Below are 109,313 nucleotides of genomic sequence, written 5' to 3'. Positions count from 1 at the left end.
AGCCAGAGCGTGAGATCGGGCTGCAGGCCACCGGTGGCGATCCGCTCCAGCGGCAGGATCTGATCCCAGGGCAAGCCACGCCCATAGCCCTGATAGGCGGCGGTGGATCCGCTGAAGCGATCGCTGAGCACCCAGTCGCCGGCGGCCAGAGCCGGTTGCAGGCACTGCTGCACGTGCTGGGCTCGATCGGCCGCGTAGAGCAACAGCTCGGCCTCACTGCAGGGCGCCTGATCGTCGGGTGGATGCAACAGCAGCTGGCGCAGGGCCAGGCCCAGCGCAGTGCCCCCTGGTTCGCGGGTCGTCAGCAAGCGGGCCGCCGTGGGCATCAGGCCGGAGCCAGGCAACCACTGGCGCAGGGCTTCGAGCTGGGTGGTCTTGCCGCATCCATCGATGCCTTCGAACACCAGGAACCGCCCGCGCTCCATGGCCTATCCCTCCTCTCCCGTCCCAGCTGGTCGGGCGCTGCCGGTCAAGGCCGAATGTAGGGGGAGAGCAGCAGGGCGTTGACCACCACCGTGATCGAGCTGAGGGCCATCAGCAGGGCCGCCAGCGGCGGCGTCAGCACGATGCCGAAGCCGGGCAGCAGGGCTCCGGCAGCGATCGGCAGCACGATCAGGTTGTAGCCGAAGGCCCAGGCCAGGTTGGCCCGCACGGTCGCCATGGTTCGGCGAGCGATCGTCAGGGCCTCGACCACCCCGTTCAACCGATCGCCCAGCACCACCAGATCGGCCGTGTCCTGCGCGATCTGGGTGCCGGTGCCCACCGCGATGCCGAGATCGGCGGCGGCCAGGGCCGGGGCGTCGTTGATGCCGTCTCCCACCATCGCCACCGGCCCCAGCTGGCGCGCTTCAAGAATCCGCTCCAGCTTCTGCTCAGGACGCAGCTCCCAGGCCAGTTCCTCGGCGGTCAGTCCGAGCCGCTGGCCCAGGCGGTTGACGGCGGATCGCCGGTCTCCGCTGAGCAGGCCCAGCCGCAGCCGCTGATGCCGCAGCTGCTCCAGGGTCTGCAGGGCATCGCTGCGGGGCTGATCCTCGACCGCCACCAGGCCGAGCGGCACGGTTCCCTCCGCCACGGCCAGCACGCTGGCTCCCTGACGCTCCAGGGCCTGGACCCTGCGGTCCAGGCCCTCCATGGCGACGCCGGTTGCTGCCAGCCATGCGGGTCGGCCCACCCGCACCCGCAGTCCCTGCTCCTCGCTGACGAACATCCCTTCGACGCCGTCACCACTGAGGGTTCGGGTCTCGGCCACTGGCAGCAACGCCAGTCCGCGGCGCTCGGCCTCCTGCAGCAGGGCGTGGGCGAGCGGATGGCGGGTGTGCTGTTCGAGGCTTGCGGCGAGCTGGAGCAAGCGATCCGCTGCCGCGCCATCCGCAGGGGCGTTGAGCGGGCAGACCGCGCTGACCAGGGGCCGGCCCAGCGTGAGGGTGCCGGTCTTGTCGAACAGGACACCGTGCAGGGAAGCGGCGACCTCGATCGCATCGCCACCGCGGAACAGCAAGCCCCGGCTGGCCGCCAGACCGGAGCCCACCGTGATCGCGGTGGGGGTCGCCAGGCCGAGGGCGCAGGGACAGGCCACCACCAGCACGGCGATCGCCAGCTGCAGGGCCAGGGCAAAGGGGGTGTCGGCGGCCATGCCGAGGGCGGCATGGGCCGCATGGGGGCTGGCGCCGGTATGGGACGCGGCCTGGAGAACCTGCGGCCACAGAGATGCACCCCACTGCCACCAGAACAGAAACGTGGCGAGCGCCAGCAGCACCACCACGCCGGCGAAGCGCCCGGCCACCCGGTCGGCCAGGCCCTGGATCGGCGCTTTGCGGGCCTGGGCCTGCTCGACCAGATGGACGATGCGGCTGATGGCGCTGTCGCTGCCGCTGCGCTCCACCTCCAGCACCAGGGGCGCTTCCAGGTTGAGGCTGCCGGCATCGAGCTGCGTGCCGGCCTCGGCCTGAACAGGCAGGGGCTCGCCGGTGAGGCTGGACACATCCACCGCCGAAGCGCCGTCTCGCACCACCCCATCCACGGGCACCCGATCGCCGGGCAGGATCCGCACCCGATCGCCGGGCCGCAGCCCCCCCACCCGCACCGGCCGGGGCGCATCGGTGCCGAGCAACAGCAGGGCCGTTTCGGGTTGCAGGCGGGCCAGCTGCTCGATCGCCCGACCGGTGCGTTGGCGGGCCCGGTCCTCCAGAAAGCGGCCCAGCAGCACGAAGCCGAGCAGCATCACCGGTTCGTTGAAGAAACAGGGCCAGCCGCTGGTGGGGTGGAGATAGGCCACGAGGCTGGCGCCGTAGGCACTGGCCACCCCCAGCCCCACCAGGGTGTCCATGCTGGGCATCCCGGCCAGGGCGGCCCGCAGACCCCGCAGCAGGATCGGCCGGCCAGGCCCAAGCAGAGCCACGGTGGCCACCACCGCGTGCACCCCCGGGTCGATCAGTGCTGCGAGCGGCGCTCCTGCGGCGGTGAGGCGCTCAGGCAGGCCACCCACCATGGCCAGGTGTCCAAGGCCGGAGACCAGCACCAGCAGCAGCGCCACCACCAGTTGCCGCCACTGGCGCCACCAGTGCTCCTGCTCCCGCTGGTCGCGGCGATCCAGGGCCTCCACCGACAAGCGAGGACTGGCCGCGAAGCCCAGGCCCAGCAGGCTGGCCTGCAGCGCTGGCAGGGTGTCTGAGGCTGCGCCTGGATCCAGCCCCACCCAGGCCGTACGGGTGAGCAGATTGACGCTGGCCTGGCATACGCCCGGCTGCTCCAGCAGGCGGCGCTCCACCGCCCGCACGCAGCCGCCACATTTCATGCCCTCCACCTCCAGCAGCAGCGGCTCGAGGGCGGGCGATTCCGCCCCATCGGACGTACCAGGCGCTGCAGGGGCGCTGGTCGATGCAGACCGATCGCTCACGATCCAGAGGCAGTACAGGCAGGCTAGGCAGCCCACTCTCCAGCCCTGGGCCAAAGCGCCGGGCCGTCAGCGAAACCATGCAGGATGGTGGCAAGCAGACCAGGATCCAGCCGTGCCCCGCAGCCAGCGCAACGACAACTTCATCGACAAGAGCTTCACGGTGATGGCCGATCTGATCGTGAAGCTGATGCCGATCGATCCCAAGGCCAAGGAAGCCTATGTGTACTACCGCGATGGCCTCTCGGCCCAGAACGACGGTGACTATGCCGAGGCCCTGGAGAATTACGAGGAAGCCCTCAAGCTCGAGGAGAACGCCGTGGACCGGGGCGAGATCTTCAAGAACATGGCGATCATCTACATGAGCAATGGCGAGGAGGAGAAGTCGCTCGAGTACTACCGCCAGTCGCTCGACGCCAACCCCAACTCCCCCTCCTGCCTCAAGAACATGGGTCTGATCTATGAGAAGTGGGGCCGTCTGGCGGCGGAAGCCGGCGACCAGGACGCGGCAGACCGCTGGCTTGACCAGGCCGCCGACTACTGGGGCAAGGCGGTGCGGCTCTACCCCGGCGGCTACCTGGACATCGAGAACTGGCTGAAGTCGTCGGGTCGCAGCAACGTGGACGTGTACTTCTGAGCCTCCGCAGGCCCCTCAGACGCGCGACCCTCAGAACGGCTGCTCCTGGGAGGGGTGCGAGCCCAGGGCCGCCACCAGCGCTTCGGCCACGTTGCCCGCCTCCAGCAGCTGCAGATCCAGTCCGGCCGCCAGCCCCCCCAGGCCGCCGGACCTGGGCACCACCGCTCGGCGGAACCCGAGGCGGGCCGCTTCCTGCAGACGCAGCTCCATCTGCCCCACGGGTCTCAACTGGCCGCCCAGGCCCAGCTCACCGATCAGGACGGTTCCAGGCGGCAGGGTGAGGTCGCGGAAGCTGGCCACCACCGCGGCAGCAACCCCCAGGTCCGCCGCCGGCTCCTCCACCTCGAGGCCGCCGGCCACGGCCAGGTAGCAGTCGAAGCGCGACAGGGGCAGGGAGAGGTGCTTCTCCAGGACCGCCAGGATCTGATGGAGGCGATTGGTGCCGATGCCCGTGGCGGTGCGCCGTGGGCTGGCGTAGCTGGTGGTGCTCACCAGGGCCTGCAGTTCGACCACCAGGGAGCGGGTGCCTTCGCAGGCCACGATCGTGGCGGTGCCCTGGCTGGGCTCCTGGCTGCCCAGGAACAGTTCGCTGGGGTTGCTCACCTCCGCCAGGCCGCGGCCCTGCATCTCGAAAACACCGAGTTCGTGGGTGGCGCCGAAGCGGTTCTTCACGGCACGCAGCAGCCGGTGGCTGGCGAAGCGGTCCCCCTCGAAGGTGAGCACGGCATCAACCAGATGCTCCAGCACCTTGGGCCCCGCCAACATGCCCTCCTTGGTCACATGGCCCACCAGCAGCAGTGCCGTGTCCTGGCGCTTGGCGATGCGGGCCAGGGCCGCGGCACACTCCCGCACCTGCGCGACCGACCCCGGGGCGCTGCTGAGTTCGCCGTCGTGCAGGGCCTGGATGCTGTCGATGATTGCCACCGCCGGCCGCAGTGCCTCCAGCTCCTGCAACACCAGCTCCAGATCGGTTTCCGAGAGGAGTTGGAGCACGTTCCGGTCAGCCCCGCCAGACCCTTGAGGCTCGCTTCTGCCCTCACCGCTGGTGGCCGCCACTTCGGCCAGGCGCCGCCAGCGCAGTTTCACCTGCTGGGCCGATTCCTCGGCACTGACGTAGAGCACCGAGCAGCGATCCGCCATCGCCCGGGCGCTCTGCAGCAGCAGGGTCGATTTGCCGATGCCGGGATCGCCCCCCAGCAGCACCAGCGATCCCGGCACCAGGCCACCACCGAGAACCCGGTCGAGTTCGATGTAGCCGCTGCTGAGCCGCTGCAGGGGCCGTTCCCCCACCGCATGGATCGGCTCCGAACGCCGCGGTCTGCCGGTGGCGGCAGCCTCTCCATCCGCCCCATTCCAGTCTTCGGCCACACCGTGGCTTGCAGGGCCACCACCGGAGCGGGGCACCGGCCGGCGACGCCGTGAATCAGCTGCCGGTACCGCCTGTTCCACCAGGGTGTTCCAGCTGCCGCAGGCCGCGCAACGGCCGAAGAACTGGCGCGTGCGGGCGCCGCAGCTGCTGCAGACGTAGTGGGTGGACGGGCGCCCCAGGGCCATCGCTTCAACTCGATCTGTGACGAATGGTGGCTTTCAGTGAACGGAGTGGACCTCTGGCCTTTTCAGTAGTGCTGATCGGATGTAGATGCCGCTCAATGGCGAGTGCCTCTGTGATGACGGTTGTGGTGACGCTGCGATGACGGCTTCGTCCCCCGCCAAGGAAACCATCCTCGTCGTGGATGACGAGGCCAGCATCCGACGGATCCTGGAGACCCGCCTGTCGATGATCGGCTATCAGGTGGTCACCGCCTGTGACGGTGTCGAGGCGCTTGAAAGCTTCCGACGCGTCACACCCGATCTGGTGGTGCTCGACGTGATGATGCCGAAGCTGGATGGCTATGGCGTCTGCCAGGAGCTGCGCAAGGAATCGGATGTACCGATCGTGATGCTCACGGCCCTGGGCGACGTGGCCGACCGCATCACCGGCCTCGAACTCGGCGCCGATGACTATGTGGTCAAGCCGTTCAGCCCCAAGGAGCTCGAGGCGCGCATCCGCTGCGTGCTCCGGCGTGTCGAGAAGGAAGCGGTGGCGGGCATCCCCAACTCGGGGGTGATCCAGGTGGGCGAACTGCGCATCGACACCAACAAGCGCCAGGTCTACCGGGGCGATGAGCGCATCCGGCTCACCGGCATGGAGTTCAGCCTGCTGGAGCTGCTGGTGAGCCGCTCAGGCGAGCCGTTCAGCCGTGGCGAGATCCTCAAGGAGGTGTGGGGTTATACCCCGGAGCGTCACGTGGACACCCGCGTGGTGGATGTCCATATCTCCCGGCTGCGCTCCAAACTGGAAGACGATCCCGCCAATCCCGAGCTGATCCTCACGGCACGGGGCACCGGGTATCTGTTCCAGCGCATCGTTGACGCCGTTGCCTCCGAAGGAAGCTGACAACACGGTTCCGGGCCCTCTGCGGCCTCGAACCAGCCGAGCCAAACCCAGCCGGGCGATCCGGCGACTGGTGGTCTGGTACCGGCGCAATGCGACCGTGACTCGCGTGGTCGGCACGGCCACCGCCGCCGGCAACGTGGCCGGGTCCGTGGTGGGCGTCGCCGGCAACGTGGCCGGTGCAGCCGGCTCGATGGCGGGGACCATGGCCGGATCGGTGGTCTCCGGCGCCGGCACCGTGGCGGGCACGGTGCTCACCCCCCTGGTGTTCGACCCCCTGCGGCGGCTTCAGCAGGGCCAGGCGGGCATGGCGGCCGAGATCGCCGATACCGAGCGGCTCTGGGTGGCGGTGGACGGCATGGGCGGCGACGAAGCCCCCGGTCCGATTCTTGAGGGCTGCCTCAGTGCCGTGGAGCTGCTGCCTCTGCGGGTGCGCTTCGTGGCAGAGACCGAGCCCCTGCAACGGGCCGTGGCTGAGCTGGGGCTGCAGGACGCCCTCGCCAGCGCGACGGAGCGGGGCCTGATCGACCTGGTGTCCAGCGGCCCCTCCGTGGGCATGCACGAGGAAGCCACGGTGGTGCGGCGCAAGCGCGACGCCAGCATCAACCTGGCCATGGATCTGGTCAAGCGCGGCGAGGCCACCGCCGTGTATTCCGCCGGCAACTCCGGTGCCGTGATGGCCTCGGCGATCTTTCGCCTCGGCAGGCTCAAGGGCATCGATCGCCCCGCCATCGGCGCCCTGTTCCCCACCAAGGACCCCAGCCAGCAGGTGCTGGTGCTGGACGTGGGCGCCAACATGGACTGCAAGCCCGAATGGCTGCACCAGTTCGCCCTGCTCGGCAACATCTACAGCCGCGACGTGCTGCAGGTGGCCCGCCCCCGGGTCGGCCTGGTGAACATCGGAGAGGAGGAGTGCAAGGGGAACGACCTCTGCCTGCGCACCTACCCGCTGCTGGCCGGCGACGAGCGCTTTGTGTTTGCCGGCAACTGCGAAGGGCGCGACATCCTTTCCGGCGACTTCGATGTGGTCGTCTGCGACGGGTACACCGGCAATGTGCTGCTGAAATTCCTTGAATCGGTGGGCAGCGTGCTGCTGGATGTGCTGCGCGCCGAGCTGCCCCGCGGCCGCCGCGGCAAGCTGGGCTCAGCCTTTCTGCGCAGCAACCTGGTGCGCATCAAGAAGCGTCTCGACCATGCCGAGCACGGCGGCGCTCTGCTGCTGGGGGTGGATGGGGTCTGTGTGATCGGCCATGGCAGCAGCAAGGCCCTCTCGGTGCTGAGCGCCCTGCGCCTGGCCCATTCGGCCGCCAGCCACGGCGTCATGGACGACCTCCATGCGCTCGGCGCCAGCCAGGTCCAGGCCGAAGCAGCAACGGCAGCAGCCTGTGATTGACTGAGCCCAATCGTGGTCTGATCACGTGGCGTTCGGGGCAAGCGGTGAATCCCTGGGCATGTCGGCGGATGGCCTGGGCCGGGCAGCGGAACGTCCGGGCATGGCCCTGGTGGGCTGTGGCAGTGCCCTGCCGGCAGCCAGTGTCAGCAATGCCGCGCTGAGCGAGCGGGTCGACACCAATGATGCCTGGATCCGCTCCCGCACCGGCATCGGCTCTCGGCGGGTCGCTGGCCCCGATGAAACCCTCACCAGCCTGGCCGCAGAGGCCTGCACCCACGCCCTTGCCCATGCCGGCTGGAGCCCGGAAAGCCTGGATCTGATCCTGCTGGCCACCTCCAGTCCCGACGACCTGTTCGGCACCGCTCCTCGCATCCAGGCCTGCCTGGGCGCTCGGAATGCCGTGGCCTTCGATCTCACGGCCGCCTGCAGCGGCTTCCTCTTCGCCCTGATCACCGCGGCCCAGTACATCGCCGGCGGCAGTGTGCGTCGGGCCCTGGTGATCGGCGCTGACCAGCTCAGCCGCTGGGTGGACTGGGATGACCGCCGGACCTGCGTGCTGTTCGGGGATGGGGCCGCAGCCGTGGCCGTGGAGGCCTGCGATGCCGACGCCAACGGATTGCTGGGCTTTCGCATGCGCTCCGATGGCAGCCGCAACGGCTGCCTCACCCTCGCCCAGACCGATCAACGCCAGGCCCTGCTCGGCAATCTCTCGGCCCAGCGCGGCGGCTTCGCGCCGATCCACATGAACGGCCAGGAGGTCTACAAGTTCGCCGTGCGGGAAGTGCCCGCCGTGCTGGCTGAGGTGCTGGAGGCCTGTGGCACCGAGGCCAACCAGCTCGACTGGTTGCTGCTGCATCAGGCCAACCAACGCATTCTCGATGCGGTGGCCGAGCGCTTCAAGGTGCCTCCGGAACGGGTGCTCAGCAACCTGGCCAGCTATGGCAACACCTCAGCCGCAACAATTCCGCTGATGCTTGATGAAGCCGTGCGCGATGGTCGTGTCAAGCCCGGTCACCGGCTGGCCAGCAGTGGCTTCGGTGCCGGGCTCAGCTGGGGCGGGGCCCTGCTGCGCTGGAGCGGTCCCCAGGGCTGAGCCCGGTCACCTCGGGGTCACACCGCTGCGGCTCGCCTGCAGGCGGCAGCCCTGGTTTGGTTCTCGGTGAACAGCACCGCCGTAATCTCCTGCCGATCGCACGCGCAGCAACGGCATGGGTATTGCCTGGGTGTTTCCTGGCCAGGGTTCCCAGAAGGTGGGGATGGCCGATGGGGTTCTGGATCTGGCCGGCGCCCGCGAGCGCTTCGGGCAGGCCTCGGAGCTGCTGGGCCGCGACCTGCTGGCGATCTGCCAGGGGCAGGAGGAGAGCCGCTATGGAGTTCTCGGAGACCTGAACCGAACCCGCAACACCCAGCTGGCCCTGTTCGTTGTTGAAAGCCTTCTGGTCGACGAGCTCAGGCGCCAGGGACGCACAGCCCAGTTGGTCTCTGGGCACAGTCTTGGTGAGTTCGTTGGCCTCTATGCCGCCGGGGTACTGGATGCGCATACGGCGTTGGTACTCATCCTGAAGCGAAGTGTGCTGATGGCGGCGGCAAGGGGCGGCGCCATGACTGCGGTGATGGGCTTCGATCGCAATCAGCTCAACGACCTGGTGGCCGCCACCGATGGGGTGGTGATCGCCAACGACAACAGCAGTGCCCAGGTTGTCCTCTCCGGCAGCCCCGAGGCCGTGGCTGCGGTGTGCGCAGCGCTGCAGTGCAAGCGCGCCATCCCGCTGGCGGTGAGCGGGGCCTTCCATTCCCCCTTCATGGCTGAGGCGGCCGAGGCCTTCGCCGCTGAGCTGGAGGCCGTGCCGTTCGCCGATGCCACGATTCCGGTGCTCAGCAACACCGATCCCACGCCGGAAACCCGGGGAGAGGTGCTCAAGGCGCGGCTCACCCGCCAGATGACGACCGGCGTGCGCTGGCGCGAAACCATGGATTGCTTCGTGGCCGAGGCGATCAGCACAGCGGTGGAAATCGGCCCGGGCAATTTGCTCAGCGGCCTGATCAAGCGGAGCTGCAGCGGCATCACCACCAGCCAGATCGCTTCCGCCGCTGACCTGGGCCTGTGAGCACCCCAGCCCCACCCTCCGGGCCTCGGCAAGGCAGCGGTGCCGACGAGCAAGAGCGGCCCGTCGGCGCTAACCGCCCCGGATCCCGCTCCGTCCAGGCGGTGAAGCGGGTCCTGCGGCGGCGGCGCAAACCTGCCGAGCCTCCGGCACTGCTCAGCACCCCGAAACCCAGCCTCACCTATCGGCTGATCAGCTACCTGCTGGTGTTTCCGATCTACCGGCTGCTGTTCCGGGGCCGCACCGCCGGCAACACCAATGTGCCCCTGGAAGGGGCGTTGGTGGTGGTGGCGAACCACGGATCCCATCTCGACCCGCCGCTGCTCGGCCATGCCCTGGGACGCCCCGTCGCCTTCATGGCGAAAGCGGAGCTGTTCCGGGTGCCGCTGCTGGGGCCGATCATCCGGGCCTGTGGCGCCTACCCGGTGGCCCGTGGCGCCAGCGACCGCGAAGCGATCCGCACCGCCACCGACCGGTTGCTGCAGGGCTGGGCCACGGGGGTGTTTCTGGATGGCACCCGTCAAGCGGATGGGCGCGTCAACGAGCCCCAGCCCGGTGCCGCCCTTCTGGCCGCCCGGGCGGGGGTGCCGCTGCTGCCGGTGGCGATCGTGAACAGCCACCGGGCCCTCGGTACCGGTAGGCAACGCCTGCGCCTGGTGCCGATCCACATCCGCATCGGCACGCCGATTCCGCCACCGGCTTCGCGCCGCCGCCCCGATCTGGACGCCACCACCCGGGCCTGCCAGGAGCAGATCAATGCTCTGCTCGATCAGGGAATGCTCAGCGGCGCTCCAGCCGCGCCCCAGCTCGCTCCAGCCACGGGCTCAGATGGTCTGCCGCCCAACCCCTGATGTCATGGCCGCTCACCACCCAGAGCGCCGCCCTTAGCCCATCTCCCCAGACCTTGCTGCGGCCCTCAGGACGGCAGTGGTGGCCGCAGGGCACAGCCACGGGAGTGAGCTGGATGCCACGGCTGCCGGCCACGATCCGGCCCACCAGCAGGGCCCGGTCCATGTGGTCGCTGCTGGTCACCAGCAGGGCGTGGCGGATGCGCGAGCGACGCAGATCATCCACCAGGGAGGTGAAGTTGGAGAGGGTGTCGCGGGCGCGGTAGTCGAGCTTGACCCGATCCCGCGGCAATCCCTCCCGTTGCTCGAACAGCCAGTGGGCATATTCGGGATTGGTGCCGCCGCTCACCACCACCGGCAGTCCATCGCGGCGGGCCAGGCGGGCCGCGACCTGTTCGCGCTCCGCATCGCCGCCCAGCACCAGGATCATCTGCGGCTGCGGTGGCGTCGGCCACCACCAGCCGCGGGACAGCCAGAGCAGGCCGCTGCCCAGCACCAGCGGCAGCACCAGCCTGCCCAGTCCCCGCCGGGCCGGAGGGCGACGTGTCTGTTGCTGGGGCACCGGCCGGCCCGTGGGCCCTGGGAGTGGACCGGCGCTGCGCGGCGGTGGCCCTGACGATCGGCGCTGGGGTCGGCGGCGCCGGGAGGGCGGAGGGTCGCTGGGGGTTGCCGCCATCAGAGCCCCTCCACCGGGCTGGTGGGATACAGCGGCAGCACCGGCTGCCAAGGAGCGGGCCGATCGGCCGCCGCCGCTGCCTGGCAGCGGACCAGCAGCAGCTCGGCATCGGCGGGAAGAACCGGCACGGCCGACAGCAGCGGCGCCGCCGCCAGCTCAGCCAGCTGCTCAGACTTGCCGTAGAGGCGTGGGGTCAGCCGTTCGATCACGCCAGCGGTCTGGATGGGATCGGCGGCATAGAGGCCCGCCACCAGGCCACGGCGCGGCAGCTCCTGCACCAGCCAGAAAGGACCCGTGGCAGGAGCTGCCCCATCGCCCAGCAGACGTTGGGCGATCAGCGCGAAGCTGCCCACGCCATCCAGGGGGACCGCCAGCTGCTGGGCCAGAGTGCGGGCCAGCACCACCGAGAGGCGCGTGCCGGTGAAACCACCAGGACCTGTCGCCACGGCCAGGCGCGCAAGCCGTGACCATTGGCTGGCCGGCAGCACCGCCTCCACACACTCGAGCAGTTGATTGGAGAGCGAGCGCCCCAGGGGAAAGGCGCGGGACTGAAGAGACCCGCCGCCCCCCAGGGGCTGGGCCGCCACACCGAAGGTGTCGCTGCTGCTGTGCAGCGCCAGGACCCAGGGAACGGCACTCCCGTTGGCCTGGGAAACCGTGGCCGGCGAGGGATCGGGGGAGGGAGAGGGCTCACTCATGCGGGCAGCTTCTCGCCCGGCCGCAACCGATGCCAACGCCCCGGCTCCGCCTGGAAACTGTCACATCCGCGCACGTCCCACTCCACCCCCACCCCTCCGCCCTCCAGCTCACGCACCTGCACGTGAATGCGTGGCTGCTGGGGCCTGATGTCCGGGGTGGCGCTGAGGTGGGGCACACCATGCTGCCGCTCCACTGCGTGGTAGGCCTGGCAGCGGTCCACCCAGTGGCAATCCACACAGATGCACATGCTGCACGGACCGGATCCAACAGACATTCTGGCCGAAGAGGCTGAGGCGGCGGCGCAGTTGCGTCAGAGGCTGGCCGTGGACCAGTGGCCGCTCTCCATCGACCACCTTCCGGCCGATGCCGCCCTGGTGGGTGGGGCTGTGCGGGATGGGCTTCTGGATCGCCTGGCGGATCGCCCCGATCTCGATCTGGTGGTCGCGGAGGATGCGATCGAGCTCTGCCGCCGCCTGGCCCGCCGCCACGGCGGCAGTTGCGTGGTGCTGGACGAGCAGCGCAGCATCGCCCGCCTGGTGCTGCGGGGCTGGACGGTGGACCTGGCTCGCCGCTGCGGCACCGATCTGGCCAGCGATCTGCGCCGCCGCGACTACACGATCAATGCCATCGCCCTGCCACTGGAAGCCGGCGCCTCTCTTCTGGATCCCACCGGAGGCCTGGCGGATCTGCGCCAGCGGCAGCTGGTGGCCGTGAGCGAGGCCAACCTGCTTGACGATCCGCTGCGTCTGCTGCGGGGGGTGCGGCTGGCGGCAGAACTGGAGTTTCGCCTGTCCGCCACCACCCGTCGCTGGCTGGCGGCCCACCATCACCGCCTGGCCAGCGTGGCCTGCGAACGGGTTCTGACGGAACTGGAGAAACTGGCGGCGGCACCAGCCGGCCACAGAGGCCTGATCACCGCGATGGAGCTGCAGCTGCTGCAACCCTGGCAAGCCGATGCAGCGGGCGCGGCCAGGCTCACGGGCCTGGATGAGGAAGGGGCGGTTGCCCGGGGTTTGAACCGGGAGGAACGGGGCTGGGCCTTACCCCTGGCGCGGCTGGCGGCCCTGCTGGATGGCGGGGCTGTGGCGCGGCTGCACGGCAGTCGCCGGTTACAGCAGCGCTGTGAGCGCCTGAATCGCTGGCGCGTCGCTTTGGAGGCCCGCAGCGCCGGGAAGGGCTGCGGCAGTCTGAAGACCTTGCAGGAACCCGAACGCCTGCGGCTGCACCAGGAGCTGGAGGAGGCACTTCCGGCGCTGCTGCTGCTCCTGCCTGAGGCCACGGCTCGCCAGGCCATGGAGCGCTGGCACGACCCGCACGACCCCCTGTTTCACCCCCGCCCGCCGATCGATGGGCGCCAGCTGCAGGAGCTGCTGGCGATCCCCGCTGGGCCACGGCTGGGGGAATTGCTGGCCTTCCTCACCCGCGAGAGGGCCTATCAGCGGTTGCCAGAAGCGTCACAACAGAGCACCAGCGGGTTGGATCCGCAATCTGCTGCGGCAGCCGAACCGATCGTGCAGCTGGCGCGGAAATGGTGGCAACAGGCCGAGGCAGGTGAGGAAGGCCGTAGGGCTGCGGACCGGCGACATGATTAACTTTGAAATGCAAAGGCGTGTACCAGAGGTTTCTCCTCGCCTGCTGAAGCTTTCCTCCTATCCCCTTCCCTCCTCCCATGAGCGTTCGTCTCTACATCGGCAATCTGCCGGAAGCTTTTGATGCAAAAGAGCTCGACGCTCTGCTCGCGAACGTTGGCAAGGGGATTCGTTTCAAGTCCGTCACCGACCGCGACACCGGCGCCAGCCGGGGCTTCGGCTTCGCCAACGTGGACGACCCGAAGCTGGCCGATGCCCTGATCGAGCAGCTCAACGGCAAGGAGTTCGGCGGCAGCACCCTCCGCATTGAGATCTCCGAGCGTCGTGACGCCCGCCCCACCGGTGCCGCCGGCAGTCGCGTCGGTGCAGCACCCACGGCCGCCCGCAAGGCAATCAACAAGGTGGTGCACGCCGACAGCGTCGATGCCGAAGCTCCCGATCCCCGCTGGGCCGGCGAGCTCTCGAAGCTGAAGGACCTGCTCGGCAAACAGACTGCTGCCGTCTGATCCAGCAACGATCGCAGGGCTGCTGCCTCCCGGCACTAGCCCTGCGGCACATGCGTCGCCACCATCGACGTGCCGCAGGATTCAGAGGCCAATCAGGAAAATCTAAATACCATCGTGCCAATCACCGGCTGCCCTCGGAAGCCTACTGACCACGCAAACCTTGCATGATCAGACGGCAGCTGTTTGTGGTTGTCGGCCTGAGTCCCGGACGTCTTCTTCTTTGCGTGCGAGGGTGGGTCAGGTTGTGAGATCGGACCTGCGCCTTCTCAACAACACCGACAGAATCAGGTGTATGGCGGCTGGGCTGGTCAATCCATGACAAGTGGGGCATCCAGCGTGAGCGACAGTCCCTTTCCCAAGACATGGGAGGCCCAGTGGAACTGGCGGGGCCAGCCAGTGAGTTATGTGATCTGCCGAGCAGGTGAGAAAAGACCGGCTCCAGGTGATTTCATCAGGAGAGAAGCCGGAGATCGGCCGGCGGCTGTACTGATCCACGGGTTCGGGGCTTGCAAGGAGCACTGGCGCCACAACCTTGCAGCTCTGGCCGTCCATCACGACGTCTACGCCATTGACCTGCTTGGATTCGGAGCCAGTGGCAAGCCTCGCTCCCGCCTTGTCGGGGAATCGGCTGAAGACGGCGATTGTGTCTATGGCCTTGAACTCTGGGCGGAACAGGTCTCCGCCTTCATCACGGAAGTCGTGCGTACTCCAACCACCCTGGTGGGCAACTCAATCGGTGGAGTGGTGGCTCTGCGCTGTGCCGCTCTGATGGAACAGGAAGGACGTCCCGCCCGACAGGTGCTGCTGGTGGACTGCGCTCAGCGAGCTCTTGATGACAAGCTCCTGGCGGATCAGCCGCCTCTGAGTCGTTATAGCCGTTCTCTGCTGAAAGCCCTTGTTCGGCAACGATGGCTCACCCAATGGCTGTTTCGGCAGCTCAGCCAAGCCCGCGTGATCCGAAAGGTGCTGAAGCGGGCCTATCCAAGCGGAGCCAATGTTGACGACCAGCTGGTATCGCTACTGCTGGGCCCCACCCAGAAGACCGGAGCTGACGAAGCCTTCCGAGGCTTCATCAACCTCTTCGACGATCACCTCGCGCCGGATCTGCTCGCAGCACTGACCACCCCCGTTCGCATGGTGTGGGGCGAAGCAGATCCCTGGGAACCGGTATCCGAAGCCAGACGCTGGCAACAGTTCGCCTGTGTGAAAGCACTCCATGTCCTCCGTGGCCTAGGCCATTGCCCCCACGATGAGGCTCCTGAACTAGTCAATCCGATCTTGCTCCGGGCCCTCTCGCAGGACGTCACAGGAACAGGCCTGTCCTGCTGATCCACGATCCGGCAAGGCCCTCACCACGGCTGCATCTCTTCCCGGGCACTGATCTTGTCTTCGCTGTGGAGAAGCTCACCAAGCAGGTGCGCTGCAGCTCTCAGATGGTGGGTCGGCATCGGACCTGGCCTGAGGTCAACCACGGCGAGGAGTACCGCGCTGAAACCACTGGCAAGACTCGAAGCCATCATGACGATGGCGAGACTTTCCCTACCGTGTTATCGAGCCTGGGCGATCACAAAGGAGAGCGGCAGATCCAGCAGCTTGCCCACCCGTGGAACATAGGCCCGCTTATTGAAGACATCGTAATCGTGGCGCTCAATCACATCGAGAATGCCGCGATAGAGGCGCAGCGAGGCCCACACCGGCCAGCGGGCATCGGGAGCCAGCCAGCGGACCCCTTCCTCGGAGCGGGCAAACCAGTCACGGGCCCGCTGCAGTTGAAAGCGCATCAGGGCTCGCCAGTTCTCGCTCAGGTGGCCAGCCATCAGGTCGGTCTCGGAATAGCCGAATTTGTTGAGATCTTCCTGGGGCAAATAGATGCGACCCCGGCCACGATCCTCGCCAACATCGCGGAGAATGTTGGTGAGCTGATTGGCAATCCCCAGGGCCACCGCTGCTTGGGAGGTGTCGGGCCGCTCGCTCCAGGGAGCCGTGGTGTAGGCCGGATCCAGGCCCATCACCTCCTGCGTCATCAGCCCAACGGTTCCAGCGACCCGGTAGCAGTAGAGCTTCAGATCAGAAAAGGTGGCATAGCGATGCTGAAACAGATCCATCCGCTGCCCCTCGATCATGTCGAGATAGGGCTGCAGCGGCTGGGGATAGCGCTCCAGCGTGTCGGCCATCACCCGATCCAGTCCGTCCTTCACCTGCCCTGCAAACAGGGCGCGGGTGCGCTCTTCCCAGCGATCGAGCCGTTCTGCCAGCTGGGCTACAGGCAGATCCTGCGCCTGGGGGCTGTCCATCAATTCATCGGTGCGGCGGCACCAGACGTAAATCGCCCAGATGGCCCGACGCTTGGCCGCGGGCATCAGCAGGGTGCCCAGATAAAAGGTCTTGGCCCACTGGGCTGTTTCCTGGCGGCACTGGTCATAGGCCTCCTCCAGGGATGGGAGGAGAGCAGTGGAGGTGGCAGGGGTGGCGGCCAGCACGCTCAGACCGCCGTCAGGGTGGACTGGGGGACGGGCTGGGCGGATGAGGCGGGACCGAATCTGCGATCCACCGCCTCGGCGCAGAGCTTGCCGCTGAGCACGGCACCCTCCATGGAGGCAAGATAGCGCTGCATCGTGTAATCGCCGGCCAGGAAAAAGTTGGTGATCGGTGACTCCTGGCTAGGACGCAGTTTCTGGCAACCGGGAACGGTCTTGTAGACAGACAGGGGCGTCTTCACCACCTTCGATTTACGCAGCTGGGCCTGGTCCTCACCGCTGAAATGCTGCGGGAAGAGGCGTTTGAGTTCCTCGAGGGTGGCGGCAATGATGGCGTCGTCGCTGCGGCCGATCCAGTCTTTGGCTGGGGCGAACACGAGCTCCAGCATGGAACGGTCGGGGTCTTCGTATTCGCGACAGGTGTTGCTCATGTCTGCATAGACGCTGAGCAGTTCACTGCGACTGAACAGCAGGTGGTCGATGTCTGTGAGCTTGCGATCGAACCAGAGATGGATATTGATCACTGGCACGCCGTTGAGCCCTTCCAGCTTGCTGAAATACGGCAGCTCCCTCCAGGACTCGGGCAGCAGCAGCTTCAGCGGATCCACCGGCAGGGCGCTCACATAGGCATCGGCCACCACCTGTTGGCCTTCCTTGCCCTTGATGCCAGCGAGGCGGAAGCTGCTGACGCTGCCATCAGCGGCAAGCTCAATGGCCCGCAGAGGGCTGTTGAGATGCACCTCTCCGCCTCTGGCCGTGATGTAATCCACGATCGGCTGGCAGAGGCGCTGGGGCGGATTGCCATCGAGGAAGGCCATCTTGGAACCATCGCCCTCCTGGAGGAAACGGTTCAGGGCGGTGAGAACGACGGTGCTGGAAATCTCATCAGGATCGATGAAGTTGAGCGCCTTGCTCATGGCGATAAAAACTTCGTCGTTCACACGTTCTGGAATGTTGTGCAGTTGCAACCACTCAGTCCAGGAGTATTGGTCACAGGCTTCCACGTAGTCTTGGCCGCGCAGCATGGCGGGGACCAGTCCGAGGCCGAAGGCGATTTTCTCAGGCCAGGTGAGCATGTCGTTGTTGCCCAGAATCGCCGCCACTCCGTTGAACGGGGCCGGCAGGTCTGGAAAGTCGAAGCGGCTGTAGGTGCCGGGTACGTCCTTCTGGTTGAAGATCATCGAGTGGCTTTTCCACTGCAGCCGATCCTCGATATCGAGTTCCGCGAACAGCTGCCGCATGTTGCGGTAAGCCCCGAAGAAGATGTGAAGGCCTGTTTCGTACCAATCCCCCTCTTCGTCCTGCCAGGCGGCCACCTTGCCGCCGAGCACATCGCGGGCTTCATAGACCACCGGCGTATGGCCGGCGTCACAGAGGTACTTGGCGCACGACAACCCGGCAAGGCCCGCTCCGGCGATGGCGACGCGCATGAACCGACTCGAAAGTACGGGCAACCATAAAGGGAGCCCCCAGAGGTCGCGACCCGGCAGCTTCTCCTCGGCCAAGCCGGGCCCAGCCCCTGGCGCTGCCCACCCCCCGCAGCGCCCTGTCTGGCCCGGTTCCCGGTAGCGTTGACCCACTCCGTTCGGCTCGCCTGAGCCCCAGCACCGCCAGCTGATGGTTGAGATCCTGCTGAAATGCACCACCCGCCACATCCGCCTGTTCACGGCCCGGGTGGAGGACGGTGATCTGGTGTCCGACTCCGGGCATCTGACGCTGGATGTGGACCCCGACAACGAGTTTCTCTGGGAGGACGCCAGCCTCAGCCGGGTGCAGGACCAGTTCCGTGCCCTGGTGGAGCGTCATGCCGGTGACGACCTGACCGATTACACCCTGCGCCGCATCGGATCCGAGCTGGAAGGGTTGATCCAGCAGATGCTCCAGGCCGGCGCCATTCGCTACAACCCCCAGGCCCGCGTGCTCAATTACTCCATGGGACTGCCCCGCAGTCCCGAAGCCCTGTGACCCGCTCCTCCCGCGGCCGGGCTGCCTCCGATGCTGGCTACAGCCGCTACGACGGCCGTCCCAGAGGGCGGAGTGACCGGGAGATGGCTTACGAAACCGGTCGCTATGACCGAGGCGACAGCCGTTATGAGCGGGATGCCGGTAGACGGACGACAACCGCTGGCTACGGGGGTGGCGGCGGAAATCCAGGCGGGCGTGGTCCCGGCGGTGGTGGGCCCGGAGGGACCCCTGCCATTTCCCTGAACGTGCGCACGATCGCCATCCTGGCGGGAGTGCTGGTGGTGGGGATCGGCATCGGCAGCGCTGTGACCAGCACCACCCAGGGCAACCAGGGGAACATCGCCAGCAGCCAGCAGCTCGACATGGCCGTACCCGACCCGGAATTCTGCAAGCAGTGGGGTGCCAGCGCCTTCGTGATGGACATCGAGCTCTACACCACGATGAACCCGAGCAGCAGCTTCGTGACCCAGCCCACGCTGCAGCCCGGATGCGTGATCCGGCGGGAGAACTGGGCCGTGCTTCAGAAGGAGGGTGCCGTGACCGCCGAGCAGATGCGCCAGTGCAAGCAGCGCATGAACACCTTCGCCTACATCGGCTCGGTGCGTGACAAGCCAGTCGTTCGCTGTGTCTACCAGACCGACATCACCGGCAACAAATTCCAGACCCGTGGGATTGCCGGTGCCGCAGACGATGCCGTGGGCGTGACCCCGGAAGCTGATCAGTTCTGAGCCGGCTGGGCCTGCGCCAGGGGCTGGCGCAGGGGGCTGTCGGGGCTGGCGAACACCGGCAACACTTCCTTGCGGAAGGCATCGGAGGCCCGGGAGCAATACCGGGCCGGGTGGCTGATCAGCTTCAGCTGGCGCCGCACCAGCAGATCGGCCACCTGGGGCCGATGCAGACTGCCGGCAGCGAGTTCCCTCTCGATCGAGACCACCGGCAGAAACGCGGCCCCCAGGCCGCTCTGCACGGCGTTCTTGATCGCCTCGAAGGAGTTGAGTTCCATCTCGATCTTGAGCCGGCCCACATCAAGGCCGGACCGGGCCAGCAGCTGGTCCACCATCTTGCGGGTGGTGGACTGGGCATCCAGGCAGACGAAACCGAGACGGTAGAGGTCGTCCTTGGTGAGCTCCGGCAAACGCGACAGCGGATGCTTCACCGGCAGCACCAGCGCCAGTTCATCGCTGGCGTAGGGAAGAACCTGCAGTAACTCGTTCAGTTCAGGCGGCAGCTCGCCACCAATGATCGCCAGATCCACCTGGCCGTTGGCCACACTCCAGCCTGTTCGGCGGGTGCTGTGCACCTGCAGCTGCACGGCCACGTCCGGATACTTCTGCCGGAACAGCCCGATCATGCGCGGCATCAGGTAGGTGCCGGTCGTCTGGCTGGCGCCGACGATCAGGGATCCACCCCGCAGGTTGTGGAGATCATCAAGAGCGCGACAGGCCTCCTGACACTGGCTGAGGATCCGGTCGCAGTAGCTCAGCAGCAGGTGGCCCGCTTCGGTGAGCTGAGCCTTGCGCCCGCCCCGATCGAACAGCGACACATCCAGCTGCTTCTCCAGATTCTGGATCTGAAGGCTCACGGCCGGTTGTGTCACATAGAGGCTGTCGGCGGCCTTCTTGAAACTGCCCTCGCTGGCGATGGCCCGCAGGATGCGCAGCTGATCGAGGGTGAAGGGCAGATCAGCCATGGACGCAGCGGGCGTTTGGAGACAAGGCGGGAGCGCAGTGAAAACGTTGGCGGGAGAAGGGAGGTGTGTGATTCAGCCTCGTAAGTCCAGACTCTAGGTGGGCCGGCGGATGCCCAGAATTGCTGGCTTCGCAGTCGCCCGGCCCTTGCCTTCCCTGCTTGCCCCAGCCAGCCCCCACCACAGCAGCGTGGTGATGCTGGCCCTGCTCGTGGTGTTCGCCGTGCTGCACAGCGGTGGTGCCTCCCTGCGGGTGTGGGGGGTGGAGCGGATCGGCGAACGGGCCTGGCGCCTGCTGTTCGCCGGCGTGAGCATCCCGGCGGCGGTGGTGGTGATCGGCTACTTCCTGGCCCACCGCTATGACGGCCTGCGGCTCTGGAATCTGCAGGAGCAGCCCTGGATCGTGCCGCTGGTGTGGGGCGGCACCGCCATCAGCTTCCTCTTCCTCTACCCGGCCACCTACAACCTGCTGGAGATCCCGGCGGTGCTGAAGCCTCAGGTGCGGCTGTATGCCACCGGCATCATCCGGGTCAGCCGCCATCCCCAGGCGGTGGGGCAGGTGCTCTGGTGTGCCACCCACCTGCTCTGGATCGGCAGCAGCTTCATGGTGGTGACCTGCGCCGGCCTGATCGCCCACCACCTGTTCGCCATCTGGAATGGCGATCGGCGCCTGGCCCACCGCTTCGGCACCGCCTTCGAAGAGCTGCGGGACAGCACGTCAGTGCTGCCGTTCCGGGCGGTGCTGGATGGCCGTCAGCAGCTGATCTGGGCCGAATTCCTGCGCCCGGCCCAGCTGGGCATCGCCATCGCCATCGGCGTGTTCTGGTGGGCCCACCGCTTCATCGGCCTCGGCGCCGTCACCTTCTCGCGCACCGCCCTGGCCCATTGGCTGGGATGAGGCGGGGCGCCGGCGGGGCGGCGATGGTGGGCGCTCAGGCACACGAGCCGGTGGGAGCCAGGCGGGCTGCCTACACTCGCCAGCACCAGCCTGAGCAGGATGCCGTCAGCCGCTGAACTCGCCTGGTTGATTCCGGTGCTTCCCCTGTTGGGGGCCTGCGTCACCGGCCTCGGCCTGATCAGCTTCAACCGCACAGTGAATCGGTTGCGAAAACCGGTGGCCGTGCTGCTGATCAGCTGTGTCGGAGCCGCTGCTGTGCTCAGCTACGCCGTGCTGGCCCAGCAGCTCGCCGGAGCAGCACCCACCGAGGTGCTGTTCAACTGGGCCAGCGCCGGCACCTTCAATCTGCAGATGGGCTTCCGCGTCGATGCCCTCGGCGCGGTGATGCTGGCCCTGGTGACCACCATCGCCCTGCTGGTGATGGTCTATTCCGATGGCTACATGGCCCACGACAAGGGCTATGTGCGCTTCTTCACCTACCTGGCCCTGTTCAGCAGCTCAATGCTGGGCCTGGTGATCAGCCCGAACCTGCTGGAGATCTATGTCTTCTGGGAGCTGGTGGGCATGTGCTCCTACCTGCTGGTGGGCTTCTGGTACGACCGCGACGGCGCCGCCAATGCCGCCCAGAAGGCCTTCGTGGTGAACCGGGTCGGCGACTTCGGCCTGCTGCTCGGCATCCTCGGCCTGTTCTGGGCCACCGGCAGCTTCGGGTTCGAGGAGATCGGAGCACGGCTCAGCGAGGCCGTGGCCGGCGGCAGCCTCAGCACCGGTGTGGCCGTGATCCTCTGTCTGCTGGTGTTCATGGGGCCGATGGCCAAGTCGGCCCAGTTCCCCCTGCATGTGTGGCTGCCCGATGCCATGGAGGGCCCCACACCGATTTCGGCCCTGATCCATGCCGCCACCATGGTGGCCGCGGGCGTGTTTCTGGTGGCCCGGCTTCAGCCGGTGTACGAGCCCTTTGCCGCGGTGCAGGTCACGATCGCCGTGATCGGCACCATCACCCTCGTGCTGGGGGCTTCGATTGCCCTGACCCAGATGGACCTGAAGAAGGGTCTGGCCTACAGCACCGTCAGTCAGCTGGGCTACATGATGCTGGCGATGGGCTGCGGTGCTCCGGTCGCCGGCATGTTCCACCTGGTGACCCACGCCTTCTTCAAGGCGATGCTGTTCCTCGGCTCCGGCTCGGTGATCCATGCCATGGAAGAGGTGGTGGGCCACGAACCGGTGCTGGCCCAGGACATGCGCCTGATGGGCGGCCTGCGCAAATTCATGCCGATCACCAGCGCCACCTTCCTGATCGGCTGCGTGGCGATCAGCGGCATCCCTCCCTTGGCCGGCTTCTGGAGCAAGGACGAGATCCTCGGCCAGGCATTCGGCAGCTTCCCGCTGCTCTGGGTAGCCGGCTTCGTGACCGCCGGCATGACCGCCTTCTACATGTTCCGCCTTTACTTCCTCACCTTCGAAGGCGACTTCCGCGGAACCGACCAGACGATCCAGGCCCAGCTGCTTGCCGCCGCCGGAAAGTCCAGTGGTGGCGATGACGACCACGGCCACCACGCCAGCCACCCCCACGAATCCGGCTGGCAGATGGCGATGCCGCTGGCGGTCCTCGCCGTCCCCTCGGTGTTGATCGGCTTGCTCGGCACCCCCTGGAACAGTCGTTTTGCCGGCCTGCTCGATCCCCATGAAGCCGCTGAGATGGCCGAGCACTTCTCCTGGGCCGAGTTCCTGCCCCTGGCGGGCGCATCGGTGGCGATCTCGGTGGCAGGCATCTCCGTAGCGGTGCTGGCCTATGCGCTCCACAGGATCGATCTGGGCACGGCGGTGGCCGCACGCTTCCCCGCCCTCAATGCCTTCCTCGCCAACAAGTGGTACCTCGACGACATCAACGACAAGCTGTTCGTGCAGGGCAGCCGCAAACTGGCTCGCCAGGTGCTGGAGGTGGACGCCAAGGTGGTGGACGGTGTCGTGAACCTCACCGGCCTGCTCACCCTGGGCTCTGGGGAGGGTCTCAAATACTTCGAGACCGGTCGCGCCCAGTTCTATGCCCTGATCGTGTTCGGCGGTGTGATCGCCCTTGTGGTGCTGTTCGGATCCCTCGGTTGATCCTGACTGCGGTCTCACACTCTGTGTGACATCCCCCACCGCAGCTCTGGCGGGCGGTGGGCATTTCTACACTCCGACCTGACTTGACCTGCCCAGGACCTTGGCCTTTCCCTGGCTGAGCGCGTCGATCCTCTTCCCGATCGCCGCCGCGCTGCTTATCCCGTTCGTTCCCGATGAGGGCGATGGCCGCAGGGTGCGCTGGTACGCCCTGGGCATCGCCCTGATCACCTTCCTGCTCACGGTGGGGGGCTACCTGAACGGCTACGACCCTTCCGTGGCTGGCCTGCAGCTGGTGGAACGGGTGGAGTGGCTGCCCGATCTCGGTCTGGCCTGGTCCGTGGGGGCCGATGGCCTGTCGATGCCCCTGATCCTGCTGACCAGCTTCATCACCGCCCTGGCGGTGCTGGCGGCCTGGCCGGTGACCTTCAAACCGCGTCTGTTCTTCTTCCTGCTGCTGGCCATGGATGGCGGCCAGATCGCCGTGTTCGCGGTGCAGGACATGCTGCTCTTCTTCCTGGCCTGGGAGCTCGAGCTGCTTCCGGTGTACCTGCTGCTGGCCATCTGGGGCGGCAAGAAGCGCCAGTACGCCGCCACCAAGTTCATCCTTTACACCGCCGGCAGCTCCCTGTTCATTCTCCTGGCGGGGCTGGGCATGGCCTTCTACGGCGGCGGGGCCCCCACCTTCGAGTACACGAGCCTGGCAGCGAAGGGATTCGGCACCGGCTTCCAGGTTCTCTGTTACGCCGGCCTGCTGATTGCCTTCGGCGTGAAGCTACCGATCGTGCCGTTGCACACCTGGCTGCCGGATGCCCATGGAGAGGCCACGGCACCGGTCCACATGCTGCTGGCCGGCATCCTCCTGAAGATGGGCGGCTACGCCCTGCTGCGCTTCAACTGCCAGCTCCTGCCCGATGCCCATGTGCGGTTCGCGCCATTGCTGGTGGTGCTGGGGGTGGTGAACATCATCTATGCCGCGCTCACGTCGTTCGCCCAGCGCAACCTCAAGCGCAAGATCGCCTACAGCTCGATCAGCCACATGGGCTTCGTGCTGATCGGCATCGGCAGTGTCAGTGCCCTGGGAACCAGCGGGGCCATGCTCCAGATGGTCAGCCATGGCCTGATCGGCGCCAGCCTCTTCTTCCTGGTGGGTGCCACCTATGACCGCACCCACACCCTCCAGCTCGACGACATGGGTGGGGTGGGCCAGAAGATGCGCAAGATGTTCGCCCTCTGGACCGTCTGCTCGCTGGCCTCCCTGGCCCTGCCCGGCATGAGCGGCTTTGTGGCCGAACTGATGGTGTTCGTGGGCTTCGCCACCAGCGAGGTCTACTCGCTCAGCTTCCGCATCGTGATGGCTGTGCTCGCCGCCGTGGGCGTGATCCTCACGCCGATCTACCTGCTCTCGATGCTTCGGGAGATCTTCTTCGGCAAGGAGAACGCCGAGCTGGCCTCCCATAGCAATCTGGTGGATGCCGAGCCGCGGGAGATCTACGTGATCAGTTGCCTGTTGGTGCCGATCATCGGCATCGGCCTCTACCCGCGCCTGATGACCGACACCTACCGCGCCTCGATGGAGCAGCTTGTGGGACAGGAGGACAAGGCGATGGCGCACCTGCGGCAGGCCTCTGGTCTCCCCGGAGGCACTCCCCTGGCGCCTTTCCTGGCTGGCAGCGGAGTCCAAGCCCTGCTGCGCGCTCCTGCTGTGGGCTGACCCAGACCGATCTGCTCAGGCGTTCGTCCCCGCACGGCCTGCGTAAACAAAACCTGCGCTGGCCCAGTCCCTTCATCGGGCCTGCCCTGCTGTTCTTACGCTCCATCCGTTCATGGCCCAACCCTCTGTCTTGATCCGATGCGACAGCTGAACTTCCTGCTGATCTTCAGCTTCGGCCTGGCCACGGTGATGTTCACCCTCGAGAACACGGCCCCCACGACCGTGCACTTCCTGCCCGGCATCACCGCCACCCTGCCCCTGGCCGCCATGCTCCTCGTGGTCGGTGGGATCGGTGCCACCGCGGCCTGGGTGTTTGCGGTGTGGACAGGCGTGGTCAAGCAGGTGGAGCGCCTGCAGGAGCAGACCGAACGGGAAGCCCAGCAGGTGCGGATCCAGGAACTCGAAGATGACCTGCAGCGCTACCGCGCGGCGGTCGATGCCCAGCTCGGCCTGCTGCCTGCAGCCGGAGAGAGCTCCGCAGCAGCCGGCGAAACCTGAACTGAACCGGGAACAGACCCCTGGTGCAGCAGCTGCCCGACCGTTACGGTGCGGTGATTCTGCTTGGAGACCCGGGAGCGCGTGGCTGAAGCAGGCGCCAGGCTGGCCATCCGACTGCTCCAGGATGCAGCGATACGGGGAGAGCTCGACCCGTGGGATGTCGATGTGATTGCCGTGGTGGATGGATTCCTCGACCAGCTGCGCCAGCGCATCGGTGCCCCCCGTCTGGTGGTGGCCCGATCGGATGGGCGCCAGGGGGGGAGTTACGAACGTGATCTTGCCGAAACCAGCGAGGCATTCCTGGCGGCCTCCGTGCTGGTGAGTCTCAAGGCCGAAGTGCTGGAAGCCCTCACCTTCCCGCCCGAACCGATCGAAGAGTTGCTGGAAGCCCCCTGCGACGAGGGCGAAGATTCGGGATGGGGCACCATGATCGCCCTGCCGCGGCGGCCTGAACGCCACCTGCGCCGCCGTCCCGTGGCGCCTCCCCCCTTGCAGAGGCCCGTGACCCTGGGCGAACTGATCCGCCAGCTGGAGGACATCGCCGAACGCCTCGAACAGGAGGGGGAAGGGCGCCAGCGCCAGCGTTCCCGTAGCCGCCGGTTCAGCGACCGAGCGGCAATCGAACAGGTGGCCAACCTTGCCCACCGCGAGAAGCTGCCGGAGACCACCACCGGACTGCAGCGGTTCCTCAGCCATTGGCAGGCGGCTGAGGATTGGCTGGATTTCGAGGTGCTGGTTAGCGCCTGGGCGCGGGCCGTTCAACAGGATCCGGCCGGAGAGGATCTCGACTGTGATCGGGTGGGCGTGTTCTGGGCCCTGCTCTTCCTCTCCGCCCAGGGATCGGTGGAACTGGAGCAGCAGGGCGGCCTGTTCGGCCCCCTGCACCTGCGTCGCCTCGAACAGGTGCCAGCTCCCCTGCCGACCAGGGAGATCCTGGCTGCCTGACGCCTTTGACTAAGGTACGGGCTCTGATGGATGGGGACAGGCGCCAATGAAGGCGATGATCCTGGCGGCAGGGAAGGGCACACGGGTAAGGCCGATCACCCACATTCTGCCGAAGCCGATGATTCCGATCCTGCAGAAGCCGGTGATGGAATTCCTGCTGGAGCTGCTGCGTCAGCATGGCTTCGACGAAATCATGGTGAACGTCTCCCATCTAGCTGAGGAGATCGAGAACTATTTTCGTGATGGCCAACGCTTCGGCGTGCAGATTGCCTACAGCTTCGAAGGGAAGATTGAAGATGGAGAACTGATCGGCGATGCCCTCGGCTCAGCCGGAGGCCTCAAGAAGATTCAGAATTTCCAACCCTTCTTCGACGACACCTTCGTGGTGCTCTGCGGCGATGCTCTGATTGATCTCGATCTCAGCGAGGCGGTGCGTCGCCACCGTGAGAAGGGCGCCATGGCAAGCCTCGTCACCAAACGCGTTCCGAAGGAGCAGGTGAGCAGCTACGGCGTGGTGGTGACGGACCCTGATGGGCGCGTGCTGTCCTTCCAGGAGAAGCCGAGCCTGGAAGAAGCAGCTAGCGACATGATCAATACCGGCATTTATATATTTGAGCCGGAGGTCTTCGACTTCATTCCCGATACAACTCCCTTTGATATCGGCTCCGATCTTTTCCCAAGACTGGTTCAGGCAGGCGCTCCATTTTATGCCCTGCCCATGGATTTTGAGTGGGTGGACATCGGCAAGGTACCTGATTACTGGCAGGCGATCCGTAGCGTCCTGGAAGGCGAGGTCAGGCAAGTGCAGATTCCAGGCAAGGAAGTGCGCCCAGGGATCTATGCGGGCCTGAACGTTGCTGCAAACTGGGACAAGATCAATGTGAAAGGACCGATCTATGTCGGTGGGATGAGCCGCATTGAGGATGGGGTCACGATCATTGGTCCGGCGATGATCGGTCCCAGCTGTCACATCTGTGCTGGTGCCACGATCGACAATTCCATCATCTTCGATTACTCACGCATCGGTGCTGGCGTGCGCCTGGTCGACAAGCTCGTGTTCGGTCGTTACTGCGTCGATCGCAACGGCGATCACTTCGATCTGCAGGAAGCCGCCCTCGACTGGCTGATCACCGATGTCAGGCGTCAGGACCACAGCTCCCCTTCACCCCAGCAGAAGGCCATGGCCGACCTTCTCGGCACCGACCTGACCCTGTCCCAGAGGCCCTAAACCCGCCTGGCGAATGATCGCCGGAATGCGTTCCTCCGCCTTCACGGCCATCAGGTGAACGCCCTGGGCGATCGTGCTGAAGGCTCGCACCTGTTCCGCCGCAATCGCAATGCCCTCGGCTGCTGGATCGGCGGCATCGGCCAGGCGCTCGATCAGGTGCTGGGGAATCCTGGCCCCTGGCACCACCCGATTCACGAAGGCGGCGTTCCGCGCCGACTTGAGCAGGAACACCCCCGCCAGCACAGGCAGACCCAGGGGGGCGGCCAGTTCGTCCACGAACCGCCGTAAGGCGTCCGTCTCCATCACCATCTGGGTCTGCACGAAGCGGGCCCCAGCTTCCTGCTTGCGCTGCAGCCGGCTGCGCAGGCCACTCCAACTGGGTGACTGGGGATCGGCGGCGGCGCCTGCGAACAGCTGGGTCGGACCATCGGGCAGGCTGCCCTTGACAGGATCCTCTCCACTGTTGAGGAGGCTGACCAACTGCAGCAACCGCACCGATTCCAGTTCATTCACCGGCCTGGCTTCGGGCTGATCGCCGGCCCGCACCGGATCACCGGTGAGGCAGAGCACATTGCGGATTCCAAGGGCATGAGCACCGAGCAGATCCGCCTGCAGGGCGATGCGATTGCGATCGCGGCAGGCCACCTGCCAGATGGGCTCGATGCCGGCATCCAGCAGCAGACGGCACACCGCCAGGCTGCACATGCGCATCACCGCCCTGCTGCCATCGGTGACGTTGACGGCATGAACCAGACCCCGCAGAGCTCGCGCCGCCTCAAGGGTGCGTGTGCAATCGCCTCCACGCGGTGGCGTCACCTCGGCAGTGACAGCAAAATGACCCTGGGTGAGTGCCTGGTGGAGCTGCTGCAAGCCTTCGGAGGATCTCAGGCTCCCATCATGCGGCAGCGACCTGCGTACAGTGAGGTCTGAGCCTGGCAAGTACCGGAGCGGTCGGATGGAGTGGAGTCACAGACTGGGCCCACCGATGGCCGGGCTTTCAGAGCGGGAACTTGAGATTATTGAGCTGGTGGCGCAAGGCCTGACCAACCAGGAAATCGCCGATCGCCTGATGATCAGCAAGCGCACCGTAGATAATCACGTCAGCAATATCTTCACCAAGACAGGTGTGAAGAACCGGGTGGCCCTGCTCAACTGGGCCATGGACAACGGCAAGATCTGCCGCGACGGCTTCAATTGCTGTTCGCTGGATGGGACCGGACCGGAAGCTCGCCCACCAGGGAAACAAGGCTGAAACTCTCCACCTCAAAGCCGAACAGCTCTGCGTACGCCAGGCAATCCTCCAGATCACCAGAGACCCGCAACACACCTTGGTGGTCGTAGAGGCCGGTCACCGGCAGTCCCCCCTGAAAATGCTGATTTTCTTTCGACTTGGACACTACGGCACCGCCGGCCCTTGCTTGGCCGTTTGCGCCGCCGCGACTGATTGGAAAAACGTATCAATCGCTGCCGTTACGGCGACGTCGGCCCGAACTGAGGCCTAATCCAACGGCCCCAGCAGGGCGCCAAGCTCCGCAGTGGACCAGGAGTTCAGGGGATGGCGGGCCAGGGCTGCGTTGCTGAGGTCGTGGCGGCCTGTGATCTCGGGTCCGCACCAAGGCGGCACCACCACCTCGGTGCCGGCATCGGGCAGTTCAACTTCCGCCACCACCAGCGGAGCATTGGCCCCCTCAAACACATCCAGCACCCAGTCGCCCCCGGGCAGATCCAGGCCATAGCGGTGCTTGAGCACCTGGTTTGGCGCCTGGGCCAGCAGAGCCTCGCCATCCGCCCTCGGGATCGCGTATTCGAATTCCTGGCGGATCAAGGGAACGACGGTGGCAGCCTTGTCCGCTGGAACGTGCACGGCCTCCGATAACGGTGCCTCGGATGACACCGCTCCAGATGGCACCGCCGCCTTGAGGGTGAGCCAGGCGCGGTCCCCATCGGCGAGGCGCACCCGCAGGGTGAAGCCATCCTCCCGGCTCACCAGATACCCCTGGGCCAATTGCTCACTCCAGCGCACCCGCGTCCGCCATTGATCCCCACGCACAAGAAAGCGACGCTCGATTTCCAGGGCCATGGCTGCAGGGCGACGCCATGGCGCCGGATCGCTGCCGTCATTCTGGGCCGGCCTCAGTTGGGCCCGGCTTCGGCTCCATCGAGGCTGCCGGCCCAGTGGAGTTTGCGGGTGAGGGTGCGGTAGTAGGAGGGGCTCTGCTCAAGGATCACAAACAGGGCCGGGTGCGGACTGCGCTGCACGATGCAGCGATCGCCCGGCTCCAGTTCGGTGGCGTGGGCGCCGTCTTTCCAGAGCTTGACGCGGCGGCTGCTCTCCCCCAGGGGCCAGACGATCAGTCGCGCCCGCGGTGGCACGACCACCGCCCGGCTGGAAAGACTCATGGGGCAGATCGGCGTGATCACGATCGCCTCGATGCCCGGATGGAGGATTGGTCCACCCGCCGCCATGGCGTATCCCGTGGAACCGGTGGGGGTGGCGATGATCAGGCCATCGCCGCGGTACTGGTCCACCACCTCGCCGTCGATTTCCAGTTCGAGCACACAGGTGGGCGACAGCTCATCGAGGCAGGGTCGCAGGTAGAAATCGTTCAGGGCGCAGTGGGCTCCATCGCTGTCATCGCCCAGCAGCACCCCATCGCCGCGATCGACCTGGGCCTCCAGCATCAGGCGGCGCTCCAGGGCGAAACGGTCGTCGTGCAGGCGCTGCCAGAGGCTGTCCGCCGGATCGGACGGCTGGGCGCCACTGGCACTGAGCCGCATCAGCCGGGGATCATGGGTGAGGAAGCCCAGGTGCCCGCCCACGTTGAAGCTGAGGATCGGCACGTTGTGGCGGGCCAGATGGCGGGCAGCCCCGAGCACGGTGCCATCGCCGCCCAGCACCAGGGCCAGATCCGGCAGGCGTGGCTCCGTCGCCAGCAGGCCCGGGAAGGGATTGGAGGTGAGGCCGCTCACCGCGACGATCACGTCGACTCCGAGTGCCTTGAGATCGGCGACGCAGCGGCGAGCCTGCCGCTGGGAAGCCTGGCTGCCGGAGCGCACGATCAGCCAGACCCGTTCAATCAGCATGGCCGGGAGACCGACCTACCAGCGAAGCAGGTTGAAACGCTCCATATCCACGGTTTCGCGGTTGCGATAGAGGGACAGGAGGATGGCAAGACCCACGGCAGCTTCGGCGGCCGCCACGGTGATCACGAAAATGGTGAACACCTGGCCGCGGATCAACTGGCCATCCAGGTAGGTCGAAAAGGCCATCAGATTGATGTTCACCGCGTTGAGCATCAGTTCAATGCTCATCAGCACGCGCACGGCGTTGCGGCTGTTGATCAGCCCCCACACCCCGGTGCAGAACAGGATGGCGGCCAGCACCAGATAGGCCTGCAGGGGGATGGGGCTGGGCAGATCAAGGCTCATGGAGTGTTCTCCAGCATGGGACGCTTCTGGGCATTGGTGTCCAGCAGCAGGGGAGTGCGGGACTTTTCGATCAGGCCCTGATCGGCGGGCTCGCCTGTGATCACATCACTGCTGAACACGTCGCGGCGGGCCAGCACAATCGCTCCGATCATCGCCATCAAGAGCAGCACTGAGGCCAGCTCAAAGGGCAGCAGATAATCGCTGAACAGGTGCTCACCGATGCGGAAGGTGGCCTCATCGCCGATCGGTTCGGGGCCTGGCAGGGCCCAGTCGGTGGTGAAGGCCACCCGAACCAGCAGCAGGAACAGTCCAGCGCAGACCGCCCCGGAGAGGATGCGACGCAGCAGCAGGCCGGGAATGGCGGCGAGGGTCTCCTGCTTGTTCACGAGCATGATCGCGAACAGGATCAGCACGTTCACGGCACCCACGTAGACCAGCACCTGGGCGGCGGCCACGAAGCTGGCATTGAGCAGGAGATACAGCCCAGCCACCGACAGGAAAACGCCGCCGAGCAGGAAGGCCGAATAGACAATGTTGGGCAGCAGCACCACGCCGAGCGAGCCGAACACCAGGGTGGCCGACAGCACCAGGAAGCAGATCTGCTGGGTGGTGGAAGCGATCGTCATCAGGAAGCGGCTCCGGGATCGGCCTGGGTCTCGCCGGCAGGGGCGGCCTTGGGCAGGGTCTGCAGCACCTGCTCGGGAAGTTTGCCTGCCCGCGGGGCCGTGGCGGGCACATCGTGGGGATCCATCACCCCCTGGGGCAGGTAAGCCAGTTCGCGCAGGGCGAACACGGCCGGATCACTGGTAACACTGGTGGGCAGCCGGCCGAGGGCAATGTTGTCGTAGTTGAGACTGTGGCGATCGAAGGTCGACAGCTCGTACTCCTCGGTCATCGAAAGGCAATTGGTGGGGCAGTATTCGACGCAGTTGCCGCAGAAGATGCACACCCCGAAATCGATTGAATAGTTGCGCAGCTCCTTTTTCTTGGTGGCTTTGTTCATGACCCAGTCGACCACCGGCAGGTTGATTGGGCAGACGCGCACACACACCTCACAGGCGATGCACTTGTCGAACTCGTAGTGGATACGACCCCGATAGCGCTCCGATGGGATCAGCTTCTCGTAGGGGTACTGAACCGTGATCGGGCGCCGGCGCAGGTGGTCAAAGGTGACCGCCAGGCCCTGGGTCATGTACTGGGCGGCGCCCACTGCATCACGCGTGTAGTCACTGACCTTCTTGAGGAAGCCGAACATGAACCGGAGAGCGAGGGAGCTGGAAAGGGAAGCAGGCTGAGCACCATGATGGCCGCCTCAGCAAAAAACCGTCGACCAGGTCGTACCCGGCAGGTTCAGCCGCCGAAGGCCACCGGGAAGGCGAGTTTCAGGGCGGCGGTCACGAGCAGATTCACCAGGGCGATCGGCAGCAGGAACTTCCAGCCGAGATCCAGCAACTGGTCGATCCGCACCCGTGGGGTGGTCCAGCGCAGCAGGATCGCCAGGAACACCAGCAGATAGGCCTTGAGCACGGTCATCACGATGCCGGTGGCGCCTGTGATCATCTGCACCACAGGGGCATCGACCGACTGGCCGAGGGCGCCGGCCAACCACTCGACCGGGACCGGAAAGCCCCATCCACCCAGATAGAGCACCGAGACGAGCAGGGCCGAAAGCACGAGGTTGATGTAGCTGCCCAGATAGAAGAGGGCGAACTTCATGCCGGAGTATTCGGTCTGGTAGCCGGCCACCAGTTCCTCTTCGGCCTCCGGCAGGTCAAAGGGCAAGCGCTCGCATTCAGCCAGGGCACAGATCCAGAAAATCAGGAAACCCACCGGCTGGCGCCAGATGTTCCAGCTGAGGATGCCGGCGCCGGTCTGCTGATCGACGATGTCGACGGTGCTGAGCGAGTTGCTCATCATCACCACTGCCAGCACCGCCAGTGCCAGGGGGATTTCGTAGCTGATCGACTGGGCCGCCGCTCGCAGACCGCCCAGCAGGGAGTACTTGTTGTTGCTGGCGTAGCCACTCATCAGCAGGCCGATCGGCTGGATGCTGCTGAGGGAGATCCACAGGAAGATGCCGATCCCGACGTTGCTGATCACCAGGTGCTGGCCGAAGGGGACCACCAGCCAGCTGAGGATCACGGGAATCACCACCAGCACAGGCCCGATGGTGAAGAGCAGGCCATCGGCCCGGGCTGGAATGATGTCCTCCTTGAACACCAGCTTGAGGCCGTCGGCAATCGGCTGCAGCACCCCGAGGGCGCCGGCATATTCCGGACCGATGCGCTGCTGCACGGCGGCGGAGATCTTGCGTTCCAGCCAGACGCTCACCAGCACGCCCACCACGGCGGCCACCAGCACCAGCAGCATCGGCAGGGGAAGCCAGAGCAGACGGGCCGCACCGGCACTGAGGCCGAGGCCCTGCATCACGTCGGTGAAGCTGGCCTCCAGATCGAGGCCGGGACTGACGGTCGCCGCGGTGGCGACCGCTGCGAAGGAGGAGATGGTGGAGGTCACCATGCGGAGGGCGGCAAGGGGCGCGGCGGCAGTGGGGGCAACTTAGGCGGACGATCAGGGAGACGGTGCGATCGCTGCGAAAGCGCGATCAGCGGGCCTCCAGGGGTACCCAGCTGAGATCGCTGGTGCCGGTGTAGATCTGCGTGGGTCGGTAGATGCGATTCGCACCCAGCTGCTCTTTCCAGTGGGCCAGCCAGCCGGCGGTGCGGGCGATCGCGAAGATCGGGGTGAACAGATCGCGGGGGATGCCGAGCTTTCGATACACCAGGCCGGAATAGAAGTCCACATTCGGATAGATGCCCTTCGGACCCAGCCGCACGGCGGCAGCATCCTCCAGCTGGCGGGCCAGGTCGTAGAGGGGGTCGTGGCCGAAGCGATCGAACAGATCCTCGGCCAGGCGCTGCAGGATCACCGCACGGGGATCCTTCACCTTGTACTCACGGTGGCCGAAGCCCATGATCTTCTGCTTCTCGGCAATCGCCTGATCCAGCCAGGCCTCCACCCGGTCGGCGCTGCCGATCGTTTCGAGCATGGCCAGCACGTCTTCGTTGGCGCCGCCATGCAGGGGGCCGGCGAGGGTGCCAACGGCCGAGGCCACCACGGCGTAGGGATCGGTGAGGGTGCTGGCGGTGACGCGGGCACTGAAGGTGCTGGCGTTGAGGCTGTGCTCGGCGTGCAGGATCAGACAGGCATCGAAGATGCGGGCCGCCAGGGGATCGGGCTCCCGCTCAGTGATCATGTAGAGGAAGTTGGCGGCGTAGGAGAGATCGTCGCGGGGCTGGATCGGATCCTGGCCTTTGCGGATCAGCTGGAACGCAGCCACCATCGTGGGGATCTTGGCAATCAGCCGGACCACCGCCTCAAAGATGTATTCGGGGTTGTCGAGGGCACGGCGGGAATAGAACAGCCCCAGTGAGGCCGCGCTCGACTGCAGCGCGTCCATGGGGTGCCCCGTGGCCGGGAAGCACTTCATCATGTCCCGGATGCGGAAGCTCACCCGGCGGTGCATCTGCACCTCATGCTGGAACGAGGCGAGCTGGGAGGCCGTGGGCAGGTCTCCCCAGATGAGCAGATAGGCCGTTTCGAGGAAGCTGCTGCGGTCCGCCAGCTCATCCACGTCGTAGCCGCGGTAGGTGAGCAGGCCCTGCTGTCCGTCGATGTCGCAGATCGCCGACTGGGTGGCCGGTACGCCCTCCAGACCCGGACGGAAGGGAGGAGAAGAGGAAGACGGATCCACCGTGCCAGGCATTCCACTGCTGCAGACCCTACGGCCAGGGGCTGGGGTGCGCCGTAGTGCATCCCACCAGGCGCAACCTCAGGATGCCAGCAGGGAGCGTGGCGAGAGCAGCAATCGCAGGGCGCTGTGGCCCCAGGGCAGCCCCCGGGACGGCAGGGCCAGCAGGATCACGCCGGCCTTGCGCAGCTCCAGCGCTTCGAGGGGCGCACCAATCAGCCTAGCTGCCAGGGCGCTGAGGTCGGGTTCATGGCCCACCAGGCCCAGACGGCTCCAGGCGGGCAGTTCGCCATCGCCAGCCAGGCAGCGCTCCAGCAGGGGTGCGGCATCGGCCTCCGGGGCCAGTTCGGGGGCCTCGAGTGGGAGCGGTGCCAGGCCCAGATCGGCGGCGATGGCGGCGGTCTGGCGGGCGCGCAGCAGCGGACTGGTGAACCACAGCTCGCAGCCCAGGTTCAGGGCGCAGAGGCGCTCCACCACGGCGCGGGTGCGGCGATCGCCCCGTGGGGTGAGGCCGCGTCCCGCGTCGGGCCGGTCCGGTGAACGCTCCTCGGCGATGCCATGGCGAAGCAGCAGCAGTTCCCGCCCCTCGCTCATCCGGCCAGCTCCAGGCGGGCGCGCAGGCGCAGGGCTTCTCCGTCGGCCTGGGCCGCGAAGGAGGCCCCCTGCACCGGCTCGCTCAGGCGAGTGCCGGCCAGACCGGAGAGGAGCCGCCAGGGTTGCCAGCCCTCGATCCAGTCGCGGGCCGGAGCGGCGGCCATGGCCCGCTGCAGTGGGGCCGAGGGCATCGCCAGGGCGGTGAGCTGCTCCAGACGAGCATGGGGAAGCCCCCGGGCCGACTGCTGCCGGTCGAGCACCGCCAGGTTCTGCCCCCACCAGGCCCAGGCACCGGACTGGCTGCGGGCGCCGGCCAGGGAGGCCTGCAGCTGCCGATCGCCACGACCGTCCGCCAGGCTCAGCCGGGTCCACACCTGCACCGGGTCGGTACCACGGGAGGCGAGTGTCAGAGGCGCCATCACCAGCCCCTGCCGCTCAAGATCGGCCGCCAGGTCGGCGAGAGCGGGTCGGTCGGCCGCTGTGCCCAGCACCCAGCCATCGGCGGTCTCGCTCCAGAGCAGGGGACCGGCATCACGGGTCGCCACCAGGGCCGGCAACGACTCCTCGTCTGATGACCCGGCCAGGGGTGCCAGCGCCGGCGCCAGCGGTGAGGCCAGCAGGCTGGCCGGGTTCTGCAGCAGCAGCAGCTGGCGCGAGGAACCCCGCAGCTGGTTCAGCGGTCCCTCGGGTTCGGCCGGATCGAGCTGCAGGCCCGGCTCCTTCCAGCCCAGCAGGGCATCCACCACCAGAGCGGTGCCCTGGGGCCGCAGGGCGGCCACCAGATCCGTGACACGGCTGTCATCGGCGAGGGAGGCCGGCAGGCCCAGCCAGCGCTGCAGAGCCTCGGGCCGGGCCTGCACCACAACCACGCCCCGTTCAAGCTGCTGCAGCTGCTGCTGAAAGCGGGAACTGGCGGCCTGGTTGAGTTCATCGATCTGGGAGACGTCGAGCGCCTGCTCCAGCACGCCACGGCCCGATCCGATCAGGACCAGGTCATCGTCGATCAGGGCTGTGGCCAGGGGGGCGGGCTCCTGCCCCAGCAGGGCTCCGCGGCCGCTGATCAGGCCCATGCCGCGGTAGCGGCTGATCTGCAGGTCGGTGCCCGCCAGGCTGCGGGTCTGCCAGAAGCGCTGCAGGAAACGGCGAGCGCCCTGGTCATCGCGGCTGCGCAGGGCCAGCAGCCAGCCGGTGTCGCCGGGATCGGCGCCGGTCTCCAGCAGGGCGAGGGTGATCTCGGGGCCGAGCCACTCGGCCAGTTCACCGCTGTAATCGATTCCGGCAGCCGCGAAGGCGCCATCCCGCAGGCGCGCCACAGCCTCGGCTGATGGTCGGCGCTGGCTGGTGGGGGCAACGGCGCGGGCGTAGTCGACCGGTTGGTTGCCATCCGCCAGCAGGTAGAGGGCCAGGGGGGCGGAGCGGGGCACAAAGCGGGCTGACAGCGGCACCACCAGGGGCTGACGCTGGAGCTGGAGGGGGCTGCGCTGCCAGACGAGCCACCAGCCCGCCAGGCCGAGACTCAGCAGCAACACCGCCACCAGCAGCACGACCGCCAGGAAGGGGCGGGCCTTCATGCGCCCTACGCAAGGTGGCCCCATCTTGATGCCAAGCCCCTACCTTGACCGCCCACTCCCCCACGCCATGGCCTCCGCCAGCCCGAGCTCCCTCAGCGCCAGCGAGCTGCAGCAATGGCTGCAGGCGGAACGCCCCCTGCAACTGGTGGATGTGCGGGAGGACCAGGAACTGGCGCTGGCCCGGTTATCCCATCCCACGGTGCACCTACCACTCAGCCGCTCCCAGGAGTGGCTGGCGGAGCTGCCGCAGCGGCTCGATCCGGAGGCCGACATCGTTGTGCTCTGTCATGCCGGCGTGCGCAGCTGGCAGTTCGGCTGCTGGTTGATGGAGACACAGGGCTATGAGCGGGTCTGGAATCTGCGGGGGGGCATCGACGCCTGGAGCGTGCTTGTGGATCCCAGCGTGCCCCGCTACTGATCTCCAGTCTGGCGCAGGCGCTGGAAGCTCTCTAAGCTCAACGCCACTCTGACCGGGTCCGTGCCGGCCCCTTCCCGTGGACAGCCTGCCCCGCCGCCAACAGCAGGTGCTTCAAGCCACGGTGAGGCACTACGTCGACACGATGGAGCCGGTGGGAAGCAGCACCCTGGTGCGTCGCTTCGGCCTCCCCGCCAGCCCGGCCACGGTGCGATCGGCCATGGGCGCCCTGGAACAGCGGGGCTTGCTGACCCAGCCCCATACCTCCGCCGGCCGTATCCCCAGCGAGCGGGGCTACCGCACCTATGTGGATCAGCTGCTGCCGGCCCCCGGTGCGGCTGCCCTGCAACTGGAGCGTGAACTCACCGGCCTCAGCCTTCAGTGGGCCAGCCTGGACGACCTGCTGCGTCACCTCGGCCGGCGGCTGGCCGATCTCACCGGGCTGCTCAGCCTGATCACCCGGCCGCAACGGGCCGAGCCGCGGCTCCAGGCGATCCGGCTGATGGGCAGCCACGATCGCCTGCTGGTGTTTCTGGTGCAGGCCCCGGCGGTGGCCACCAGCCTCAACGTGCGCCTTCCGGGCGAAACGGAGCTGGAGTTGCCTGTGCTGGAGCGCTGGGCCAATCAGCAACTGCGCCGGCCGGGGGAGCCCGGCATCTCCTGGGAGCAGTTGCCGCGCGAGCTGCAGCGCAGTGGCCGGGTGCTGCGCCAGGCCCTGGCCAGCCGTGCCAGCAGCGATGCCGATGATGCTGATAACGCCCTCGCGATCGGACTGGGGGGATTGCTTGGACAGCCGGAATTCAGCCGCACCGCCAGCCTGCGGCCACTTGTGCAACTGGTTGAAGAGCGGCCGCGGCAGGTGCTCGGCCCTGAAGGGGATGCGATCTGGATCGGCCGCGAACACCCCCACGTCGCCCTGCATGACTGCGCCGTGGTGCAGGCCAGTTATCGCAGCGGCGACGGTGGCCTGGGCCATGTTGCCCTGATCGGACCGATGCGGATGGCGTACGCCACGGCTCGGGCGACAGTCCGATCGGTAGCCTCGATTCTGCAACGCCTGCTCAGCTGAGGGCTGCGGCTGCCGGATGGACCCTGCCCGCCCCTCTTTCCTCCCGACCCCGGAATGACCTATTGCGTCGGCTTTCTTCTCGATTCGGGGCTGGTCTTCGCATCTGATTCCCGGACCAACGCCGGGGTGGATTACATCTCCACCTACAGCAAGATGCACGTGTTTCAGCCGTCAGAAGACCGGTTGTTCGTGCTCCTGGCCGCCGGCAACCTCGCCACCACCCAGGCGGTGCTGAACCGGATCCACCGTGATCTGCTGGCCAAGGGCGTGAGCACCCCCCCTGGCGTGGGCAGTGGCCCAGCGGTGGGCATCGGCTCCAGCCTGATGCAGCAACCGAGCCAACCACCGCAGGAAACGGAGGTGTTCGCCGATTCCTGCCCCATCAGTCCTGATGCGGCAACCGGCTCCACGGCACCGGCTGCCGGACCGCTCGCTGCCTGGGCTTCTGATTTCGCCTCGGTGACCAGCTCCGTCAAAGCCGGGAACCCGTCCTCCCGGGCGGCAGCGGACTGGGAGGGATTGGACCGGCAGGCAGTGGATCGCGCGGCAGTGGGTCGGGAGGGAGTGGATCGAGAGGCCGTGGGTCTGCGGGACTCATCCCTGCCCGACCTGCTCAGCGCCCGCTTCCTGTTTGAAGCGGCCGACTATGTGGGTCGCGTCAGCGTGGCGGTTCAGCAGGAATACGGCCATACCCTGCGGCAGTCGGGAGCCAGTGCCGAAGCCAGCTTCATCCTGGGCGGCCAGATCCGCGGTGACCGCCATGGCCTGGTTCTGATCTACCCCCAGGGCAACGCGGTGATGGCCACCCGCGAAACCCCCTTCCTGCAGATCGGTGAAAGCAAGTACGGCAAGCCTCCGCTTGATTTCGTGGGGCATTGCGGCCTGTCCCTGGAGGATGCGGCGCGGCTGTGCCTGATTTCCCAGATCATCACGCGACGCTCCAACCTCACGGTGGGCCCCCCGTTTGAGGTGGCCCTGATGCCCCGTGACGAGCTTCGGATCTCGCGCCGCATCAAGCTCTCCAAGGGGGCACCGGAGATCGGCCGCTCGATGGACATCTGGGCCCGCAGCATGCAGGACGGCCTGCGCCGCCTGCCGCGTTTCGCCTGGGAAGAGGATCCCCTCTGACTCAGCCCTCGAGCCTGCCGCCCAGCTTGTCGGCCACGGTGTTGACGTCTTTGTCGCCGCGGCCTGAGAGGTTGAGCACCACCTCCGTTCCGGGGGCAAGGGTGGGGCAGAGGGTCTCGAGCCAGGCGAAGGCGTGGGCGGTTTCGAGGGCCGGAATGATCCCCTCGAGTTCACACACCAACTGCAGCGCCCGCAGGGCTTCGGCGTCCGTCACGGCACCGTATTCGGCCCGGCCGATCTCCTTGAGGTAGCTGTGTTCGGGGCCCACTCCCGGGTAGTCGAGGCCGGCGCTGATCGAATGGGCCTCCTGGACCTGGCCTTCGCTGTCCTGCAGCAGCAGGCTCATGGCGCCATGCAGCACCCCGACGCGCCCTTCAGTGATCGTGGCGGCGTGGCGACCCGTGGCCACACCGTCGCCGGCGGCCTCCACCCCGATCAGGCGCACGGAGGTGTCCTCCACGAAGGGGTGGAACAGGCCCATGGCATTGGAGCCCCCGCCCACGCAGGCGATCAGCACGTCCGGCAGGCGACCGAAGGCCTCCTGGCACTGCGCCTTCGCCTCCCGGCCGATGCAGGCATGGAAGTCGCGCACCAGCATCGGATAGGGGTGCGGCCCCGCCACCGAGCCGAGGATGTAGTGGGTCGTCTCCACGTTGGTGACCCAGTCGCGGATGGCCTCGCTGGTGGCGTCCTTGAGGGTGGCGGTACCCGCGGTGACGGGTTGCACGGTGGCCCCCAGCAACCGCATGCGGAAGACGTTCAAAGCCTGGCGGCGCATGTCTTCGGCGCCCATGTAGATCACACACTCCAGGCCGAAGCGGGCACAGACGGTGGCGGTGGCCACGCCATGCTGGCCGGCGCCGGTCTCGGCGATGATCCGTTGCTTGCCCATGCGCAGGGCCAGAAGTGCCTGCCCTAGGGCGTTGTTGATCTTGTGGGCGCCGGTGTGGTTGAGGTCTTCCCGCTTCAGCCAGAGGCGCGGACCGCCTTCGGGACGGGCGTAGTGGGCCGTGAGTCGTTCGGCCTCGTAAAGGGGCGTGGGCCGGCCCACGTAGGTGCGCAGCAGGTGATTCAGCCGATCGGTGAAGCCTGGATCGGCCCAGGCTTCGGCCGCCGCCTGCTCCAGTTCCGCCAGGGCCGGCATCAAGGTTTCAGGCACGTACTGGCCGCCATACCGCCCGAAGCGACCGCCCGGGGTGGGCCGTGCCGACGGGTCGAGGGCCGTGGCATCGGGCTGCCCCGGGGCTGGGGTCTGCGCTGACAGGGTGCTGGTCACCGGCGGCTGGACGGGGTGATCCCAGCGTAGGAAGCCGTGCTCAGGGCGGTGGCGGCGGCGCCACCGGCCAGCCGGGCGGTTCATCAATACGCAGCCAGTCCGGCTCGAGGGTGCAGTCGGCTGCTCCGGACACGGAGGAACGGAGGCTGTCGGGTCGCAGCGGCGCCTTGCGGCAGAGAGCGGCGGCAGGTTCGCCCTGCAGGCCGATCCGCAGCATTTCCAGCTGCAGGGGGGGAAGATCCACGGTGGGGGCGTTGGCGGAGTGGAAGGGCGGTGCGCTGGAGTGGGTGGTAGCGAAGGATGGAGCCATGGCCAAGGGGGGCTGGACCGAATTCAGCAGTGGCGGCAGCCGGCCGGAAAGCCTGCAGCGCGCTGGTGCGGGGGATGCCGCCGCTCAGCCACGTGCCCAGCAGCGGGTGCGGGTGCAACGCACCAAAGCGGGCAAGGGCGGCAAGCTGGTGACCGCCATCACCGGGCTGGAGATCGGCGAGGCTGAAAGCAGGACCCTGCTGAAGCAGCTGAAGGCCTCCGCCGGTACCGGCGGCACCCTCAAAGATGGCGTGATCGAACTCCAGGGCGATCAGGTGGCCGCGGCTCTTTCCGCCCTTGAGCAGGCTGGTTTTCGGCCGAAGCAGGCAGGGGGATGACGCGAGCAGGGCCCCTAGGGTTGTGAGATCTCATAGATTCCACTGTCTTACCGATGCAACTCTCGATGGTTGATGCGTCGGTGCTGCCGCTGACGCGGACGCTGACCAATCTCGCTGCCGTGCTCGCCAAGGGGCAGGCCCACGCGAAAGCCCACAGCATCGATCCGGCGGTGCTGCTGCAGAGCCGCCTCTATCCCGACATGTTCCCCCTGGTGCGTCAGGTGCAGATCGCCTCGGACATCGCCCGCCGAGGGGTCGCCCGGCTGGCCGGATCCGAAGCGCCAGCGGTGGAGGACAGCGAAACCAGTTTCGCCGAACTGATCGAGCGGCTGCAGCACACGATCACCTTCATCGAAAGCGTGCCGACGGAACAGCTGAACGGCTCGGAAGAACGGCTGATCACAGTGCCGATCGGCCGCGATCAGACGATCACGATGCCGGGCTGGCCCTTTCTGAGCAGCTTCGTGCTGCCGAACGTCTATTTCCACGTCACCACCGCTTACAACATCCTGCGCCACAACGGTGTTGTCCTCGGCAAGCGCGATTTCCTGGGCGCATCCTGAAATCTTCGCCTCCAGCCCATTGCCATCGACACGATGCCTCTCCATGGGGTGGGCAAGGGTCCTGAGGCGCCCAGGCCAGGCTCAGATCTGAACGGCCACCGACACCTCCGCCAGGGAAACGGCGCCTGGATCGGGGTGGCCGACGCTCCTGGCGCCATGGGATCGGGCTCGACCCAGTCGGGGCAACAGCTCGGCTGTGGCCTGGGCAGCATGCACTGCGCAGCTGGCCGCCTCAGACCAGGCCCTGGCAGCCGACTCCCCTTGGGCGATACCGCTGCTCAACCGTTCCGAGAAAGGGATCAGGGCATCGACCAGGGTCTTGTCGCCAGCCTGGGCCTTGCCGAGATTCCGAATGGCGCCAAGAGCGGCGGCGACGGCTCCGGCCAGGGCGGTTGGATCCAATCGATCCGCCGCGGCGAGGGCATTGCCGGCAGCCGCCAGACCAATGCCCCAGAGGGCACCGGAGCTGCCGCCGCCCTGCTCAGACCAGGCCTCTCCGGCTTCCAGCAAGACACGGGCCACGCTGCCCTGGTCGTCCACCGCCCGCTGGGCAGCAGCCACCGCCCCACCGACGCCCCGCACCATGCCCAGGCCATGGTCGCCGTCTCCTGCGATGGCATCGAGCTGGCCCAGCTCCTGGTGGCTCGCCTCCAACGCTGCCTGGGCCTTCTGGAGGCCCTCCAGCACCCGACGGGCCCAGATCAGCTGATCCCCCTGGCCAGCTGGACTGTCGCGCGCTGATGCCGGCGGAATCGGGGCAGGAGCGTCTGCCTCCCGTTCCGGAGCGGTCGTCGGGCCGAGTGTCGGATGGCCGCGTTGGAAAGCAGCGCTGTCGGCTGGGGCTTGCCAGAACGGCTCGAGCTCATCGTCGAGCCAGAAGAGACTGAGAGACAGCCCGGCCATCTCCAGGCTGGTGACCAGTTCGCCACATTCGGCATCGACGATCCGCACGCCCCTGGCCTCAAGATTGCTTGCCACCGCATCGAAGAGGCTGAACAGCTCCTCATATTTGAACCCGCCCAACCCGTTGAGCAGCACCACTACCCGAGCCTCCTGGGGCGGTATGTCATCCGGGCTTTCCGCCAGCAGCGCAGCCACCAGCAGCTCCGCCAGTCCGGCAGCGTCGGGGAGAGGACGCTCCTCCAGCCCCGGCTCGCCGTGCACGCCCAGCCCCACGGCCATGCGACCCGCCGGCACAGAGAACAAGGGAGACTCCGCCCCCGGCAGGGTGCAGCCGCTGAAGGCCACACCGAGGGTTCGGGTGCGGGCATTGGTCCGCCGGGCCAGCCTCTCCACCGCATCCAGGTCCAGGCCTGCTTCGGCAGCCGCACCGGCCACCTTGTACACCGCCAGCCCGCCGGCAATGCCACGGCGCTGATTCATGGCGGAGGGCGGGGCACTGGCGATGTCATCACTCACCGCCACAATGCGCACATCGTGGCCCTCGGAACGCAGGCGTTCCGCCGCCAGGCCGAACTGCAACATGTCGCCGGTGTAATTCCCGAAAGTGAGCAGGAAACCAGCGCCCCGATTCACCTCACGGCTCACACTGACGATCTGGCCAGCCGACGGCGACGCGAAGATGTTGCCGCAGGCGGCACCGGCGGCCATGCCCATCCCGACAAAGCCCATGAACGCGGGATAGTGGCCGGACCCACCGCCGGTCACCACGGCCACCCGTCCCCTGACGAGGCCTGAGGCACGCACGACACCACCCGCCACGGCCCGCACCCGGCGGCGATTCGCAGCCACGAACCCAGCCTTGGCCTGTACCGCAAAGCGGCCGGGATCGGTGATCAGGTGCGTCATGCTCTGAGACCCCGAATGGGGCCGTCCGGATCGTCAGCATCAGCATGGACCCTGCTGCTGTTGCGGCCCAGGAGTTTCATGACAGCGTCATGCTGTACCACCCATCTCACTACCCAGGACCATCGGGACGGTGCCGAACGCCGCGGTCACTCACAGGCCGTGAGGCCGTCGTAGCGACCGTGGCGGGGGTGGGCAGGATGATCACGGCCGGCAGCGACGTAGAGCCGCTGGAGGATCAGAGAGGGGACTGGCTCAAACAGGCCTAGATGGCGAAGGTAGGAAATGAGGGCATGAACCATCCGGCAGCTCACACAGGTCGACCTCATTCCAATCAGACCATCGGACGACGTCTGTATGAAAATCATCCAAAAGGCCTGGTGAAATCCAGATCTGTAGTGATTGATGCCAGCAAGACGCGTCGATCAATCGATAGTCAGGAGTTCGCAACTGACATCAGGCCATGATCCAATGGCACGGCCTGATGCGGTAGCGGACATCACGACAACCGTTGTTCATGACTGCGAACCAAGACACAATGATCTCTGCATTGCTGGCTGCCAAAAAAGCCAAGGGAATGAGCTTTGCCGACCTGGGCGCCAAGCTGGGCCGCGACGAAGTCTGGGTAGCCTCCCTGTTTTATCTCCAGGCCACCGCCTCGGCGGACGAGGCAACCCAACTGGGTGAGCTGCTGGACCTGGATGCGGAAATCATCGCTGCATTGCAGGATTTCCCTACCAAGGGATCGCTGGATCCGGTGATTCCCACTGATCCATTGATCTATCGTTTTTACGAGATCATGCAGGTGTACGGCATGCCACTCAAGGATGTGATCCAGGAGAAGTTTGGCGATGGCATTATGAGCGCGATCGACTTTACCTTGCACGTGGACAAAGAAGCCAATCCCGCCGGGGACCGAGTGAAGATCACCATGTGCGGCAAGTTCCTGCCTTACAAGAAGTGGTGATCCAGGCGCTGCGCGTGCCCACCGGCCGAATCAGCCAGTAACGAAAAAGGACCCGTCGCAATGCGACGGGTCTGATCGTTGGAGACCTTGCTGATTGTTGAAAGCCGTTGAGAAAGTCGACTTTTAAATCAGCTTACCCAGATCATCAACGGGCGCCAAGCTCGGCAGCCAACTCACGCTCAAGCTTCTCATCATGCACCGTGGGCAGCACATTGCTGACCGTTGTGCGATGGGTGCTGTAGAAGAGCATACCGATGAACACCATCCCACCAACAATATTTCCCATAGTGACAGGCAGGTAATTCCAAAATGCAATCTGTCCGAAACTTACGCCAGAGCCCAGAAGAGGCCCTGTGGTGTGCAGGAACATGTTGACCACGATATGTTCCATACCGAGAGCCTGGAACGCCGTGATTGGCAGCCAGCAGGCAAGGATCTTTCCAGGAACACTTTTGCTGACGAGCGCCAGTGTGACACCAAGGCAGACCAACCAGTTGGCAATAAGGCCTCGGACAAAGGCAAGAAAGAAACCAAGGACACCGAGGGACTGATACTTGACGATCACGTTGGCTTTATTCAGGCCGATGATCTTGTTGGCGACCGCAACCCAATCCCCTGACCCTGCAGCCAGATCTGCAGTTCCACCACTGGTGAGGCTGATGGCAAACAGGATGCCCACCAAGCCTGTACCGAGGAAATTGCCGATCCAGACCCAGATCCAGTTCCGGATGGTTTTGCTCCAAGTGGTCTTACCTGCCCAGACCGCCATAGGAAGCAAGGCAAAGTTACCGGTGACCAGTTCCATGCCGAACAACACGATACTGGCGAATCCGAAAGGAAAGATCAGAGACCCGATCCACGGTATTCCGGTCTGAACCATGATCGTGAGGGCAAGGCACAAGGCCAGACCGAGAACGGATCCGGAGTAGAAACCTCGCAGCAACAGATTCTTGATACTGACGCCGGATTTCTTGCCGCCGGCAGCAATCATGCCGTCAACGAGTTCATTTGGTAAGACGTAATCCATCTTTGAGGTGCTACTGAATTGGAACTGGGAACGAAAGAGTTAGGCGCCTCAGCCACGGATGGCGTTGATGAAGCAACCGATCAGCCCACTACCTGGACGGTGGCCTGCCTGGACAACCCTGTCGGGTGCCATGAAGTGATGGCCATGGGAAGAGAAAAAGCAGCTGTGGAATCAAGTTGGCGCCAACTAAGCAGAGCCTGCCGGTAGGGCCCCAGGGGAATGGACAATGAGACTACGCCTCAGTCAAGATGTCCAGCCAGAGGGAGCACTTCAACAGGGAAGGTACTGGAACAAGACAGACGACGAAGAAGCGAGAAGCATTCACTGCCCCGAGGGGTGGACGCAATAACGTCCAATGTTGACCTGTCGGAAACAAGCAAGGTCAACGGAACTTGTCTAGGTGCTGCCAGAACGAAGTGTTGTGACAGATGCTACAGAAGATCAATCCTGGCTGCCCAGGGTCTTCGGAGCTCGTGGCACAACCGTGCTGATCGTCTCCCATAGAGGTGCCGGCCTGAAAAGTCACAGAGTGGGCAATGTGTACGCAGCGCCGCTTCCCCATCAAGCATTCCGAGCCCGTCGCGTTAAAGGCTTGTCAGCGATCTGACGGCTGCGACGAGGTCCTGATTCCCTTGATAGACAGATGAATATGGACATGGGGAGAGTGAACACCCTGAGCTTTTCAACGACAAGACCGCGTCGGCCAGATCATGGCCGGGGTGAATTTCCTGCATGGCTGATCTCTCCTGAATGGTTGACTCTGGGCTTCATCCAACCTCGATTCTTAGTCCACGCACAGCTCACCCCCGGACTGGGAATGCTCAAGCAGTGAGTCACTGGCATCAGTGCATTTCAGAGGTCTTTCGGTCGAAAGTCCAGACCGAATCCGAAGCGAGTCTCACGGGCCCTGCAACGTGGCCATCCCGATCACCCGCGCCTCAAGCCATCCATTCCACCAAGCCTCCACCTGGGTGCCGCCGGTCCGGATGGATGATCAGGGCCTCTCCCGCCACAGGCGGGAGGCTTGCCGCTCTTCCAGCCCTCCCCCATGCTTCGCCTCGCCCAAGCCCTCGACAGCCAGCTGTGTGCGGCAATGGAGCGGGCGTTTCCGCAGGCCGCCGCCGAGGCCCGTGCAGATGGCCGGCGCCTGGATCCCCAGTTGGCAGCGGCCAGCAAGCCCGAATTCGGTGATTTCCAGGCCAACGGCGCCCTGCCCCTGGCCAAGCCCCTGAAGCAGCCGCCCCGTGCCATCGCCACGGCGATCGTGAACGAACTGGCGGCGGATCCAGCCTTCGCGGAACTCTGCCTGGAGCCCCAGATCGCCGGGCCCGGCTTCATCAACCTCACCCTGCGCCCTGAGCGGCTCACGGCCGAGGTGGCGGCCCGTCTTGGGGACCCCCGCCTGGGCGTTCCCGCGGCTGCGGAGGTGGGCGGAGGCCAAGGCGGCAGCGATCAAGGCGGCGGAGCACCGGCGGCTCCGGTGGTGGTCGACTTCTCCAGCCCCAACATCGCCAAGGAGATGCACGTGGGCCATCTGCGCTCCACGATCATCGGCGACTGCCTGGCCCGGGTGCTGGAGTTCCGCGGCCACCCGGTGTTGCACCTCAACCACGTGGGTGACTGGGGCACCCAGTTCGGCATGCTGATCACCCACCTCAAGCAGGTGGCCCCCGAGGCGCTGATCACCGCCGATGCGGTGGACCTGGGCGATCTGGTGGCCTTCTATCGCCAGGCCAAGCAGCGCTTCGACGACGACCCCGTCTTCCAGGCGACGTCCCGCGAGGAGGTGGTGAAGCTGCAGGGGGGAGATCCGGTCTCGCTGAAGGCCTGGAGGCTGCTCTGCGACCAGAGCCGCCGGGAATTCCAGAAGATCTACGACCGGCTCGACATCCGCCTCAGCGAACGGGGCGAATCCTTCTACAACCCCTATCTCGAGGCCGTGGTGAGCGACCTGGAAGCCACCGGTCTGCTGGTGACCGACGACGGCGCCGGCTGCGTGTTCCTGGAGGGGGTGAGCGGCAAGGACGGAAAAGCCCTGCCGGTGATCGTGCGAAAAAGCGATGGCGGCTTCAACTACGCCACCACCGACCTGGCGGCCATCCGCTATCGCTTCGCCGAGCCCCCGGCCGGCGATGGCGCCCGCCGCGTGATCTACGTGACGGATGCGGGCCAGGCCAGCCATTTCGCCGGCGTGTTCCAGGTGGCCCGGCGGGCCGGCTGGATCCCCGCAGACGGCCAGCTGGAACATGTGCCCTTCGGCCTGGTGCAGGGGGACGACGGCAAGAAGCTCAAGACCCGTGCGGGCGACACCGTGCGCCTGCGGGATCTGCTCGATGAAGCGGTAGAGCGGGCCGAGGCGGATCTGCGACGCCGTCTGGCCGAGGAGGGGCGCCAGGAGGAGGAAAGCTTCATCGCCCATGTCGCCACCACCGTGGGACTGGCGGCGGTGAAGTATGCCGACCTCAGCCAGAACCGGACCACCAACTATCAGTTCAGCTTTGATCGGATGTTGGCGCTGCAGGGCAACACCGCCCCCTATCTGCTCTATGCCGTGGTGCGGATCGCCGGCATCGCCCGCAAGGGCGGCGACCTGGCGGGCCAGGCGGAGGCCTCCAGCCTGCAGTTCAGTGAGCCTCAGGAGTGGGCCCTGGTGCGCGAACTGCTGAAGTTCGACGCGGTGGTGGCCGAGGTGGAGCAGGAGTTGCTACCCAACCGATTGTGCAGCTATCTGTTCGAGCTCAGCCAGGTGTTCAACCGCTTCTATGACCAGGTGCCGGTGCTCAAGGCTGAGGAGGGCGCCCGGCCTGGACGCCTGGCGCTCTGCCGCCTCACGGCCGACACCCTGCGGCTGGGGCTGGGGCTGCTCGGCATTCCCACCCTGGAGCGGATGTGAGTGCTCCTCGCAGCAGGTCATCCGGCCTCTCCCAGCGGCGACCGATCGGTGCAGGAGCCGAAGCTGCCGAATCAATCCAACCAATCAACCTTCGTGCACCATGACATTTCCTAGGCTTTTGCCTTGACAGAAAGGAGAAAGCCTGGGCAGTTCTACTTATTCTATTAGCGCAGAGATGGCAATTTTCTCAGCAGGCTCCCTATTGGAGCCTTGCGCGGGACAGCTTTGTCGAGGAGAGATCCAAGGATACAATTTAGGCGCCCTTGACTGGACGGGCCGCGTCCTTTTGCGTGGTGTAAAACCCGAGGCCCGAATGCCCTGACTCAGAGGGTGAACAGGGTGGAATGACGGGCTGTCATTCCTGAGGCGCAGATGCACCTCGTTCTTCCACGATGAAATGAGGCGATTGACTTGTCAAGTCTCTCGTCTGATCGCGGCTGTGTTGTGAGCGGCAGGAGTCTTCTATGCAGCCCAGGGGTTACAGCGCCGGCCCCCGGGCGGCGATCGAGGCCGCTGCGCCCTGTGGGGGCGCTGCCACCTCAATCACCTGGGGCCTGCGTCTTGCACCTCTGCGGCGGCGGCGCTGAGCAGGGCCGGCAGATCCTCCAGCTCCGGGATGGCAGCCATGCTTTCGGCGGAGAACATGCGGCGGCCTTCCAGCTGCCAATGCTCGTGCTGCTCCAGCAGCACCGCGCCCACCAGGCGGGTGATCGACGCGTCGTTGGGGAAGATGCCGACGACGCGGGTGCGGCGCTTGATCTCCTCGTTGACCCGCTCCAGCAGGTTGGTGCTCCAGACCTTCTTCCAGTGAGGCTGCGGGAAGTGACGGAAGGCCAGCACGTCCTCTCTGGCCTCGTTCATGAGCTCGGTGGCCTTGGGGAAGCGCTCCGCCAGCGAGGCGGCCAGGTCATCCCAGCGGCTGAGGATCTCTCCGGCATCCTCCTGAGCGAACACCGAGCGCAGGGCGGCGGTGACCATGCCCTGGTGGGCTTTGGGGACGCGCTGGAGAAGGTTGCGGGCGAAGTGGACGCGGCAGCGCTGCCACACACAGCCCTGCAGCTGGCGCCTGATGGCCTTGGTGAGGCCCACGTGGGCGTCGGAGATCACCAGCTTGACGCCAGTCAGGCCGCGCTCTTTGAGCGAGGCGAGGAACTCACTCCAGAAGCCCTCGCTCTCGCTGTCGCCCACCTTGAGGCCCAGCAGCTCACGGCGACCATCGGCGTTGACCCCCATGGCGACGACGACGGCCCTTGAGCAGACCTGCAGGGCCTTGCCCAGCCGGCCGTGGAGGTAGGTGGCATCCAGGTAGACGTAGGCGTAGCCGGACTCCTGCAGGGGCCGGTTCAGAAACGCCTGAACCTGCTCGTCGATGTCCTGGCAGATGCGACTGACCTGGGATTTGGAGATACCGCTCTGGGATCCCAGGGCGGCGACCAGGGCATCCACCTTGCGGGTGGAGACCCCACAGATGTAGGCCTCCATCACCACGCCGTAGAGGGCCTGGTCCACACGGCGGCGCGGCTCCAGGATCGAGGGCAGGTGGCTGCCGGAGCGCAGTTTGGGGATGCGGAGATCGATGTCCCCCACCTGGGTGGCCAGGGTGCGCGGCCGGTAGCCGTTGCGGTAGCCGAGCCGCTCCTCGCTGCGCTCATGGCGCTCTGCGCCGAGCACGGCAGCGACCTCCAGCTCGATCAGCTGCTGCAGGCCGTGGCGCACCAGCTCGGGGATCAGCTCACCGGCGCTGCTGCCATCCAGTAGCGGCGCCAGCTCAATTGCGGCACGATTGGACGTGGGCGTGTGTCACGAGTCAGCAGGTGAAAGCCAAGTGCCCGATGTCAACTACGTAGGCGGGTCGCGTCAATTACGTAGGCGGGTTACCCCGGGTCCTCCCCCTGCCATGGCAGGGGGAGGCGACAGCGAAAAGTGAGCCACCCTGGCCCGGTCCTCTGCCATGGAGCCGGGATCTTCTGATCGGCCCCAGGCGTCAAGCCCGTTGGCCGGTGCTCTTGCTGCTGTCCCGCCTGAGCGCTGCAGCGGAGCGCACGAGCCGGCGGACCCCACGGTCCGACGGCAGCGCGGAGCTCATCACCGGCACCTGGCGCCAGGGGTTGGCTTGTGGTTGGCGGGTAATTGACGCCTGGTCGCGGCGACGAATCAGCCTGCGCTGGAGCGGTCAATCCGCCGTGCCCGTTTGCGGCGGTAGCTCTCGCCATTGATCTGAATCAGCGTGCTGTGGTCCACCAGCCGGTCCACCGCTGCCACGGTCATGGCGCTGGTGGAGAAGACGTTCTCCCACTCGCTGAACGGCTGGTTACTGGTCACCAACAGGGATCTGCGCTCGTAGCGGTGCATCACCAGCTCGAACAGCACCGAGGTCTCGGCCTCGTCCTTGCGGACGTAGCCGATGTCATCGATCACCAGCAGGGCAAAGCGATCCAGTCGGGTCAGGGCCTTAGCCAGGGCGTAATCGGCTTTGGCGCGCTGCAGCTCCTGCACCAGCGTGGTGGCGGAGAAAAACCGCGCCGTGCGGTCCAGGGCGATCAGGCTGCGGCAGATGCCTGCTGCCAGGTGGGTTTTGCCCACACCGCTGGGACCGAATAGCAGCAGGTTCTCGGCCCGATCCAGCCAGCCGGTGTCGTGGGCGAGCTGCTCGATCTGAGGACGCTCAAGATCCGGGATGGCGTTCCAGTCGTAGTCCGCCAGGGTCTTGGGGACCGGCAGCTGGGCCTCATGCAACAGCCGCCGTTGACGGGCTTGATGCCGCTGCTGGTGTTCCTGCTCTGCCAGCACATAGAGGTAGCTGGCTGGACTCCAGCCAGCGGCTGTGGCCTGCTGCTCGGCCGCCTGCCACTGGCTGCGGAACTGGGGCAGTTTCAACTGTTTCAACACCGATGGCAGAGCCGTTTCCAGTGCCGGCCTGCTCGGGGGTTCCAACCAGGAGTTCGTCATAGCTGCTGAGGGTGTGTTCGGGGATGTCGAGCTGGGGCATGGCCGCCAGGCCCCGGGGGGGCCGCAGGCCGTAGTGATCGCGCAGGGCCGTGAGGTTCAGCTCACCGCGGCGGAGCTGACGCCGCAGATACCGCTCCACACCGGCCAGATCGTCCGTCCGGGCAGCGACATGGAGGGCGTCCACCATGACCTTGGCGGCCTCATCCGGCGGCAGGGCCGCCAAAAGCAAGCGCCACAACTGACGCCAGGTCTCTCCGGGGAGCAGGTCGGACTGCAGCTGGGCACGCAGCAGCGCCCGGGGTTTGCGGCGCAGACTCTCGATCACGTGGCGGAAATCGATCCGCCGCAACGGCCCGCTTTCTCCCGCTCGCCGATGCAACCGTGGCAGGGTCTCCACGAACTTGCTGCGCAGGAACAGATCCAGCCGGTCATGGCGCAAGTGCACCGTCAGCTGCTGGCCGATCAGCCGCGAGGGGACGCTGTAGGTGACCGAGCGCACCTCGATCGTGCTGGTGCTCCGCACCCGCGCCACCACCGGCTCGTAGTCGGCAAAGCGCTCCACCGGCAGGGGCTGGAGATGCAGCTGCTCAATCTCCAGGTTCCCCTGCACCTGGTAGCGGCTGTTGAGCGTGTTGGTGACCTGGGCGACGAGCTGCCGGTAGTCGGCCTCGGTGGCGAAATCACGGCTGCCGCGCTGGATCAGCTGCTGCTCCAGCCGATGTTTCCAGTGCCGGTGCGGGCCCTCGATCGCGCCGTTCTCGTGGGCAACGCCGCGGTTGTTGCGGGTGGCGATCACCCCCAGGTGGGCGCACAGCTCGCGGTAACGGCTCGTGTAATCGCCGGCGTAGCTGCCGTCGCGGTTGCGGAAGCAAGCACTCAGGCTGTCGGTGCGGTGCTCCGCCGGCACCCCACCGCAAAGAGCGAGAGCGTTTTGCAGGGCCTCGGATAGGGCGACAAAGCTTTCGCCGCCGTGGATCACCGCCACATGGCACCAGCCCGAATAGGGCAGGCGGAAGTGGAACAGCCGGTGCTCCAGCACCTCCCCCGCCACGGTGATCGGCTCACCTTTGAGCAACGTGAAATCCGAGATCCCCAGTACACCGGCCCGGTGCTGCTGCAGGAACATCACCTCCTGGGCCGGGCCGTGCAGGGCCCGCCACTGCTCGACGCGGCGCTGCAGGGTCCGCTTGCGCCGGTACCACTCCTCGCCAGGCCTGAGCTGTTCCAGGTGAAGCAGCAGGGTCTGGGGTTCCAGTTGCGGCGCCTTCTCAAGCATCGGCACCAGCACGCTCTCCCAGACCTCGGCCAGGGGATCGGCTCGGGTGCGCCAATGGCGACCCCGCTGCTGCTGTTGCCCCTCGGGCTGCAGCTCACCCCGATCGATCCGTTGCGCGCTGCGCACCGAAATCCCCGCCGCATCAGCCGCCACCTGTTGGCTGAGCCCATTGGCCCGTTTTGCCATGTACCGCTCCTTGATCCGCAACGACAGAGGGGCGGGCATGGCAGGGCTCCAGACCGGAATCGGAACCCTGTTGTCGCGTCCTGAGACCCGCCTATGTAGTTGCGCGGACCCGCCTACCTAATCGTCGCCGGACAGCCAAGGCTGATGAAACTGCATCGGGGATGGGAGTGTGGCCTCCCGGGATCGGCCTGCAGGGGCTGGTACCAAACCACCCCGTGCTGCTGCGTTCAAAAGACGTGGTGGTGAGCGACGGGGAAACGGCGGACTGGATCCGTCAGGTGTGCGACGAGAAGGTGAGCGCAAGCGAACCGTTGATGACGCGCCGATATCTATTTCAGACGCTGCCAAAACGGGAGGCGGCCCAAATCTCCTGGATCAGTGTGGACAGAGCCTGTCTATGGACCACACGGCAGCCGGCGTATAGACGGCACGAGCTCATCGCAGGCCCTGATGCGGAACGTGAGAACCTGCCATGGAATGCCAAGGGAACATCCCAAGTGGTCACCACCATGAGGGTCAATACCGATGTCTGTGGCAGGGGCGGAGCAACCCGTAGTAGCGATGATGGGTCTGTAACGGACTCGGAGCCAAGGGGTTGCATCATCCCGTTTGGAGTCTCCCATCAACTGCCTACGGCAGGAGGAATGGGATGACAACAGACAAGCCGCTACCGATTACCAAGGTGATGGTCTGGAAGGCCTATCAACAGGTGAAACGGAACGGACAGGCGGCCGGTGTGGATGGCCAAAGCCTGGACGACTTCAACAAGGATCTGGAGAATAATCTCTACAAACTCTGGAATCGGATGGCATCAGGAAGTTATCTTCCGCCACCAGTTCGGCGTGTGGAGATTCCCAAATCCGGTGGAGGCGTCAGGCCGCTGGGTATCCCGACGGTTGCTGATCGCATCGCACAGATGGTGGTCAAGCAGGTGCTGGAGCCAGAGCTGGAGCTGATCTTTGATCAGGATTCCTACGGCTACAGACCGGGCAAGTCAGCGCATCAGGCAGTAGAGGTCTGCCGTCAGCGCTGCTGGAGGTCCAACTGGGTTCTCGATCTCGACATCAAGGGGTTTTTCGATGCTATCGATCACGACCTGTTGATGCGCGCGATCAAGGCCCATACCTCCGAGCGCTGGGTGGTGCTCTACCTGCAACGATGGCTGCAGGCACCGGTTCTGTTGCCGGATGGCACGCTCCATCCCAGGGACCGGGGCACACCGCAAGGTGGTGTCATCAGTCCACTGCTGGCCAATCTGTTCCTGCACTATGCGTTTGATGTGTGGATGCGCCGGAGCCACCCGGCCATTGCCTTTGAGCGCTATGCAGATGATGTGATCTGTCATTGCCACAGCGAGAAGGAAGCTCGGCGGTTGCTGGAGGCATTGCAGGATCGCTTTGCGTCCTGTGGCCTCCAGCTTCATCCCCAGAAGACCCAGGTGGTCTACTGCAGGGATAGCAACCGCCGGGCACCGTTTGCTGATGTCACGTTCACGTTTCTTGGTTTCGCGTTTCGGCCACGTGTGTCTCGCAATTCTCGCGGAGTCATCTACACAGGCTTTTTGCCGGCAGTGAGTCCGCAGGCTCTCCAGCGTATGCGGGAGAGGATTAGGTCGATAGGGCTTCCATCGCTCGTGTATCTGTCGCTTGAGGAGATCGCTAAAGTGCTGAATCCAGTGATTCGTGGCTGGATTCAGTACTACGGTCGTTTCTATAGGACAGAACTGATCAGGAAGTTGTATCGCTACCTGGATGACAGAATTGCAGCCTGGTTACGGCAGAAGTACAAAAGGCTGCGGGGTCGTCGGCTCCAAAGCTGGCGAGTACTTGCCAGGATCAGGTCTGGACATCGTGATCTGTTCGCGCACTGGCGTCGAGTCAGTGAAGTGGCATGTGGATGATGGGAGCCGTATGACGCGAGAGTGTCACGTACGGTTCTGTGAGCACCTCGGGGGGAAGTTCCCCGGGGTGACTCGACATGGTTCGTCTGGTTGAGGTGGTTCTCGAACCAGGGAAACGGGCCTGCCCACCCCTTGCAACGCCAGCCGCTGGGCCAGCCACCTGAGGTGCGCGGCCCACCCCGGCTACGCCGGGGTGGGGGTGCCGGGGGATTTACACCAAGCCTTGGGACGCCAGCACTGGACGCATGGGCTTATCTGCTAAGCTCCACGACAATAGAGTTATGAACTTGTGGCCAAAAAGACTGGAAAGACGAATCTTCGTCAACAATTCAATGGACTCTATGTCTTTGGAGACAGCCTGAGCGATTACGGCTCCCGTGCCGCCGAGGCACAGCTCAATGTCTTTGCCCCTGATGCGTCGCCCCCCTGGAGCGGAGTGACCTTCAGCAATAGCCAGAGCAATTGGCAAACAGACCTATCAAAAACCCTGGGCCTGCGACCAGGACGCCTCACCAATCAAGATAACCTTCCAGCCGATCCCTACTTTCTTTATGCTAACAGCCTAGTCAGCCCACCAGAGCTGACTGCTCAAACACGCCAGGGGACCTCTTATGCCATGGGTGGAGCGACCAGTGGCTTCACCACGCTGTATCAATTCACTGATCCCACGACTTCTACCGCGCTCGGCCTTGACAATCTTGGCGTTGCTTCCCAGATTTTCACAGCACTCAACCAACAAAACGTACGCATTGATAGCGACGAACTCGCCGTCGTTTGGGCGGGTGGCAATGATCTACTAGTGGCCTTTGGCGGCGAGCAACCACTCGATGCCACCCTCAACCAACTGATCGAACAACTACGCAACGACCTGGAGACTGTCTTGCGATTCGGCGGTGCACGCCAAGCCATGTTGTCTGCTGTCACCCCGATCCAAGGCGAAGTGAATGGCGTGCCTTACCAAGCCCCATTCCTCTCAGGCTTGATTCTGGCGGGAAGCTCCCCCACGGCCCCAGAGTGGCTGAAAGGATGGGTGAATAGCATTAATGAAGGGGTGATCGAAGATTTTCGCAATAATGTTCAGGCCATGGTGGACGAGGTTCAAAGAGCTTTTCCATACGCCAGTCTGATCAACTTTAACCCAGAATACGAAGCGCAATACGAAGAGTTTGGAAAACGATTAGGTGACTTTGCCAGCTATGGCATCGACAGCACCCTCAGCCCTGCACAGAGCCCTGTGGGAACAGATGGCAAGGCGGTCAACAGCTACGCCTATTTCGACGACATTCATCCCACCAGAAGCGGCCACAAAATGCTGGGCAATGCCATCGAGCTACAACTGCAAAGTGCCCGCCGTCGTACAGAAGCCGCCACACTCACCAACACCATTGAGAGCCGTGCTTCTGTGATCATTGGCAGTGATGAAAACGACCTAATTATTGGCAAAGGCAATAATCAGAAACTATTGGGGCGACGCGGCAATGACGTACTCATCGGTCGCGGCAACCAAGAACTGCTCGATGGTGGCCGTGGTGATGATTTCCTGGAGGGCGGGGGTGGGAATGAACGACTACGTGGTGGTACCGGGGCAGACTTCTTCAGCTTTAGCCGTGCAGATACAGAGCCTGGAGAAATCGATCGCATCCTTGATTTCAATGCTCAGGAAGGCGACCGCTTGGGCATCAATGCCGTTCTTGGGATAACGAATAGCCTGACGGGGCAAAGCTGGACGTACATTGATTCGGCACCATTCAGCGGAGCAGCTGGCCAGCTTCGCTTTGCGGATGGACTTTTGCAAGGTGATCTCAATGGCGATGGTATTGCCAATCTTCAAATTCAATTGGATGGAGCTATAACATTCAGCACCGACTGGATCAGCTGAGCTTCGCATCAATGCCCGCAGCCCAGATTAATAAAAGTTTCTCTCCACAATTTGCTCGACAACCACATCCGGATCATAAATCTCAACCATTTTTTTGACACGATTAAGGTCTGGGTACTCCCAAATATATACAACCTCTCCAAATGCCCTGCTAAAATATGGAATCAAGGCTTCAAAAAAGAATCGCGAAAGACAAGGGCTCGCATTTTCTTGGTATTGCAGAAAGTTTTGACGGCCTCTCCAATGCCAGACTTGCTTGATGGATCGATTTTAGGATTGCATTCATTTCTCCCAAACGCAGCAGATGTATCTTGAGTTTTAATAAAATCTGCATTCATAAAAGTAGCAAGGTCGCCAGTCTTAGGCTTCAGATTAGGTTTTGTTGAGTACAGGGTGGGGCACTCAAGTTTTTATCAAGAAGAAGACTAAGCTTTGACAAAATAAAGTACTGGGCAACATTTGCCCCATCATTATTCCAGTGTGTATCGCTGTTATGGTAAAGATCTGACAGGCCACCTCTTTTCTTAAAGGGCACCTCGATAAATCAACAAGCCAATGCAATATGCCTAATCTGAGCTAATATTAGATTGATGACATTCTAATTCTGCAGTGGGTCAGAGAGGCTTCTGGGACGAACAGCAAAGAGTCGCAAAGCTCAAGGAGAAGAAGCCGGTTCTTCAGCGACTTTCTGAATCGATCCCTTGGGATTCATTCCGCCCACTGCTTGACAAGGGCTATGTCCATGAGCGCAAGACTAATGCAGGGCGCAAGAGGATTGATCCGCTGATCCTTTTCAAGATGCTCGTTCTCCAGCAGCTTTTCAACCTCAGCGATGAAGAGCTTGAATTTCAGGTGAATGACAGGCGCTCCTTTGAGGAGTTTGTCGGGCTTGGTGTGATGAACAGCATTCCTGATGCCACCACAGTCGCCTTCTTCAGAGAGCGACTGCGCAAGGCGGAAGTTATCGAGGAGCTCTTCGAGATGTTTGAGGCATACCTCCGCTCCCAGGGCCTCCAAGCCCGCGGTGGCCAGATCATCGATGCAACTCTTGTTCCGGTTCCCAAGCAACGCAATACCCGCGAGGAGAACAAAGAAATCAAAGCCGGGAGGCTGCCGGAGGGCTGGGATGAAAACCCAGATCGCTTGCAGCAGAAGGATTTAGATGCTCGCTGGACAAAAAAGAACGGCATCAGTTACTACGGTTACAAGAACAGCATCTGTATCGATGTTGACCATGGATTCATCCGCCGATATGCTGTCACTCCTGCCAACATTCACTGAGGTGGGTGCCTTTTATTGGACAGTTCCGGCCCCTGACATCGTTAACCCAGGACGGGTGGAACATGGTTCGGCCTCAGTGTAGACCGCGTGGGGAGTTTTGCCTCCAAGGGAACTGTGAGGTCTTACATGGCAATACCGCCACAGGAAGCGGGCCAGGCTGATTTCAGCGTCCCAGCCATCGCTGTATGCCCGTAGGTAGACCTCCTCGTACTTGACAGTCCTCCACAGCCGTTCAACAAGGATGTTGTCGTAGCACCGCTTTCTGCCGGACCAGCTGATCTGGATCCGCTCCCCTTTGAGTCTGGCCACAAAGTCAGCGGACGTGAACTGACAGCCTTGATCGGAGTGGAAGATCTCTGGCCTACGGCCGCCTCCCAAGGCCATCTCCAGGGCCTCCAGACAGAACTTCGTGTCAAGGCTGTTGGAGAGCCTCCAGCTGAGCACATGCCTGGAATGGAGATCCATGATCGCCACCAGATAGAGGAACCCTTTCTGCAGAGGGATGTAGGTGATGTCGGTCGCCCAGACCTGATCCACCGACGTGACCTGCGTGAGGTCCACCAGGCAGGGGAACCGCACGGACGGATCACCTGGAACCGTCGTCCGGGGCTTCTGGTAGATCGCCCGTAATCCCATGCGCCGCATGAGGTTTCGCACTCGATCTCGGCTGATCGGGATACCATCTTGGGCCAGATAGTCCACCATCCGGCGGCTGCCGCTGCAGGGATCCTCCAGGTAGAGAGCATCGATCCTGGCCATGATCCGCAGCGTCGATACACGGACCGGTGTCGGCCGGTAGTACAGCGTGGATCGAGGCAGCCCCAGCAGCGCACACTGCCTGCTGATGCTGAGCTCGGGGTGGTCGTGATCGACCAGCTTGCGCAGTTCACGGGCATCAGAGCAGTTGAGACTTTTTTTGAGCCACTCCAGCTCCATCTGCAGCCGTCCGATCTGCTGGAACAGCTCCGCCTCCTTGGCCTGCCCCTCCTCCTTGTCCTTGGTCTTCTTGCCTCGGGTGAAGAGCTCGCTGGCACCGTCCAGGAGCTGCCGCTTCCACTGGCTCACCTGGATCGGGTGGATGGCGTGGTCGGCGGCGATCTCCTGGATCGTCTTGCGGCCACTGATCGCCTCCATGGCGACCCTGGCCTTGAACTCGGGGCTGTGGGTGCGGCGCTTGCTCATCGGTGGGAGCCCCTTTCAGGGGCGGTACCCCGCCTCAGAGGTTAACGATGGGGCCTGTCCAGAAAAGCCAGACCACCTCACACGACAGCCAGTTGCTCCCACGCTTGCTGGATCCAGAAAACGAACATGACTTTGTTTGGGCAGACTCAGCGTATTCAGGTGAATGCTTTGAGGATCTTCTGAGTCTAGGTGGCTTCGAAAGCCTGATCCATGAAAAAGGTGCTCGCAATCATCCTCTCAGCGACAAAGCCAAGGAACTGAATCGTGTCAAGTCGTCAATCAGAGCTTGTGTGGAGCATGTCTTCGGCTGCATGACTATGTCCATGGGTGGAAAACTGACAAGAAAAATTGGGCTAGAAAGGAATGATGCTTGGTGGGGCCTCAAGAACCTGACCTTCAACTTCCTTCGTTATCTCCAGCGCTCTTCCCATATAGCAACTGTTGCATGAATCTCCCAGAGAAGCTCCCATAGTTCAGGAGATCTCGTCAATAGACGATATAAGGCTCTCATGCTCTGCCGCCTCTTCGGCGGCTTTTTCGTGTCCACAGAGACCTTGCGAATAGCTGATTATTCGAGGTGGCCTAAAGTCAATCAGAGGAGGCTTTAGGTCAAGATACGGGAAGTCGTAGCTAGAAGAAATTACATGCTTGACAAGCTCTAGCCCTTTTTTATTTTTAACTTTACTTGCCAGATAATCAGGAAGATAATTAGCGTAGATCGTATGCTTGTTGGGCGCAATGGTTAGTAAATACTTAATATTTTTTGAACGAAGCCATTCGTAAATGCGAGACCTTTCCTCAAGAGTATCGACTAATTCCTCTTTACTACTAGCATCGTTGCCTTTGATGCCAAAAAGTTGAGGGTATTTTTTTGAAATCATCGAACCCAGAAAGAACCAGCCCTCTTTGCCGATAGAAACGTCTGGAGAAGGTGAATCGCCAATATTAATTTTTATAGCAGCGTGCGTGCGCGAGAGTTCATCGCGAAAAGCTAATTGATCAGCAGCAAAACTATCTAATTGAGAAAAAAGACTCTTAATATCAGAAAAATTTAATTGACTTCTAGTGGTTAGCTCTCGTTTTTCAAGTGAAGACACACTTTTGTCATCTTTAGCAAGAGTAATTATGCAAGTGATCAGCAGAGAAGCCGGGAAAGCAAGTAAGATCAAGCTCTTAATTTTCATCGAGTTAAAATCGAAAATAAATAAATGGATTATACGTTCCTGCTGCTACTTTCAGAAGAGATAGCCAAAACAGGACTAAGGGTAGATTTCCGTTTACACATTCTGAAATCAAGCTCAATATCTCCATAGGAATAAATTTAAACTGATTACTTACAAGGACTTTGAGCCAACAGTATAGTCTCACAGGAATTTTTGTCGCAAACAAAAAGCCCATAACACTGATTATTATAAACTCATTAGAAGGCGGTGCCGCATAGAAAAGATCATTAAATGAAATTATACTTCCAGGCTGAGGCATTAGAATTCCAAAAAATTGAGTCAACCTAGAAAGATCCTCAACTCTGAATATCATCCAACCAATAGCGACGACTAACATTGTGTAAAAGTGCGCCAATAAAGATGGTATCTTAATCAGAATTTTCGCAAGGGCACCTCGATAAATCAACAAGCCAATGCAATATGCCTAATCTGAGCTAATATTAGATTGATGACATTCTAATTCTGCAGTGGGTCAGAGAGGCTTCTGGGACGAACAGCAAAGAGTCGCAAAGCTCAAGGAGAAGAAGCCGGTTCTTCAGCGACTTTCTGAATCGATCCCTTGGGATTCATTCCGCCCACTGCTTGACAAGGGCTATGTCCATGAGCGCAAGACTAATGCAGGGCGCAAGAGGATTGATCCGCTGATCCTTTTCAAGATGCTCGTTCTCCAGCAGCTTTTCAACCTCAGCGATGAAGAGCTTGAATTTCAGGTGAATGACAGGCGCTCCTTTGAGGAGTTTGTCGGGCTTGGTGTGATGAACAGCATTCCTGATGCCACCACAGTCGCCTTCTTCAGAGAGCGACTGCGCAAGGCGGAAGTTATCGAGGAGCTCTTCGAGATGTTTGAGGCATACCTCCGCTCCCAGGGCCTCCAAGCCCGCGGTGGCCAGATCATCGATGCAACTCTTGTTCCGGTTCCCAAGCAACGCAATACCCGCGAGGAGAACAAAGAAATCAAAGCCGGGAGGCTGCCGGAGGGCTGGGATGAAAACCCAGATCGCTTGCAGCAGAAGGATTTAGATGCTCGCTGGACAAAAAAGAACGGCATCAGTTACTACGGTTACAAGAACAGCATCTGTATCGATGTTGACCATGGATTCATCCGCCGATATGCTGTCACTCCTGCCAACATTCACGACAGCCAGTTGCTCCCACGCTTGCTGGATCCAGAAAACGAACATGACTTTGTTTGGGCAGACTCAGCGTATTCAGGTGAATGCTTTGAGGATCTTCTGAGTCTAGGTGGCTTCGAAAGCCCCCCCAGTGTCAGCAAACGAAGCTGGCGTCCCAAGGCTTGGTGTAAATCCCCCGGCACCCCCACCCCGGCGTAGCCGGGGTGGGCCGCGCACCTCAGGTGGCTGGCCCAGCGGCTGGCGTTGCAAGGGGTGGGCAGGCCCGTTTCCCTGGTTCGAGAACCACCTCAACCAGACGAACCATGTCGAGTCACCCCGGGGAACTTCCCCCCGAGGTGCTCACAGAACCGTACGTGACACTCTCGCGTCATACGGCTCCCATCATCCACATGCCACTTCACTGACTCGACGCCAGTGCGCGAACAGATCACGATGTCCAGACCTGATCCTGGCAAGTACTCGCCAGCTTTGGAGCCGACGACCCCGCAGCCTTTTGTACTTCTGCCGTAACCAGGCTGCAATTCTGTCATCCAGGTAGCGATACAACTTCCTGATCAGTTCTGTCCTATAGAAACGACCGTAGTACTGAATCCAGCCACGAATCACTGGATTCAGCACTTTAGCGATCTCCTCAAGCGACAGATACACGAGCGATGGAAGCCCTATCGACCTAATCCTCTCCCGCATACGCTGGAGAGCCTGCGGACTCACTGCCGGCAAAAAGCCTGTGTAGATGACTCCGCGAGAATTGCGAGACACACGTGGCCGAAACGCGAAACCAAGAAACGTGAACGTGACATCAGCAAACGGTGCCCGGCGGTTGCTATCCCTGCAGTAGACCACCTGGGTCTTCTGGGGATGAAGCTGGAGGCCACAGGACGCAAAGCGATCCTGCAATGCCTCCAGCAACCGCCGAGCTTCCTTCTCGCTGTGGCAATGACAGATCACATCATCTGCATAGCGCTCAAAGGCAATGGCCGGGTGGCTCCGGCGCATCCACACATCAAACGCATAGTGCAGGAACAGATTGGCCAGCAGTGGACTGATGACACCACCTTGCGGTGTGCCCCGGTCCCTGGGATGGAGCGTGCCATCCGGCAACAGAACCGGTGCCTGCAGCCATCGTTGCAGGTAGAGCACCACCCAGCGCTCGGAGGTATGGGCCTTGATCGCGCGCATCAACAGGTCGTGATCGATAGCATCGAAAAACCCCTTGATGTCGAGATCGAGAACCCAGTTGGACCTCCAGCAGCGCTGACGGCAGACCTCTACTGCCTGATGCGCTGACTTGCCCGGTCTGTAGCCGTAGGAATCCTGATCAAAGATCAGCTCCAGCTCTGGCTCCAGCACCTGCTTGACCACCATCTGTGCGATGCGATCAGCAACCGTCGGGATACCCAGCGGCCTGACGCCTCCACCGGATTTGGGAATCTCCACACGCCGAACTGGTGGCGGAAGATAACTTCCTGATGCCATCCGATTCCAGAGTTTGTAGAGATTATTCTCCAGATCCTTGTTGAAGTCGTCCAGGCTTTGGCCATCCACACCGGCCGCCTGTCCGTTCCGTTTCACCTGTTGATAGGCCTTCCAGACCATCACCTTGGTAATCGGTAGCGGCTTGTCTGTTGTCATCCCATTCCTCCTGCCGTAGGCAGTTGATGGGAGACTCCAAACGGGATGATGCAACCCCTTGGCTCCGAGTCCGTTACAGACCCATCATCGCTACTACGGGTTGCTCCGCCCCTGCCACAGACATCGGTATTGACCCTCATGGTGGTGACCACTTGGGATGTTCCCTTGGCATTCCATGGCAGGTTCTCACGTTCCGCATCAGGGCCTGCGATGAGCTCGTGCCGTCTATACGCCGGCTGCCGTGTGGTCCATAGACAGGCTCTGTCCACACTGATCCAGGAGATTTGGGCCGCCTCCCGTTTTGGCAGCGTCTGAAATAGATATCGGCGCGTCATCAACGGTTCGCTTGCGCTCACCTTCTCGTCGCACACCTGACGGATCCAGTCCGCCGTTTCCCCGTCGCTCACCACCACGTCTTTTGAACGCAGCAGCACGGGGTGGTTTGGTACCAGCCCCTGCAGGCCGATCCCGGGAGGCCACACTCCCATCCCCGATGCAGTTTCATCAGCCTTGGCTTTCACCTGCTGACTCGTGACACACGCCCAAGACTTACTGTGCCGCACCCGACCTCGCGCCGCTACTGGATGGCAGCACTGCCGGTGAGTTGATCCCCGAGCTGGCCCGTTACGGCCTGCAGCAGCTGATCGAGCTGGAGGTCGCTGCCGTGCTGGGTGCCGACCGCCACGAGCGCACCGAGGAGCGGCTCGGCTATCGCAACGGTTACCGGCCCCGCAGTCTGACCACCCAGGTAGGCGACATCGACCTGCTGATCCCCAAACTGCGGGCTGGCAGCTTCCTGCCCTCGATCCTCGAGCCCCGTCGCCGGGTGGAGCAGGCCCTCTACGGCGTGATCATGGAGGCCTACATCTGTGGGGTCTCCACCCGCAAGGTGGATGCCCTGGTCGCCGCCCTGGGATCCCAGAGCGGTATCTCCAAATCCCAGGTCAGTCGCATCTGCCAGGACATCGACGAGCAGGTTCAGGCGTTTCTGAACCGGCCCCTGCAGGAGTCCGGCTACGCCTACGTCTACCTGGATGCCACCTACCTCCACGGCCGGCTGGGCAAGGCCCTGCAGGTCTGCTCAAGGGCCGTCGTCGTCGCCATGGGGGTCAACGCCGATGGTCGCCGTGAGCTGCTGGGCCTCAAGGTGGGCGACAGCGAAACCGAGGGCTTCTGGAGCGAGTTCATTGCCTCGCTCAAGGAGCGCGGCCTCACTGGCGTCAAGCTGGTGATCAGCGACGCCCACGTGGGCCTCACCAAGGCCATCAGGCGCCAGCTGCAGGGCTGTGTGTGGCAGCGCTGCCGCGTCCACTTCGCCCGCAACCTTCTCCAGCGCGTCCCCAAAGCCCACCAGGGCATGGTCACCGCCGCCCTGCGCTCGGTGTTCGCTCAGGAGGATGCCGGAGAGATCCTCAGCCGCTGGGATGACCTGGCCGCCTCGCTGGCGGAGCGCTTCCCCAAGGCCACCGAGCTCATGAACGAGGCCAGAGAGGACGTGCTGGCCTTCCGTCACTTCCCGCAGCCTCACTGGAAGAAGGTCTGGAGCACCAACCTGCTGGAGCGGGTCAACGAGGAGATCAAGCGCCGCACCCGCGTCGTCGGCATCTTCCCCAACGACGCGTCGATCACCCGCCTGGTGGGCGCGGTACGGTGACTTTCAGGGAAGGTGTCACTCCTTGGCTGCCACTCAGGCGGCCTGGATCAAAGGTAGCGCGAGGATCGGTTCGGGCTCCTCTGGTGGCTTGTTAATCCAAACTTTTTCGGGTTGACGCCAGCAGCGGGTGCTTCGGCTCCAGCGTGTTGGATTGGCCAGGCGAGCCTTCTCGTAGACCTCGGCTCGCTGCTGGCAAATGGCCTTGGCGGCTCCACTGTGGCGCTGGTGGGGCGTGACGAATTTGATGCCGCTGTGGCGGTGCCGATGGTTGTACCAGTCGACAAATGCCGCTACCCACTCGCACGCCTCCGCTTTGCAGGCAAACGGCCGATTAGGGTAGTCGGGCCGGTACTTGACCGTTCGGAACAGGGATTCCGAGTAGGGGTTGTCGTTGGAAACCCTTGGCCTCGAGAAGGATCTGAGCACGCCCATCTCCTCCAGGCGTGATTCCAGCGTCGCCCCACGCATGGCATTGCCGTTGTCGGCATGGAGGATCAGTGGCGGCTGCTGGCACTGCTGGCTGCCAAAGCCGCTGGGCCGCCGGTAGCGCTCCTTGAGACAGGCCCGCTGCACCAGATCCGCCGCGATCTCAGCCGACTCCACCTCGGCCACATCCCAGGCCACCACCTTGCGGCTCCAGACGTCGACCACCAGATAGAGGTACAGCCACACACCCCGCACCGTGGTCGGCAGGAAGCTGATGTCCCACGACCAGAGCGCATTGGGGCGATCCGCCCGCAGACGCGGCACGGAGCGCGGTTCCTGCGGCAGCCGGGCACGCCCGCGCCGGTGGCACTGCCCTGCCTGGTGCAACACCCGATAGAAACTGCTCTCGGAGCCGATATAGAGGTCCTGATCCGCCAGCGCTGGCACGATCTGCCCCGGCGGCAGCGAGGCGTACTCCGGCTGGTTGCAGGTGAGCAGGATCCGCTGGCGCTCCTCCTCGCTCAGGCGGTGAGCGACATCGCGGGGGCTGCCTTTACGGCGGTCCTTGCCGTCCCCATCACCACCAAAGGCCTTGCGCCAGCGTTTGAGGGTGCGCAGGCAGATGCCGATCTCACCGCAGGCGCTCACCAGGCAGGCGCCAGCGGTATTCGCCTCGCCGATCAGCTCGATCACCTTCCGCCGGTGCGCGGCGCTGGTCAGCCTTCCGCGTCCTCCGAGCAGAAGGCCTCCCACTTTTTTCGCAGCACCAGCAAGGCCGCCATCTCCGCCATGGCCTTTTCCTTGCGCTGCAGCTCCTTTTTGAGGGCCTTGATCTCGCGCTGGTCCTGGGCGCGGAGCTTCTCGAGCTCCTTCTGCTCTTTCAAGGTGAGCACTGGCTTTTCATTGGCATCCTGGGCCGCCTGCCGCCAGCGGCTCACCTGCTCAGGGAACAGGCCCCGCTCACGGCAGTAGGCGCCCAGCTCGGTGGCGTTCAGCCCCGCCGTCTCCAGCACAACCGTGAACTTGTCGGCAGCGCTCCAGCCCTCTGGTTCCTTCTCGGATGCCGGCACCACCTCCCCCTGCAACCGCCAGGTCTTCCTCCATTTGTAGAGGGTGATCACGTGGATGCCCAGCTCCTCTGAAATCCGAGCCACGGACTGCCTGTGCGGCGGGCTCATCCGCCTCCTCACATCAGCCTTGACGGCCTCGCTGTAACGACGCATGGGTCATTTCCTCAAGCCCCCGGATGAACGGATGAAAGGGGTGACATCTTTCCTGAACCGGGGGGGTATTGCTGGAGCAGCACGAGCACTGGCAGCTGGAGGGACGCCGCATGTTCTCAGCCGAGAGCATGGCCGCCATCCCGGAGCTGGAGGATCTGCCGGCCCTGCTCAGCGCCGCCGCCGCAGAGGTGCAAGACGCAGGCCCCAGGTGATTGAGGTGGCAGCGCCCCCACAGGGCGCAGCGGCCTCAATCGCCGCCCGGGGGCCGGCGCTGTAACCCCTGGGCTGCATAGAAGACCCCTGCCGCTCACAACACAGCCGCGATCAGACGAGAGACTTGACAAGTCAATCGCCTCATTTCATCGTGGAAAAACGAGGTGCATCTGCGCCTCAGGAATGACAGCCCGTCATTCCACCCTGTTCACCCTCTGAGTCAGGGCATTCGGGCCTCGGGTTTTACACCACGCAAAGGGACGCGGCCATCGTGGTGTTCAGATCCGAGTGGCCCATTCATTCCTGAATGGTTCGGATATCTTGTCCGCGCTCCCGCAGGTGAGTCGCAAAGGAATGGCGGAATGTGTGCCAACCGACAGGTTTAGCAAGGCCAGCACGTACAACGGCTTGTTTCACCGCCTTTTGGATCGCACTTGGATCCAGGTGGCGTCCTTCTTTTCCTATTGGATGCTCATTCCAGCGTTTGCGCTGCGGGAATACCCATGGCCAGTCCCATTGTCGTTCAGCATTGCGGTACTTTCGAGCCAAGGCTTGCGGCAGCATGATCGCTTCCCAGCCTTGAGCCCGATCCGCTCGATGGGTCCGCCGCACATCCTCCAGATGCTCCCGCAGTTGATCGCCCAGGCGATTCGGGAGCAGGGTGCGGCGATCCTTGCCGGCCTTGCTGTCACGCACCGCGTGCTCATGTCGGTCGAAATCCAGATCCTGCACCCGTAGCCGCAGGGCCTCAATCAACCGAAGCCCGCTGCCATAGAGCAATTCCGCCACCACCGGCAGCCGCCTCAGAGCCCGCACGACCCCCTCCAAGTCCAGGTCCCGCTCCAGCAGCTCGCGGTAGAGAAACAACAGAGCCGCCAGCGCCTGGTTCCTGGGTGGAGGCGCTCACCTGCAGATCGACCGCCAGATGGCTGAGGAACGCCTTCACCTCAGCGCTGCCCATCTCTCGCGGTAGCGCTGGACCAGGCCTCCCTACGCTGCCGTTGATCGTCGCCCCGTTCCGCCTTGCCCGCCAGCCTGCCTCCAGGACCCAAGGCCCGGCCCGAGGTGGAGTCGCTGCAGTCCTACAGCGCCCCCCTGGAGGGCAGGCGCGGCCTGCTGCGGCTCGATTTCAACGAGAACACCGTGGGGCCCAGCCCCCGGGTGGTGGAGGCGATTCGCGCCATCCCGGCCGACCACTACGCCATCTACCCGGAATACGACGGCCTGCGCGAGGCGGTGGTAGCCAACCTCAGTGCCACAACCCCAGGGCTGGTCCGGTCACTCGCCCCTGAGCAGGTTGGCCTGTTCAACGGCGTGGATGCCGCGATCCACGCCCTGTTCCAGGCCTATGGCGCGGCAGGAGACCGGCTGCTCACCACCAGCCCCACCTTCGGCTACTACACGCCCTGCGCCCGGATGCAGGGCATGGCGATCGAGGCGATTCCCTACGAGGAGCCGTCGTTCACGTTCCCGCTGGCCGCGATCCAGGCCGCGCTTCAGCCACCGGCGACTGGTGCTGCGGCTGGCGATGAAGCCCAGGCGAGCTGGACGCCACCTCGCATCCTGTTGCTCTGCAACCCCAACAACCCCACCGGCACCCGGCTGGCACCGAAGCGGATCCTGGAGCTGGCGGCGCTGGCACCCCACACCCTGGTGGTGGTGGATGAGCTCTATGAGGCCTTCACCGGCGACAGCGTGCTGCCGCTCCTGCTGCAGGCCAGCGGCGCCGCTGATCCGTTTGCGGCCTATCCGAACCTCCTGGTGCTGCGCTCCCTGGCCAAGACGGCCGGCCTGGCGGGGCTGCGCATCGGTTTCGCGATCGGGCCAGCAGCCGTGGTGGACCGGGTGAGCCGGGTCACCGGCCCCTACGACATCAACAGCTTTGCCGTGACTGCCGCCCATGCCGCCCTGGCTGACCAGCCCTATGTGGAGGCCTATGTGGCGGAGGTGCTGCGGGCCCGGGACTGGCTGGTGCAACGCCTGCGGGAGGCCGGTGTGCGCCACCACGTGGACGGGGGCAACTATCTGCTGCTTTGGCCCCAGGGGGATCCGGCTGAGGTGGAGGCCGAGTTGCGGCGAGCCGGCATTCTGGTGCGCTCGATGGCGGGCAAACCCCTGATCGATGGCTCCCTGCGGGTGAGCCTTGGAACGCTGGACCAGATGGAGTGCTTCTGGGCGGCCTATGCCGCCATCGAGCTCAGCGCATCACCATGATCTCGGTGCCCTCACTCAGCTTGCCCGGCAGGGTCACACTGCTGCCCACCCGCTTCACCGGGGTCCCAGCCATGGCCTGCAGAAAGGGCTCGACGCTGCCCTGGTCGCAATCCGGCTTCTCCTTGCCGCTGTTGTGCTGAACGGGGATCACCCGGCGAGGCTTCAGTTCCCGCACAACCTCCGCCGCCTCGGCACCGGTATAGACCTTCGCGCCACCGCCGACCCCGATGATCAGCACATCCGGTGTGCCCAGCAGCACCCGATCGGCCGGGGCCAGCCTGGCGGCGGTACCGCCCAGGTGGGCGAAGGTGAGTCCACCCTGCTGCCAGCGCCACAGGGTGGACTGCCCGAAGCGGCGGCCCCCGACCCGGTCATGGGGTGCGGCGACCCCCTCGATCTGCAGGCCCGCGACGCGATAGGAACCCGGAGTCACCAGCATGCGGCCGCTGGCCACCGGGGCCCCTTCATCCAGCAGGCGACTGCTGGCCAGGATCACATCGGCACCCACCCGCGGCTCGCTGAGTCCCGCGGCACAACCCACGGCCTTGAACGGATTCACCAGCACGGTGGCGCCGCCGCCACGGATCAACAGGGCGCTGTGGCCATAGCTGGTGATGGTTACCCCGCCTGCAGCCAGCGCAGCCGGGGTGAGGGCCGCTCCTGCCAGGGTGGTTCCCGCCAGCACGCTGGTGGCCGTGAGCGTCGCCAGGGGGCGGAATCGGCGGAAACCGGCAACAGCCATGGGATGGGGGAGGCGGCCCCAAGGGCCCTTGCGTGGCGCGAAACTAGCAGCGATGGGGCGCCAGAACAGTTTGGCCGGGCTGCTCAGCGACTGGCCTGGCGCTGGTTGCTCGGATGCAGGCTGGCCTGCCGCAGAAAGTTGGCCAGCAGCGCATGGCCGTTCTGGGTGAGCACGCTTTCGGGGTGGAACTGCACCCCCTCGATATGGGGATGGTCACGGTGCCGCAGGCCCATGATCGTGCCGTCGTCGAGCCAGGCCGTGATCTCCAGGCACTCCGGCAGGCTGGCGCGCTCGGCGATCAGGCTGTGATACCGCGTGGCGGTGAGGGGATCAGGCAGGCCGGCGAACACCCCTTCGCCGCCATGGCGCACCGGAGAGGTCTTGCCGTGCATCAGCTCCGCCGCCCGCACCACTCGCCCTCCATACACCTGGGCAATGGCCTGGTGGCCCAGGCACACCCCCAGGGTGGGCACGGTGGGGCTGAGCTGCCGCAACACCTCCAGGCACACACCCGACTGATCTGGATCGCCCGGGCCGGGGGAGATCAGAATCGCGGCGGGGGCGAGTTCCCGGATCTGCTCCAGGCTGAGGGCATCGTTGCGTTCCACCCGCAGCTCAGCAGCCAGGGGATGGTCCGTCGCCAGCTCGCCCAGATACTGCACCAGGTTGAACGTGAAGCTGTCGTAGTTGTCGAGGACCAGCAGCATGGGAGCCTTCGGGCGCCGGCAGGCGCCGCATCGATCGCCCCATTCAACGTTGCCGCCTCAGCAGCGGGATGGCTTGGCAGGGCGCAGCCTCAGAGGCCCAGCCGCAGCATCAGCGGCGGCAGCAGCAACAGGCCCGCCACCAGCAGCGAGGCCAGGGCCGCCACCAGCACAGCGGCGGCGGCGCAGTCTTTGGCGATCTTGGCCAGGGGGTGGAAGGATCGCCCGATCGCAAGGTCGACCACGGCTTCGGTGGCGGTGTTGAGCAGCTCCAGCACCAGCACCGTCGCCACCGTGAGCACCAGCACCGCGAGCCGGTCGGCGCTCAGCCCGAGCCAGAGGCCCAGGGAGAACACCACCACCCCCGTGCCCACATGGATGCGGAAGTTGCGCTGGCTGCGGAAGCCATAGATCACGCCCTGCGCTGCGTAGCGAAAGCTGGAGGGCAGATCCCCTGCCACGGTCCAGGCACCCAGTCGGGGTTTGCGGCTGCGGGAAGTCCCTTGCGTGCTCATCGCCAGGCCGCTGGGCTCATGCAGCGTGAGGATGGGGGGCTCGTGCGGAACCTGCATGGCATCGGTACCGGCAACGCGTCTCTTGGCGCACCCTACCGCCGGTTTTCGGCCTGACCAGTCCTGATCAAACGCTCCTGCAGGGCCAGCATGGCCGCGAGGCTGGGCTCATCGGGATGGTCCCAGCCGAGCAGGTGAAGCAGGCCATGGCTGGCCAGGAACAGCAGCTCATCCTTGAGCGTGTTGCCAGCATCTCCGGCCTGGCGAGCGGCGGTTTCCAGCGAGATCACGATGTCGCCAAGCTCCAGGGCCTCCAGCTCCATCCCAGCCGCCATCGGCAGATCGGGGAACTGTTCGCCTTCAGCGGTCTCCTGGGCGGCGAAGGCGAGCACGTCCGTGGCGCCATCCTTCTGCCGCCAGGAGGCGTTGAGTTCGGCGATTGCGGCATCGCTGCAGAGGCTGAGGCCAAGGCTGTAGGCCCTTGCCTGCAATGTGCCGGGCAGCTCCGGCCTCAGCTCCGCCAGCCAGCGCCCCAGGTGCTCGCTCCAGGGTTCCAGCCCCGCCACGGCATCGGCCAGGGGCGCTGCCGCTGCCAGCAGAGCGGCTTCCAGGCTGTCGTCCGCCTGGAAGGCCAGGTCAAGGTCGAGCTCGTTGGGGTCGATCTCGATGGTGGAGTCGGCGGGCATGGCGTCAGCCCGTGGGGGGCAGGGTGGGCCGGCCCAGCCAGGCGATCAGCACCAGAAATCCGCACAGGCCCAGGGCGGTGAGACCGAAATGCACCAGGCTCTGGCGTCCCTTGCGCACCATGTTGCGCATGGCCAGTTTCACGAAACTGGCCGGTGGCGCCTGCGGGTCTGGTGAAGAATCCGGCATCAAGGAAAAGAGACGGGAGAGCGTTCGTTTGCGCCTGTTCAGTGTCGGCGTTTCAGACGCCGATCGTGAGCCCGGAGGTTCAGTCGTTGCTTCACAGTCCTGCGCATCGGTCCGGCGCCTCAGTCCGGCGCTTCGGTGGCCATCTCCACCCCCTGGTGCAGCAGGCTCTCGATGAAGGGGTCCAGGTCACCATCCATCACGCCCTGCACGTCGGTGGTTTCGTGCTGGGTGCGCAGATCCTTCACCATCTGGTAAGGGTGGAACACGTAGTTCCGGATCTGATTACCCCAGGCCGCTTCCACGATGTCGCCACGGATGTCGGCGATTTCAGAGGCCCGCTGCTCCTGGGCGATCACCAGCAGCTTGGCCATCAGCAGCGCCATCGCCTTCTCCTTGTTCTGCAGCTGGGAACGTTCCTGGGTGCAGCGCACGAACAGGCCGGTGGGGATGTGCAGGATCCGCACGGCCGTCTCCACCTTGTTGACGTTCTGGCCGCCGGCACCGCCCGAACGGGAGGTGGTGATCTCCAGGTCCTTGTCCGGGATGTCGAGTTTCACCTCCTCATCCAGCTTCGGCATCACCTCCACACCAGCGAAGCTGGTCTGGCGCTTGTCGTTGGCGTTGAACGGCGAGATCCGCACCAGCCGGTGGGTGCCCTTTTCATTGCGCAGGTAGCCGTAGGCGTAGCGGCCCTCGATCTCGATCGTGCAGCTCTTGATCCCCGCCTCCTCCCCTTCCGAGAGTTCGTCCACGGTCACCTTCATGCCGTGGTCTTCAGCCCAGCGCGTGTACATGCGCATCAGCATCAGGGCCCAGTCCTGGGCGTCGGTGCCGCCGGCACCGGCATTGATCGAAATCACGGCGCCCTCCTTGTCGTAGGTGCCGGAGAGCAGCCGCTCCAGCTCCCAGCGGTCCAGATCGGAACGCAGGGTGGCGAGGCCGCTGCTGGCCTCCTCCAGCAGGTCATCGTCGGGCTCCAGCCCGTACAGCTCCAGGGTGGCTTCGGCGTCGTCCACGGCGCCGCGCCAGCGGGCCAGCTGCTCGAGCTGGCTCTTCACATCGTCGAGCAGGCGCATCTGGCGGCGCGCCTCCTGCTGGTCATCCCAGAAATCGGGCTGGGAGGCCAGCTGCTCGAGGTCGCGCTGGCGGGCTTTCAGGGCCGGTACGTCAAAGACAGTCCTGGGCATTGCCCAGGCGGTCGGTGAGCTCGGACAGATCGCGTTTGAAGTCGGTGAGGTCGAGCACCGTGGAGGGAGGTCGCATGGGGCGACCGTATCAGCGCAGTTGCTCGTCAAGCCAGTCGAAGACGATCTCCTCCGCCACCTGGGCACCCACCGGCTGGTCGTGCAGGGAGGCCCCTTCGGCCGCCGTGAGACGCACCAGCCGCTTCTGGCTCGGAGGCAGGGCGGTCAACAGGGCAAAGGCCTGCTCCGACTGGTCGGCAAAGGCCCAGTCCCCCTGGTTGGCCAGCACCAGGCTGGGAATCCGGATGCGCTGCCAGTCGCTGCGGAAATCGAAGGGCAACATCGCTTCGAGCAGGCCGTAGTAATCGGAGGGCGGCTGGCCGGCCCTGGCCTCCAGCAGCACCTGGCGGCTGAAGATCTCGCCCCGCTTGTGAATCTGGAACCGCTCGGTCGGGCTCAGGGAGGGCCAGGCGGCCTGCAGTCCGGCATTCACCTGGCGGCGCACCTGCTGCTGCTCGCGGCTCCCAGCCCCCTGGCTGCGTTGCACGGCGGCCATGCTGGTCTGATCACCCCAGAGGGGGGCAAAACTCCAGGCCGCCGGTTCGAACACCACCGCATCCAGCCCGCTGAGCGCGGCCGCGGCCCGGGCGCAGAGCATGCCACCGAAGGAGATCCCGATCAGGGCCACCCGCCCCACGTCGCTGCGTTGACGCACCGCATCCAGCACCGGACCCACCACCTGGTCCCAGTCGGGGGTGAAGGGGATCTGCCGCTGGAACAGCAGCGACATCTGGCCGGGCCCCTCGAACAGGACAACGTTGTATCCCCGGGCCAGGGCAGCGGTGACGCCGAACTGCATCGTTTCGACGTTCTGCCCGTCGCTGCCCTCGCTGATCAGCACCGTGGGGCGCGCTCCGCTTCCGCCAGGGGCGGGGAAGAAGGTGACAGGAAGCTCTCCGAAGCGCGAGGCCACCACGAACCGTTCGACCCGGGGCTCCAGGAGGCGGATCGCCTGCAGCCAGCGGCGCTGGGCAGAGGCAAAGAGAGCCTCCTCGCGCGCGCCATCGCCGCTGCCGAGCACGAAGAACAGCTGCTGGGCGGCGCAGGTGGCGGCGCGGAACCAGCGGTGGCGGGAGGTGACGGGGTGCGCACTGGCCTGCTCGGCCAACTGTTCGAGCCGATCTCCGGCGCTGCCGAAGGCCTCGACCAGGGCATCGAAGGCAGCCGTGGGTGGATCGGAAGGGTTGCCGCTGCGGGCACGGATCACCTGGGCGATCCGCAGCACTTCTCCCACCTCCGCCGTCTGGGAGCTGGCACCGCCGAGGGCGAACAGAACCTGGTCGTTGAAGACGGGCGCCGCCAGCAGCTGCAACGGCGTGACCGGCAGTCCCGAAGACTCGCCTGCCGACGGCCTGGCCTGCGCCCTCCAGGGAACCGTGCCGGCCACTGCACTCGACGCCGCGACCAGCAACAGGTGGCGGCGTGTCCATGTCATGGCCCAGCCCTCAGCCCCCTGATCACCATGCCCAGCCGTGCCGCTGTTCACTTCTAGGATCCACCCTTCCGCCTGAGTTGAGGAGATGGCCGCCAACGTTGAGATCTACACCTGGCGGTATTGCCCGTTCTGCATTCGCGCCAAGCAGCTGCTGGAGCGCAAGGGAGTGCCCTACACCGAGTACGGCATCGATGGCGACCATGCCGCCCGGGCGGCGATGAGCGAGCGGGCCGATGGGCGCACGAGCCTGCCCCAGATCTTCATTGATGGCCAGGGCATCGGGGGCTGCGATGAGTTGCATGCCCTCGATCACAAGGGCCAGCTCGATCCCCTCCTGGGCAGCTGACGGTGAGCGTCCTTCCGCCCCCCGGTTCCGCCTCCCAGCTGTTCCTGATCGATCCGATCGCCCGGCTCAATCCCGCCAAGGATTCGAGCGTGGCCCTGATGCAGGCGGCTCAACGGGCCGGCCAGGAGGTCTGGGTGGCCACCATCGCCGACCTGTCGGCCGCACCGCCAGTCAGCGGCGTTGACGACCGCGGCCATCGTGCCTGGGTGTGGGCCCAGCCGGTATGGCTGGAGCCGATGGTGGCCGATCCGGCGGGCTGGCAGGTGCCCCAGCCCTGGTACCGGGCCGAGTCACCACGCTTGCTGCCCCTCGAAGCGTTTCCCCGGGTCTGGATGCGCAAGGATCCGCCCGTGGACGAGGCCTACCTCTATGCCACCCATCTGCTGGAGCTGGCCGAGCGCCAGGGGGTGCGGGTGCTCAACCGGGCCGCCTCCCTGCGCGGCTGGAACGAGAAAGTCGGTTCCCTGCGCTTCAGCCACCTGATGGCGCCCTCGCTGGTGAGTGCCCGGGTGGAGCAGTTGGCCGCCTTTGCCGCCGAGCACGGCGATGTGGTGCTCAAGCCCCTGGGTGGCCGGGCCGGTCAGGGGGTGGTGCGCAGTGCGGCCTCAGCCCCCGGACTCACGGCCCTGCTGGAGCTGGTGACCCAGCAGGAACGGTTGCCGGTGATGGTGCAGGCCTTCCTGCCGGGGGTGACGGCCGGCGACAAGCGCATCCTGCTGGTGGACGGCGAACCGCTCGGGGCCGTGAACCGCAAGCCCCTGCCGGGTGAGTTCCGCAGCAACCTGGCGGTGGGTGGGGCGCCGGAGGTCACCGAGCTGACGGAGGCGGAGCGGCGGATCTGCGCCGAACTGGCCCCGGTGCTGCGGGCGGAGGGTCTGTTCTTCGTGGGGATCGATGTGATCGATGGCCGCCTCAGCGAAATCAACGTGACCAGCCCCACCGGTGTGCGGGAAGTCGAACGGCTGGCGGGGCAGCCGCTGGCGGATCTGACGATCGAGCGGTTGCTGGCACAGGGCTGAAGCAACCCCACCTGAACCACGCCGGCGCGCCCCCTCAGAGCCCGTTGCCGCACTGGCGGCAGAAGCGGGCATCGCCCTGGTGCCCCCCCTTGCCGCAGCTGGGGCAGCGCCGCACCTGCTCCTGGCGGCGGCGTGCCTGCTGAATCCCCACCGTGAGGATGCCGGTGGGCACCGCGATGATGCTGTAGCCCAGCAACATCACGATCGAGGCGACGAAGCGCCCCAGGGGGGTGACCGGCGCGACATCGCCATAGCCCACGGTGGTCACGGTGACCACGGCCCAGTAGATCCCGACCGGGATGCTGACGAAGCCGCCGGATTCGCCCTCGATCAGATACATCAGAGCTCCGATGATGACCACCAGGAGCACCATGGTCATCAGAAAGACGATGATCTTGCGCCGGCTGGCCACTATCGCCCGCCAGAGCAGCTCCGATTCCTGCAGATATTCGCCCAGCTTGAGGATCCTGAAAACCCGCAGCAGCCGCAGGATCCGTACCACCAGAAAGTATTTGGTTCCCGCCAGCATCAACCCCAGGAAACTGGGCAGGATCGCGATCAGATCCACCACGCCGAAGAAGCTGGTGGCATACCGCAGCGGCTGACTGGTGCACAACAGCCGCAGCACGTATTCGAGACCGAACAGCAATGTGAAGCCCCATTCCAGCCCCTCGAAGAGATGGGGATGGCTCAAGGCCACGCGGCTGTCGCTTTCCAGGATCACCGCCAACACGCTGGCGCTGATGGCGATCAGCAGCAACAGGTCAAAGGCCTTGCCCGCCGGCGTGTCCGCCTCGACAATCACCCGATGGAGGGTGGCGCGGCCAAAGTGCTGGCGCAGCAGCAGGCCACTGACCAGCAGACCGCTCAGCAGCAACAGCAGAACGAGCAGGGGGGCCATGGCCGGCTAGGGGCAGGAGCGGTGCAGAAACCCGAGGCAGCGCTCGTGCATCAATGCGGCATCGGAGCCAGCGGCAGATTGAGCTGCTGCTGCAGCACCCCCAGCTTGAGGGCGACCTCCTGCAGTTCCCGCTCCGCCACCGAGCCCTGCACCAACCCGGCGCCGGCGGTGAGTTCCAGCTCGCGGCCGCGCAGGGTCCCACTGCGGATCGCCACCCGCAGCTCGGCATCCCCCTCGCTGTCGATCCAGCCCAGGGGCGCGGCGTAAGTACCTCGCTCGAAGGGCTCGAGGCTGCGCAACCAGGCCATGGCCTCCCGCCGGGGCAGGCCGGCCACCGCCGGAGTGGGATGCAGGGCCGCGGCCAGGGCCAGGGGTTGCTGTTCCCCGAGGCTGGCGGTGATCGGGGTGTGCAGATGCACCAGCTGGCCGTGGCGGGCCAGCCGCGGTCGCCGCGGCCGGCGCGGATCGAGACCGGCCTCGCGCAGCACCTCGGTGATCGCCTCCACCACCAGCTCGTGTTCATGCCGATCTTTGACGGAGCCGGGCAACAGATCGGCCGCCGGGCCGATCGGAGCCGTGCCGGCCAGGGCATCGCTGCGCAGCTGGCCCTGGCGCACCGTGAGCAGCCGCTCCGGTGACGCGCCCAGCAACACCCCACCCTGGGCCTGCTGCCAGAGGAAGCGACAGCTGCCGGGCTGGCGCAGGCGCAGCTGGGCCAGGAGCAGGAGGGGATCCAGGGGGCGATCCAGCTCCAGCCGCTGGCGCACCGCCAGCACCAGCTTGCGCAGCACCCCCGTCTCCACCAGCTCCAGGCCTCGAGCCACCGCCTCGCGGTAGCCCTCCTGCCAGGGGGAGCTGTGCAACAGGCGGACCCCCAGCAAATCGCCCGCCGGTTCGGCAGACGGCGGCAGTGTGCGCAACAGCTCGGCCTGCTCCCAGAGCTCCTCCGCCACCGAGCGGGGGGTCACGTCGCCGCCGAGGCTGCGCTGCAGCCGCAGCCAGCAGTGGCGCCCCTGGCGGCTGAGCTGCCAGCGCGGCAGTACCGCCTCCACCCCGGCCACGCCCTGGCCGTCCTGCAGGGGGCTGTCGAAGAAGGAGAAGGCCAGCAGCACCCGCGGCCGGGCCAGGGGCGGGCAGGCCTGCGGCGCCACCGCCAGCCGGCTGAGGCTCACGGCGCTGAAGCGCTGGGCCAGCTCGAAGCGACGCGGTCCGCTCAGCTCCAGACTGTGGGTCTTGCCGCTGGCGGCCAGGCAGAGGCCGGGAGCGCTGTCCCAGAGGAAACGGAACCGCTGGCCGTTGGGGAGATGGGCCAGCAGCGCCATCGGGTCTCGCGCGGCCAGCGGCAACGCCAGGCTCAGCACCCCGTCGTCTTCCAGCTGGCTGGCCCCCTGGGCCGCCGCGGCAAGGAGCTCCGTGAAGCTCGCCTCCGGCAGGGAGGGCTCCGCGAGAAACGACGGGAGTGGGGAGGTGACGCTGGGTGGAGCCTGCACCGGGTGGCGCCGAAGCGGCTGCTCAAATGTATGGACCTTCTCGCATCAGCAGCTGCCGGCATCCATGTCCGAGCCCCAGGTCGTCGCAAGCCTTCACGCCGCCGAGGCGCCACGGCAAGGGCCACCGCTGGATCGGCGCCGCCTCTGGAAGGCGGCGATCAAGTGGCCCATGTATGCCGTGGCGGTGATGCCGGCCCTGATCGCCGCCGGCTGGCGGCTGGGTCGCGGCCTGCCGATGCGGCTCGATCAACTGCTGCTGTTCCTGCTGGCGGCCGTGCTGCTGCTGGCCTGGGAGAACCTGGCCAACGACGTCTTCGATGACGAGACCGGCGTCGACACCCAGGGCAAGCCCCACTCAGTGGTGGCCCTCACCGGCCGGCGCGACCGGGTGGCGGCCCTGGCAAACGGGGCCCTGGTGCTGGGTCTGCTGGTGATGGCCGTGGTGGCCCTGCGCAGTTCCGCGGCGGTGCTGCTGCTGGTACTGGCCTGCTGCGGACTGGGTTACCTCTACCAGGGGCCGCCCTTCCGCCTTGGCTACCTGGGTCTGGGGGAGCCGCTCTGCTGGCTGGCCTTCGGCCCCTGCGCCACGGCGGCGGCCCTGCTGGCACTGGCGCCGGTCGCCGAGGCCGGTGGGGCGGCGGGAGTCACGATCCCCTGGGCCGATGCCCTGGTGCTGGGGGGAGGTCCGGCCCTGGCCACCACCCTGGTGCTGTTCTGTTCCCACTTCCATCAGGTGGAGGAAGACGCCACCCATGGCAAGCGCTCACCGGTGGTGCAGCTCGGCAGCGATCGGGCGGCGACCCTGGTGCCCTGGTTTGTGGCGGCCACCCTGGCCTGGGAGTGGGCACCGGTGCTGCTCGGCTGGTGGCCCCTCACGGCCCTGCTCGGTGCGATCGGTCTGCCGCCGGCCCGGGCCCTGATCCGCCTGCTGCGCGAGCACCATCATGTGCCCGAGCGCATCAGTGGCAGCAAGTTCCTGGCCCTCCGCTTCCAGGCCCTCAACGGCCTGGGGCTGGCCCTGGGCCTGGCGCTGGGGCCCTGGCTGGCGCGGGCCGGGCATTGAGCTACAGCCCTGGATCAGGAGCGGCCGTGGCGCTGCGGCTGCAGTGGCGCCCGTTCCGTCTTTCATTGCCCCAGCCCCTGCGCACCTCCCAGGGCTGGCTGCGCCAGAAGCAGGGCTGGCTGTTGCGACTGGAGTCGCCCGATCACGCCGCCTTGGGCTGGGGCGAGGCGGCGGCCCTGCAAGGCGAAACGGCGGCTCTGGCGGTTGCGATCGCCCGTTGCACGCCTGGACCAGACGCCACCATGACGCGTGTCGCCCTCGAGGCCCTGCTGCCCGGCCTGCCAGAGGTGCTGGCGTTCGCGATCGGTGCCGCCCTGGCGGAGCTGGACGGGCTGATCGGCCCCATCTGGCTGCCGCCGCCGCCCGCCGCCCGGCTGCTTCCGGCCGGAGAGGAAGCCCTGGCTGCCCTTGAGCTCCACCTGAACGCAGACGGGGCCAACAGGGCGGTCCGGCCGAGCTGCAAGTGGAAGGTGGCCGCCAACCCCGATCCACTGGAACGGCAGGTGCTGGAACAGCTGCTGGAGCGGCTGCCTGCCGGCGCCCGGCTGCGGCTTGATGCCAATGGCGGCTGGAGCCGCGCCACCGCAACGGCCTGGGCAGAGCGGCTGGCGGAGGAGCCGAGGCTCGAATGGCTGGAGCAGCCGCTCGAACCCTTCGACCTGGAGGGCCATGAGGCCCTGGCCCGACTGCTGCCGGTGGCCCTGGATGAATCCCTGCAGCACAGGCCGGAGCTGCGCCAACGCTGGCCCGGCTGGCAGGTGCGGCGCCCCTCGCAGGAGGGGGACCCGCGCCCCCTGCTGGCGGCACTGGCAGGGAGGGGGGGCGGGCCATTGCCGCGGCTGGTGCTCAGCACCGCCTTCGAGACCGGCATCGGCCAGCGCTGGCTGAACCATCTGGCGGCCCTGCAGGCTCACCAGGGCGACGCCCCCGCCCCCGGCCTGGCACCGGGCTGGCTGCCAGGCATGGGACTCGGCAGCCTGGACCCTGTGGAGGTGTGGGAGGCGGCGGCTCGATGAAGGATCCGGAGTTGCACGCGGGCGCCGAACCGCTCTTGTTGCAAAGCGGCGAGGCTGGCGACCCGGCGGAATTGATCGCGACGCTCGAACGTGCCTGGCAGGAGCAGCGCCTGGTGGCCCTGGCCGATCCCGCCGAGGCGCAGCAGCTGCAGAGCGAGTTGATCGGCGCCCAGTTGCCGGTCGGCGCCGGCGTGCTGGTGGGCAGCGGCGGCACCAGCGGCGGGCGCCGCTGGTGCCTGCAGCCCCTGGCCCACCTTCAGGCCTCGGCTGCGGCCACGGCGCACTGGCTGGAGCAACTGGAGATCGATCCGGCCCGTTGTATGCACCTCAATCCCCTGCCGCTGCATCACGTCAGCGGTCTGCTGCCGCTGCTGCGGGCTCAGCAGTGGGCGCAGCAGCGGACGCGGTCGCATCCCTGGGCGGAGAGCCACCGGTGGCTACCAGCGACCCTGCTGCGCCAGCCCCAGCACCTGGCAGACGCCCTGCCGCACCCTGGCGATCGACCGGTGCTGCTCTCGCTGGTGCCCACCCAGCTGGCGCGGCTGCTGGAGCATCCGACTGCCGTGGCCTGGCTGCGTGGCTGTGCCGTGATCTGGGTGGGTGGTGCGGCCCTGCCGCAGGACCTGGCCCGCAGGGCCCGGCACTGGGAGCTGCCGCTGGCCCCCTGCTACGGCGCCACGGAAACCGCCGCCATGGTCTGCGCCTTGGCGCCGCAGCAGTTTGTAGCCGGCGATCCGGCCCAGCCTGGTTGCGGCTTCCCACTCGAGGATGTGGAACTGCGGCTGGAGCCCCAGACCGGCGCCGTGCAGCTGCGCACCGCACGGCTCAGTCCCGGCTGGCTGGCGCAGGGCTTGCTGCAGCCGCTGCCCCGCACCCCGGACGGCTGGTGGACCAGTGGGGATGGTGGGGTGCTGACACCCCTGGGCCTGCACATCCAGGGCCGTCTGGATGGCGCCATCAGCAGCGGCGGTGAGACCGTGTTTCCCGAGCAGCTGGAGGAGCGGCTGCGGCAGCTGGCCGCTGCGCTGCCCCTGCAGGAGGTGTTGCTGCTCGGCGTGGAGGAGCCCCCCTGGGGGCAGCGGCTGGTGGCGCTGGTGCGCGGTCACTCGCCTGACGACTGGGAGTCGCTGCAGCAGGCGCTGCCGGCACTCACGGCCGGCTGGCGGGCCGCTGAACGGCCGCGCCGCTGGTTGCTCTGCCCCGATCTGGCACCCACCGCTACTGGCAAATGGCAACGGGGGCGTTGGCAGCAGTGGCTCGCCTCGCTACAAAACCCTTGACCCAGGCCCTCAAGACATGAACGGCGTTGATCCGGAAGTGAGCAACAAAAAGCTCGCCGCCGGCCTGCTTGGGATCTTCCTGGGTGCCTTTGGGATCCACAAGTTCGTACTGGGCTATACGAACGCCGGCATCATCATGGCCGTTGTCACGGTTGTGACGTGCGGATTCGGCGGATTCGTGATGGGTGTGATCGGCCTGGTTGAAGGGATTATCTATCTCTCCAAAACACCTGAGGAGTTCAAAGCCACCTATCTCGACGCCAAGCGGGAATGGTTCTGATGCCGTTGGGTCTTCCCCTTGCCAACCCTGCATCGCCCGGGGTCTCACAAGGTTCAGCACCGCGTTCCGGCTCCCCGGCATCGACCGTCTTCCCCATGGCCCTGCGCCGAATGCCGCTGCTGCTGTTGGTGCTGGCCAGCCTGATCAGCCTCGCCGCCTTCAACGCCATCCCAGATCAGGGGCTCCACCCTCTGGCCTGGATGGCCAGCCTGCTCCCCCTCCAGCTCGCGGCCCTGCTATGGGGCCTCAGCCGGCAGCGCTGAGGTTGGAGGCCTCCAACCAGCGCTGGATCGCCAGCGGCAGAGGGCAGCGCCTTCGGGTCTCCACCGTGATGGCCACATGGCGCGTCAGGCCAGTGGCGACGTCGTGGCCGTCGCAGCGGAAGCTGTAGCGCACCTCGAAGCTGCCGGGATCGAGGCGTTCCGGTTGCAGCCACACCCTGAGCTGATCGCCGCAAACCAGCGGGTGGCGGTAATCGGCGCTGCAATGCACAATCGGCAACCCCACGGCGAGCGGCTGGCCAGGACGCGGGAAGATCTCCTCGGCGCTGATGCCGTAGCGCGCCAGGCTCTCCTCATAGGCCTCATGGCACCAACGCAGCAGCTGGTGAAAGTGCATCACCCCGGCGGCATCGGTGTCGCCGAAGCGCACGGTGCGCTCGATCTGCAGCCAGTGGCTCGATGCCATCGATCCTGTCCCCGGGTCTCCCTTGTGCGGCTTTGGTGGCCCCATTACATTCCGGCCATCTTCGCCCCGCTGGTGTGGCCGCTGCGTTCGCCTACGAGCCGCCCAGCCTGAATCGGGCCTGGGAGGCCTTCGTGGCCCATCTCCCCACCCTGCTGGTGATCTGGCTGATCACCATGGCGATCACGGCGGTGGGCAGCGGGGTGTCCCTGGTGTTTGCCTTGCTGGGCGTGAGCCTGGGCGGCGCTGATCCGGCGGCACTCACCCAGGGAGCCCTCGATCCCACCGGCGCGGCTGCCCAGATGGCCTTGCTGCTCGGCCAGCTGGGTCAGGTGCCCTTTGCCATCCTCTCCAGCCTGGTGGGGGTACTGCTGGTGGCAGTGCCGGCCCTGCACTACGAAACGGGCACCACCATCACCGTGTCCGAGGCCCTGCGGATCCTGCAGGATCGACCGATGCGCTATCTGCTGGCGGGCCTCTTCTTCGCGCTGGTCACCTGCGTCGGCCTGTTGCTCTGCCTGCTGCCCGGCTTTGCGGTGCTGCTGGTGGCGCCGGTGTATGTGAACCGCATCTTCGCCACCGATCAGGGGGTGCTGGACGCTTTTGCCAGTTCCTTCCAGGCCGTGTTCCGCTCACCGCATGGCATGGCCTTTGTGGGGGTGCAGGCGCTGGTGGGAACGGTGGTGCTGGTGGTGTCGATCTGCACCTGCGGCCTGGCGGCGCTGGTGGCGATACCGGTGGGAAACTTCTACATCCAGAACTCCGCGTATCACCAGGGCGTGATCTCCTGATCCCGGCTCCGATCAAGGCCGCTCTGCTGGGCCTCTGATCTGCTGATCAGATCTTGCCTTCTGATCTGAATCTTGTCTTCTGAGCTTGTCGTCCTTCTGATCTGAATCCTGTCGTTTGATCTGAATCTGGTCACTCCTGGCCTGTCCTGCTGCGGAACCCTCAGCCCGTCGGGAAGGCCGGCAGCCCCAGTCCGTACTGCAGGGTCATGCGCACCCCCCAATAGAGAACCAGCGCCACACTGATCACCACCAGATGGCTCCCTTTCAGCTGGGGTGGCACCAGCCGCCGGCTGCGGATCGACGCCACCGACCAGACCAGCAGAGCCACGGCCGCCGCCGGTCCGAAGGCATGCCAGTCCATCGCCTCACGGATCTGGCCCTGGAGGCTGGAGCAGACAGCCCGGGTGAGGAAACAGGTGGGGCAGGGAATACCGGTGAGCGCCCGCAACGGACACGACCAGCCGGGCAGGAGGCCATGGCCCAGCCAACCCTTGAGCCCCAGGTAACCGGTGAGAGCAGCAGGCAGGAGGAAGCCAGACTGCCGCAGCCGCTGCAGCCAGCGCTGGCGCGTGGATCGAGGTCGGGTTGCTGCGCGGCTCAGCGGTCCACCGAGCCCATGATCACGTCGATCGAGCCAAGGATCGCCATGATGTCGGCCACCTTGTTGCCCTTGAGCAGGTGGGGCAGGATCTGGAGGTTGTTGGAATCGGCGGCGCGAATCTTGAAGCGCCAGGGGGTGACGTCGTCGTTGCCCTGGATGAACACACCGATTTCCCCTTTGCCGGATTCGAGGCGTGTATACAGCTCGCCCGAAGGAATCTTGAAGGTGGGAGCCACTTTCTTGGCCACGTACTGGTAATCGAAGCCATACCACTCGCTCTTCTTGCCCTCGGCCATGCGCCGGGCTTCCAGGTTCTCGGTGGGGCCGCCGGGGATCATCTGGCAGGCCTGGCGCAGGATCTTCAGCGACTGGCGCATCTCCTCCACCCGCACCCGGTACCGGGCGTAGCAATCACCTTCGCTGGCCCAGGCCACGCTCCAGTCGAAGTCGTCGTAGCACTCGTAGTGATCGACCTTGCGCAGGTCCCAGGGCACGCCGGAGGCCCGCAGCATCGGGCCCGAAAGGCTCCAGTTGATCGCCTGCTCCCGCTCGATGGTGCCGAGCCCCTCGATGCGGCGGCGGAAGATGGGGTTGTTGGTGATCAGCTTCTCGTATTCATCGATCTTGGGGCCGAACCAATCGCAGAAATCGAGGCACTTCTCCAGCCAGCCCCAGGGCAGGTCGGCAGCCACACCGCCGATGCGGAAATAGTTGTTGTTGATGAGCCGCTGGCCGGTGGCCGCTTCCCAGAGGTCGTAGATCATCTCCCGTTCGCGGAAGATGTAGAAGAACGGCGTCTGGGCGCCCACGTCCGCCAGGAAGGGGCCGAGCCAGAGCAGGTGGTTGGCGATGCGGTTGAGTTCCAGCATCAGCACGCGGATGTAGCTGGCCCGCTTCGGCACCGGCACGTTGGCCAGACGCTCGGGCGCATTCACCACGATCGCCTCGTAGAACATGCCGGCCGCATAGTCCATGCGGCTTACGTAGGGCACGAACATCACGTTCGTGCGGTTCTCGGCGATCTTCTCCATGCCGCGATGGAGGTAGCCGATCACCGGCTCGCAGTCCACCACGTCTTCGCCATCGAGGGTCACGACCAGCCGCAGCACCCCATGCATGGAGGGGTGATGGGGCCCGAAGTTGACCACCATCGGCTCCGTGCGCGTCTCCAGCTGCGTCATGGGGCCGTGGGCTGCGGATCGAATGGCGGGATCTTAGGAAGGGAGAGCCCGCTGCATGGCCTCTTCTGGCACAGGCCTTCGATCACGTGCCGGTGCTGGCGGAAGCGGTGCTCGCCAGCTTCGCGGTGCTCCCCCCCGCGGCGGCGGGCCCGCAGGGCGGCCTGCTGATCGACTGCACCCTTGGCGGCGGCGGCCACAGCGCCCTGCTGCTGGAGGCCCATCCCGGCCTGCGCCTCATCGGTCTCGACCAGGACCCCACCGCCCGCGCCGCCGCCGCCCAGCGCCTGGACCCCTACGGCGATCGGGTGCGGATCGTGGCCACGAACTTCGCCGATTTCCTGCCCCCCGAGCCCGCCGCCCTGGTGCTGGCCGACCTGGGGGTGAGCAGCCCCCAGCTGGACGTGGCGGAACGAGGGTTCAGCTTCCGCGTCGATGGCCCGATCGACATGCGAATGAATCCCGCTGCCGGCGAGCCGGCAGCCGCGCTGCTCGATCGGCTCTCGGAAACCGAGCTGGCCGATCTGCTGTATGCCTATGGCGAAGAGCGGCTATCGCGCCGCATCGCCCGCAAACTGGTGGAGCTGCGCCCCTGGAGTGATCCCACAGGAGCGGAGGGGAGGGGTACAGCCGCCCTGGCCTACGCGATCGCCGGCTGCTACCCGCCCAAGGCGCGGCGCGGCCGCATCCATCCCGCCACCCGCAGCTTCCAGGCCCTGCGCATCGCCGTGAACAACGAACTCGCCGTGCTGGATCGCCTGCTGCAGCGCGCCCCCGACTGGCTGCTGCCCGGCGGGCTGCTGGGTGTGATCAGTTTCCATTCGCTCGAAGACCGGCGGGTCAAGACCGCCTTCCTCGCCGATGAACGGCTGGAGAGGATCACCCGCAAGCCCCTGGTCGCCAGCGAAGCGGAGCAGGAGGCCAATCCCCGCAGCCGCTCCGCCAAGTTCCGGGTGGCCCGGCGGCGGGTTCTGGAGGAGGGTTGATGGCCCTGGCCGCGATCGCCCTGCCGGCGCTGAGCGCCACGGCACGCACCGACCTGCTCTGGTGGCTGGCATTCCTGATTCAGCTGGCGGCCCTGCCCGGCACCCTGCTGCCGTTGCTGCCCGGTCTGGTGCTGCTGCCCCTGGGGGCGCTGCTCTGGCCCCTGGCGGTGGGCTGGAGCGTGGGCTGGCCGCCGCTGGCGCTGGCCGTGGTGCTGTTGCTGCTCGGCTGGGGGGCCGAGGCGCTCGGGCTGGTGCTGGGTCCGGCGCGGCTGCAGGCCACGCGCTGGGCCTATCTCGGTGCCGGCATCGGGCTGCTGGTGGGATTGCTGGGCCTGTTGCCAGCCCTGCCCTTCGGTGGACCTCTGCTCGGGGCACTGGTGGGACCCCTGCTGGGGGCGAGTGTGGGGGAGCTGGTCAGCGCTCCGGCCTCGCTGGCGCCCACCCCGCTGCTGCGGTTACGGCGCTGCCTGCTGGTGGGGCTGGCGGTGGTGAGCGGGATGCTGGTGAGCCGGGTGGCCCAGGCCCTGCTGGCCGTTGTAGGGGTGGTGGGCTTCGTGCTGCTCACCACCCTGTGGGGCCCGAGCGGAGCTGGTTGACGGCCTCACGCACGGCCGTGATCGCCGTGCTGATGTCGGCCTCGGTGGTGCCGCGCCCCAGCCCGAAGCGGATCGAGGCGGCGGCCTCGGCGCGGCTGCGCCCCAGGGCCGCCAGCACGTGGGATGGACTGCCCTGGCTGCAGGCCGAGCCACTGCTCACCGCGATCTGCCGGCGCAGCCGCTGATGCAGTCGGGTGCCGTCCAGGCCTGCCACGCTCACATTGAGGCTGTGGGGCAGGCGGGCCGTGGCGGACCCGTTCAGGGTCACCCCCCCGAGGTTCTCGAGCGCCTGCTGCAGCCGGTCGCGCAGGGGCGCCAGCCGCAGGGCCCGCGCCTCCCGGTCGGCCAGGGCCTGCTCCACCGCCACCCCCAGCCCCACGATCAGCGGCACCGGCAGGGTGCCGGCCCGCAGCCCCCCCTCCTGCCCGCCGCCGTGCTGCTGCGCCGCCAGGGGCACGCCGGGGCGCACCAGCAGCGCCCCCACCCCCTTGGGCCCATACAGCTTGTGGCCGCTGAGACTGAGCAGGTCGATGCCGAGCTCCTCGGCGGCGAGCGGAATCTGGCCCACCGCCTGGGCGGCATCGCAGTGAAACAGCACGCCCCGATCGCGGCAGAGCCGGCCGATCGCCGCCAGGGGCTGCAGCACGCCGATCTCGTTGTTGGCGGCCATCACCGAGAGCAGCAGCACGTCCGGGGTGAGGTCCTCCTCCAGCCGGTTCAGATCGAGCAGCCCATCGGGCTGCACCGGCAACAGCGTCAGCGGCACACCGTGGCGTTGCAGATGGGCGAGGGGATCCCGCACCGCCCGGTGTTCGCTCACCAGGCTCACGATCCGCCGGCGGGAGAGACCGCGCTCCGACGCCGCTTCCACCACACCCTTGAGGGCCAGGTTGTTGGCCTCGGTGGCGCCGCTGGTGAAACACACCGTTTCCGGAGCCACGCCGAGGGCCCTGCCGATGCGGCCGCGGGCCTGCTCCACCGCCGCCGCCGCCTGCAGGGCCGGCCGGTAGAGGCGGCTGGCGGGGTTGGCGAAAGCCTCACTCCACCAGGGCGCCATGGCGGCGACCACGGCCGGATCGCAGGGGGTGGTGGCGTGGTGGTCGAGGTAGGCCAGCATGGATTCATGCTGACAACTGCACGGGCAACCGCGACACCCAGGCTGGCCGGTGGGCTTCTGACTCGCGGGCTGACGACCATGGCGGGCCTGCTCGCCTGCTGGGTTCTGGCTGCGCCAGCCTCGGCCCAGGGCCTGAACCTGATCCCCTCGAAGGCGAGGCCCAAGGATCTGATTCTTCTGGAGGAACGGCAGGTGCGGGGCGGCAAACAGGCCACCGGCGTCTATGGCGCCACGGCCGATCCAGCCGAGCCCGGGCTCTGGCGGATCAAGGTGTGGGAGGAGCTTCCCGACGACATCAAGGTGCGCACCGAGTCGATCCGCTGCAACCCCGCCACGCCGATGCGGATCACCAGCGACGGCCGCAACCTGATCGTGCTCGAGCTCAACCCCGGCGGCCAGATCACCCCCGGCAACCGGCTCCATCACCTGATCTGGTGGGCCACCTGCTTCCCGGAGCAGGCCGGCAAGGATCCGGCCACCCTGGGGGCGGTGGCCCGCCAGCTGGGCTATCCCGGCCACCTGCAGGAGCGCCGCCAGGTGCTGCCGGGAAGCCGTCGATAGATTGAGCGCATGACCCCCGACCCCACCGGCTCCCGACCCGCCAATCCCCATGCGGCCGCAACCAGCCCCGCTGGTGCCAGCTCCGCAGCGGCCGGAGCCGCTTCAGCCGAGGCCGCCGAGCCGGCTCCGCAGGCACCGGTCCGTCTGCTGCTGGTGGACGATGAACCCGGTCTGCGCACCGCCGTGAAGGCCTACCTCGAGGACGAGGGCTTCGTGGTGACCACCGCCAATGACGGTGAGGAGGGCTGGACCCTGGCCCAGGAGCTGCTGCCTGATGTGATCATCAGCGACGTGATGATGCCCCGCCTCGATGGCTACGGGCTGCTGCAGCGGCTGCGGGGCGATGAGCGCCTGGGGGGCACCCCGGTGATCTTCCTCACCGCCAAGGGGATGACCGCCGATCGCATCGCCGGCTTCAATGCCGGCGCCGACGACTACATCCCCAAGCCCTTCGATCCCGACGAGCTGGTGGCCCGCGTCCACAACGCAGTGCGTCGTCAGGAACGGCTGCTGGCCGAGGCGGCCCGCTTTGCCGATGCGGACATCGGCCAGATGGCCAAGCAGATCACCGAGATCCGCTCCCTGCTCTCCAGCAGCGGCAGCAAGAAGCCGCCGGCGGCAGTGCGGCTGGAATTCACGCCCCGCGAGGCGAGCGTGCTGCAGCTGGTGGCGGAGGGGCTGATGAACAAGGAGATCGCCCGGCGGCTGGAAACCTCGATCCGCAACGTGGAGAAGTACGTGAGCCGGCTGTTCACCAAGACCGGCACCTCCAGCCGCACCGAGCTGGTGCGCTACGCCCTCGAGCACGGCCTGGTGGAGTGAGCTCCGGGGCCCCTCCGGGCGAGGCAGCTCCGCTGGAGGAAGCTCCGCCTCCGGACTGGCTGCCGGAGAGCCTCAACCAGGGTCACGTGTATCGCGAGCGGATCAGGGCCGATGATCTGCGCCAGTTGGACACCCTCTCCAGCCCAGATTCAGTGGCTGGGGTACCGACGGCCAACCCCGCAGGCGTGTTGTCTTACTTGGCGTCCCGCTTCACCCATTCGGGGGCGGCACTGTGGCGCCAGCGGCTCGCCGCCGGTGAGCTGTGGTGGAACGGCCACCAGCTCCGGGCCGATGGGCCTCTCGCAGCCGGGGATCGGCTGGACTGGCATCGGCCCCCCTGGAAGGAGCAGGCCGTGCCGGGGTCGTGGAACGTTCTGTTCGACGACGGCGACCTCTGCGTGATCGACAAGCCCAGCGGCCTGCCGGTGCTGCCCGCCGGTGGCTTCTCGGAGCACACCCTGCTGCGGCTGCTGGAGCGGCGCCATGGCGGTGATCCCGCTGGGGTGCCCCGCCCCGTGCATCGCCTGGGCCGCTCCACCTCCGGCCTGCTGGTCTGTGCCCGCCGCCCCGCCAGCCGCGCCTGGCTCAGCGCCCTGCTGCGCGACAGCAGCAGCAGCCAGCGGTCAGGCACCGGCCAGCACGGACAGCGCAGCTGCCGCAAGATCTACCGCGCGCTCACGACTCCGCTGCCGCCGGATCTGGCGGGGCTGGCCCCGGGGGAGAGCCTCACCATCACCACCCCGATCGGTCGGCGTCCCCATCCCTTGCTGGGAACGATCTGGTGTGCCGCCGAGACGGCCGAAGACCCCGCTGCCCTGGCCGCCGAGAGCCGCCTGACGCTGCTGCAACGCCGCTCCGGCGCCTGCCTGGTGGCCGTGGCCATCACCACGGGCCGGCCCCACCAGATCCGCATCCACACCGCCGCACTCGGCGCCCCCCTGCTCGGTGATCCGCTCTACCAGGCAGGCGGGACCGCCCATCCGGCGGTGCTGCCCGGCGCCGGCGGCTATCACCTCCATGCCCACCGGCTCAGCCTGCCCCTGCCCGGGGGTGGCTGCCTGGAGCTGGAGGCGCCGTTGCCGGCAGTCCTTGCCTACGCAACGGAGCCCATGACCGCAGGGGACTCGCTCCGAAAGGCCGAAAGCCAATCCTTTGCATCAGTCCCTGGCTAGCAAGGGGGAGTCCCCGTACACCTCCATGGCCCATCCATCCCGATCCCGCTGGGGGAGCCGGCCCCAGGACCTGCTGCTCAACCCTCTGCTGCTGACGCCCCTGCTGTTGCTGCCCCTGCTGCTGTCGGCACCGCAGGCCACGGCCAGGCCCATGCGGGGCGGCGGAGTCGGCGGACCGGCCTCCGGTGCCGGGGTGCGGCCTGGTGCCGGTTTTGGAGAGGCCGGACCCGGCCTGTACAACCGCGGAGGCGTGGGAGGACCGGCTTCGGGGCGGGGCGTGCGGCCCGGCGCCGGCTGGGGTGCGCCCGGTGCCGGGGTGGTGCGGAGGCCTGGGGTGGGCACCTGGAATCCCGCCTGGCAGGGCGGCCGCTACTGGCAGGCCAGGCCATGGACTGCCGGCTGTTACCGCGTCAACCCGGCGGGCTGGGGCTGGTGGGGAGCGCGGTCGGCCGCCTGGGGAGTCGCCAGCCTGGCCACTGCGTCGGCCGTCACCGATCTGGTGGACGCGGCGGTGGAGGAGCACAACACCGTGATCGTGGTGCCCCAGACCTCGATTCAGCTCGACTACGCCTCGGTGCAGGCCGTGCCGCCGAAGGGCGCCAGCTTCGCCTATGCCATCGGCGGCGGCAGCTATTCCTATGGCCAGGCGGATTGCGACCAGGGCCTGTTGCAGGGCCAGCCCCCCAGCACGGCAGATCAGGCCCAGTTGCTCAATGCCGTGTGCCAGATCGCCTATGGACCCGGCTGACGCCGCTCCGCAGGCGTGCAACGGTGGGGCACAGCTCCCTTGCACCCGACGTTCGGAGAGCCGTCCGCCACCAACAGCAACAGATCGATGCCCGCCACCCCACCTGCGTCCATCGAGCTGGTGGCCGGCGCCACTGCGGAGCTGCTCACCTGGGCCGAGGCCATCGAGTCCAGCGATGCCACCACCTTCGAAAAGGCACGCCTGCTCGCCACCCGCCTCGGGGCCCGTGGACGAGCCGATGGGCTGACGGAGATCGGCTTCTGGACGCCGGAGCTGTCCACCGGTGTGATTCAGCCGAAGAACATCGTGCTGGAGGTGTTCACACCCCGCCAGGCGATTGATCCGGCGTTGGCCGACCAGGAGGTGCGCTTCCGCCGCGACTACGTGCAGCTCGAGAAGCAGGGCGATTACCACTGGGGGGTGCTGCGTGGCCTGCAGCTGGGCAACCGCGAGATAATCGGCTCCCTCTACTGGCTCCGCTATCTCAGCCCGGAAACCAACGCCGTGTGCATCGTGGGCGACTGCCTCGGCACCTCCTTCCCCTACGGCGTCTATGCCCCAGCCGAGCTCTACGACCTGGAGTCACTGCAGAGCACGCGGGCGGATCTGGCCTATTTCCAGACACACAATGAAAATCCTACCGTTGTTCCAGCGCCGCGGAACATTCTCCAGCTGCATATCAAAACGGCATCCCCGAATGGCTACCTCTCGGGGCTGACGACCCTGTTCCGGGAGCTGGGCCGCAAGCTCAGCCGTGGGGAGAACCTCTCCCCGGCGGAAACCAATTTCCTCGGCTACGACGCCGTGCAGCTGCTGCCGACCGAACCCACGGTGGAATACCGGGGAGGGAGGCCCCATGAGGACGGCTTCTTCAGCCTGCGGGACGGCGATGAAGAGAGGCTGGATCCGGAAACCGAAGGCATCGTCAGTGAATCCGCAACCGTGCGGGTGCAGCTGCGTCGCCCCGATCTCCAGAACTGGGGCTACGACGTGGTGATCTTCGCTGGAGCGGCCACCAACCCCGCCCTGCTGGAAACCCTGCGGCCGGATGAGCTGGTGGATTTCATCGCCACGTTGCATACCTTCCCCACCGGGCCGATCCGGTTGATCTACGACCTGGTGTATGGCCATGCCGACAATCAGGCGATCGACCTGCTGAATGGCCGTTTCCTCAAGGGGCCGAACATGTACGGCCAGGATGTGAATCATCAGAATCCCGTGGTACGGGCGATCCTGCTGGAGATGCAGCGCCGCAAGGTGAACACCGGCGCCGACGGCATCCGAATCGACGGCGGCCAGGATTTCAAGTTCTTCAACCCGATCAGCGGCCGGGTCGAGTACGACGATCCCTATCTGCTGGCGATGGGCGATCTCGTTCAGGAGATCGGCGGCGATCAGTGGCGTCCCTTTGTGATCTATGAGGATGGTCGACCCTGGCCGGCGGAGGGCTGGGAAGAGATCTCCACCTACCGAGACCTGGTGGAGCTGCGCCCGGATTCCTACCAGTGGGGACCGCTGATCTTCGCCCACAACACTCCGGCCCTGAAGGGTTTCTGGGCGCACAAATGGCACCGCGTCTGCGAGAAGATGCAGTTCGGCTCCCACTGGATCACCGGTTGCGGCAACCACGACACCCTGCGGCGCGGCACCCAGGTGGATCTGAACGAGCCGATCAATCACCACCTGGGCAGCAATCTTCAGCAGGTGCTCAACAATGCCTACGACAACCCGGCGATCGCGGCACTCACCTATGGCTTTGCGCCAGGGCTGCCGATGGATTTCATCCACTGTCTGATGCGCGCCCCCTGGGGCTTCTTTCGCAACACCGACGACCGCTATGCCGTGAAGGTGGTGGCAGAGGAAGCGCCGGGATTCCTCGATTGGCAAGTGACGCCGGAGTTGTTTGCAGAGGCAGCACTGTTTCCCCGCATTAAACAGCTGGGGTTCGCTGAGCTGGGGCAGCTCCGGCGGTTTCTCGCCCTGCTGGTCGAGACCATCACGGACACCGATTACGACCTTGAACGGATGGCCGAACACTGCGCGCGGGCCGTGCCGGTGGAGACCGCCTGCATCGATGTGTTCTGGCTGAAATCATTCGCCCGCCAGTTCATGGAAGACGTGCACGAGGCCTGCAATGTCTGGTTGCACGCCGATCGGCTGCAGCCCACCCAGGCCGACTTCAACCTCTCGCTGCGGCGCTTCCGCCAGGCCCGGCCCTGGCTGGGCGACAACCTCGCTCCGGCAGAGCGGCTCAATCTGCTGGCCATCCCATCCACCACCATCTTCTATGGGCTGCGCTGGGAGCCACCGATCACGATGGATCCATCCCGGCATGGGGTGGCCCTCGTGGCCCACATGGGCGGCGAGACCATGGAGGTCCGTCTGCAGGAACTCTTCCCGAGCCACTGCGGTGGCTGGCAGCTGCTGCTCGCCTCACCGGGCCTGGAGCTCACCGCAGTCGACCTGGCTGGTGATGCGATCGCGCTGAGTGACAGCCAGGCGCTGCTGTTGGAGCCCCTGGCAGGCTAAGGGTTCAGGCCACCAGGACTGCGGCCTGGAACCTCAGCCCCGCTTCTCGAATTCGATCAGCCGCGAGAAGTAGAAGGGGGCCTTGTTGAGGCTGCGGCGGATCGGCTGGAAGCCGCAGGCCATCGCCGCCTTGACGATCCCCTCTTCGCGCAGGGTGTAGGCGCGGGTGGTCTTGCTGGGGCCGGGGAACAGCTGGCCGATCCCCTTGAGCAGCGCCAGCAGGGGGGTGTAGGGGGCAAAGCTCACGATCAGGCGCTTCTGCGCCATGCCGGCCAGATGGCGCACCATCTCCTCAGCGGCCGCCTGGGGGTAATGGATGAACACATCCAGGCAGATCACCGTGTCGTAGTGGCCCTCGAGGCTCTCGAGATCAGAGGCCGTGAAACGCAGCTGCTCGCTGGAGATTCCGGCAGAGGCGGCCCGGCGGCCAGCTTCCTCCACCATGGCGGCGGACAGATCGCTGGCGGCGATCGATCCTGCCCCCAGCTGGGCCAGGGGCAGGCTGAGGCTGCCCACGCCACAGCCGGCATCACAGAAGCTGCGGTTGGCCAGATCACCCTGCTCCTGCAGCCAGGCCAGCACCTGATCGACGGTCTTCTGGTGGCCGATGCGGATATTGCGCTGGACCCGGTTCACCTCCGAGCTGTCGCTGTAGATGCGATTCCAGCGCTCGAAGCCGGTGCTGTTGAAATAGGCCTCCACCACGGCTTTCTCGGCTTCTTTCGTGGGCATGGGGCTGGAATTCGTCGCTGGGAATCGTGGCGCGGATCCTAGGCAGCGCGTCGCCAGGCCAGACCCGTGCCGTCCTGATGCCAGCGCAACGCCTCGCTGAGCGGGGTGCCCACCAGCATCGTTTCCACGGAGCGTTCGTCGCCAAGCACCCGCCGCGGCGACACCGTGGCCGCGGCGATCGCCTGCTCCGGCCGGCCGCTCCAGCTGGCGAGCCGCCGCACCCCCTCCAGCAGGGGCAGGGTGACGCCAGCCAGGGTGCCGTCCTCCAGGCGGCAGGAGCCGTCTTCCACGAGCAGCAGCCGCTCATCCCAGCGGTGAGCCCCTTCCCCCAGTCCGTAGGGCGCCAGGGCGTCACTCACCAGCACCAGCCGATCCGGCGCCAGCCGCTGCAGCAGCACCGCCATCGACGGGGCCACATGCACCCCGTCGGCGATCAGGCCCAGGGCCACAGTGCCCGCCAGGATCGCCGCCGCCACCGGTCCGGGGCTGCGGTGCTGCAGACCGTCCATGGCATTGAAGGTGTGGGTCACCATGGTCACGCCGGCCCCATAGGCGTGCTGCGCTGCCGCCTCATCGGCGCCGCTATGGCCGAGGCTCACCACGATCCCCCGGGCCCGCAGGGCGTCGATCACGGCCTCGGCGCCGGCAAGCTCCGGGGCCAGGGTCACCAGATCGATGGCGTCCTCATGGCCGCCGATGCGCTCCTGCAGGGCCTCCAGGCTGGGCGGGCAGAGGTGCTGCGCTGGGTGGGCACCACGCCGTTGCGGCGCCAGAAACGGGCCTTCCAGGTGGGCGCCCAGCAGCCGGCAGCGCCCGGGCTGGTGCTGCTGGCGGGCCTGGTCCAACACCGTCAGGGCCTGGCGCAGGGGACCCACACCACAGGTCACCAGGGTGGGGCAGATCGCCTCCACCCCATCCGTCCAGAGCCGCTCCAGCAACTGCAGCAAGGTCGGCAGATCCGCCGGGGTGAGTTCCGGGAAGGCGAGGCCGAGGCCACCGTTGATCTGCAGATCCACCCCGGCCGGGCTGAGCCAGTCGCCCCCCCAGGCCTCACCGGCGGCGGCGCTGCCGGCCGGGATCGGCTCCACCACAGCGATCTGACCCGCCTCATCGATGCCGATCCGCCAGGAGCGGTTGTGGCCATGGCGGCAGGGGGAAGCCTGGGGCAGGCGGACGTGGCTGAGCCAGCGCATGGCGAAAGCCGACCCGGCGGCGGGGCAGGCGGAAAGATGCCATCCTCTCTGGCTTGCTCCCTCGGCCCGTCGTCGGGCGTTGCCCTTTGGTGTCCTCCCCTTCCGCTGCCGCTGCCGGATCCGCTGCCGACGCGGTGGCGCCCCAGGCCCAGCCCGTGCGGGTGGCGGTGATCATGGGCAGCGATTCAGACCTGCCGACCCTGCAGCCCGGGGTGGCGATGCTGGAGCGGTTCGGGGTGAAAGCGGAGGTGCGGGTGCTCTCGGCCCATCGCACCCCCCTGGAGATGGTGCAGTTCGCCCGCGAAGCGGCAGGCCGCGGCCTGAAGGTGATCATCGCCGGCGCCGGCGGCGCCGCCCACCTGCCCGGCATGGTGGCCTCGCTCACCACCTTGCCGGTGATCGGCGTGCCGGTGCAGACCCGGGCCCTGGGGGGCGTGGATTCCCTCCATTCGATCGTGCAGATGCCCGCCGGCATCCCGGTGGCCACGGTGGCGATCGGCAATGGCACCAACGCCGCCCTGCTGGCGCTGCAGATCCTGGCCACCGCCGATGCGGAGCTGGCCGCCCAGCTGGAGGCCTACCGCAGCGACCTGCACGACCAGGTGGTGGCCAAGGACACCCGCCTGCAGGAGCTCGGCAGCAGCACGTATCTGGAGCAGATGCCCCATGCTTGAGCGCCTGGTGCTGCCCCCCTGGCTGCGGTTCGGCCTCGCCCTGCCGCTGCTGGTTCTCAACCTCTGGGTGCTGCGGCAGCTGCTGCTGCCCCTGGCGCCGTTTCCAGCCCTGTTTTTGGCGGCCGCCCTGATCGCCTTTCTGCTGGATCTGCCGGCCCGCTGGCTGAAGGATCGCGGCATGCCGCGGCTGCTGGCCCTGGCCCTGGTGCTGGGGGGCGCCCTGGGGCTGGTGGCCCTGGCGGTGCTGTGGCTGGTGCCGCGGCTGGTGCAGCAGCTCGGCGATCTGATCAATGCGCTGCCCTCCTGGCTGGCGGAGGGGGAACTGCTGCTGCAGAACCTGCAGGACTGGGCCGTGCAGCGGGGCCTCCCCAGCGACTTCGGCAATCTCAGCAGTGATCTGATCAGCCGCACCAGCCGGATTGCCAGCCAGGTGAGCCAGCAGCTGCTGGCCCTGCTGGGCACCACGCTGGGGATCACGATCAACACGCTGATCGTGCTGGTGCTGGCCGCCTTCCTGCTGCTGGGCGGCGACGCCATTGTGGCGGGGCTCGGGATCTGGTTACCGTCGGGGGTGCGCTCCCTGGTGCTCACCACCCTGGGACGCACCTTCCGCGGCTACTTCGCCGGCCAGGTGGTGCTCGCCCTGATCCTCAGCGGCGCCCAGATCGTGGTGTTCACCCTGCTGGGTATTCCCTACGGCGTGCTGTTCGCCGTGGCGATCGGCTTCACCACCTTGATCCCCTACGCCAGTGCCCTCACGATCGTGGTGGTGAGCGTGCTGCTGGCGCTGGAAGACCCCCGCACCGCTCTGGAGGTGCTGGCGGCCGCGATCAGCGTCGGCCAGGTGGTGGATCAGGTGATCCAGCCGCGGCTGATGGGCAGCATCGTGGGGCTGCAGCCGGCCTGGCTGCTGGTGAGTCTGCCGATCGGGGCCCGGGTGGGCAGCCTGATGGGCTTCGGGGAGCTGCTGGGCCTGCTCCTGGCGGTGCCCCTGGCCAGCTGCGTCAAGACCTTCCTCGATGCCTGGGGTGAACGCTTGCGGGCAGGGGAGGCACCGGGCGAGCCACTCAGTTGACCGCCGGGATGATGCCCTGCGCCTCGAGGTGGCTGATCACCTGGGCGACGCAGTCGTCCAGACTCTGACTGCCGGTATCGACCCGCAGTTCGGGGTTCTCCGGTTCCTCGTAGGGGCTGGAAATGCCGGTGAATTCCTTGATCTCACCCGCTCGGGCCTTGGCATAAAGGCCCTTGGTGTCGCGGTCTTCGCAGATGCTCAGGTCGGCGGCACAGTGGATCTCGATGAAATCGCCGGACTCCACCAGCGAGCGGGCCTTGTCACGATCCGCCCGGAATGGCGACACGAAGGCGGTGAGCACCACCACGCCGGCATCCAGGAAGAGCTTGGCCACTTCACCGATGCGGCGGATGTTCTCCTCCCGATCGGCATCCGAGAAGCCCAGGTCCTTGCAGAGCCCGTGGCGGATGTTGTCGCCATCGAGCACATAGCAGGCCAGGCCCTGCTCGAACAGAGCCGAGTTGACGGCGTTGGCCAGGGTGCTCTTGCCGGCACCACTCAGCCCGGTGAACCAGAGAATGGCGCTGCGGTGGCCGCGCTGGTGGGCCCGGGCGGCCCGGGTCACCGTGGAGTGGTGCCACACGATGTTGGTGGAAGCCCCCCGGCTGGTGAGCTCGCCGTAGGCGGGATTCGAGGCGGGGCTGGCAGTCATCGGGCGGCGCGGGACAGGAGGACGCAGGCAGGCATTCTCCCCCGCACTCGCCGCGCTGCCGGCCTCAGACGCTCTGCAGCCGGCAGCGCAGCAGCGCCAGCGCCTCATCCGGCAGGCCGAGAAAGCGATCCAGCCACGGATCGCCGCAGGGGGGCACGGTGGCGACTCCCACCAGCACCCCCTCCCCGGCGGCATCCAGCGGCCGGCCCGCGAGGCGATGCCGCCGGCTGGCCACCGCCCCGGTGCTGAGCCTGGTGTCCACCAGCAGATCCGGAGCGGCGTAGAGGCTGCCGATGCGGAAGCGGAAGCGGGCCTGGAACTGCAGGCTGAGCTGGCCGCTGGCCGGATCCAGCTGACCGGCCAGGGCGGTGGGCACGATGGCGATGTGCAGAAACGGCGGCAGAGGAAGGCCTAGCTGACGGGTGTTTCGGCTGCACAGCTCAGGGATCACCACGCCGGCTGGATCGAACTGCACGTCCTGCAGACCCTCAGCCCCAGGGGAGGAAAGGTGGCCAAGCGCTCCACCACCGCGGGCGTCGTAGCGGAAGCGCGGATACCCGCCGATCGCCAGGCCACAGCCATCGAGGGTGTCGAGCTGGATGGAGGGCATGGGGGGTGTTGCGTCGTGCTGGATGTCGCGCTGGACATGGCGCTGAATGCCGTGCAATCAGTCGCGCTGGATCGAAACGCTTTCAGGAGCGAACAGGAACACCTGATCGCCGGCCCGTTCGGAGGAGCCATCGAGGGCGAAGACACCGCCGGCGAGGAAGTCGACCACCCGCTGGGCCACATCCTCGTCCAGCTGGGAGAGGTCCACGAGGATGGTTTTCTGCTCGCGCACCAGCACCAGGGCCGCACATCCCTCCGAGAAGGAGCCGGGATGCACGACAACCACTTCGATCGGACGGATCCAGAAGGGGTCGTCGATGGCCTGCAAGGTGCCCTCAAGATCCATCGGGGGGATGGTGCGTCGACCGGATGCCGGATCATCACCCGGGCATCCAGCCTGCCCTGCCGGCAGCTGGCCTGGCGTTCATCCGGCTCCAGAGGATCAGCAGGGCAGCAGATCGCGCGCTTTGATCAGGAAGCCTCTTGATAGAGCGCTTCCAGCCGCTCGCGTTGAAGATCCACGTAGAGCACCGGCTCACCAGGCTTGGGAGCTTCGGGATGACGGGGCGCCGCTGGGGGACTGGGGCGGCGGAATCCCTGGCTCATCAGGGCGAAGGAGCCGCCGAGCAGCACCGCAAAGACAATCAGATAGAGGATGGGGAACAAGATGTCCACGGGCACTCCGGTGGTCCCTCAGACTAATGTAAAGATCTGTTAACCGTGACCGACGCGCCAGCGACTCCCCTCCTGTTCCTGGTGGTGCTCGGCGGCCGGACGGCCCGCTGCCACGTGGAGCTGCACGATGTGCGCTTTGTGGCGGGCGACTGCATCGAGGCCACCATCCCAGCCCTGCGCGCCCAGTGGTTCGGGCAGCGGCGCGGGCTGCACATCGACAGCTATGTGGCCGTGCATCGCGTGGATGGCTTCCAGGTGATGCTGCAGCCAGAGCCCCAGCAGGCCAGCGCCGAACGGCTCTACTTCGTGAACCTCGGTGCCTACGACCCTCGGCAGCTGGCGGAGTTGCACCAGTTCGGACTGGTGGTGGCCCGCTCACCCCAGGCCGCCAAGGCCAGGGCCAAGAGCCGCTGGCTGGTGGGAGCCACCGAGCAGCACAAAGACGATCTCTCCCTGCTCCAGGTGCTGCCGGAGGCGGACGACTGCCTCCCCCTGGCGCAGGTGGGAGCGTTGCACGTGCACCTGATCCCCGATCCGCAGGGGCGCCATCAGCCCCTGGTGCCCGACTGGTTCGGCTACCGGCGCATCGATCGGGATGACGTCTGATCGCGATCAGGCTGATCGTGATGCCAACGAACGCGATCAGGGCCTTCAGGCCGGCACCACCTGGCGGTAGCCGTTGGCGGTGCACACCTTCAAGGGGGTGTCGAACAGGGCGCTGAGGGGAGCGTCCTGCAGCAGAGCGTCGGCGGGGCCCTCGTTCACCACCCGCCCCTGGTTCAGCAGCACGGCTCGGCTGATCTCGGGAAGGATCGCCTCGATCTGATGGGTGACCAGCAGCAGGGTGGTGCCGGACTGGGCCAGCTGCCGCAGGATCGCCAGGAGCTGGTGCTTCGCCTGGAGGTCGAGGCCGTTGGTGGGTTCATCGAGCACCAGCACCTCGGGGTTGTGCACCAGGGCCCGGGCCAGCAGCAACCGGCGCCGCTGGCCATCGGACAGCTGGGCATAGGGCCGTTCCACCAGATCGGCCAGCCCCAGCTGCTCCATCAGCTCGGCCACCCGCTGGCGCTGGGGGAGGGTGGGCTGCTGACTGCGGCCGATCCCCACCGAGCCGAAGAAGCCGGAGAGCACCACATCAGCAGCGGGCACGCGGCCGACATAACCCGCCTGCAGATCCTGAGACACCAGGCCGATCCGGCCGCGCAGCTGCCAGAGGTTCACCGTCTCGCTGCCGAAGATCCGCAGCCGGGAGCCTGGCCTGACCACGGGGTAGAGCTCGCGGCTGAGCAGCTTGATCAGGGAACTCTTGCCGGAGCCGTTGGGCCCCAGGATCACCGTGTGTTCGCCCAGGTGCAGCTGCAGGGAGAGGTCGTCGAAGACGCGGCGAGGTCCGAGCCAGACCTCGACCGCCTCAAGCTCCAGATAGGGGGTGGGGGTGAGCAAGCGGAGCCCGGACCATCGACCCACATGGTTGCGCACCAAGGCGGAGACAGCTGAAGAGGATCTTTCAGACGAAGCATCCAGCCATAAAATGATGTCTTGCGCAGGACGCGGCTGAGTATGGGATGACAGCTTCCGATTCACCGCTCGATTCCTCCTTCCCAGGCCTGCGGGCCCTTCACGACGCCACGCATCACCTGGGACTGGTGGAGCGGACCCGGCTGGTGATGGAACTCCTCAGCCACTACCAGGTGCTGGTCTGCAACCCCAACCGCACCTTCGGGGTGCTGCTGTTGAGCCATCTTCAGGAGTGGCGTGCCACTGGAGTCAGCCAGCGGCTGGTAGGCATCGCCCACACCAGCAATGAGGGGCGCTCGCTGATCGAGCGGGTCCAGGGGCGCCTGCTGGTGGTCACCACAGTGGCCCTTCAGGATGGCCCGGTCTACGGGTGGTCAGGAGAGTTGCACCGTCGCAGCTCACCCACCAAGGTGCTGATGCTGATGGATGCCGCCCATCGCACCACTGTGAAAACCGCGATCGATGCCGGTGTGGATGCGCTGCTGGTGCAGCACAACATCGGGCAAGGCGCGTTGCTGGAGGCCCTGGAAGCACTGGAAACCGGCCAGCGCTACCTCGATCCGGAGTGCCGGCTCGCCCTGGAAACACGCGAGCGGGCCAGCGACGAGCTCTCGGAACGCGAGATGGAGATCCTGCAGCTCGTAGCAGAAGGCTGCTCGAACCGGGAGATCGCCGGTCGGTTGTCCATCGCCGAGGTGACGGCCCGCGACCACGTCCAGAACATCCTGCGCAAGCTCCGGGTGGATAACCGCACCGCGGCCGTACTGGCGGGCGTGCGGCAGGGCTATCTGCACTGGACGAACACCTGAACACAGGATCAGCCAACGGACCAGGGATGCTGCACAGCACCCCTGCAGTTGAAGGATCCTGCAGAGCCATCCTGCATGTGCGGGATGGAATCGAACGGCGCTGATTGCACTCTGGGATCAAGAGAAATCAGATCCGCCATGAACCCTCTCACCCTCCATCCAGAACTTCCCATCTCGAGCGAACCGATCACGGCTGTGACTCCTGAGATCAGCGCCTACGAATCCCTGGATTCCGAAGGGGATCTACTGGTTCAAGAAGCAGAAGGGTTGCATGCAGACCCCGACCCAACCAGCACCTGGGAAACGCTTTCTTTACCCCCCTCCACAGAGACCCTCCATTTCTCGACGGCAACAGAAAGCATGGGCGGAGCACCCAGCGGAACCCTGCTGCACCACAGCAGGCACTATGTAGGCATGGGTCGCTGGACGAATGCATGGGTGTATTCCACCGGCGCGACGCACATGGCAGAAGGCTCGACCAACCTGGACAAACCCAACTGGGGATCACAACAACAGTCAGGAGGCACCGGCTTTTACGTTCCCAGCGAGATTTACGGCAATTCCCAGGACAACCTCATCGTGGGATACAACTCGGCGAAAACATCAAGTGGCGAGGAGTTCTACCACCACAATGACCGCATCGATGGTGGCGGAGGCAATGACACGATCTATGGCCAAAATGGCTATGACCTACTCCGAGGAGGAAGCGGCAACGACCATCTGCTGGGCGGCAACCACAACGACACGCTCGAGGGAGGCGACGGCCAGGACTTGCTGGAGAGAGGCAACGATCACGACCTGCTCCACGGCGGAGATGGCAACGATCGCCTGCTGAGCGGCACCGGCACAGACACCCTGATGGGGGGCGCCGGGATGACTGGCTGATCGTGGATACGATGGCAGGGAGCGACCAGAACCGCCTGAGCGGCGGCAGCGGCTTCGACACCTTCGTGCTGAGCCCACTGGTGGCACCTGCGCTTCAATTCAATGAAGGCGTGGAAACCGCGTTGTAAGCATTCAGGGGTCGGGACAGCACGCGGCGAACATCGTCTCTGCTGAACCCTTGACGGCGTCCTGATTCCCGTTTGCATCTCAGGCAGAGACTGCTTGAGATGGGCGCCCCTCCTGCTGGCATTTCCGAGGTGGACTGGTTGTCGTGGCCAGCTGGTGCCAGGGAGTTCATCCTGGCTCAACAGGAGGAGATGGTGCAGCTCCGCGTCCAGCTCACCGCCCTGGCGACCGAACTGGCCCATCTGCGCGAGCGGATCGGCCGCAGCTCCCGCAATTCTTCCAAGCCTCCCTCCAGTGATGGCCAGGGGTTTAGGCCGCCCGAACGACGCAAGGGCAGTGGCCGCAAGCGCGGCGGCCAGCCGGGCCATCCCGGATCTGGGCCGGAGCTGCTGCCGATCGAGCGGGTGGATGAGGTGGTCGAGCACCACCCCCAGGCCTGCCGCCGCTGCGGCACGTTGCTACAGGGTCAGGATCCCGAGCCCTTGAGGCACCAGGTGATCGAGATTCCACCGATCACGCCTCTGGTGATCGAGCACCGGCTGCACCGCCTGGTCTGCCCCTGCTGTTCCACCAGCACCTGTGCCTCGTTACCGGCGGAGGTGGAAGTAAGCCATTACGGTCCCCGGCTCAGTGCTCTGGTGGGTCTGCTGGGTAGTGCCTTCCCGTTGAGTTTCAGCAAGACCCAGGCGCTGCTGGATCAGCTGCTGGGGGTACAGATCAGCCGGGGAGCGATGGCCACTATCCGCCAGCGCTTGAGTGCAGCACTGGAGCAGCCCATGCAGGAGGCCCTTGCGTTTGCCCGTCAGCAGTCGGTGGTCTACGTCGATGAAACCGGTGCCCCCACCGGTAATGCTGACGGTGGCAACCCCGATGGCCGGCGCGGCTGGGAGTGGGTCATGGTGACCGCCATGGGGGTGACAGTGTTCTTGCAGAGCCTGAGCCGCTCGGCTGCCGCCGCGATCGACCTGCTCGGGAATGCCTTTGGCGGAATTGTGGTGAGCGATCGCTTCTCCGCCTACAACCATCTCCCGCTGGAGCAGCGCCAGCTGTGCTGGGCGCACGTGATCCGCGATCTCACCGCCATCGCTGACCGTCAGGGCGCCAGCGGTGAGATTGGAGCGGAGCTGCTGGGCCTGCAGCAGCAGCTGTTTGCCCAGTGGCACCGCTACAAAGACGGAACGATCGACTGGTCCACGTTGCAGCAGGGCTGTCGGCCGATCCGCCAGGCGTTTGTGGGCACGCTGCAGCGGGTTGTGGAGCTGGGCTGCCAGCGCGGCGAGCGAACGCCGTGGGCCAAGACGGTGCGTACCTGCCATCAGTTGCTGCAAGTGAGCGATGGCCTCTGGACCTTCCTGGAGATTGAAGGGATCGAGCCCACCAACAACGCAGCCGAGCGTGCCCTGCGCCATTCGGTGATTCAGCGCAAGATCAGCCATGGCGTCCAATCCCGCCAGGGTGCAATCTGCCGCAGCAGGTTGCTCACGGTCACCACCAGCCTGCGGCAACAGGGCCGTGATATCTGGCAGTTCCTGGAGCAGGCCTTGATCGCCCATCATCGCGGCGGTGAGATGCCATCGCTGTTGCCGAATCCCTGAGCCGGCCGTCATCGATCGTGGTGTCTGTGGTCGCTTGGTGATCAGCGATCAAGGGCGGTGAATGCTGCGCGGCTGCGTCACGGCCCCTGAACGGATACACCGCGTTTTCCCACTCCGTCGCCGCAAAGGGGCTGGGACGCGCGAGCATAGTGGCACTTGCCACAGGGAACTTTGCTCTCTCTTCAGCCCTGAATCTGGGACAGGGACTGCTCGAATACCTGAACTCCAACGACAGCACTGCCCCCTCCTACTCACTGCAGTGGAGCAAGGCGCAGATCATCACGGACTTCAACCCCTACGAAGACTCCCTGATCCTCAACCTGCATCCGGACAAAGACAAGCCCCAGATCGTGGCCAAGCAGTTCTCCAGCAACAGCGGAGGCTTCTATGTCATGCAGGAGATCAATGGCGCCCCCGCCTATCTCGCCGATGTCACCTTTGACATGGATGCCATGCTCGCCCACGCGCAGCGCAACGGACTCGGCCATCTCTCCAATACCGACCTGGCAGACCTGGCCTTCTCCACCCTGCGCCGCAGCTACGTGATCGCCGATGGCACTTCATCGCAACTGCAGATGCAGGAAGGCGAGCGGAGCGTGAACCTGGATGGCCTCGATCAGCTGGGCGGCGATTCGATGATCATCCTCGGTGCCCACGGGGCTACCACCGTCAGCAAGGGGGTCAACGGCGTCTCCTCCTTCAGCGGCACAGCGCTCGACGACATCCTGGAGGGTCACCACTCACCCAGCGCCAACCATCCCGACATGAGCCGCGCCGTGCTCTACGGACTCGCGGGGGACGACATCCTCATGGGCGGCGGCGGCTCCAATCTTCTCTATGGCGGGGAGGGCATCGACACGGCCTTCTACGGCTATGCCAGCAACAGCGCCACCCAGGGCATCACGGTGGACATGGCCACCACGGTGGATGGAGCGGTGCTGCTGCACAACGGCATCCGTGAGCTGGGCAAGCCGATGGTGGCGGAAGGTGCAGACCTGGACTACCTCTATGGGATCGAGAACATCGTGGGTTCGGACCGCGATGACATCATCCGCGGCGACCATGCTGACAACCTCCTGGTCAGCGGCCAGGGCAACGACACCCTCGCCGGCCGTGGGGGTCGCGACACCTTCCTGCTCAATGGCGGCACTAACACCATTGAAGACTTCACAGGAGGCGTTGATCAGATTCAGATCGTCATGGAGGCCTACGACGGGGTCAGTTCAGGCTCTGATCTCCTGATCACCTATTCCGAGACGGACGGATTGGGCAGGATCTCCACAACAACTGGCACCAACATTGCGATTCTTGAGGATTTTGATCTTTCTAAGTTTGATATAGCCCGAGATGTCCAGCTCCTCGATGCCAAAGGCCAGGCCCTTGCAGGCACGGGCAGAGTTGAGCTGATCTCCGACGAGGAGCACACAGACCCAGAGTCTGACATGATCACAGGCGAGCCCATCCAGCCGCTCCTTCCGTGGGCCATCCAGCCACTGCTTCCAGATGACGACATCACCGATGAGCTTTCGGATCCAGGCAACGGCTCGCAGGTCGATCATGTAACCGGCATCTTGGTCAACAGCACGGATACGTATCTGATGGCACAGAGTGGCGTGGCGGAGCGCATCGTGATCCCCTACGCCTGGGGACAATCGCTCACGATTGATGGCTTCAATCCCAGCGAAGACGTGCTGGATCTGACCGTCTTCCGGAACGAATCCATCCTGCCGGGATTCATGGATCAGCCCGGCGGCACTCTGGTGGATCTGGGCTTCAATGCTCAAACTATCAACCTGAGCGGGATTATGGTCGCAGATCTGACCCAGGGGGCGGTGCTGCTGAGCTGACTCATCGCGCCCAGGAGGATGCCGATCTCTCCCCTCAGGGGCCGCGAAGGCTTCTGGGGGGAATCAGGACGGGTTGGCCCCTCGGCTCATTCCAGGTCGACGGATTCGAGCAGGATGCGGCTGCGCATCAGCCGGTCAGCATCGATTGACCAGGCAACGATCTGGCTGTGCTTGGCCTGCTCGTCGGCCTTCATCTCCTCCACCACCTCATCGTGGAAACCCTCCAGGTGGCGGACCAGCGTCAGGGCGATCTGCTGGTCTTCGGCGGCGCTGGTATCGAGCTGTTCGATCAGATCGAGCACCTCCTGCACCCTGGCACTCAGCTCCCGGTCGGGCTTCTCCGGACGCTCGGACCTGGCCTGCATGGCGATCAGTTCATCGGGGCTGCCGGGAATGCCGGTCGCCGGCGGCTCAGACGGGTCGGAGTCGACCATTTCGGGATGCACGCCCTCGTTGGGATCAGCGGGCTTGCCGCCGTGGTAGCGGTAACGGCCGCTGCGGCGCTGGGGCTCCCCCGACGAGGATTTCAGCGGCTGATCGGAAGGAAGGCCCATCGTAGAGGGGGGTGTCATTGTTCCCAGGATCGGGCCGATGGGGCGCAGCTGCCGTGTGTGTCGCGGCGGCCAGGGAGGCATCCAGGGAAATGCAGTCTGTGGGGTCAGGTGGGCGGAGATGGCGAGGTCGGCGGAAAGGTCGGCGGTCCGGCCTGACGGTCCAGAAGGTGGAGCAGCAGCAGCTCCAGGCGCTCCAGGCGCTGCTCCATCCGCTCGAGGTGCAGGATGATTCGCTGTTGGGTGGCCGCCAGAGCCTCGCCATGGCGGAGCGTGTCACGGCTGGGCCCGCCGACGGATCCTTCCGCTTTGCCCTGCGGCCACTGACCGCTTTCGACCGTGCGTTGGACCAGGGCCCAGGAGACCCTGCCGATCCCTGCCGATGGGGGGCCGAGCCTCTCCTCAAGGAGGGCCCGGGCCGGGGCGAGGGTACGGAATGGATCTGTGATCACTCCTTCCAACGAAAGGGCTGAAGCGGATCTTTCAGCCGAAGCATCCAGCCATACAATGAAATCTTGCGCATGACGCCGGTAAGCATTGGAGGAAAGCTTCCGATTCACAGCTTGATTCCTCTTTCCCAGACCTCCGTGCCCTGCACGACCCCACGCATCACCGGGGACTGGTCTGCAACCCCAGCCGCACCTTCGGGGTGCTGCTGTTGAACGATCTTCAGGGGTGGAGTGCGACTGGAGCCAGCCAGGGGCGCCGGCTGGTGGTCACCATGGTGGCCCTGCAGGACGGTCCGGTCTACGGGTGGTCAGGGGAGTTGGACCGTCGCAGCTCACCCACCAAGGTGCTGATACTGATGGAAGCCGCCCATCGCGCCACTGTTAAAATCGCAGCCGATGCCGGTATTCACGCACTGCTGCTGCATCACAACAGCGGGCAAGGCGCGCAGCTGGAGAACCCGCAAAGCCAAAACGAAGTTGATCAGGATCTGCCAGGACAGAAGACATCACGCACTCCCCACCTGGGCACAGGCAAGCAAGACTTCTCGGTTTCACTGCGTGATCCTCAATCCCCTTCCACCCATAGGACGTCTTTAAGCTGCTCATAAAGCAGGCTTCACCACCAGCAGGAATTCCCAGGTGTTCTCTCTCGCATCACGAGTCGCTGTGATCACGGGCGGCAACGGAGGAATCGGGCTTGGGATAGCCACCGGCCTGGCCAAGGCAGGGGCTCATGTGGTGATTGCCGCTCGAGATGCCGCGAAGTCCGAATCAGCGCTTCGCGCACTCAGCGCCATCGACCTCGAGGCGATGGCGATCCAGACCGATGTCACCGATGAGCACGCAGTCACCGAGCTGGTGAGGCAGATCGAGCGGCGCCATGGGCGCCTGGACATCCTCGTGAACAATGCGGGCATCACCATTCGCGCACCCGCCCAGGATCTCTCTCTTGCCGAGTGGAACGACGTCATCTGCACGAACCTGTCCAGCACGTTCCTGTGTGCTCGCGCTGCCTATCCGCTGATGAAACGCTCAGGCGGCAAGATTATCAACATCGGCTCAATGCTGTCCATCTTTGGCGCTTCGTTTTCGGCTGCCTACGGAGCAAGCAAAGGGGGTATCCTGCAGCTCACCAAGTCGCTGGCGGTGGCCTGGGCTCCGGACAACATTCAGGTCAATGCCGTTCTGCCCGGGTGGATCGACACCGATCTCACGCGTGCAGGGCGTACACAGATCCCGGGCCTGCACGAACAAGTGCTGGCCCGCACCCCCGCAGGGCGCTGGGGCACTCCAGACGACCTCGAGGGGGTGGCCGTGTTCTTGGCCAGTGCCGCTTCGAACTACATCACGGGTGCCGCCATCCCCGTGGACGGAGGATTCTCCTCATCGATCTGATCGCAGCAGAGGACGGGGCAGCAAACCAGCCATCCCCTTCATCCAGCCGAGCCGCCATGTCAGAGGGAGTGGCTCGAACGGCAGAACAGCATGATGAGAGTGATTGCCAAGCAGCCACACAGCTGGTTCCTCGTTGAGGACGGCACGCGCCTGCCGCTGGACGTGAACTGCTCTCATGGCGCCGTGTCATACGGCTTTGCGATGGAACTCTCTGCAGCGGAAACGGAGGGCTCTATTCATCATGGGAAAGGCTTCATTGCCGATCTCGCGAGGCGAGTCCGGAATTCAGCTCCTGCAGCGCAAGCGAGCAGTTCACCCTATCGCGAAAAACTCCTCGCCAGTTCAGAGCGCAACCAGATGAACGCCGCCATCGCCTCCTGGATCCAGGAACTCGATTGCGAGCCCTGATGCGAGCTCTGAACTTTGCGAAGCAGCGAGAGAGCTCACGTGAACCCTGCACCTGTTTCCTGGGTCCATGTCACCCCATCAGCGTGACACCCATCTCCAGATGCGCAGCCTCCGTCCTTGACCGTCACCCTTCTCCGGGAAAGGTGCCCAGATCCGTGCTGGAGGGCTCGATCGCCGGCAGCCATGTGTTCGATGCACCGGGTCGGTCGGCACGGGGGCGGGGATCACCCATGCCTTTCTGATTCCGCTCAAGGCCGGTCCCCTGCCCGCGGTCCGCGGCGCCGATGACGCCGAGAAGGCGTTCTGGATACCGCTGGCGGACATCTACGCCCACGCAGACAACTTCTTCGAGGACCACGTGCAGATCATCCAGCACTTCATCTCCCGGATCTGAGCAGCTACCGCTTCACTGGAGAGCGTGTTCAACCCTGTTTGGTTGCTTGCTTCTGGCCTGGGTGGACCGGGCCGGGGCGCCTCCTTACTCTCGTGCGGAGAGCACACCATGGAAACCAACCTTCTCTTCGATACCGACAGCTACAAGACCAGCCACTGGCTCCAGTACCCCCCCGATCTCACTGCCATGGGGGCCTACCTGGAGAGCCGCGGCGGCGAGAACCCTGCCACCCTC

At 65.6% G+C, this 109,313-nt stretch carries 113 protein-coding genes and 2 pseudogenes (2 of these 115 running past the window's edge); 60 read left to right on the top strand and 55 right to left on the bottom strand.

All coding sequences use genetic code 11. From position 1 onward, the window contains the following. Positions 1 to 425: the 5' portion of a dTMP kinase gene (tmk, locus tag H8F26_RS07505; protein ID WP_197158595.1), read on the bottom strand. Its footprint begins 217 nt before the window's first position; 425 of the gene's 642 nt are visible here — the first part of the coding sequence; the start codon lies at positions 423 to 425; its stop codon lies beyond the left edge, outside the window. 44 nt (positions 426 to 469) lie between these two features. Beyond that, the gene (locus tag H8F26_RS07500; protein WP_197159055.1) at positions 470 to 2,794 is read right to left on the bottom strand and encodes a cation-translocating P-type ATPase; all 2,325 of its coding nucleotides are present in this window, start codon (positions 2,792 to 2,794) and stop codon (positions 470 to 472) included. A 214-nt stretch (positions 2,795 to 3,008) separates the two neighbouring features. Here H8F26_RS07500 and H8F26_RS07495 point away from each other — a divergent pair, with 214 nt between their 5' ends. Then, positions 3,009 to 3,530, top strand: a complete 522-nt coding sequence (locus H8F26_RS07495; RefSeq protein ID WP_197158594.1) for a photosystem I assembly protein Ycf3 — start codon at positions 3,009 to 3,011, stop codon at positions 3,528 to 3,530. A gap of 30 nt (positions 3,531 to 3,560) precedes the next feature. Here the strand turns inward: H8F26_RS07495 and radA are convergent, their stop codons facing one another. Then, entirely contained in the window at positions 3,561 to 5,084 is a 1,524-nt protein-coding gene (gene radA / locus H8F26_RS07490; protein WP_370594678.1) for a DNA repair protein RadA, read from the bottom strand. Positions 5,085 to 5,220: 136 nt separating this feature from the next. Between radA and rpaB the strand changes: the two genes are divergently transcribed. From rpaB to H8F26_RS07465, 5 genes are all read left to right on the top strand, one after another. Beyond that, positions 5,221 to 5,967, top strand: coding sequence for a response regulator transcription factor RpaB (rpaB, locus tag H8F26_RS07485; protein WP_197158593.1), 747 nt, complete (start codon positions 5,221 to 5,223; stop codon positions 5,965 to 5,967). Next, positions 5,948 to 7,357, top strand: a complete 1,410-nt coding sequence (gene plsX / locus H8F26_RS07480) for a phosphate acyltransferase PlsX (RefSeq protein ID WP_197158592.1) — start codon at positions 5,948 to 5,950, stop codon at positions 7,355 to 7,357. Before rpaB ends, plsX begins: the two co-directional genes overlap by 20 nt. Before the next feature lie 100 nt (positions 7,358 to 7,457). Next, positions 7,458 to 8,450 carry a beta-ketoacyl-ACP synthase III gene (locus tag H8F26_RS07475; RefSeq protein ID WP_197159053.1) on the top strand — a complete coding sequence of 331 codons (993 nt, stop codon included), beginning with the start codon at positions 7,458 to 7,460 and terminating at the stop codon, positions 8,448 to 8,450. A 115-nt stretch (positions 8,451 to 8,565) separates the two neighbouring features. Beyond that, on the top strand, positions 8,566 to 9,465 hold the full coding sequence (fabD, locus tag H8F26_RS07470; protein WP_197158591.1) for an ACP S-malonyltransferase: 900 nt from the start codon (positions 8,566 to 8,568) through the stop codon (positions 9,463 to 9,465). Positions 9,466 to 9,578: 113 nt separating this feature from the next. Continuing rightward, the gene (locus H8F26_RS07465) at positions 9,579 to 10,313 is read left to right on the top strand and encodes a lysophospholipid acyltransferase family protein (protein WP_370594693.1); all 735 of its coding nucleotides are present in this window, start codon (positions 9,579 to 9,581) and stop codon (positions 10,311 to 10,313) included. On the opposite strand, the gene H8F26_RS07460 is transcribed toward H8F26_RS07465, so the two are convergent. Genes H8F26_RS07460 through H8F26_RS07450 form a run of 3 tightly spaced genes read right to left on the bottom strand, consistent with a single transcriptional unit; the run spans position 10,243 to position 11,932 of the window. Next, entirely contained in the window at positions 10,243 to 10,986 is a 744-nt protein-coding gene (locus H8F26_RS07460; RefSeq protein WP_197158590.1) for a YdcF family protein, read from the bottom strand. The two genes, H8F26_RS07465 and H8F26_RS07460, sit on opposite strands and share 71 nt — an antisense overlap. Next, positions 10,986 to 11,684 (bottom strand): tRNA (adenosine(37)-N6)-threonylcarbamoyltransferase complex dimerization subunit type 1 TsaB, encoded by a 699-nt coding sequence (gene tsaB, locus H8F26_RS07455; protein WP_197158589.1) that lies wholly within the window; start codon positions 11,682 to 11,684, stop codon positions 10,986 to 10,988. Before tsaB ends, H8F26_RS07460 begins: the two co-directional genes overlap by 1 nt. Beyond that, a complete protein-coding gene (locus H8F26_RS07450; RefSeq protein WP_197158588.1) occupies positions 11,681 to 11,932 on the bottom strand; it encodes a Ycf34 family protein in 252 nt (83 codons plus the stop codon). The genes tsaB and H8F26_RS07450 overlap by 4 nt, the downstream gene beginning before the upstream one ends. On the opposite strand from H8F26_RS07450, the gene H8F26_RS07445 reads away from it, so the two are divergent. The 3 genes from H8F26_RS07445 (at position 11,931) to H8F26_RS07435 (ending at position 15,109) form a co-directional block, all read left to right on the top strand. Then, positions 11,931 to 13,277, top strand: coding sequence for a CCA tRNA nucleotidyltransferase (locus H8F26_RS07445; protein WP_197158587.1), 1,347 nt, complete (start codon positions 11,931 to 11,933; stop codon positions 13,275 to 13,277). The two genes, H8F26_RS07450 and H8F26_RS07445, sit on opposite strands and share 2 nt — an antisense overlap. A gap of 77 nt (positions 13,278 to 13,354) precedes the next feature. Beyond that, positions 13,355 to 13,780 (top strand): RNA-binding protein, encoded by a 426-nt coding sequence (locus H8F26_RS07440; protein WP_197158586.1) that lies wholly within the window; start codon positions 13,355 to 13,357, stop codon positions 13,778 to 13,780. A 336-nt stretch (positions 13,781 to 14,116) separates the two neighbouring features. After that, a complete protein-coding gene (locus H8F26_RS07435; protein ID WP_231605532.1) occupies positions 14,117 to 15,109 on the top strand; it encodes an alpha/beta fold hydrolase in 993 nt (330 codons plus the stop codon). A gap of 218 nt (positions 15,110 to 15,327) precedes the next feature. On the opposite strand, the gene H8F26_RS07430 is transcribed toward H8F26_RS07435, so the two are convergent. Both H8F26_RS07430 and pds read right to left on the bottom strand, forming a co-directional pair. Next, positions 15,328 to 16,260 (bottom strand): phytoene synthase, encoded by a 933-nt coding sequence (locus tag H8F26_RS07430; RefSeq protein WP_370594677.1) that lies wholly within the window; start codon positions 16,258 to 16,260, stop codon positions 15,328 to 15,330. 2 nt (positions 16,261 to 16,262) lie between these two features. Then, the gene (gene pds / locus H8F26_RS07425; RefSeq protein WP_197158584.1) at positions 16,263 to 17,687 is read right to left on the bottom strand and encodes a 15-cis-phytoene desaturase; all 1,425 of its coding nucleotides are present in this window, start codon (positions 17,685 to 17,687) and stop codon (positions 16,263 to 16,265) included. Between the two features lie 187 nt (positions 17,688 to 17,874). On the opposite strand from pds, the gene ndhM reads away from it, so the two are divergent. After that, positions 17,875 to 18,222: an NAD(P)H-quinone oxidoreductase subunit M gene (gene ndhM / locus H8F26_RS07420; protein ID WP_197158583.1), complete on the top strand. Its 348-nt coding sequence runs from the start codon at positions 17,875 to 17,877 to the stop codon at positions 18,220 to 18,222. Positions 18,223 to 18,305: 83 nt separating this feature from the next. Continuing rightward, positions 18,306 to 18,950, top strand: a complete 645-nt coding sequence (locus H8F26_RS07415; RefSeq protein ID WP_197159050.1) for a DUF3172 domain-containing protein — start codon at positions 18,306 to 18,308, stop codon at positions 18,948 to 18,950. On the opposite strand, the gene H8F26_RS07410 is transcribed toward H8F26_RS07415, so the two are convergent. Then, positions 18,941 to 19,912 carry a LysR family transcriptional regulator gene (locus H8F26_RS07410; protein WP_197158582.1) on the bottom strand — a complete coding sequence of 324 codons (972 nt, stop codon included), beginning with the start codon at positions 19,910 to 19,912 and terminating at the stop codon, positions 18,941 to 18,943. The two genes, H8F26_RS07415 and H8F26_RS07410, sit on opposite strands and share 10 nt — an antisense overlap. 193 nt (positions 19,913 to 20,105) lie before the next feature. Between H8F26_RS07410 and H8F26_RS07405 the strand changes: the two genes are divergently transcribed. The 6 genes from H8F26_RS07405 (at position 20,106) to H8F26_RS07380 (ending at position 27,295) form a co-directional block, all read left to right on the top strand. Then, complete coding sequence (locus H8F26_RS07405) at positions 20,106 to 20,807, top strand: NnrU family protein (RefSeq protein ID WP_231598214.1); 702 nt, start codon at positions 20,106 to 20,108, stop codon at positions 20,805 to 20,807. A gap of 99 nt (positions 20,808 to 20,906) precedes the next feature. Continuing rightward, positions 20,907 to 22,913, top strand: a complete 2,007-nt coding sequence (locus H8F26_RS07400) for an NAD(P)H-quinone oxidoreductase subunit 5 (RefSeq protein ID WP_197158580.1) — start codon at positions 20,907 to 20,909, stop codon at positions 22,911 to 22,913. 100 nt (positions 22,914 to 23,013) lie between these two features. Then, positions 23,014 to 24,624, top strand: coding sequence for an NAD(P)H-quinone oxidoreductase subunit 4 (locus tag H8F26_RS07395; protein WP_197158579.1), 1,611 nt, complete (start codon positions 23,014 to 23,016; stop codon positions 24,622 to 24,624). Between the two features lie 138 nt (positions 24,625 to 24,762). Next, positions 24,763 to 25,122, top strand: a complete 360-nt coding sequence (locus H8F26_RS07390) for a LapA family protein (RefSeq protein ID WP_197158578.1) — start codon at positions 24,763 to 24,765, stop codon at positions 25,120 to 25,122. A gap of 81 nt (positions 25,123 to 25,203) precedes the next feature. Continuing rightward, positions 25,204 to 26,067 (top strand): segregation/condensation protein A, encoded by an 864-nt coding sequence (locus tag H8F26_RS07385; protein ID WP_197158577.1) that lies wholly within the window; start codon positions 25,204 to 25,206, stop codon positions 26,065 to 26,067. Between the two features lie 46 nt (positions 26,068 to 26,113). After that, positions 26,114 to 27,295, top strand: a complete 1,182-nt coding sequence (locus H8F26_RS07380) for an NDP-sugar synthase (RefSeq protein ID WP_197158576.1) — start codon at positions 26,114 to 26,116, stop codon at positions 27,293 to 27,295. On the opposite strand, the gene H8F26_RS07375 is transcribed toward H8F26_RS07380, so the two are convergent. Then, positions 27,230 to 28,165 (bottom strand): methylenetetrahydrofolate reductase, encoded by a 936-nt coding sequence (locus H8F26_RS07375; RefSeq protein WP_197158575.1) that lies wholly within the window; start codon positions 28,163 to 28,165, stop codon positions 27,230 to 27,232. The genes H8F26_RS07380 and H8F26_RS07375 overlap by 66 nt on opposite strands. Positions 28,166 to 28,280: 115 nt before the next feature. Here H8F26_RS07375 and H8F26_RS07370 point away from each other — a divergent pair, with 115 nt between their 5' ends. Beyond that, positions 28,281 to 28,547, top strand: coding sequence for a response regulator transcription factor (locus H8F26_RS07370; RefSeq protein WP_231598049.1), 267 nt, complete (start codon positions 28,281 to 28,283; stop codon positions 28,545 to 28,547). Between the two features lie 246 nt (positions 28,548 to 28,793). On the opposite strand, the gene H8F26_RS07365 is transcribed toward H8F26_RS07370, so the two are convergent. The 9 genes from H8F26_RS07365 to H8F26_RS07325 form a co-directional block, all read right to left on the bottom strand. Then, positions 28,794 to 29,375, bottom strand: coding sequence for a CYTH domain-containing protein (locus H8F26_RS07365; RefSeq protein WP_197158573.1), 582 nt, complete (start codon positions 29,373 to 29,375; stop codon positions 28,794 to 28,796). A gap of 53 nt (positions 29,376 to 29,428) precedes the next feature. Then, entirely contained in the window at positions 29,429 to 30,379 is a 951-nt protein-coding gene (locus H8F26_RS07360) for an NAD(+) kinase (RefSeq protein WP_197158572.1), read from the bottom strand. A gap of 15 nt (positions 30,380 to 30,394) precedes the next feature. Beyond that, entirely contained in the window at positions 30,395 to 30,724 is a 330-nt protein-coding gene (nuoK, locus tag H8F26_RS07355) for an NADH-quinone oxidoreductase subunit NuoK (protein ID WP_197158571.1), read from the bottom strand. Beyond that, positions 30,721 to 31,350, bottom strand: a complete 630-nt coding sequence (locus tag H8F26_RS07350) for an NADH-quinone oxidoreductase subunit J (RefSeq protein WP_197158570.1) — start codon at positions 31,348 to 31,350, stop codon at positions 30,721 to 30,723. The genes nuoK and H8F26_RS07350 overlap by 4 nt, the downstream gene beginning before the upstream one ends. Next, complete coding sequence (gene ndhI / locus H8F26_RS07345; protein ID WP_197158569.1) at positions 31,350 to 31,979, bottom strand: NAD(P)H-quinone oxidoreductase subunit I; 630 nt, start codon at positions 31,977 to 31,979, stop codon at positions 31,350 to 31,352. Before ndhI ends, H8F26_RS07350 begins: the two co-directional genes overlap by 1 nt. Before the next feature lie 95 nt (positions 31,980 to 32,074). Further along, entirely contained in the window at positions 32,075 to 33,244 is a 1,170-nt protein-coding gene (gene nuoH, locus H8F26_RS07340) for an NADH-quinone oxidoreductase subunit NuoH (RefSeq protein WP_197158568.1), read from the bottom strand. Positions 33,245 to 33,329: 85 nt separating this feature from the next. Then, a complete protein-coding gene (locus tag H8F26_RS07335) occupies positions 33,330 to 34,490 on the bottom strand; it encodes a citrate synthase (RefSeq protein WP_197158567.1) in 1,161 nt (386 codons plus the stop codon). A 66-nt stretch (positions 34,491 to 34,556) separates the two neighbouring features. Next, positions 34,557 to 35,069 (bottom strand): histidine phosphatase family protein, encoded by a 513-nt coding sequence (locus H8F26_RS07330; protein ID WP_197158566.1) that lies wholly within the window; start codon positions 35,067 to 35,069, stop codon positions 34,557 to 34,559. Continuing rightward, on the bottom strand, positions 35,066 to 36,640 hold the full coding sequence (locus tag H8F26_RS07325; protein ID WP_197158565.1) for a DUF3352 domain-containing protein: 1,575 nt from the start codon (positions 36,638 to 36,640) through the stop codon (positions 35,066 to 35,068). The genes H8F26_RS07330 and H8F26_RS07325 overlap by 4 nt, the downstream gene beginning before the upstream one ends. 67 nt (positions 36,641 to 36,707) lie before the next feature. Here H8F26_RS07325 and H8F26_RS07320 point away from each other — a divergent pair, with 67 nt between their 5' ends. From H8F26_RS07320 to H8F26_RS19310, 3 genes are all read left to right on the top strand, one after another. Continuing rightward, on the top strand, positions 36,708 to 37,058 hold the full coding sequence (locus H8F26_RS07320) for a rhodanese-like domain-containing protein (protein WP_197158564.1): 351 nt from the start codon (positions 36,708 to 36,710) through the stop codon (positions 37,056 to 37,058). Positions 37,059 to 37,134: 76 nt separating this feature from the next. Beyond that, complete coding sequence (locus tag H8F26_RS07315; RefSeq protein ID WP_231598050.1) at positions 37,135 to 38,124, top strand: heat-inducible transcriptional repressor HrcA; 990 nt, start codon at positions 37,135 to 37,137, stop codon at positions 38,122 to 38,124. A gap of 54 nt (positions 38,125 to 38,178) precedes the next feature. Further along, positions 38,179 to 39,252, top strand: a complete 1,074-nt coding sequence (locus H8F26_RS19310; RefSeq protein WP_231605531.1) for a 20S proteasome subunit A/B — start codon at positions 38,179 to 38,181, stop codon at positions 39,250 to 39,252. A 1-nt stretch (position 39,253) separates the two neighbouring features. On the opposite strand, the gene trpB is transcribed toward H8F26_RS19310, so the two are convergent. Beyond that, positions 39,254 to 40,516: a tryptophan synthase subunit beta gene (trpB, locus tag H8F26_RS07305; protein ID WP_197159048.1), complete on the bottom strand. Its 1,263-nt coding sequence runs from the start codon at positions 40,514 to 40,516 to the stop codon at positions 39,254 to 39,256. 52 nt (positions 40,517 to 40,568) lie between these two features. Beyond that, complete coding sequence (locus H8F26_RS07300) at positions 40,569 to 40,838, bottom strand: hypothetical protein (RefSeq protein WP_197158563.1); 270 nt, start codon at positions 40,836 to 40,838, stop codon at positions 40,569 to 40,571. Here H8F26_RS07300 and H8F26_RS07295 point away from each other — a divergent pair. Together H8F26_RS07295 and H8F26_RS07290 are read left to right on the top strand one after the other, a co-directional pair. Beyond that, positions 40,837 to 41,175: a translation initiation factor gene (locus H8F26_RS07295; protein ID WP_197158562.1), complete on the top strand. Its 339-nt coding sequence runs from the start codon at positions 40,837 to 40,839 to the stop codon at positions 41,173 to 41,175. The two genes, H8F26_RS07300 and H8F26_RS07295, sit on opposite strands and share 2 nt — an antisense overlap. A gap of 65 nt (positions 41,176 to 41,240) precedes the next feature. After that, positions 41,241 to 41,738 carry a DUF1993 family protein gene (locus H8F26_RS07290; RefSeq protein WP_231605530.1) on the top strand — a complete coding sequence of 166 codons (498 nt, stop codon included), beginning with the start codon at positions 41,241 to 41,243 and terminating at the stop codon, positions 41,736 to 41,738. An 81-nt stretch (positions 41,739 to 41,819) separates the two neighbouring features. Here H8F26_RS07290 and H8F26_RS07285 read toward each other — a convergent pair whose 3' ends face one another. Both H8F26_RS07285 and H8F26_RS07280 read right to left on the bottom strand, forming a co-directional pair. Beyond that, a complete protein-coding gene (locus tag H8F26_RS07285; RefSeq protein WP_197158560.1) occupies positions 41,820 to 43,547 on the bottom strand; it encodes a dihydroxyacetone kinase family protein in 1,728 nt (575 codons plus the stop codon). 146 nt (positions 43,548 to 43,693) lie between these two features. Then, on the bottom strand, positions 43,694 to 43,846 hold the full coding sequence (locus tag H8F26_RS07280; RefSeq protein WP_197158559.1) for a hypothetical protein: 153 nt from the start codon (positions 43,844 to 43,846) through the stop codon (positions 43,694 to 43,696). A gap of 236 nt (positions 43,847 to 44,082) precedes the next feature. Between H8F26_RS07280 and cynS the strand changes: the two genes are divergently transcribed. Further along, a complete protein-coding gene (cynS, locus tag H8F26_RS07275) occupies positions 44,083 to 44,511 on the top strand; it encodes a cyanase (protein ID WP_370594692.1) in 429 nt (142 codons plus the stop codon). Between the two features lie 145 nt (positions 44,512 to 44,656). Here the strand turns inward: cynS and H8F26_RS07270 are convergent, their stop codons facing one another. Then, positions 44,657 to 45,538, bottom strand: coding sequence for a formate/nitrite transporter family protein (locus H8F26_RS07270; RefSeq protein ID WP_197158557.1), 882 nt, complete (start codon positions 45,536 to 45,538; stop codon positions 44,657 to 44,659). Positions 45,539 to 46,586: 1,048 nt separating this feature from the next. Between H8F26_RS07270 and argS the strand changes: the two genes are divergently transcribed. Continuing rightward, positions 46,587 to 48,431: an arginine--tRNA ligase gene (gene argS, locus H8F26_RS07265; protein ID WP_197158556.1), complete on the top strand. Its 1,845-nt coding sequence runs from the start codon at positions 46,587 to 46,589 to the stop codon at positions 48,429 to 48,431. Between the two features lie 543 nt (positions 48,432 to 48,974). On the opposite strand, the gene H8F26_RS07260 is transcribed toward argS, so the two are convergent. From H8F26_RS07260 to istA, 3 genes and pseudogenes are all read right to left on the bottom strand, one after another. Further along, on the bottom strand, positions 48,975 to 50,204 hold the full coding sequence (locus H8F26_RS07260; protein WP_197159047.1) for an IS256 family transposase: 1,230 nt from the start codon (positions 50,202 to 50,204) through the stop codon (positions 48,975 to 48,977). 381 nt (positions 50,205 to 50,585) lie between these two features. Then, positions 50,586 to 51,380, bottom strand: a complete 795-nt coding sequence (gene istB, locus H8F26_RS07255; RefSeq protein ID WP_231597868.1) for an IS21-like element helper ATPase IstB — start codon at positions 51,378 to 51,380, stop codon at positions 50,586 to 50,588. Positions 51,381 to 51,954: 574 nt separating this feature from the next. Continuing rightward, positions 51,955 to 52,842, bottom strand: a pseudogene (istA, locus tag H8F26_RS19305) (IS21 family transposase); the annotation flags it as partial. Positions 52,843 to 53,491: 649 nt separating this feature from the next. On the opposite strand from istA, the gene ltrA (H8F26_RS07245) reads away from it, so the two are divergent. From ltrA (H8F26_RS07245) to H8F26_RS07235, 3 genes are all read left to right on the top strand, one after another. Beyond that, on the top strand, positions 53,492 to 54,742 hold the full coding sequence (gene ltrA / locus H8F26_RS07245) for a group II intron reverse transcriptase/maturase (protein WP_231597922.1): 1,251 nt from the start codon (positions 53,492 to 53,494) through the stop codon (positions 54,740 to 54,742). A gap of 289 nt (positions 54,743 to 55,031) precedes the next feature. Next, positions 55,032 to 56,621 (top strand): SGNH/GDSL hydrolase family protein, encoded by a 1,590-nt coding sequence (locus tag H8F26_RS07240; protein WP_197158555.1) that lies wholly within the window; start codon positions 55,032 to 55,034, stop codon positions 56,619 to 56,621. Between the two features lie 609 nt (positions 56,622 to 57,230). Continuing rightward, on the top strand, positions 57,231 to 57,902 hold the full coding sequence (locus H8F26_RS07235; RefSeq protein ID WP_231605529.1) for an IS5 family transposase: 672 nt from the start codon (positions 57,231 to 57,233) through the stop codon (positions 57,900 to 57,902). Positions 57,903 to 57,914: 12 nt separating this feature from the next. On the opposite strand, the gene H8F26_RS07230 is transcribed toward H8F26_RS07235, so the two are convergent. Next, positions 57,915 to 59,084 carry an IS3 family transposase gene (locus H8F26_RS07230; protein ID WP_197158554.1) on the bottom strand — a complete coding sequence of 390 codons (1,170 nt, stop codon included), beginning with the start codon at positions 59,082 to 59,084 and terminating at the stop codon, positions 57,915 to 57,917. Positions 59,085 to 59,131: 47 nt separating this feature from the next. Here H8F26_RS07230 and H8F26_RS07225 point away from each other — a divergent pair, with 47 nt between their 5' ends. After that, the gene (locus H8F26_RS07225; protein WP_197158553.1) at positions 59,132 to 59,533 is read left to right on the top strand and encodes a transposase; all 402 of its coding nucleotides are present in this window, start codon (positions 59,132 to 59,134) and stop codon (positions 59,531 to 59,533) included. Positions 59,534 to 59,557: 24 nt separating this feature from the next. Here the strand turns inward: H8F26_RS07225 and H8F26_RS07220 are convergent, their stop codons facing one another. Then, positions 59,558 to 60,268, bottom strand: a complete 711-nt coding sequence (locus tag H8F26_RS07220; protein ID WP_197158552.1) for a hypothetical protein — start codon at positions 60,266 to 60,268, stop codon at positions 59,558 to 59,560. Positions 60,269 to 60,774: 506 nt separating this feature from the next. Between H8F26_RS07220 and H8F26_RS07215 the strand changes: the two genes are divergently transcribed. Continuing rightward, the gene (locus H8F26_RS07215; protein ID WP_231605528.1) at positions 60,775 to 61,638 is read left to right on the top strand and encodes an IS5 family transposase; all 864 of its coding nucleotides are present in this window, start codon (positions 60,775 to 60,777) and stop codon (positions 61,636 to 61,638) included. 183 nt (positions 61,639 to 61,821) lie between these two features. On the opposite strand, the gene ltrA (H8F26_RS07210) is transcribed toward H8F26_RS07215, so the two are convergent. Continuing rightward, positions 61,822 to 63,072 (bottom strand): group II intron reverse transcriptase/maturase, encoded by a 1,251-nt coding sequence (gene ltrA / locus H8F26_RS07210; protein WP_231597922.1) that lies wholly within the window; start codon positions 63,070 to 63,072, stop codon positions 61,822 to 61,824. Between the two features lie 604 nt (positions 63,073 to 63,676). Here ltrA (H8F26_RS07210) and H8F26_RS07205 point away from each other — a divergent pair. Further along, a complete protein-coding gene (locus tag H8F26_RS07205) occupies positions 63,677 to 64,726 on the top strand; it encodes an IS256 family transposase (protein ID WP_231605527.1) in 1,050 nt (349 codons plus the stop codon). A 33-nt stretch (positions 64,727 to 64,759) separates the two neighbouring features. On the opposite strand, the gene H8F26_RS07200 is transcribed toward H8F26_RS07205, so the two are convergent. Together H8F26_RS07200 and H8F26_RS19300 are read right to left on the bottom strand one after the other, a co-directional pair. Then, positions 64,760 to 65,905, bottom strand: coding sequence for an IS3 family transposase (locus H8F26_RS07200; RefSeq protein ID WP_231605526.1), 1,146 nt, complete (start codon positions 65,903 to 65,905; stop codon positions 64,760 to 64,762). After that, complete coding sequence (locus tag H8F26_RS19300; protein ID WP_231605525.1) at positions 65,869 to 66,330, bottom strand: helix-turn-helix domain-containing protein; 462 nt, start codon at positions 66,328 to 66,330, stop codon at positions 65,869 to 65,871. Before H8F26_RS19300 ends, H8F26_RS07200 begins: the two co-directional genes overlap by 37 nt. A gap of 113 nt (positions 66,331 to 66,443) precedes the next feature. Here H8F26_RS19300 and H8F26_RS07195 point away from each other — a divergent pair, with 113 nt between their 5' ends. Continuing rightward, the gene (locus H8F26_RS07195) at positions 66,444 to 66,587 is read left to right on the top strand and encodes a hypothetical protein (RefSeq protein ID WP_197158551.1); all 144 of its coding nucleotides are present in this window, start codon (positions 66,444 to 66,446) and stop codon (positions 66,585 to 66,587) included. 298 nt (positions 66,588 to 66,885) lie between these two features. Here H8F26_RS07195 and H8F26_RS07190 read toward each other — a convergent pair whose 3' ends face one another. Further along, complete coding sequence (locus tag H8F26_RS07190; protein WP_231605524.1) at positions 66,886 to 67,455, bottom strand: tyrosine-type recombinase/integrase; 570 nt, start codon at positions 67,453 to 67,455, stop codon at positions 66,886 to 66,888. 156 nt (positions 67,456 to 67,611) lie between these two features. On the opposite strand from H8F26_RS07190, the gene H8F26_RS07185 reads away from it, so the two are divergent. Then, entirely contained in the window at positions 67,612 to 68,802 is a 1,191-nt protein-coding gene (locus H8F26_RS07185) for a histidinol-phosphate transaminase (protein ID WP_197158550.1), read from the top strand. On the opposite strand, the gene H8F26_RS07180 is transcribed toward H8F26_RS07185, so the two are convergent. The 7 genes from H8F26_RS07180 to H8F26_RS07150 all read right to left on the bottom strand — a co-directional run bounded on the left by H8F26_RS07180 (position 68,786) and on the right by H8F26_RS07150 (position 74,312). Beyond that, on the bottom strand, positions 68,786 to 69,544 hold the full coding sequence (locus tag H8F26_RS07180; protein WP_197158549.1) for an MBL fold metallo-hydrolase: 759 nt from the start codon (positions 69,542 to 69,544) through the stop codon (positions 68,786 to 68,788). The genes H8F26_RS07185 and H8F26_RS07180 overlap by 17 nt on opposite strands. Before the next feature lie 83 nt (positions 69,545 to 69,627). Beyond that, on the bottom strand, positions 69,628 to 70,251 hold the full coding sequence (locus tag H8F26_RS07175; protein ID WP_197158548.1) for an aminodeoxychorismate/anthranilate synthase component II: 624 nt from the start codon (positions 70,249 to 70,251) through the stop codon (positions 69,628 to 69,630). Between the two features lie 89 nt (positions 70,252 to 70,340). Beyond that, the gene (locus tag H8F26_RS07170) at positions 70,341 to 70,763 is read right to left on the bottom strand and encodes a diacylglycerol kinase family protein (protein WP_197159046.1); all 423 of its coding nucleotides are present in this window, start codon (positions 70,761 to 70,763) and stop codon (positions 70,341 to 70,343) included. 92 nt (positions 70,764 to 70,855) lie between these two features. Further along, positions 70,856 to 71,446, bottom strand: coding sequence for an rRNA maturation RNase YbeY (gene ybeY / locus H8F26_RS07165; protein ID WP_197158547.1), 591 nt, complete (start codon positions 71,444 to 71,446; stop codon positions 70,856 to 70,858). Between the two features lie 4 nt (positions 71,447 to 71,450). Continuing rightward, a complete protein-coding gene (locus tag H8F26_RS07160; protein WP_197158546.1) occupies positions 71,451 to 71,633 on the bottom strand; it encodes a DUF3285 domain-containing protein in 183 nt (60 codons plus the stop codon). Between the two features lie 119 nt (positions 71,634 to 71,752). Beyond that, positions 71,753 to 72,878, bottom strand: a protein-coding gene (gene prfB / locus H8F26_RS07155; protein WP_197159045.1) for a peptide chain release factor 2 whose coding sequence is annotated in 2 segments (ribosomal slippage) — positions 71,753 to 72,802 and positions 72,804 to 72,878 — 1,125 coding nt in all. Because the reading frame shifts where the segments join, the coding sequence is not laid out codon by codon here. Positions 72,879 to 72,908: 30 nt separating this feature from the next. Beyond that, entirely contained in the window at positions 72,909 to 74,312 is a 1,404-nt protein-coding gene (locus tag H8F26_RS07150) for an alpha/beta fold hydrolase (RefSeq protein WP_197158545.1), read from the bottom strand. Positions 74,313 to 74,397: 85 nt separating this feature from the next. On the opposite strand from H8F26_RS07150, the gene grxC reads away from it, so the two are divergent. Further along, positions 74,398 to 74,658, top strand: coding sequence for a glutaredoxin 3 (grxC, locus tag H8F26_RS07145; RefSeq protein WP_197158544.1), 261 nt, complete (start codon positions 74,398 to 74,400; stop codon positions 74,656 to 74,658). Between the two features lie 2 nt (positions 74,659 to 74,660). Then, complete coding sequence (gene gshB / locus H8F26_RS07140; protein ID WP_197158543.1) at positions 74,661 to 75,677, top strand: glutathione synthase; 1,017 nt, start codon at positions 74,661 to 74,663, stop codon at positions 75,675 to 75,677. Positions 75,678 to 75,711: 34 nt separating this feature from the next. On the opposite strand, the gene H8F26_RS07135 is transcribed toward gshB, so the two are convergent. Continuing rightward, complete coding sequence (locus tag H8F26_RS07135; protein ID WP_197158542.1) at positions 75,712 to 76,578, bottom strand: ion transporter; 867 nt, start codon at positions 76,576 to 76,578, stop codon at positions 75,712 to 75,714. 50 nt (positions 76,579 to 76,628) lie between these two features. After that, positions 76,629 to 78,011 carry an isochorismate synthase MenF gene (locus H8F26_RS07130; RefSeq protein WP_197159044.1) on the bottom strand — a complete coding sequence of 461 codons (1,383 nt, stop codon included), beginning with the start codon at positions 78,009 to 78,011 and terminating at the stop codon, positions 76,629 to 76,631. Between the two features lie 121 nt (positions 78,012 to 78,132). On the opposite strand from H8F26_RS07130, the gene menA reads away from it, so the two are divergent. From menA to H8F26_RS07105, 5 genes are all read left to right on the top strand, one after another. Next, entirely contained in the window at positions 78,133 to 79,131 is a 999-nt protein-coding gene (menA, locus tag H8F26_RS07125; protein WP_197158541.1) for a 2-carboxy-1,4-naphthoquinone phytyltransferase, read from the top strand. A 26-nt stretch (positions 79,132 to 79,157) separates the two neighbouring features. After that, positions 79,158 to 80,147, top strand: a complete 990-nt coding sequence (locus H8F26_RS07120; RefSeq protein WP_197158540.1) for an o-succinylbenzoate synthase — start codon at positions 79,158 to 79,160, stop codon at positions 80,145 to 80,147. Further along, a complete protein-coding gene (locus H8F26_RS07115; RefSeq protein ID WP_197158539.1) occupies positions 80,144 to 81,427 on the top strand; it encodes an AMP-binding protein in 1,284 nt (427 codons plus the stop codon). Before H8F26_RS07120 ends, H8F26_RS07115 begins: the two co-directional genes overlap by 4 nt. Before the next feature lie 16 nt (positions 81,428 to 81,443). Beyond that, positions 81,444 to 81,707 carry a TM2 domain-containing protein gene (locus H8F26_RS07110; protein ID WP_197158538.1) on the top strand — a complete coding sequence of 88 codons (264 nt, stop codon included), beginning with the start codon at positions 81,444 to 81,446 and terminating at the stop codon, positions 81,705 to 81,707. A 95-nt stretch (positions 81,708 to 81,802) separates the two neighbouring features. Next, on the top strand, positions 81,803 to 81,970 hold the full coding sequence (locus tag H8F26_RS07105; protein WP_197158537.1) for a hypothetical protein: 168 nt from the start codon (positions 81,803 to 81,805) through the stop codon (positions 81,968 to 81,970). Here the strand turns inward: H8F26_RS07105 and H8F26_RS07100 are convergent. Then, positions 81,954 to 82,394, bottom strand: coding sequence for a thioesterase family protein (locus tag H8F26_RS07100; RefSeq protein ID WP_197158536.1), 441 nt, complete (start codon positions 82,392 to 82,394; stop codon positions 81,954 to 81,956). The genes H8F26_RS07105 and H8F26_RS07100 overlap by 17 nt on opposite strands. Before the next feature lie 74 nt (positions 82,395 to 82,468). Between H8F26_RS07100 and H8F26_RS07095 the strand changes: the two genes are divergently transcribed. Beyond that, complete coding sequence (locus H8F26_RS07095) at positions 82,469 to 83,182, top strand: hypothetical protein (protein WP_197158535.1); 714 nt, start codon at positions 82,469 to 82,471, stop codon at positions 83,180 to 83,182. A gap of 160 nt (positions 83,183 to 83,342) precedes the next feature. On the opposite strand, the gene H8F26_RS07090 is transcribed toward H8F26_RS07095, so the two are convergent. Together H8F26_RS07090 and H8F26_RS07085 are read right to left on the bottom strand one after the other, a co-directional pair. Continuing rightward, positions 83,343 to 83,630, bottom strand: a complete 288-nt coding sequence (locus H8F26_RS07090; protein WP_231598054.1) for a DUF2752 domain-containing protein — start codon at positions 83,628 to 83,630, stop codon at positions 83,343 to 83,345. A 149-nt stretch (positions 83,631 to 83,779) separates the two neighbouring features. Next, the gene (locus H8F26_RS07085; RefSeq protein ID WP_197158534.1) at positions 83,780 to 84,964 is read right to left on the bottom strand and encodes an NAD(P)H-quinone oxidoreductase subunit H; all 1,185 of its coding nucleotides are present in this window, start codon (positions 84,962 to 84,964) and stop codon (positions 83,780 to 83,782) included. Positions 84,965 to 85,029: 65 nt separating this feature from the next. On the opposite strand from H8F26_RS07085, the gene rsmH reads away from it, so the two are divergent. Then, a complete protein-coding gene (gene rsmH / locus H8F26_RS07080) occupies positions 85,030 to 85,947 on the top strand; it encodes a 16S rRNA (cytosine(1402)-N(4))-methyltransferase RsmH (protein ID WP_197159042.1) in 918 nt (305 codons plus the stop codon). Next, a complete protein-coding gene (locus H8F26_RS07075; RefSeq protein ID WP_197158533.1) occupies positions 85,947 to 86,543 on the top strand; it encodes a DUF456 family protein in 597 nt (198 codons plus the stop codon). The genes rsmH and H8F26_RS07075 overlap by 1 nt, the downstream gene beginning before the upstream one ends. Here the strand turns inward: H8F26_RS07075 and H8F26_RS07070 are convergent. Further along, on the bottom strand, positions 86,509 to 87,660 hold the full coding sequence (locus tag H8F26_RS07070) for a cysteine desulfurase family protein (RefSeq protein ID WP_197158532.1): 1,152 nt from the start codon (positions 87,658 to 87,660) through the stop codon (positions 86,509 to 86,511). The two genes, H8F26_RS07075 and H8F26_RS07070, sit on opposite strands and share 35 nt — an antisense overlap. Positions 87,661 to 87,738: 78 nt before the next feature. On the opposite strand from H8F26_RS07070, the gene H8F26_RS07065 reads away from it, so the two are divergent. The 5 genes from H8F26_RS07065 (at position 87,739) to gghA (ending at position 93,492) form a co-directional block, all read left to right on the top strand. Next, a complete protein-coding gene (locus H8F26_RS07065) occupies positions 87,739 to 88,221 on the top strand; it encodes a hypothetical protein (RefSeq protein ID WP_197158531.1) in 483 nt (160 codons plus the stop codon). A 9-nt stretch (positions 88,222 to 88,230) separates the two neighbouring features. Further along, positions 88,231 to 89,043, top strand: a complete 813-nt coding sequence (locus H8F26_RS07060; RefSeq protein WP_197158530.1) for a response regulator transcription factor — start codon at positions 88,231 to 88,233, stop codon at positions 89,041 to 89,043. Then, positions 89,040 to 90,215, top strand: coding sequence for an RluA family pseudouridine synthase (locus tag H8F26_RS07055; protein ID WP_231605523.1), 1,176 nt, complete (start codon positions 89,040 to 89,042; stop codon positions 90,213 to 90,215). Before H8F26_RS07060 ends, H8F26_RS07055 begins: the two co-directional genes overlap by 4 nt. A gap of 25 nt (positions 90,216 to 90,240) precedes the next feature. Then, positions 90,241 to 90,963 carry a hypothetical protein gene (locus H8F26_RS07050; RefSeq protein WP_197158529.1) on the top strand — a complete coding sequence of 241 codons (723 nt, stop codon included), beginning with the start codon at positions 90,241 to 90,243 and terminating at the stop codon, positions 90,961 to 90,963. Positions 90,964 to 91,050: 87 nt separating this feature from the next. Then, positions 91,051 to 93,492, top strand: coding sequence for a glucosylglycerol hydrolase (gene gghA / locus H8F26_RS07045; protein WP_197158528.1), 2,442 nt, complete (start codon positions 91,051 to 91,053; stop codon positions 93,490 to 93,492). 33 nt (positions 93,493 to 93,525) lie between these two features. Here gghA and bchM read toward each other — a convergent pair whose 3' ends face one another. Then, on the bottom strand, positions 93,526 to 94,224 hold the full coding sequence (gene bchM / locus H8F26_RS07040; protein ID WP_197158527.1) for a magnesium protoporphyrin IX methyltransferase: 699 nt from the start codon (positions 94,222 to 94,224) through the stop codon (positions 93,526 to 93,528). Between the two features lie 38 nt (positions 94,225 to 94,262). After that, the gene (locus tag H8F26_RS07035) at positions 94,263 to 95,417 is read right to left on the bottom strand and encodes an N-acetylglucosamine-6-phosphate deacetylase (RefSeq protein WP_197158526.1); all 1,155 of its coding nucleotides are present in this window, start codon (positions 95,415 to 95,417) and stop codon (positions 94,263 to 94,265) included. 173 nt (positions 95,418 to 95,590) lie between these two features. Here H8F26_RS07035 and purE point away from each other — a divergent pair, with 173 nt between their 5' ends. After that, positions 95,591 to 96,091, top strand: coding sequence for a 5-(carboxyamino)imidazole ribonucleotide mutase (gene purE / locus H8F26_RS07030; protein WP_197159040.1), 501 nt, complete (start codon positions 95,591 to 95,593; stop codon positions 96,089 to 96,091). Further along, positions 96,084 to 97,166: an AI-2E family transporter gene (locus H8F26_RS07025; RefSeq protein WP_197158525.1), complete on the top strand. Its 1,083-nt coding sequence runs from the start codon at positions 96,084 to 96,086 to the stop codon at positions 97,164 to 97,166. The genes purE and H8F26_RS07025 overlap by 8 nt, the downstream gene beginning before the upstream one ends. On the opposite strand, the gene cysC is transcribed toward H8F26_RS07025, so the two are convergent. The 4 genes from cysC to H8F26_RS07005 form a co-directional block, all read right to left on the bottom strand. Then, positions 97,159 to 97,818, bottom strand: coding sequence for an adenylyl-sulfate kinase (gene cysC / locus H8F26_RS07020; protein ID WP_197158524.1), 660 nt, complete (start codon positions 97,816 to 97,818; stop codon positions 97,159 to 97,161). The genes H8F26_RS07025 and cysC overlap by 8 nt on opposite strands. A 64-nt stretch (positions 97,819 to 97,882) precedes the next feature. Further along, positions 97,883 to 98,485, bottom strand: coding sequence for a hypothetical protein (locus H8F26_RS07015; protein WP_231605521.1), 603 nt, complete (start codon positions 98,483 to 98,485; stop codon positions 97,883 to 97,885). After that, positions 98,486 to 98,773 (bottom strand): cell division protein SepF, encoded by a 288-nt coding sequence (locus tag H8F26_RS07010; RefSeq protein ID WP_197158523.1) that lies wholly within the window; start codon positions 98,771 to 98,773, stop codon positions 98,486 to 98,488. A gap of 125 nt (positions 98,774 to 98,898) precedes the next feature. After that, entirely contained in the window at positions 98,899 to 99,108 is a 210-nt protein-coding gene (locus H8F26_RS07005) for a hypothetical protein (protein WP_197158522.1), read from the bottom strand. Between the two features lie 39 nt (positions 99,109 to 99,147). On the opposite strand from H8F26_RS07005, the gene H8F26_RS07000 reads away from it, so the two are divergent. Next, positions 99,148 to 99,708, top strand: a complete 561-nt coding sequence (locus H8F26_RS07000; RefSeq protein WP_197158521.1) for a DUF1543 domain-containing protein — start codon at positions 99,148 to 99,150, stop codon at positions 99,706 to 99,708. Between the two features lie 45 nt (positions 99,709 to 99,753). Here the strand turns inward: H8F26_RS07000 and H8F26_RS06995 are convergent, their stop codons facing one another. After that, on the bottom strand, positions 99,754 to 100,545 hold the full coding sequence (locus H8F26_RS06995) for an ABC transporter ATP-binding protein (RefSeq protein ID WP_197159038.1): 792 nt from the start codon (positions 100,543 to 100,545) through the stop codon (positions 99,754 to 99,756). Between the two features lie 122 nt (positions 100,546 to 100,667). Between H8F26_RS06995 and H8F26_RS06990 the strand changes: the two genes are divergently transcribed. From H8F26_RS06990 to H8F26_RS06975, 4 genes are all read left to right on the top strand, one after another. Then, entirely contained in the window at positions 100,668 to 101,429 is a 762-nt protein-coding gene (locus tag H8F26_RS06990; RefSeq protein ID WP_197158520.1) for a response regulator transcription factor, read from the top strand. Between the two features lie 138 nt (positions 101,430 to 101,567). Continuing rightward, positions 101,568 to 102,314: a calcium-binding protein gene (locus H8F26_RS06985; RefSeq protein WP_197158519.1), complete on the top strand. Its 747-nt coding sequence runs from the start codon at positions 101,568 to 101,570 to the stop codon at positions 102,312 to 102,314. A gap of 227 nt (positions 102,315 to 102,541) precedes the next feature. Beyond that, a complete protein-coding gene (locus H8F26_RS06980; RefSeq protein WP_197154297.1) occupies positions 102,542 to 104,035 on the top strand; it encodes an IS66 family transposase in 1,494 nt (497 codons plus the stop codon). Positions 104,036 to 104,184: 149 nt separating this feature from the next. After that, a complete protein-coding gene (locus H8F26_RS06975) occupies positions 104,185 to 105,882 on the top strand; it encodes a hypothetical protein (RefSeq protein WP_197158518.1) in 1,698 nt (565 codons plus the stop codon). Positions 105,883 to 105,968: 86 nt separating this feature from the next. Here the strand turns inward: H8F26_RS06975 and H8F26_RS06970 are convergent, their stop codons facing one another. Both H8F26_RS06970 and H8F26_RS06965 read right to left on the bottom strand, forming a co-directional pair. Further along, positions 105,969 to 106,436, bottom strand: coding sequence for a hypothetical protein (locus H8F26_RS06970; RefSeq protein ID WP_197158517.1), 468 nt, complete (start codon positions 106,434 to 106,436; stop codon positions 105,969 to 105,971). 104 nt (positions 106,437 to 106,540) lie between these two features. Next, a complete protein-coding gene (locus tag H8F26_RS06965; RefSeq protein WP_197158516.1) occupies positions 106,541 to 106,885 on the bottom strand; it encodes a hypothetical protein in 345 nt (114 codons plus the stop codon). Between the two features lie 269 nt (positions 106,886 to 107,154). Here H8F26_RS06965 and H8F26_RS06960 point away from each other — a divergent pair, with 269 nt between their 5' ends. The 5 genes and pseudogenes from H8F26_RS06960 to H8F26_RS06940 form a co-directional block, all read left to right on the top strand. Next, positions 107,155 to 107,490 (top strand): hypothetical protein, encoded by a 336-nt coding sequence (locus H8F26_RS06960; protein WP_197158515.1) that lies wholly within the window; start codon positions 107,155 to 107,157, stop codon positions 107,488 to 107,490. A gap of 31 nt (positions 107,491 to 107,521) precedes the next feature. Further along, positions 107,522 to 108,277 carry an SDR family NAD(P)-dependent oxidoreductase gene (locus H8F26_RS06955; protein WP_197158514.1) on the top strand — a complete coding sequence of 252 codons (756 nt, stop codon included), beginning with the start codon at positions 107,522 to 107,524 and terminating at the stop codon, positions 108,275 to 108,277. 99 nt (positions 108,278 to 108,376) lie between these two features. Then, a complete protein-coding gene (locus H8F26_RS06950) occupies positions 108,377 to 108,685 on the top strand; it encodes a hypothetical protein (RefSeq protein WP_197158513.1) in 309 nt (102 codons plus the stop codon). 140 nt (positions 108,686 to 108,825) lie between these two features. Continuing rightward, positions 108,826 to 109,079: pseudogene (locus tag H8F26_RS19295) on the top strand (ADP-ribose pyrophosphatase); the annotation flags it as partial. Positions 109,080 to 109,187: 108 nt separating this feature from the next. Beyond that, positions 109,188 to 109,313: the start of a nicotinate phosphoribosyltransferase gene (locus H8F26_RS06940; protein WP_197158511.1), read on the top strand. The gene runs 1,254 nt beyond the window's last position; the window shows 126 of its 1,380 coding nt (coding positions 1–126); its start codon is at positions 109,188 to 109,190; its stop codon lies beyond the right edge, outside the window.

The sequence above is a fragment of the Synechococcus sp. CBW1006 genome, assembly GCF_015840525.1.
In the GTDB taxonomy this organism is placed as follows: domain Bacteria; phylum Cyanobacteriota; class Cyanobacteriia; order PCC-6307; family Cyanobiaceae; genus CBW1002.
This window is presented reverse-complemented; position numbering and strand designations above follow the sequence as displayed.

What these genes read in the sequence shown, in the direction of transcription:
- H8F26_RS07500 (WP_197159055.1), bottom strand. Translation starts at nt 2,794, where the DNA reads ATGAAATGTGGCGGCTGCGTGCGGGCGGTGGAGCGCCGCCTGCTGGAG.
- radA (WP_370594678.1), bottom strand. Translation starts at nt 5,084, where the DNA reads ATGGCCCTGGGGCGCCCGTCCACCCACTACGTCTGCAGCAGCTGCGGC.
- rpaB (WP_197158593.1), top strand. Translation starts at nt 5,221, where the DNA reads ATGACGGCTTCGTCCCCCGCCAAGGAAACCATCCTCGTCGTGGATGAC.
- H8F26_RS07475 (WP_197159053.1), top strand. Translation starts at nt 7,458, where the DNA reads ATGGCCCTGGTGGGCTGTGGCAGTGCCCTGCCGGCAGCCAGTGTCAGC.
- fabD (WP_197158591.1), top strand. Translation starts at nt 8,566, where the DNA reads ATGGGTATTGCCTGGGTGTTTCCTGGCCAGGGTTCCCAGAAGGTGGGG.
- H8F26_RS07460 (WP_197158590.1), bottom strand. Translation starts at nt 10,986, where the DNA reads ATGGCGGCAACCCCCAGCGACCCTCCGCCCTCCCGGCGCCGCCGACCC.
- tsaB (WP_197158589.1), bottom strand. Translation starts at nt 11,684, where the DNA reads ATGAGTGAGCCCTCTCCCTCCCCCGATCCCTCGCCGGCCACGGTTTCC.
- H8F26_RS07445 (WP_197158587.1), top strand. Translation starts at nt 11,931, where the DNA reads ATGCTGCACGGACCGGATCCAACAGACATTCTGGCCGAAGAGGCTGAG.
- H8F26_RS07450 (WP_197158588.1), bottom strand. Translation starts at nt 11,932, where the DNA reads ATGTGCATCTGTGTGGATTGCCACTGGGTGGACCGCTGCCAGGCCTAC.
- H8F26_RS07440 (WP_197158586.1), top strand. Translation starts at nt 13,355, where the DNA reads ATGAGCGTTCGTCTCTACATCGGCAATCTGCCGGAAGCTTTTGATGCA.
- pds (WP_197158584.1), bottom strand. Translation starts at nt 17,687, where the DNA reads ATGCGCGTCGCCATCGCCGGAGCGGGCCTTGCCGGGTTGTCGTGCGCC.
- ndhM (WP_197158583.1), top strand. Translation starts at nt 17,875, where the DNA reads ATGGTTGAGATCCTGCTGAAATGCACCACCCGCCACATCCGCCTGTTC.
- H8F26_RS07415 (WP_197159050.1), top strand. Translation starts at nt 18,306, where the DNA reads ATGGCTTACGAAACCGGTCGCTATGACCGAGGCGACAGCCGTTATGAG.
- H8F26_RS07410 (WP_197158582.1), bottom strand. Translation starts at nt 19,912, where the DNA reads ATGGCTGATCTGCCCTTCACCCTCGATCAGCTGCGCATCCTGCGGGCC.
- H8F26_RS07405 (WP_231598214.1), top strand. Translation starts at nt 20,106, where the DNA reads ATGCTGGCCCTGCTCGTGGTGTTCGCCGTGCTGCACAGCGGTGGTGCC.
- H8F26_RS07400 (WP_197158580.1), top strand. Translation starts at nt 20,907, where the DNA reads ATGCCGTCAGCCGCTGAACTCGCCTGGTTGATTCCGGTGCTTCCCCTG.
- H8F26_RS07390 (WP_197158578.1), top strand. Translation starts at nt 24,763, where the DNA reads ATGCGACAGCTGAACTTCCTGCTGATCTTCAGCTTCGGCCTGGCCACG.
- H8F26_RS07380 (WP_197158576.1), top strand. Translation starts at nt 26,114, where the DNA reads ATGAAGGCGATGATCCTGGCGGCAGGGAAGGGCACACGGGTAAGGCCG.
- H8F26_RS07370 (WP_231598049.1), top strand. Translation starts at nt 28,281, where the DNA reads ATGGCCGGGCTTTCAGAGCGGGAACTTGAGATTATTGAGCTGGTGGCG.
- H8F26_RS07365 (WP_197158573.1), bottom strand. Translation starts at nt 29,375, where the DNA reads ATGGCCCTGGAAATCGAGCGTCGCTTTCTTGTGCGTGGGGATCAATGG.
- H8F26_RS07360 (WP_197158572.1), bottom strand. Translation starts at nt 30,379, where the DNA reads ATGCTGATTGAACGGGTCTGGCTGATCGTGCGCTCCGGCAGCCAGGCT.
- nuoK (WP_197158571.1), bottom strand. Translation starts at nt 30,724, where the DNA reads ATGAGCCTTGATCTGCCCAGCCCCATCCCCCTGCAGGCCTATCTGGTG.
- H8F26_RS07350 (WP_197158570.1), bottom strand. Translation starts at nt 31,350, where the DNA reads ATGACGATCGCTTCCACCACCCAGCAGATCTGCTTCCTGGTGCTGTCG.
- ndhI (WP_197158569.1), bottom strand. Translation starts at nt 31,979, where the DNA reads ATGTTCGGCTTCCTCAAGAAGGTCAGTGACTACACGCGTGATGCAGTG.
- nuoH (WP_197158568.1), bottom strand. Translation starts at nt 33,244, where the DNA reads ATGGTGACCTCCACCATCTCCTCCTTCGCAGCGGTCGCCACCGCGGCG.
- H8F26_RS07335 (WP_197158567.1), bottom strand. Translation starts at nt 34,490, where the DNA reads ATGCCTGGCACGGTGGATCCGTCTTCCTCTTCTCCTCCCTTCCGTCCG.
- H8F26_RS07330 (WP_197158566.1), bottom strand. Translation starts at nt 35,069, where the DNA reads ATGAGCGAGGGGCGGGAACTGCTGCTGCTTCGCCATGGCATCGCCGAG.
- H8F26_RS07325 (WP_197158565.1), bottom strand. Translation starts at nt 36,640, where the DNA reads ATGAAGGCCCGCCCCTTCCTGGCGGTCGTGCTGCTGGTGGCGGTGTTG.
- H8F26_RS07320 (WP_197158564.1), top strand. Translation starts at nt 36,708, where the DNA reads ATGGCCTCCGCCAGCCCGAGCTCCCTCAGCGCCAGCGAGCTGCAGCAA.
- H8F26_RS19310 (WP_231605531.1), top strand. Translation starts at nt 38,179, where the DNA reads ATGACCTATTGCGTCGGCTTTCTTCTCGATTCGGGGCTGGTCTTCGCA.
- H8F26_RS07295 (WP_197158562.1), top strand. Translation starts at nt 40,837, where the DNA reads ATGGCCAAGGGGGGCTGGACCGAATTCAGCAGTGGCGGCAGCCGGCCG.
- H8F26_RS07300 (WP_197158563.1), bottom strand. Translation starts at nt 40,838, where the DNA reads ATGGCTCCATCCTTCGCTACCACCCACTCCAGCGCACCGCCCTTCCAC.
- H8F26_RS07290 (WP_231605530.1), top strand. Translation starts at nt 41,241, where the DNA reads ATGGTTGATGCGTCGGTGCTGCCGCTGACGCGGACGCTGACCAATCTC.
- H8F26_RS07285 (WP_197158560.1), bottom strand. Translation starts at nt 43,547, where the DNA reads ATGACGCACCTGATCACCGATCCCGGCCGCTTTGCGGTACAGGCCAAG.
- H8F26_RS07280 (WP_197158559.1), bottom strand. Translation starts at nt 43,846, where the DNA reads ATGGTTCATGCCCTCATTTCCTACCTTCGCCATCTAGGCCTGTTTGAG.
- cynS (WP_370594692.1), top strand. Translation starts at nt 44,083, where the DNA reads ATGATCTCTGCATTGCTGGCTGCCAAAAAAGCCAAGGGAATGAGCTTT.
- H8F26_RS07270 (WP_197158557.1), bottom strand. Translation starts at nt 45,538, where the DNA reads ATGGATTACGTCTTACCAAATGAACTCGTTGACGGCATGATTGCTGCC.
- argS (WP_197158556.1), top strand. Translation starts at nt 46,587, where the DNA reads ATGCTTCGCCTCGCCCAAGCCCTCGACAGCCAGCTGTGTGCGGCAATG.
- istB (WP_231597868.1), bottom strand. Translation starts at nt 51,380, where the DNA reads ATGACGAACTCCTGGTTGGAACCCCCGAGCAGGCCGGCACTGGAAACG.
- ltrA (WP_231597922.1), top strand. Translation starts at nt 53,492, where the DNA reads ATGACAACAGACAAGCCGCTACCGATTACCAAGGTGATGGTCTGGAAG.
- H8F26_RS07230 (WP_197158554.1), bottom strand. Translation starts at nt 59,084, where the DNA reads ATGAGCAAGCGCCGCACCCACAGCCCCGAGTTCAAGGCCAGGGTCGCC.
- H8F26_RS07225 (WP_197158553.1), top strand. Translation starts at nt 59,132, where the DNA reads ATGGGGCCTGTCCAGAAAAGCCAGACCACCTCACACGACAGCCAGTTG.
- H8F26_RS07220 (WP_197158552.1), bottom strand. Translation starts at nt 60,268, where the DNA reads ATGAAAATTAAGAGCTTGATCTTACTTGCTTTCCCGGCTTCTCTGCTG.
- ltrA (WP_231597922.1), bottom strand. Translation starts at nt 63,072, where the DNA reads ATGACAACAGACAAGCCGCTACCGATTACCAAGGTGATGGTCTGGAAG.
- H8F26_RS19300 (WP_231605525.1), bottom strand. Translation starts at nt 66,330, where the DNA reads ATGAGCCCGCCGCACAGGCAGTCCGTGGCTCGGATTTCAGAGGAGCTG.
- H8F26_RS07180 (WP_197158549.1), bottom strand. Translation starts at nt 69,544, where the DNA reads ATGGCTGTTGCCGGTTTCCGCCGATTCCGCCCCCTGGCGACGCTCACG.
- H8F26_RS07175 (WP_197158548.1), bottom strand. Translation starts at nt 70,251, where the DNA reads ATGCTGCTGGTCCTCGACAACTACGACAGCTTCACGTTCAACCTGGTG.
- H8F26_RS07170 (WP_197159046.1), bottom strand. Translation starts at nt 70,763, where the DNA reads ATGAGCACGCAAGGGACTTCCCGCAGCCGCAAACCCCGACTGGGTGCC.
- ybeY (WP_197158547.1), bottom strand. Translation starts at nt 71,446, where the DNA reads ATGCCCGCCGACTCCACCATCGAGATCGACCCCAACGAGCTCGACCTT.
- H8F26_RS07160 (WP_197158546.1), bottom strand. Translation starts at nt 71,633, where the DNA reads ATGCCGGATTCTTCACCAGACCCGCAGGCGCCACCGGCCAGTTTCGTG.
- H8F26_RS07150 (WP_197158545.1), bottom strand. Translation starts at nt 74,312, where the DNA reads ATGACATGGACACGCCGCCACCTGTTGCTGGTCGCGGCGTCGAGTGCA.
- grxC (WP_197158544.1), top strand. Translation starts at nt 74,398, where the DNA reads ATGGCCGCCAACGTTGAGATCTACACCTGGCGGTATTGCCCGTTCTGC.
- H8F26_RS07135 (WP_197158542.1), bottom strand. Translation starts at nt 76,578, where the DNA reads ATGGCCCCCCTGCTCGTTCTGCTGTTGCTGCTGAGCGGTCTGCTGGTC.
- menA (WP_197158541.1), top strand. Translation starts at nt 78,133, where the DNA reads ATGTCCGAGCCCCAGGTCGTCGCAAGCCTTCACGCCGCCGAGGCGCCA.
- H8F26_RS07115 (WP_197158539.1), top strand. Translation starts at nt 80,144, where the DNA reads ATGAAGGATCCGGAGTTGCACGCGGGCGCCGAACCGCTCTTGTTGCAA.
- H8F26_RS07110 (WP_197158538.1), top strand. Translation starts at nt 81,444, where the DNA reads ATGAACGGCGTTGATCCGGAAGTGAGCAACAAAAAGCTCGCCGCCGGC.
- H8F26_RS07105 (WP_197158537.1), top strand. Translation starts at nt 81,803, where the DNA reads ATGGCCCTGCGCCGAATGCCGCTGCTGCTGTTGGTGCTGGCCAGCCTG.
- H8F26_RS07100 (WP_197158536.1), bottom strand. Translation starts at nt 82,394, where the DNA reads ATGGCATCGAGCCACTGGCTGCAGATCGAGCGCACCGTGCGCTTCGGC.
- H8F26_RS07085 (WP_197158534.1), bottom strand. Translation starts at nt 84,964, where the DNA reads ATGACGCAGCTGGAGACGCGCACGGAGCCGATGGTGGTCAACTTCGGG.
- H8F26_RS07075 (WP_197158533.1), top strand. Translation starts at nt 85,947, where the DNA reads ATGGCCCTGGCCGCGATCGCCCTGCCGGCGCTGAGCGCCACGGCACGC.
- H8F26_RS07070 (WP_197158532.1), bottom strand. Translation starts at nt 87,660, where the DNA reads ATGCTGGCCTACCTCGACCACCACGCCACCACCCCCTGCGATCCGGCC.
- H8F26_RS07065 (WP_197158531.1), top strand. Translation starts at nt 87,739, where the DNA reads ATGGCGGGCCTGCTCGCCTGCTGGGTTCTGGCTGCGCCAGCCTCGGCC.
- H8F26_RS07060 (WP_197158530.1), top strand. Translation starts at nt 88,231, where the DNA reads ATGACCCCCGACCCCACCGGCTCCCGACCCGCCAATCCCCATGCGGCC.
- H8F26_RS07050 (WP_197158529.1), top strand. Translation starts at nt 90,241, where the DNA reads ATGGCCCATCCATCCCGATCCCGCTGGGGGAGCCGGCCCCAGGACCTG.
- gghA (WP_197158528.1), top strand. Translation starts at nt 91,051, where the DNA reads ATGCCCGCCACCCCACCTGCGTCCATCGAGCTGGTGGCCGGCGCCACT.
- bchM (WP_197158527.1), bottom strand. Translation starts at nt 94,224, where the DNA reads ATGCCCACGAAAGAAGCCGAGAAAGCCGTGGTGGAGGCCTATTTCAAC.
- H8F26_RS07035 (WP_197158526.1), bottom strand. Translation starts at nt 95,417, where the DNA reads ATGCGCTGGCTCAGCCACGTCCGCCTGCCCCAGGCTTCCCCCTGCCGC.
- purE (WP_197159040.1), top strand. Translation starts at nt 95,591, where the DNA reads ATGGGCAGCGATTCAGACCTGCCGACCCTGCAGCCCGGGGTGGCGATG.
- H8F26_RS07025 (WP_197158525.1), top strand. Translation starts at nt 96,084, where the DNA reads ATGCTTGAGCGCCTGGTGCTGCCCCCCTGGCTGCGGTTCGGCCTCGCC.
- cysC (WP_197158524.1), bottom strand. Translation starts at nt 97,818, where the DNA reads ATGACTGCCAGCCCCGCCTCGAATCCCGCCTACGGCGAGCTCACCAGC.
- H8F26_RS07010 (WP_197158523.1), bottom strand. Translation starts at nt 98,773, where the DNA reads ATGGATCTTGAGGGCACCTTGCAGGCCATCGACGACCCCTTCTGGATC.
- H8F26_RS06990 (WP_197158520.1), top strand. Translation starts at nt 100,668, where the DNA reads ATGACAGCTTCCGATTCACCGCTCGATTCCTCCTTCCCAGGCCTGCGG.
- H8F26_RS06985 (WP_197158519.1), top strand. Translation starts at nt 101,568, where the DNA reads ATGAACCCTCTCACCCTCCATCCAGAACTTCCCATCTCGAGCGAACCG.
- H8F26_RS06980 (WP_197154297.1), top strand. Translation starts at nt 102,542, where the DNA reads ATGGGCGCCCCTCCTGCTGGCATTTCCGAGGTGGACTGGTTGTCGTGG.
- H8F26_RS06970 (WP_197158517.1), bottom strand. Translation starts at nt 106,436, where the DNA reads ATGGGCCTTCCTTCCGATCAGCCGCTGAAATCCTCGTCGGGGGAGCCC.
- H8F26_RS06960 (WP_197158515.1), top strand. Translation starts at nt 107,155, where the DNA reads ATGGTGGCCCTGCAGGACGGTCCGGTCTACGGGTGGTCAGGGGAGTTG.